At 35.4% G+C, this 88380-nt stretch carries 73 protein-coding genes, 3 pseudogenes and 1 other annotated feature; of the genes and pseudogenes, 60 read left to right on the top strand and 16 right to left on the bottom strand.

Going from position 1 to position 88380, the window contains the following annotated elements; genetic code table 11:
• The 12 genes and pseudogenes from ACEWK1_RS06945 to ACEWK1_RS07000 form a co-directional block, all read left to right on the top strand.
• Positions 1-622 (top strand): annotated as a pseudogene (locus ACEWK1_RS06945) (aldo/keto reductase); the annotation flags it as partial.
• 251 nt (positions 623-873) lie between these two features.
• Complete coding sequence (locus tag ACEWK1_RS06950; protein ID WP_416635793.1) at positions 874-1851, top strand: substrate-binding domain-containing protein; 978 nt, start codon at positions 874-876, stop codon at positions 1849-1851.
• Positions 1848-3293 (top strand): sensor histidine kinase, encoded by a 1446-nt coding sequence (locus ACEWK1_RS06955; protein WP_416635794.1) that lies wholly within the window; start codon positions 1848-1850, stop codon positions 3291-3293. The genes ACEWK1_RS06950 and ACEWK1_RS06955 overlap by 4 nt, the downstream gene beginning before the upstream one ends.
• Positions 3290-4831 (top strand): response regulator, encoded by a 1542-nt coding sequence (locus ACEWK1_RS06960; RefSeq protein ID WP_416635795.1) that lies wholly within the window; start codon positions 3290-3292, stop codon positions 4829-4831. The genes ACEWK1_RS06955 and ACEWK1_RS06960 overlap by 4 nt, the downstream gene beginning before the upstream one ends.
• 63 nt (positions 4832-4894) lie before the next feature.
• On the top strand, positions 4895-5962 hold the full coding sequence (locus tag ACEWK1_RS06965; protein ID WP_416635796.1) for a sugar ABC transporter substrate-binding protein: 1068 nt from the start codon (positions 4895-4897) through the stop codon (positions 5960-5962).
• A 464-nt stretch (positions 5963-6426) separates the two neighbouring features.
• Entirely contained in the window at positions 6427-7545 is a 1119-nt protein-coding gene (locus ACEWK1_RS06970; RefSeq protein WP_416635797.1) for a sugar ABC transporter substrate-binding protein, read from the top strand.
• Between the two features lie 84 nt (positions 7546-7629).
• Positions 7630-9150 (top strand): ATP-binding cassette domain-containing protein, encoded by a 1521-nt coding sequence (locus tag ACEWK1_RS06975; protein WP_416635798.1) that lies wholly within the window; start codon positions 7630-7632, stop codon positions 9148-9150.
• 12 nt (positions 9151-9162) lie between these two features.
• Entirely contained in the window at positions 9163-10338 is a 1176-nt protein-coding gene (locus tag ACEWK1_RS06980) for a sugar ABC transporter permease (protein ID WP_416635799.1), read from the top strand.
• A gap of 72 nt (positions 10339-10410) precedes the next feature.
• On the top strand, positions 10411-12120 hold the full coding sequence (locus tag ACEWK1_RS06985) for a methyl-accepting chemotaxis protein (RefSeq protein WP_416635801.1): 1710 nt from the start codon (positions 10411-10413) through the stop codon (positions 12118-12120).
• A gap of 143 nt (positions 12121-12263) precedes the next feature.
• A complete protein-coding gene (locus ACEWK1_RS06990; RefSeq protein ID WP_416635884.1) occupies positions 12264-13574 on the top strand; it encodes an MFS transporter in 1311 nt (436 codons plus the stop codon).
• Between the two features lie 96 nt (positions 13575-13670).
• On the top strand, positions 13671-14003 hold the full coding sequence (locus tag ACEWK1_RS06995; RefSeq protein WP_416635885.1) for a LysR family transcriptional regulator: 333 nt from the start codon (positions 13671-13673) through the stop codon (positions 14001-14003).
• A gap of 249 nt (positions 14004-14252) precedes the next feature.
• Positions 14253-14498: a hypothetical protein gene (locus ACEWK1_RS07000; protein ID WP_416635886.1), complete on the top strand. Its 246-nt coding sequence runs from the start codon at positions 14253-14255 to the stop codon at positions 14496-14498.
• A 137-nt stretch (positions 14499-14635) separates the two neighbouring features.
• Here ACEWK1_RS07000 and ACEWK1_RS07005 read toward each other — a convergent pair whose 3' ends face one another.
• The gene (locus ACEWK1_RS07005; protein ID WP_416635802.1) at positions 14636-15439 is read right to left on the bottom strand and encodes a helix-turn-helix transcriptional regulator; all 804 of its coding nucleotides are present in this window, start codon (positions 15437-15439) and stop codon (positions 14636-14638) included.
• 182 nt (positions 15440-15621) lie between these two features.
• Between ACEWK1_RS07005 and ACEWK1_RS07010 the strand changes: the two genes are divergently transcribed.
• The 11 genes and pseudogenes from ACEWK1_RS07010 to ACEWK1_RS07060 all read left to right on the top strand — a co-directional run bounded on the left by ACEWK1_RS07010 (position 15622) and on the right by ACEWK1_RS07060 (position 26448).
• Positions 15622-17580 (top strand): primary-amine oxidase, encoded by a 1959-nt coding sequence (locus tag ACEWK1_RS07010; RefSeq protein ID WP_416635803.1) that lies wholly within the window; start codon positions 15622-15624, stop codon positions 17578-17580.
• Positions 17581-17647: 67 nt separating this feature from the next.
• A complete protein-coding gene (locus ACEWK1_RS07015) occupies positions 17648-18235 on the top strand; it encodes a hypothetical protein (protein ID WP_416635804.1) in 588 nt (195 codons plus the stop codon).
• Positions 18236-18283: 48 nt separating this feature from the next.
• Positions 18284-19690: an APC family permease gene (locus ACEWK1_RS07020; RefSeq protein ID WP_416635805.1), complete on the top strand. Its 1407-nt coding sequence runs from the start codon at positions 18284-18286 to the stop codon at positions 19688-19690.
• Positions 19691-19765: 75 nt separating this feature from the next.
• On the top strand, positions 19766-20263 hold the full coding sequence (locus ACEWK1_RS07025; RefSeq protein ID WP_416635806.1) for a hypothetical protein: 498 nt from the start codon (positions 19766-19768) through the stop codon (positions 20261-20263).
• Between the two features lie 216 nt (positions 20264-20479).
• Positions 20480-20965: a MarR family winged helix-turn-helix transcriptional regulator gene (locus ACEWK1_RS07030; RefSeq protein WP_416635807.1), complete on the top strand. Its 486-nt coding sequence runs from the start codon at positions 20480-20482 to the stop codon at positions 20963-20965.
• A gap of 11 nt (positions 20966-20976) precedes the next feature.
• Positions 20977-21200, top strand: a binding site (T-box leader).
• A 43-nt stretch (positions 21201-21243) separates the two neighbouring features.
• Entirely contained in the window at positions 21244-22488 is a 1245-nt protein-coding gene (gene tyrS / locus ACEWK1_RS07035) for a tyrosine--tRNA ligase (protein WP_416635808.1), read from the top strand.
• A 290-nt stretch (positions 22489-22778) separates the two neighbouring features.
• The gene (gene mntA, locus ACEWK1_RS07040; RefSeq protein WP_416635888.1) at positions 22779-23117 is read left to right on the top strand and encodes a type VII toxin-antitoxin system MntA family adenylyltransferase antitoxin; all 339 of its coding nucleotides are present in this window, start codon (positions 22779-22781) and stop codon (positions 23115-23117) included.
• A gap of 4 nt (positions 23118-23121) precedes the next feature.
• Positions 23122-23497 (top strand): annotated as a pseudogene (gene hepT, locus ACEWK1_RS07045) (type VII toxin-antitoxin system HepT family RNase toxin).
• Positions 23498-24235: 738 nt separating this feature from the next.
• Positions 24236-25774, top strand: coding sequence for a glycine betaine uptake BCCT transporter (locus ACEWK1_RS07050; RefSeq protein ID WP_416635809.1), 1539 nt, complete (start codon positions 24236-24238; stop codon positions 25772-25774).
• A gap of 102 nt (positions 25775-25876) precedes the next feature.
• Positions 25877-26170, top strand: a complete 294-nt coding sequence (locus ACEWK1_RS07055; RefSeq protein WP_416635810.1) for a hypothetical protein — start codon at positions 25877-25879, stop codon at positions 26168-26170.
• Between the two features lie 53 nt (positions 26171-26223).
• Complete coding sequence (locus ACEWK1_RS07060; protein WP_416635889.1) at positions 26224-26448, top strand: FxLYD domain-containing protein; 225 nt, start codon at positions 26224-26226, stop codon at positions 26446-26448.
• A gap of 119 nt (positions 26449-26567) precedes the next feature.
• Here the strand turns inward: ACEWK1_RS07060 and ACEWK1_RS07065 are convergent, their stop codons facing one another.
• Together ACEWK1_RS07065 and ACEWK1_RS07070 are read right to left on the bottom strand one after the other, a co-directional pair.
• Positions 26568-26723, bottom strand: a complete 156-nt coding sequence (locus ACEWK1_RS07065) for a YpzG family protein (protein WP_098799364.1) — start codon at positions 26721-26723, stop codon at positions 26568-26570.
• A 495-nt stretch (positions 26724-27218) separates the two neighbouring features.
• Complete coding sequence (locus ACEWK1_RS07070; protein WP_416635812.1) at positions 27219-27761, bottom strand: GbsR/MarR family transcriptional regulator; 543 nt, start codon at positions 27759-27761, stop codon at positions 27219-27221.
• 257 nt (positions 27762-28018) lie between these two features.
• On the opposite strand from ACEWK1_RS07070, the gene proV reads away from it, so the two are divergent.
• From proV to ACEWK1_RS07085, 3 genes are read left to right on the top strand one after another with little or no spacing between them, the layout of a single operon-like run.
• A complete protein-coding gene (gene proV, locus ACEWK1_RS07075) occupies positions 28019-29260 on the top strand; it encodes a glycine betaine/L-proline ABC transporter ATP-binding protein ProV (RefSeq protein WP_416635813.1) in 1242 nt (413 codons plus the stop codon).
• Between the two features lie 10 nt (positions 29261-29270).
• Positions 29271-30110, top strand: a complete 840-nt coding sequence (locus ACEWK1_RS07080; protein ID WP_416635890.1) for an ABC transporter permease — start codon at positions 29271-29273, stop codon at positions 30108-30110.
• Positions 30110-31021: a glycine betaine ABC transporter substrate-binding protein gene (locus ACEWK1_RS07085; protein ID WP_416635814.1), complete on the top strand. Its 912-nt coding sequence runs from the start codon at positions 30110-30112 to the stop codon at positions 31019-31021. Before ACEWK1_RS07080 ends, ACEWK1_RS07085 begins: the two co-directional genes overlap by 1 nt.
• A gap of 199 nt (positions 31022-31220) precedes the next feature.
• Here ACEWK1_RS07085 and hxlB (ACEWK1_RS07090) read toward each other — a convergent pair whose 3' ends face one another.
• Both hxlB (ACEWK1_RS07090) and hxlA (ACEWK1_RS07095) read right to left on the bottom strand, forming a co-directional pair.
• Complete coding sequence (hxlB, locus tag ACEWK1_RS07090) at positions 31221-31778, bottom strand: 6-phospho-3-hexuloisomerase (protein ID WP_416635815.1); 558 nt, start codon at positions 31776-31778, stop codon at positions 31221-31223.
• A 14-nt stretch (positions 31779-31792) separates the two neighbouring features.
• Positions 31793-32433: pseudogene (gene hxlA / locus ACEWK1_RS07095) on the bottom strand (3-hexulose-6-phosphate synthase).
• A gap of 147 nt (positions 32434-32580) precedes the next feature.
• Here hxlA (ACEWK1_RS07095) and ACEWK1_RS07100 point away from each other — a divergent pair.
• Together ACEWK1_RS07100 and ACEWK1_RS07105 are read left to right on the top strand one after the other, a co-directional pair.
• Positions 32581-32946, top strand: coding sequence for a winged helix-turn-helix transcriptional regulator (locus ACEWK1_RS07100; RefSeq protein WP_416635817.1), 366 nt, complete (start codon positions 32581-32583; stop codon positions 32944-32946).
• Between the two features lie 500 nt (positions 32947-33446).
• Entirely contained in the window at positions 33447-35081 is a 1635-nt protein-coding gene (locus ACEWK1_RS07105) for a Na/Pi cotransporter family protein (RefSeq protein WP_416635818.1), read from the top strand.
• Between the two features lie 124 nt (positions 35082-35205).
• On the opposite strand, the gene sleB is transcribed toward ACEWK1_RS07105, so the two are convergent.
• From sleB to ACEWK1_RS07125, 4 genes are all read right to left on the bottom strand, one after another.
• Positions 35206-35877: a spore cortex-lytic enzyme gene (sleB, locus tag ACEWK1_RS07110; protein ID WP_416635891.1), complete on the bottom strand. Its 672-nt coding sequence runs from the start codon at positions 35875-35877 to the stop codon at positions 35206-35208.
• A 285-nt stretch (positions 35878-36162) separates the two neighbouring features.
• Entirely contained in the window at positions 36163-36447 is a 285-nt protein-coding gene (locus ACEWK1_RS07115; RefSeq protein WP_416635819.1) for a hypothetical protein, read from the bottom strand.
• 331 nt (positions 36448-36778) lie between these two features.
• Positions 36779-36985, bottom strand: a complete 207-nt coding sequence (locus tag ACEWK1_RS07120) for a Spo0E family sporulation regulatory protein-aspartic acid phosphatase (RefSeq protein WP_416635820.1) — start codon at positions 36983-36985, stop codon at positions 36779-36781.
• A 186-nt stretch (positions 36986-37171) separates the two neighbouring features.
• Positions 37172-37597 carry an ASCH domain-containing protein gene (locus ACEWK1_RS07125; RefSeq protein ID WP_416635822.1) on the bottom strand — a complete coding sequence of 142 codons (426 nt, stop codon included), beginning with the start codon at positions 37595-37597 and terminating at the stop codon, positions 37172-37174.
• 250 nt (positions 37598-37847) lie between these two features.
• On the opposite strand from ACEWK1_RS07125, the gene ACEWK1_RS07130 reads away from it, so the two are divergent.
• From ACEWK1_RS07130 to ACEWK1_RS07165, 8 genes are all read left to right on the top strand, one after another.
• Entirely contained in the window at positions 37848-39803 is a 1956-nt protein-coding gene (locus ACEWK1_RS07130) for an LTA synthase family protein (protein ID WP_416635823.1), read from the top strand.
• Between the two features lie 208 nt (positions 39804-40011).
• On the top strand, positions 40012-40809 hold the full coding sequence (locus ACEWK1_RS07135) for a fumarylacetoacetate hydrolase family protein (RefSeq protein ID WP_416635824.1): 798 nt from the start codon (positions 40012-40014) through the stop codon (positions 40807-40809).
• A gap of 224 nt (positions 40810-41033) precedes the next feature.
• On the top strand, positions 41034-41201 hold the full coding sequence (locus tag ACEWK1_RS07140; protein ID WP_416635825.1) for a glycoside hydrolase family 2 protein: 168 nt from the start codon (positions 41034-41036) through the stop codon (positions 41199-41201).
• Between the two features lie 334 nt (positions 41202-41535).
• On the top strand, positions 41536-42915 hold the full coding sequence (locus ACEWK1_RS07145) for a vWA domain-containing protein (protein WP_416635826.1): 1380 nt from the start codon (positions 41536-41538) through the stop codon (positions 42913-42915).
• 163 nt (positions 42916-43078) lie between these two features.
• The gene (locus ACEWK1_RS07150) at positions 43079-45004 is read left to right on the top strand and encodes a BglG family transcription antiterminator (protein ID WP_416635827.1); all 1926 of its coding nucleotides are present in this window, start codon (positions 43079-43081) and stop codon (positions 45002-45004) included.
• Positions 45005-45144: 140 nt separating this feature from the next.
• Positions 45145-47064: a fructose-specific PTS transporter subunit EIIC gene (locus ACEWK1_RS07155; RefSeq protein WP_416635828.1), complete on the top strand. Its 1920-nt coding sequence runs from the start codon at positions 45145-45147 to the stop codon at positions 47062-47064.
• Between the two features lie 27 nt (positions 47065-47091).
• Positions 47092-48048 carry a mannose-6-phosphate isomerase, class I gene (gene manA / locus ACEWK1_RS07160; protein ID WP_416635829.1) on the top strand — a complete coding sequence of 319 codons (957 nt, stop codon included), beginning with the start codon at positions 47092-47094 and terminating at the stop codon, positions 48046-48048.
• A gap of 94 nt (positions 48049-48142) precedes the next feature.
• Positions 48143-48292, top strand: coding sequence for a hypothetical protein (locus ACEWK1_RS07165; protein WP_416635830.1), 150 nt, complete (start codon positions 48143-48145; stop codon positions 48290-48292).
• Between the two features lie 98 nt (positions 48293-48390).
• On the opposite strand, the gene ACEWK1_RS07170 is transcribed toward ACEWK1_RS07165, so the two are convergent.
• From ACEWK1_RS07170 to hxlA (ACEWK1_RS07180), 3 genes are all read right to left on the bottom strand, one after another.
• Positions 48391-49107 carry a 3-ketoacyl-ACP reductase gene (locus ACEWK1_RS07170; protein ID WP_121664877.1) on the bottom strand — a complete coding sequence of 239 codons (717 nt, stop codon included), beginning with the start codon at positions 49105-49107 and terminating at the stop codon, positions 48391-48393.
• 77 nt (positions 49108-49184) lie between these two features.
• Entirely contained in the window at positions 49185-49742 is a 558-nt protein-coding gene (hxlB, locus tag ACEWK1_RS07175) for a 6-phospho-3-hexuloisomerase (RefSeq protein ID WP_416635831.1), read from the bottom strand.
• A gap of 7 nt (positions 49743-49749) precedes the next feature.
• Complete coding sequence (gene hxlA, locus ACEWK1_RS07180) at positions 49750-50394, bottom strand: 3-hexulose-6-phosphate synthase (protein WP_098796491.1); 645 nt, start codon at positions 50392-50394, stop codon at positions 49750-49752.
• A 216-nt stretch (positions 50395-50610) separates the two neighbouring features.
• Between hxlA (ACEWK1_RS07180) and ACEWK1_RS07185 the strand changes: the two genes are divergently transcribed.
• The 10 genes from ACEWK1_RS07185 (at position 50611) to ACEWK1_RS07230 (ending at position 66460) form a co-directional block, all read left to right on the top strand.
• On the top strand, positions 50611-50973 hold the full coding sequence (locus ACEWK1_RS07185) for a winged helix-turn-helix transcriptional regulator (protein ID WP_416635833.1): 363 nt from the start codon (positions 50611-50613) through the stop codon (positions 50971-50973).
• Positions 50974-51130: 157 nt separating this feature from the next.
• A complete protein-coding gene (locus tag ACEWK1_RS07190) occupies positions 51131-52033 on the top strand; it encodes an acetamidase/formamidase family protein (RefSeq protein ID WP_416635834.1) in 903 nt (300 codons plus the stop codon).
• 835 nt (positions 52034-52868) lie between these two features.
• A complete protein-coding gene (gene ilvA, locus ACEWK1_RS07195; protein WP_416635835.1) occupies positions 52869-54128 on the top strand; it encodes a threonine ammonia-lyase in 1260 nt (419 codons plus the stop codon).
• Between the two features lie 123 nt (positions 54129-54251).
• Positions 54252-55805 (top strand): response regulator transcription factor, encoded by a 1554-nt coding sequence (locus ACEWK1_RS07200; protein WP_416635836.1) that lies wholly within the window; start codon positions 54252-54254, stop codon positions 55803-55805.
• 15 nt (positions 55806-55820) lie between these two features.
• On the top strand, positions 55821-57593 hold the full coding sequence (locus ACEWK1_RS07205) for a sensor histidine kinase (protein WP_416635838.1): 1773 nt from the start codon (positions 55821-55823) through the stop codon (positions 57591-57593).
• A 226-nt stretch (positions 57594-57819) separates the two neighbouring features.
• A complete protein-coding gene (locus ACEWK1_RS07210) occupies positions 57820-59112 on the top strand; it encodes an ABC transporter substrate-binding protein (RefSeq protein WP_416635839.1) in 1293 nt (430 codons plus the stop codon).
• 130 nt (positions 59113-59242) lie between these two features.
• On the top strand, positions 59243-60166 hold the full coding sequence (locus tag ACEWK1_RS07215; protein ID WP_416635840.1) for a carbohydrate ABC transporter permease: 924 nt from the start codon (positions 59243-59245) through the stop codon (positions 60164-60166).
• A complete protein-coding gene (locus ACEWK1_RS07220; RefSeq protein WP_416635841.1) occupies positions 60159-60977 on the top strand; it encodes a carbohydrate ABC transporter permease in 819 nt (272 codons plus the stop codon). Before ACEWK1_RS07215 ends, ACEWK1_RS07220 begins: the two co-directional genes overlap by 8 nt.
• An 18-nt stretch (positions 60978-60995) precedes the next feature.
• On the top strand, positions 60996-64040 hold the full coding sequence (locus ACEWK1_RS07225; protein WP_416635842.1) for a glycoside hydrolase family 2 TIM barrel-domain containing protein: 3045 nt from the start codon (positions 60996-60998) through the stop codon (positions 64038-64040).
• Positions 64041-64231: 191 nt separating this feature from the next.
• Positions 64232-66460, top strand: a complete 2229-nt coding sequence (locus ACEWK1_RS07230) for an alpha-galactosidase (protein WP_416635844.1) — start codon at positions 64232-64234, stop codon at positions 66458-66460.
• Between the two features lie 104 nt (positions 66461-66564).
• On the opposite strand, the gene ACEWK1_RS07235 is transcribed toward ACEWK1_RS07230, so the two are convergent.
• A complete protein-coding gene (locus tag ACEWK1_RS07235; protein WP_416635845.1) occupies positions 66565-67623 on the bottom strand; it encodes an LLM class flavin-dependent oxidoreductase in 1059 nt (352 codons plus the stop codon).
• A 190-nt stretch (positions 67624-67813) separates the two neighbouring features.
• On the opposite strand from ACEWK1_RS07235, the gene ACEWK1_RS07240 reads away from it, so the two are divergent.
• The gene (locus tag ACEWK1_RS07240) at positions 67814-68284 is read left to right on the top strand and encodes a hypothetical protein (RefSeq protein ID WP_416635847.1); all 471 of its coding nucleotides are present in this window, start codon (positions 67814-67816) and stop codon (positions 68282-68284) included.
• Between the two features lie 162 nt (positions 68285-68446).
• Here the strand turns inward: ACEWK1_RS07240 and ACEWK1_RS07245 are convergent, their stop codons facing one another.
• A complete protein-coding gene (locus ACEWK1_RS07245) occupies positions 68447-69205 on the bottom strand; it encodes an SDR family oxidoreductase (protein WP_416635849.1) in 759 nt (252 codons plus the stop codon).
• A 148-nt stretch (positions 69206-69353) separates the two neighbouring features.
• On the opposite strand from ACEWK1_RS07245, the gene ACEWK1_RS07250 reads away from it, so the two are divergent.
• From ACEWK1_RS07250 to ACEWK1_RS07275, 6 genes are all read left to right on the top strand, one after another.
• A complete protein-coding gene (locus ACEWK1_RS07250; RefSeq protein WP_416635850.1) occupies positions 69354-69911 on the top strand; it encodes a TetR/AcrR family transcriptional regulator in 558 nt (185 codons plus the stop codon).
• A gap of 123 nt (positions 69912-70034) precedes the next feature.
• A complete protein-coding gene (locus tag ACEWK1_RS07255; RefSeq protein WP_416635851.1) occupies positions 70035-70592 on the top strand; it encodes a thioredoxin family protein in 558 nt (185 codons plus the stop codon).
• Positions 70593-70992: 400 nt separating this feature from the next.
• The gene (locus ACEWK1_RS07260; RefSeq protein ID WP_416635852.1) at positions 70993-72096 is read left to right on the top strand and encodes a glycoside hydrolase family 88/105 protein; all 1104 of its coding nucleotides are present in this window, start codon (positions 70993-70995) and stop codon (positions 72094-72096) included.
• A gap of 101 nt (positions 72097-72197) precedes the next feature.
• Positions 72198-73193, top strand: coding sequence for a TRAP transporter substrate-binding protein (locus ACEWK1_RS07265; protein WP_416635853.1), 996 nt, complete (start codon positions 72198-72200; stop codon positions 73191-73193).
• A gap of 14 nt (positions 73194-73207) precedes the next feature.
• Positions 73208-73711 (top strand): TRAP transporter small permease, encoded by a 504-nt coding sequence (locus tag ACEWK1_RS07270; protein ID WP_416635855.1) that lies wholly within the window; start codon positions 73208-73210, stop codon positions 73709-73711.
• Positions 73712-73741: 30 nt separating this feature from the next.
• Positions 73742-75040, top strand: a complete 1299-nt coding sequence (locus ACEWK1_RS07275) for a TRAP transporter large permease (protein ID WP_416635856.1) — start codon at positions 73742-73744, stop codon at positions 75038-75040.
• A gap of 48 nt (positions 75041-75088) precedes the next feature.
• On the opposite strand, the gene ACEWK1_RS07280 is transcribed toward ACEWK1_RS07275, so the two are convergent.
• Positions 75089-75970, bottom strand: coding sequence for a LysR family transcriptional regulator (locus tag ACEWK1_RS07280; RefSeq protein WP_416635857.1), 882 nt, complete (start codon positions 75968-75970; stop codon positions 75089-75091).
• 182 nt (positions 75971-76152) lie between these two features.
• On the opposite strand from ACEWK1_RS07280, the gene ACEWK1_RS07285 reads away from it, so the two are divergent.
• Positions 76153-77871, top strand: coding sequence for a SulP family inorganic anion transporter (locus ACEWK1_RS07285; RefSeq protein WP_416635858.1), 1719 nt, complete (start codon positions 76153-76155; stop codon positions 77869-77871).
• Between the two features lie 42 nt (positions 77872-77913).
• Here ACEWK1_RS07285 and ACEWK1_RS07290 read toward each other — a convergent pair whose 3' ends face one another.
• A complete protein-coding gene (locus ACEWK1_RS07290; RefSeq protein WP_212136430.1) occupies positions 77914-79137 on the bottom strand; it encodes a helix-turn-helix domain-containing protein in 1224 nt (407 codons plus the stop codon).
• A 165-nt stretch (positions 79138-79302) separates the two neighbouring features.
• Here ACEWK1_RS07290 and ACEWK1_RS07295 point away from each other — a divergent pair, with 165 nt between their 5' ends.
• The 6 genes from ACEWK1_RS07295 to ACEWK1_RS07320 all read left to right on the top strand — a co-directional run bounded on the left by ACEWK1_RS07295 (position 79303) and on the right by ACEWK1_RS07320 (position 87880).
• Positions 79303-81603 carry a glycoside hydrolase family 3 C-terminal domain-containing protein gene (locus tag ACEWK1_RS07295; protein ID WP_212136431.1) on the top strand — a complete coding sequence of 767 codons (2301 nt, stop codon included), beginning with the start codon at positions 79303-79305 and terminating at the stop codon, positions 81601-81603.
• Between the two features lie 267 nt (positions 81604-81870).
• Positions 81871-82566 carry a phosphatase PAP2 family protein gene (locus ACEWK1_RS07300; protein ID WP_212136433.1) on the top strand — a complete coding sequence of 232 codons (696 nt, stop codon included), beginning with the start codon at positions 81871-81873 and terminating at the stop codon, positions 82564-82566.
• Between the two features lie 25 nt (positions 82567-82591).
• The gene (locus ACEWK1_RS07305) at positions 82592-83263 is read left to right on the top strand and encodes a serine/threonine protein kinase (protein ID WP_121660718.1); all 672 of its coding nucleotides are present in this window, start codon (positions 82592-82594) and stop codon (positions 83261-83263) included.
• A gap of 374 nt (positions 83264-83637) precedes the next feature.
• Entirely contained in the window at positions 83638-84996 is a 1359-nt protein-coding gene (locus ACEWK1_RS07310; protein WP_121660719.1) for an MFS transporter, read from the top strand.
• A gap of 142 nt (positions 84997-85138) precedes the next feature.
• On the top strand, positions 85139-85588 hold the full coding sequence (locus tag ACEWK1_RS07315; protein ID WP_121660720.1) for a DUF3237 domain-containing protein: 450 nt from the start codon (positions 85139-85141) through the stop codon (positions 85586-85588).
• Positions 85589-85678: 90 nt separating this feature from the next.
• Positions 85679-87880, top strand: a complete 2202-nt coding sequence (locus tag ACEWK1_RS07320; RefSeq protein WP_212136435.1) for a helix-turn-helix domain-containing protein — start codon at positions 85679-85681, stop codon at positions 87878-87880.
• Positions 87881-88380: the final 500 nt, after the last annotated feature.

The following is an 88380-nucleotide window of genomic DNA, read 5'->3' on the forward strand; positions in this document are numbered from 1 at the left end:
TTCACCAATGGGTGCTTAACGAAGAGAACTCTCGTCCTGTTATAAAAAAAGCACTTGAGTTGGGAATTAACTTTTTTGATACAGCAAATGTGTATTCTCTTGGTACAAGTGAGGAATACCTTGGACGTGCTCTTAAGGATTATGCAAATCGTGATGAAGTTGTTATTGCAACTAAAGTACACGGGCAAATGCATGAGGGTCCAAATGGATCTGGGCTTTCTCGAAAAGCGATTATGAGTGAAATAGATAAGAGTCTTAAGAGACTGGAAAAGGATTATGTAGACCTTTATATTATACATCGCTGGGATTACAATACGCCAATTGAAGAAACAATGGAGGCATTACATGATATTGTAAAGGCTGGAAAGGCTAGATACATCGGCGCTTCTGCCATGTTTGCTTGGCAATTTCAAAAGGCATTACACATAGCGGAGAAAAATGGATGGATAGTGCACTTGCTTGGTTACTACAGAAAGAAACAGTAGTAGCTCCTATTATCGGAGCTACAAAAATATCCCATCTCGAAAATGCCGTTGGTGCTCTAAACATTAATTTAACAGCTGAGGAAGTTGCATTTTTAGAAGAGCCATATGTTCCACACCAAATAGTTGGTCATAATTAATTGAGGCTAATAGCTTCAATTAAAATAAATAAAGCATATCCGATACATTCGGATATGCTTTAAAACGTTATATGAAATCATCTACTTATTAAAGTAATTTAACCAATAACATTATTTAGTACAGGATACCTAATTATAAAAAAACTTATTACCTTTTATTACAAGGAGTTAGATTATAATAAAGATATTTTCATTAATTAATTGTCTGCTATAATAAGGAATAGTTTACTACTTTAAAGGAGTTAGCTAGTATGAGAAAGATCATTAAGTTTGTAAGCGTTATCACTTGTATCATCCTTTTTTACTATACCTTAGATTCAGCTGTAGAAGTATTTAATACGAATTGGCAGTTGCCAAATGAACTACAGGAGGAGCTTACTGATAAAAGAATCGTTTTGATTACTCAAGAGTTAGAAACCCCTTTTTGGGATCAAGTAAGTGCTGGAGCGAAGCAACAGGCAGAAGAAGCAGGAGCAAGACTTGAGATATGGGGGAGTTTTGGCAACAATCAGGAGGATTTTTTAAAACAAATTGAAATAGCGATTTATTCCCAGGTAGATGGGATTATTGTTCAGGGATTGGATACAGAGGAATTTAAGGAGCTAACAAAAGTTAAAGCGTCTTCATATGGTGTGCCAGTTATTACAGTAGCCAATGATGTTCCGATGGCGGAAAGTCTTCGTAGAACGTATGTAGGGTCCGATCAGTTGTTAGCAGGTAGAATGATTGCGGAACAGTTGCTTGCGGATATGGGTGAATCCGGTGAAGTTGTCTTAATGATCGATAGTAGACAGGAATATTACCAAACACAGCGACTAAAAGGGATTCAAGAATACCTCTCCAACTATCCAGACATTGAGCTAATTGAAGCAGAGACGGAAGATACACGAGAGCAGGTAATTGCCACAACGAAGGATTTATTAAATCGGATGCCTTATGTGGATGCCTTTATTACATTAAATGCTAAATTTGCAGATGATTTGGTAGAGGAAATTGACAGACGCTCGAATGTGGAAACATTTTATATCTATTCTTTTGATGATGACCCTAGTTCATTATCTTTATTGGAGCAAGGAAAAATAGATGGAATGATTGAGCAGTCTCCTTTAATGATGGGAGAGCTTAGTGTGAAACTAATGATTAATTGGCTAAATAAAGAGGTATTACCACTGGATTTAGATGGCTATCTTACCGATATACAAATGGTGAAACAGGTGGACGCCCAATGAATAGTATACAGAAGAAAATATGGAGTCTTGTTTTAGTGGCTCTGTTAATAATGGCAGCAACTTGGTTTTCACTTATTCACTATAATCAAAAAATGCTAGACCAATATAACAATATCCTTGAAAGATACTTAGTTTTGAATGAAATAACAATAAAAAGCGAAGATACGGTAACAGCATTAAATAACTATTTACTGATTCCTTCTGAAGATAATTTTAAAGCGGTTTCTCAGAACAAGGAAGACATTCAAACGATGAAAAATGAAGTGGCTAAATTTAAAAATGTGGAGAATGAATTAGCTTTAACAAATTATGTAAACTTAATTAATAGTTTTTTAGAGACAGTTGATTTATCACTTTCTTTTCAGTCAGAGGCTGAAACAGAGTACTCAATGACAGCATTTAATGAAGCGACTCATATATCTAATTATATCTCAGAAATGGCTCTGACTTTAATAGATTTAGAGCTTCAAACATATGATATGTTCTATCGAGATATGATCAGTCAGTCTGAAGAGCTTAAGCAGCTCGGAATTTGGCTACTACTCTTAATTACGGTTGGTCTCTTACTCTTTACCTATTGGTTTTCTCAACGAATAACGAAGCCAGTCGAAAAGTTGACACATGCAGCAAATGAGCTTTCCAAAGGTCGATTCGATTTAAAAGTAGAAGTGAATTCGAGTGATGAAATTGCCTTTTTAGCAAAAATGTTTGATCGAATGCGTGTGAATATTAACAAATTAATATCGGAAATGCATCATCAAGCACAGTTAGAAAATGAATTACAGCAAAGCAGGCTTTTATTAAAGGAAAGTCAACTGCGTAATCTTCAGAGCCAAATTAATCCACATTTTTTGTTTAACACGCTAAATACACTATCTAAAAAAGCCTATATGGAAGGATCCGAAGAAACTAGTGATTTGCTAGTTAGCGTAGCAGGTTTATTACGTTACAATTTAAAGCATTTAGATAAGCCTATGACACTTTATGACGAAGTACATGTAATGAAACAATATATTGAAATTCAAAAAACTAGATATACAGACAGACTTACCTTTCATACGGAAATTGATGAATCTTGCCTTCATATCCTAATTCCTGGCCTTACATTACAGCCACTTGTGGAAAATGCAGTCATATATGCTGTTGAGCCACATGAAGAAGGTGGTATTATTTATTTTCGAATTAAAGATGAAGGAGATCTAGTAACGATAGAAGTGGAAGACAATGGTCCTGGTATGAGTGATGAGAAAATACAAGAAATATATGAAGAAAAGGTCAATACGGCAAATGGACACTCCTCTGGAATTGGTTTAAGTAATGTGATGAAGCGTCTTCGTCTTTTCAATGGAATAGAAGATGTGATGGAGATTGAAAGTAGTCTTGGAAGAGGTACGAAAGTAAGCATAAAGCTTTTGAAAGAAAGGAGACTCGGGGACAAATGACTAACATACTAATTGTAGATGATGAAGAAGTAGAACGTGATGGATTAGAAGCTATACTTAAGAAAAACTTTACGGATATTGTTATTCAACAAGCAAAAAATGGAAGGCTAGCAATTGAGGTTGCAGCAGATTTTCAACCTGACTTAGTGTTCATGGATATTCAAATGCCTGGTATGAATGGTATTGAAGTAATTGAAAAAATGAAGTCCTATCATCCTCGTATGAAATTTATATTAGTAACTGCATACGCTACTTTTGATTACGCTAAGGAAGCCATGAGGCTAGGTGTTGTCGATTATTTGGTGAAACCTAGCCGAATTAAGGAGATCGTTGAAACAGTTGAGAAAGTGCTTAACCAAATAAAGGCTGAACAACAAAGACTAGAGGTGGTTAAGCAGCAGGAAAATACTTTGCAAAAAGCTATGTCCTTATTTGAGACTGATGTCGTAACACAGCTTTTATTTGATCATGTTCATGAAGTTCACTTGGAAGAGCTGCTAGAGATGTTAGACATACAGGCTACAGAGGAAAAGTTTGTAATTAGTCTTATTGTGTCAGACGGTTCTGAAGTCTCTTATTCTATGGTAAGAGAAAAGTTGAGTAAGACAGGCAGTGGTTGGGTAGGTGCTTTGTATGGCCGACAACTGCCGATTATTGTCTTTCGAAAGCAAGAACAATCGTTTCGTGCTCAAGCGACTATGTTGGCTAAAGAGATTTTGTCCTTAAACACTTCCGGTAAAGATACTGGCTGGTTTGTTGGAATTGGAACAGTATACAACTCATTAAGTGAAATTACACATTCATATCAAGAGTCACTAATCGCGACAAGAGATACATCAATTCCACGAAAATTCCAATTTTATGAGGATCTGCCTGCACTTGTCTCAGGATTTGATGAGGAAACAACAAAACAAAGTGAACAGCAATATTTCGACCATATCCGGGGTGGAGAATGGGACGAGATTTTTCAACGAATTGTTACCATAATTGATCGTCTAGAACAAGAAGGGACAATGTTAAATCAAACTCAGCAAAGAGTTATGGAGCTGTTTTGGATTGCCTCCCGCGTATTAAGTGAGATGGGGGTAGAATCAGATGTACCTTTGTATTCTTTCAAATCGACCGATTATCGCCAGTTACGAGCCGAAACACGGCATCTGTTAGATAGGATGCGAGAGTCATATGAGAATCATCTTACTAGCATGGAAGCTGATACGATACAACAAATAAAACAATATATCATTGACCACGCACATGAGGATATATCCTTAGAAGCGGTTGGTAGAGAAGTAGGCTTGAGCCCTATATACATAAGTAAAATTTTTAAAGAGCAGCTTGGGATTAACTATATTAACTTTCTAACAGAGTGTCGCATTGAGAAAGCAAAGAGACTAATGAGAGATCCATTAAAAAGCTTAAAAGAAATAACATTTGAAGTGGGTTATCATGATCCGAATTATTTTAGCAAGGTATTTAAAAAAATCTGTCATTCCTCTCCAAAAGAGTACCGTAAAAACTTGTTATCAAAAGTAGAATAATACAATTGTAGAGGAGCGATTAAAATCAGACAGTTAATTTCTTTAACGAACTTAGGATTGTTGATGCTCGTATTATTCTTCATTCTTCTTGGTTGTGAAGAACAGCAGAATCGAAACAGCGATTCAAAAGCACCATCAAAGACGGGCAGCTATAACTCAAATGATGAACAGTTAGCGGATGATCCAATTAAAATTGGGTTTGCCATGGATACACTAACGGAGGAAAGGTGGGTGAAGGATAGAGATCTTTTCAAAGAATCAGTGGAAGCATTAGGTGCTGAGGTGGAAGTTATGGCCTCACATGGAGATGATGCCTTGCAAATTTGGCAAGCGGAAACGATGATAAGCCAGGGAATTGATTTATTGGTCATTGTTCCACATAACGCTGAATCGACCGCAGCTATTGTAGAAAAAGCACACTCTGCCGGAATTAAGGTAGTATCGTATGATCGCCTCGTAAAGAATGCCGAAGTTGAAATGTATGTTTCCTATGATAATGAGCAGGTTGGTGTCCTTCAGGCGCAGGCGATAACAGAACTTGTTCCTAATGGAAAGTATGTCTATATAGGTGGAGCAGAAACCGATAATAATGCACATATGGCTAAAAAGGGGGTATTTGAAGTACTTCAGCCACTTATTGATAAAGGAGATATTACGGTTGTATTTGATCAGTGGACAAAGGACTGGGTACCAACATATGCAAAAGAAAATATTAGGATTGCCCTAGATGCTAATCATAACGATATTGATGCAGTAATTGCAGCCAATGATGCAACGGCTGGCGCTGTAATTGAAGTACTTGAAGAGCGTGGACTTGCTGGGAAAATACCAGTTGCTGGTCAAGATGCTGATCTAGCAGCTGTTCAGCGTATAGTTGAAGGGAAACAGACGATGACAATCTATAAGCCAATTAAAGAGCTAACAAAGATTGCTGCAGAGCTTGCCTTCAAGCTAGCGAAGGGAGAGGGGATTGAGGAGCTCGGTGAAGTCGTGAAAGTAAACAACGGGAAAATGGAAGTACCATCAATCCTTCTTTCGCCTACCGTTGTTACTCAAACAAATATAGAGGAAACGATTATTGCCGATGGTTTCCACTTGAAGGAAGATGTTTATTTAAAAAAGGATAAGTAAGGGAAGAGGAATGAGATCTCTTTGTATAAATCAAATAGTTTGAAAGAGTAGGAGCTTGGAGTGTTTTCCAAGCTCTTTTTCTGCGTCAAGAATAAAGAGAAGAGATTGAACTAAGTAGTGTAGGTGTGGGGCGAATTTTGTGGTAATTTGTAGAATCGTAGATAAACGGGCAATAATCGTAGATAAATTATAATAATCGAAGATAAAACTCCTGTAATCGAAGATGAACAGTCTAAAATCGAAGATAAATTGAGAACTAGCTTTGTTTGAGTGGTAGATCATGCTCAAATATGCCATAGGTACTTACGCATATCCTAGTCCCTGCACTAGATCCATATCCCTATGTTAAAAAAGTACAGATAGATACCAAAATAGTACTATAAGTAAGTGTTTTCATAACCAATTACGGGTGATATATTTTACTTGTAAGCACTTCCAACAAAGATAAGAGGGGGAAAATAGTAATGAAAAAAGGGTTTAAATTAGCAATGGCCTTATTAGTAGGTATTTTATTTACTTTCGTAGCAGCTTGTAGCAGTGATAGCACTGGAGGCGGCGGCAGTAGTGAAGTAAGTGTTGGGATCGTATTACCAACAAAAGATGAGCCAAGATGGGTTCAAGATGAAGAAAGATTTAAAGCAGCTCTAGCAGATTCTGAATATACGACTGAAATCTTGTTTAGCCAAGGTTCTTCTGCAAAAGAGAAAGAAAACGTAGAAACGTTAATTAGTAAAGGAATCGATGTTCTAATCATCGCACCTCATGATGGTGCAGCTGCAGGTTCTGCAGTAGAATCAGCAAAAAAAGAAGGAATTAAAGTTATTTCTTACGACCGTTTAATTACGGATACAGATGCGGTTGATTATTATGTAACATTTGACAGTGTTGCTGTAGGTGAAGCACAAGGTCAATATTTAGTTGACAATGCAGAGGGTACTGGAATTCCACTTTACTTATTTGCTGGTGCAGCTTCTGATAACAATGCATTCTTATTCTTCGAAGGTGCTTGGAATGTTCTTCAACCAAAAATTGCTGATGGTACATTTGTAATCGCTAACTCTAGTGAAGCAGAAGCGTTAAAAGACAAAGCAACTCTTACTCGCGACGAGTTAGGTAAAATTTTAGGTCAGGTTACAACAAACTGGGATCCAAACGAAGCGAAAAATAAAGCGCAAACAAACTTAACAGCAGCAGGTGCTGACTTAAAAGGTGACGTAGCAATTCTTGCTCCAAACGATGGTACTTCTCGTTCAATCGCTGATGTATTTGCATCAGATGGTGCGGTTTCAAGCTATGTAATCACTGGTCAGGATGCTGAAAAAGCTTCGATTCAATATATCATTGATGATAAACAATCTATGACAGTATTCAAAGATGTTCGTACACTTGTTGAAGATGCAATGGGAATGGCAGTAGACATTCTTGATGGAAATACGCCAGAAACAACTGGAACATATGACAATGGTAGTGTTGATGTAAAAGCAAAACAAACAGATGTAATCGTAGTGAACAAAGAAAATGTAAAAGCTGAATTAGTTGATTCAGGCTACTATGATGCTAGTGAATTTACTGGACTAGAATAATAGAAAAATAGAAGTTTAAGAAATGAGTGTTAGACTTGTGTCTAACACTCATTTGTAAAGTTGTCTTGTTAAGGAGGCAGAAAGATGAGCGATTATATTTTAGAGATGAACCAGATATCAAAAGAATTTACAGGTGTGAAGGCGCTCTCTAATGTCAATTTTAAAGTGGAAAGAGGAGAAATCCACTTTTTAGTAGGTGAAAATGGAGCCGGTAAGTCAACTCTTATGAAGGTGCTTAGCGGTGTATATCCATACGGAAACTACTCAGGAGATATCGTTTTTAACGGTGAAGTTCAAAAGTTTAACAAAATAAGTGATAGCGTAGATGTGGGAATTGTTATTATCTATCAAGAATTGGCTTTATTCCCTGATCTTTCTGTTTACGAAAATATCTTTGCAGGTAATGAGATTCAAAAAGGTGGCGTTGTGAATTGGAACAAAGCCATTGTTGAAGCGAAGAAGATGTTAGACAAAGTTGGTTTAAGAGTAAATCCGGAAATCTTAATTAAAGATTTAGGTGTAGGGAAACAGCAATTAGTGGAAATTGCAAAAGCGTTAAGTAAGAAAGTTAAATTATTAATCTTAGATGAACCAACAGCAGCACTAAATGAAGATGATAGTGAAAATTTATTGCAATTATTATTAGAGTTAAAAAAGCAAGGGATCACATCAATAATGATCTCTCACAAATTAAAAGAGGTAACTGCGATTGCCGATAAGGCAACAGTGTTACGTGATGGTGAAACGATTTGTACGTTAGAAAGATCAAAAGGTGAAATTACCGAGGATGCCATAATCAAAAACATGGTGGGCCGTGAAATAGAAGATATATATCCGAAACGTCCAAAGAAAGCCTTCGGTGAAAATGTTCTTGAACTATCGAACTGGACAGCATATGACCCAAAGCTTGGACGAAATGTTACTAATAACGTGAATTTACACGTAAAGCAGGGAGAAATTGTTGGAATAGCAGGTTTAATGGGATCAGGACGTACAGAGCTTGCATTAAGTATTTTTGGAAACGCTGCAGGCTATAAAATTCAAGGTGATTTATTTATTGAAGGACAGCCTGGGAAATTTAAACACCCAAGTGAAGCCATTAAAGCTGGAATTGCTTATGTAACCGAAGATCGTAAAGGTGACGGATTGTTTTTACAACAAGATATAAAAAGCAATATCTCAATCGGAAACTTGAAAGAGATCTCCAAAAATGGAGTCGTGAATGAAAATGAAGAAAATGTGATTGCCCAGCAATATAGAGAATCTCTAGGGGTTAAAACACCTTCTTTACAACAGCTTGTTGGAAACCTAAGTGGTGGTAATCAGCAGAAGGTATCTTTAGGAAAATGGTTGTTTGTAGGTCCTAAATTATTGATTCTAGATGAACCAACACGAGGAATTGATGTTGGTGCTAAATTTGAAATTTATACAGTAATGAATGAACTGATTAATAGAGGTATGAGTATCATCATGATTTCATCAGAGCTTGGTGAAGTCCTTGGTATGAGCGATCGCGTGTATGTAATGGCTGAGGGTGAAATCAAAGGTGAACTATCGTCAGATGTAGCCAGCCAAGAAAAGATCATGGAACTTGCGACGCAATAGGAGGCAAAAGGTATGAAATATATTAATGAGCTTAAAGGATTAGTAAAGCATAATATTCGTGATTATGGAATGTACATCGCGTTAATTGTCATTATGATCACGTTTCAAATACTTACAAATGGACTCTTCATGTCCTCTCGAAATATTAGTAACTTACTAGATTCAGCAGGATATATTGCGGTTCTAGCTGTGGGTGTTATGCTTGTTATCGTTATTCGACATATTGATTTATCGATCGGATTTTTAGCGGGATTTCTTGGTGCAATAGCAGCCATTCTTTTAATGCAATTTAACATGCCAGTTTTTATCGTCATTCCAATTATTTTAATTCTTGGAATATGTGCTGGTTCGGCTACAGGTTTCTTAGTAGCTAAAGTTGGGATTCCGGCATTCGTTGCAACCTTAGCTGGCTGGTTGATCTATCGTGGTGCTATTTTATTAGCAACAGAAAAATCGGGCACAATCATTGTTGATAATGATGCGTTTAATGCAATTGGTAATGGATATATTCCTTCCATTGCTGAAGTAGGAGGTTTTCATTTACTATCACTACTTCTTGGTTTAGTTGGAATTTTATTTTACATTTATAGTGCAATAACGAATCGTCGAAACAAAATTAAATATGAATTTGATGTTGTATCAAAGCCTATTTTTATCCTGCAATTACTGTTTGTTTCAGGAATAATGGCTTATATTACTTGGTTGCTAGCTGGATACAATGGGTTCTCATGGACGGTTATCATTATTCTTGTTGTTGTTCTTGTGTATCATTTTATTACAACAAAAACAGTAATCGGTCGTCATATTTATTCTGTAGGTAGTAACCCGGAAGCGGCACACCTTACAGGTATTAGCGTAAGCAAAATTACGTTCTTAGTATTCGGTTCAATGGGTATGCTTTCAGCTTTATCTGGTATTTTATTCACAGCTCGTTTACAATCAGCTACTACAACAGCTGGTACATTATTTGAGCTTGATGCGATTGCTGCAGCATTCGTTGGTGGAGTTTCCGCTGCGGGTGGCGTTGGTAAAGTAACAGGAGCAGTTATTGGTGCAATCGTTATGGCGACGTTAACAAATGGTATGAACTTATTAGGTGTTGGAATTGCTCCTCAATACATGATTCGTGGTGGAGTACTTGCACTTGCGGTAATCTTTGACGTTATGACACGTAAACAAAGAGCTTAATAGATGCGGGGAATACCCCTTGTCCATGAGGGACAAGGGGTATTTGTGTATAAAGGGGAAGAGGGTGTAAGTATGAAGAAAAAGCTTTTCTACAGATTAAAGTTCAATTCGATAAGAGCAAAGATACTAGTTGGATTCTCAATTGTCATTTTGTTATCAATCGCTTTTGGAACCTATAATTTTATGGCTTCTAAATCAATTAATTCTGATGCGAAAAATATAATCAACCACCAAATTCCTTTGTTAATTGCTGATGAAACATTAGGTCAAAACATGGCAGAACGAATTGGATATGCAAGAGGTTATGTTTTAACAGGAAAACAAGAATATATTGATCAATTTAATACGTTCACAGAAAAAAGTCGAGTAGTAGAGGAAACAGCGTTAAAAATCAATGACTCAGAGGATTTTGAACAATTAGTAGCAAAAAGCTTAGAATGGGAACAACGTGTTAATGACGAAGTGTTTGCTGTGTACAAAAGTGGAAATGTAGAGTTGGCAAAGGAGAATTTAGAGGGATCTGTTCGGGTAACTGCAAACGAAATCATGAACGGATATCGATATCTCATTAATAATCGAGAAAAAATGATCGAGGTTTCTGGCGAAAATTTACTTTTTAATAATGAATCAAATATTATGGTGGGGATAATCGTGTCTGTTGTTGTTGCTGTTATAGGTATTATTATCGCCATTTTTATATCCTCTATTATATCAAAGCCTATTCAAAAAATTACACACCGAATGGGGTTACTTGCCGAAGGAGACTTAAGCCAAGAGCCAATTGAGACGAAATCTCGAGATGAAATTGGACGATTATTTGCCGCAACCAACCAAATGAGTACGAATATAAAAGGATTGTTAAAAGAAATTCAATTCGTTTCAGAATCTGTTTCTGCGCAAAGTGAAGATCTTTCACAATCTGCATATGAAGTAAAAGAGGGAAGCAGTCAGATCGCTTCAACAATGCAGGTCCTCTCATTAGACTCGGAAGCACAAGCCACAACAACAAGTGATTTAGCATCATCAATGAAGGTTTTTTCCGGTAAGATTAACGAAGCAAGTGTAAGTGGAAAAGAAGTTTATCATTCTTCTCAGCATGTGATCGACTTAACAGAATCGGGAAGTGAATTAATGCTTACGTCTATTCAGCAAATGGGTACGATTCATGGCATTGTAAAAGATGCGGTAGAAAAGGTGAAAACGTTAGAAAAGCAGTCAGGGGAAATTTCTAAACTGGTTGGGGTCATTAAGGAAATCGCAGATCAAACGAACCTACTTGCGTTAAACGCTGCAATTGAAGCGGCTAGGGCGGGAGTACACGGCAAGGGCTTTTCAGTAGTCGCGGATGAAGTGAGAATGCTCGCAGAACAAGTTTCCTTCTCGGTTGCCGATATTACAGGCATTGTAGGAACTATTCAAACTGACTCTACACTTGTCACAGACTCTTTACAGTCAGGTTATCTTGAGGTTGAAAAAGGAACAAATCAAATTAAAGCAACGGGAGAAACCTTTGAGAAGATTAACCAAGCCTTACTAGAAATGACAAAAGGTGTGCAACTCATTTCAGGAAATCTTAGCGCAATTGAGGATAATAGTGATGAGATCAATAAATCAATTGAAGAAATTGCAGCAGTCTCGGAAGGAGCAGCAGCAGGAATTGAACAAACAGCTGCATCGGTGCAACAAACAAGTAGTTCAATGGAGCAGGTTGCGGCAAGTTCAGATCGATTAGCCAAATCAGCTGAAACCTTATACAAACAAGTTGCAAGATTTAAAATTTAAGGTGACGTCTGTTATATAATCTTACCAAATATGTTTGCCATACATTTATCATATTGTATGGTTTTTTTGTGCGTGCTAAGATGATATAAATCTAATTGGAAGTTTATGAGAAATAGAATTAGTTTTCTAGAAAGGTAGGGAAGATTATGCTACAGAAAGAAAGTGTAAAATCGTTAGACGGCCAAACAGCTTCATTACAAAGTTACATTCATTCTTCTGAAAATCAAAAAATGTTATACAAGAGGACATTATTCGTTGTAAGTATTTCACAAATTTTTGGTGGTGCAGGGTTAGCGGCAGGAGTTACTGTGGGAGCACTTCTTGCACAGCAAATGCTTGGTACTGAAGCGTTCGCTGGGCTTCCTTCAGCTTTACTTACTTTAGGTTCAGCAGGTGCCGCTTTATTTGTGGGGAGACTTTCGCAGGCGTTTGGACGTCGAACAGGTCTAACAGCTGGTTTTATGATCGGTGGACTTGGAGCAATAGGAGTCATAATGGCAGCAATCATCAATAGTGTTTTTCTTTTATTTACTTCCCTACTTGTTTATGGAGCAGGATCAGCAACAAATTTACAAGCTCGTTATGCAGGTACTGACTTAGCGAATCGTAAACAGAGAGCAACCGCTATTAGTACTACAATGGTTTTTACAACATTTGGTGCAGTTGCAGGACCAAATTTAGTGAATGTGATGGGGAATTTCGCTCATTCTATTGGCGTTCCTTCTCTTGCTGGTCCTTTCATTTTAGCAGGAGCAGCATACATCTTAGCGGGTGCTGTCCTTTTCATCATGCTTCGCCCTGATCCATTAATCATAGCAAGAATGATAGAAGCAACCAACCTAGAATCTAGTGAAAAAGGAGGCTTGGCTACTCCTGAAAATATAGAAAACAAAAGTGGCATAATTGTTGGTGCAACGATTATGGTGCTAACTCAAATTGTAATGGTAGCTATTATGACAATGACACCAGTTCATATGAGACATCATGGACATAGCTTGGGGGCAGTAGGCCTTGTTATTGGTTTTCATATAGGTGCGATGTATCTCCCATCATTGTTTACAGGTATTCTTGTTGATAAGTTGGGACGTACGGCAATGGCTATTGCTTCTGGAACTACGTTGCTTTTGGCAGGTTTAATAGGAGCATTTGCACCAGGAGATTCTATGGTTCTTTTAGTAATCTCTCTTTCTTTACTTGGATTAGGATGGAACTTTGGGTTGATTAGTGGAACTGCACTTATTGTTGATTCAACTAAAACTTCAACAAGAGCTAAAACTCAAGGTACAGTTGACGTTTTAATTGCATTATCAGGAGCAGCTGGCGGAGCTTTGTCTGGAATGGTTGTGGCAGGTTCTAGTTATCTAACGTTATCACTAGTTGGAGGGGTTTTATCTTTATTACTGATTCCAGTGGTGATTTGGTCACGAAGAGGAGAGAATAGTAGGGCTTTATAAATGGGGAAGGAGGATGAAAATGAATGAACGTGATTGGCATATTTTAAAGGTTCTTTATGAGAAAAAAACATTACAAAAACAGGACAAAGTTTATTTATATCACAACCTCCATTAACAAAAAGAATTCAACAAATAGATAAAGAGTTCGAACTAGCAATTATTAGTCGTGGTACAAAGGGTATACAGTTTACACCTCAAGGAGAATATTTAGCAAAATGTGCTGATGAAATGCTTATATGTATTCGGCACATCAAAGAAACTGTTCAAAATATGAATCAAGAGGTCAGTGGTACTTTGAGGTTAGGGGTTTCGAATTATACGACGAGACATAAGCTTCCAAAACTTTTAAAGCTTTTTCGTGAACAGTTTCCAGGCGTAAACTATAAAGTTACAACGGGGTGGAGTCGGGAAGTTTTCAATTTAGTTTAACCATGATGTACATGTTGGTATTGTTCGTGGGGACTATCATTGGTCAGAATCAAAACATCTTCTTTTTGAGGAAAATATATGTATTGTATCTAAAGATATAATTGAGCTTGAGGACTTGCCATCATTGCCAAGAATAGAGTATGAGACAGATACTGCATTGAAGGCAATCATTGACAATTGGTGGACTGGAAATTTTTCGGTACCTCCTTTATAGGGATGGAAGTGGATAAGGCTGATACATGCAAAGAAATGGTTCTGAACGGTTTAGGGTATGGAATTCTCCCTAGTGTACTAGTTGAAGATCAGCCAAATACATATCTAATGCATTTAAAAAACGAAAAAGGAAAGGCTCTAAAAAGGAAAACATGGATGTTCTACCACAATGAGTCTCTTGAAATGAGGTTGTTAAAGAGTTTGTTGAATTTTTTGGGAAATTGGACTTTAAATATGATATTTAATGAAGGCATGGAGATTTCTGTGCTTTTTTTGTTGTGATTATTCTTTTTTTTGAATACATGACGATAGTTTATTTGTATTTTAATTGATTCAAATTGTTGTCATGTTTTTTCAAATTACTTCTATAGTTGTTTATTTGTCGGAGATTTTGTTTTAGTTGTATTCATCTAATTTCTTTATTCGTTAAAAATTAATCTATATTGCTTTGGAGTAACAGTCATATATTTTTTGAATCCTTTATAAAAATGTGCTTCATCATAGTAGCCTTGACTATCGATAATGTCGTTAAGACGATGAGGCATATTTAGTAGCTTATTTACTGTATATTGTAATCTTACAATTTGACTAAATTGCTTAGGAGAAAATCCAATTTGGTCTTCGAATTTTTTTTGGATATATCGAGCGGAATATCCAGTTTCTGAAGCTAGTTGTTTAATATGAACTAATCCCTCTGTCTCATAAATTTTGTTTAAGCAAAAATGGATAATGTTTTGATTGAAGTAAGCTTGAAGTGGTTGTTTTTTTAGAAAATTTTTGAACCAAACTATTCGTTCATTGAATGTAGTGCAAGTATAGAAATCTTCAAATAAAGAATAATATCCATCTAGCACATCAAATAGAGGTATCTGTTTTTGTTGGATGATTTCTTTAATGGAACATTTAAACATAATGCTGGTTTGTTCTGGATATAATCTCACTCCGAAATGGACAATGTTTGGTTTAAATTGATAGAAACACCGTTCTTCTGGGCTAGTGGCAATAATGGCAAACGGGTCAGAAGGGTCGCAGGAAAATAGTAAATCAATACATCCGTCTGGAATAACAGATAATTCTCCAGATGAGTTTTTGTCTGTTTTGAATTGATAGAATAAGGAGACATCCTGACTTTTTGTACATTTTGGTTTGAATTCCATATAAATTGGACAATGAGCTTCCATTTCAGGTTGGATCGGATTAAAAAAATAACTCCCTGTTATCATTTATGAATCTCCTTTCAACTTGATAAGTCAAATGTAATTCAAACCTCCCGGAAAAACAGAGATTTTGTCACTGAATCTAACATGCTTTTTTAGGATAACCTTCAGTTCGTTCCGTTTTTTACAGTGAAATTCATCAATAATCAATATAAGCTAAGAGAAATCAAATAAGGGAGGAATTATTTATGCAAGTCAATGAACAAATCATTAATACAGTAAAACATCCTTTAGAACCTCTTACAGCTGATGAAATTAATATTGCTGTTAAAACTTTAAAAACGGAGAAAGATTTAAGTGAGCAAGTAAGATTTTCTACGGTTGTGTTAAATGAGCCAGCAAAGGATATTGTGCTTAGCTTTGTAGCGGGTGATCCTTTCGAACGGGAAGCCTTTATCATTGTTTTAGACAATGAAACGGAGAAAACTTATGAAGCTATCGTTTCCATAACCAAGGAAGAGGTCATTAGTTGGACTTATGTTCCTGGAGTTCAACCTGCTGTTATGTTAGATGAATTTGAAGAGTGTGAACAAGTTGTGAAAAACTTTCCTGAATTTCAAGAAGCATTGCTGAAAAGAGGAATTACTAATGTTGATTTAGTGATGGTTGACCCTTGGTCTGCTGGTTATTACGGAATTAAAGAAGATGAAGGAAAGCGGCTTGCTCGAGCAATTTGCTGGGTCCGAAAATTCTCTAGTGACAATGGCTATGCTTATCCTTTAACAGGAATCGTCGTTTATGTTGATCTGAATAAAATGGAGGTTCATCGATTTGAAGACCACGGTGTTCGTCCGATCCCGCCAACGGATGCCAATTATACTCCAGAAACATCAGATAGCATTCAGGTAAGGGAGGACTTAAAGCCATTAGAGATTATTCAACCTGAAGGGCCAAGTTTTGAAATAGATGGACATAATATTAAATGGCAAAAATGGAATATTCGTTTTGGATTTACACCAAGAGAAGGATTAGTGCTTCATACCGTCGGTTACGAAGATAAAGGCAAAATTCGCCCAATATTATACCGTGCAGCTCTATCGGAAATGGTTGTCCCATATGGTGAAGGAACTTTTTCTCATAATACACAAAATGCTTTTGATTGCGGTGAATATGGTTTAGGGCAGCTGGCGAACCCGTTAACGTTAGGTTGTGATTGTTTAGGAGAGATTCGCTATTTTGATGCAGTAATGACAGACAGTAAAGGAAATGTTCGTACCATCCCGAATGCTGTATGTCTGCACGAAGAGGATTATGGGGTAGCATGGAAACATACTGATTGGCGCACAGACCAAGTGGAAGTACGTCGTTCAAGACGATTAGTTCTGTCATTCTTCTGTACAGTAGGGAATTATGATTATGGATTTTATTGGAGTTTCTATCAAGATGGAACGATCGAGAACGAAGTAAAGCTTACGGGAATGTTAAATACAGGAACATATGATGAGAGCGGAAAATCGAAGTATGGCACGGAGATCGCTCCACAGTTAAACGCAACATATCATCAACACTTTTTTAATTATCGATTAGATACGATGTTAGATGGAATAAAGAATTCAGTAGTAGAAGTGAGTACTTTACCTGAGTCAAAAGGTCCTCATAATCCAAATAACAATGCCTTCTATATTGATACGAAGACGTTGAAAACTGAACAAGAAGCACAGCGTACTATTGATTTAGCATCTCAACGTACATGGAAGATCATTAATCCTAATTCCTTAAATGCTGTTGGCACCCCTGTTGGCTACAAAATCCAAGTGGGTGAAAACTGTCTGCCATTTGCAAGTGATGAATCAAGCGTAATGAAAAGGGCTGGCTTTTTGAAAAATCATTTATATGTTACTCAATACGATAAAGATGAAATGTATGCAGCAGGTAACTATCCAAACCAACATAAAGGAGGAGATGGATTACCAAAATATGCTGCAGCAAACAGGAATATAGAAAACGAAGATATTGTTGTTTGGTATACAATGGGGCACCATCACATTACAAGACCAGAGGATTGGCCAGTTATGCCAACTGCATATATCAATTTCCAATTGAAACCAGTCGGCTTCTTTGATCGAAATCCAGCATTAGATTTACCTCGTCCAAAAGCAAAAACATCGGCTTGTCACTCAAATAATGAAGGTTCTAGTTGTCACTAAATAAAATTAGCGGTTCAAAAGATAATTCTTTTGAACCGCTAATTTTTTAAGAGGTGGGAGGGTGTATATGTTTCTAATTGTTAGCTTAATCATGGTCTTGGGATATAGTGCTTATTTTTATAATACAACTCGCAGATTAAATGACAAGATTGCAAGTCCACTAAGTAAATGTGTTCCAATGGCTTTAGGGATGACTAATAGTGTTATAGTTGGATTGGTGATAGCAGCTTGGATACCGAAAATGCTAGCACTCTCTACGATTCTCTCAATCCTTTTAAGTGCGATTATTGCACTATTGATTGGTGTAGCTTTTGGCATAAATGGCATAATTGAAGCACAAGCATCGAGTATGATGGGAGCAATGATGGGGGCAATGTTAGGAGTGATGCTGACACCTGAAGAAATGGTCATCATGATAGCTGCAATCGATTTGTTATATCTTGTAAGTTTTTATTTACTAACTTGGGCTCTAATGAAATCCTTTATTGATAAGTCAGAAACAGTTTTCCCTAGAAGACCAGCAATCTATTACATGGCGTTCGTTTTAAGTGTTAGCATTATCTGCACAATAGGATTCTTACAAGCTACAAGTGATGGAAGTCCTACAGCGGAAGAAGAGATTATCACACATGATGCTAATGAACATCAACATTAAATTTTTTTTGTTTCATTGAAAATATTTAGAAAATGGAGTTGATGTTAAATGGAAAAACTAAAGAAAAAATTAGGGTTTTGGCAGGCATATGCAACAGCTACTGGATTAGTAGTGTCTGGATCAACAATGGTGACACTTGCTTCTAGCATGGGACTAGTTGGCCCAGCATTTATTGTATCGGCATTCATAGCGATGATCATAAGCATTATTATCGCTCTGTCATATGCGGAGTTAGCATCGATTATCCCTGGCTCTGGTATGGTAGGTGACTATACATCTGTTGCGATGGGGAAATTTATGTCTATTATTGCAGTGCTTGGTGGATATTTCGTTTTATCTGTCATGGTTGGAGCAGCAGAAACTATGACAGCAGGGTTTGCAGCGCAATCTCTCTTTCCGAATATAAATGTAACAGTTGTTTCGCTCCTATTATTAACCATATTTCTGGTGATAAATGTATTAGGAGTTGAGATTTTTGGCTCAATTCAAGTTGTTTTGACATTAGGATTAATGATCACTCTATCGGTTATGGGCTTATTTGGACTATTTGATGTCTTTACAGCAACCGCTCAACTACCAGTAGATTTTACATTGAATGGCTGGGGAACTGTTTTTCAATCAATTGCTTTAGGGATTTGGCTGTTTATCGGGATTGAATTTGTTGCACCAATGGTTGAAGAAGTGAAAAATCCTAGTAAAAATATACCAAGAGCGATGATATTTGGCTTGCTTTCTATTTTCGTGGCCGATATGTTATTCGGACTAGCAATTATCCGCTATATCGATCCAAGCATTTTAGTAGGTTCAAGTATCCCGCAAATTGATGGAGCAGGGGCGATGCTAGGTGAAAAAGGTGCAACATGGATGATGATTGTCACTCTATTTGCAGCTGCAAGTTCAATTAATTCCATGTTTGCTGCAGTGCCTCGAATGTTTTATGGTATGGCCAGAGATGGATTACTACCGAAGCAATTTTCCTATCTACACCCTAGATTTAGAACGCCAATGGTAAGCATTATAGCTGTATTCCTTCTCTTTGCCTTGCCACTTTTCTTATTAAAAATGACACCGGAAATGTTTAATATATTAATCTTATCGGCATGTATTACTTGGATCATTTCATATATGATTGCTCAATTAGATGTTATTATTTTAAGAAAACGTTATGCAAATATAGAGCGTCCTTTTAAATCTCCATTCTACCCATATACACAAATTATTGGCATTTTAGCATGTGTGTATTTAATCATTACGATCCATCCTGAAACAGCAGTGAAAATGCAAATTTACGGTCTGGCAGGAAGCTTCTTTATTGGAATTTGTATATATGCTTTCCTTTGGCTTAAATTTAAAAAGCAACCGCTATTTCAACCCGTTGCTTTATCTGAGAAAAGAATTATGATGGATCTCGAAGAAGACAAAGAAGATTATATTCCAACAAGGAAGGCAGAATAACAAAGAAAAAAAGGTGGTTGATCATTAATGAAGTTCTTCGGAGGGATACATGAACGAGCACAGAGGTATTTTCTTATGACAGTAAAAATGTTTCAGCTAAAATCAACTAGAGAAAGTGATTTTGAGTATCATAGTGAAGAGGCTAATGATTTAACATGGCATTTCAAGTTTCTGATAAACAGGAATTTTATTTCAAGAGTATATAAACTATCAGTCTCTTGTGAATTATCTGAGTCTTCCGATAATTGTTTAACAGAAACAATCTCATGGAATTTTCTAAAAAAAGAATGGCAGCCAAAAGGACAGAGCACCTCATATTGTCAATTGTTAAATCAGCATAAACAACTTAAAAAAATTGTTCAGGCAGTTGATTATGAATCGATAGAGATTGGGCAAGTTGGAGGAAAATATCAAATTACAATGGTTCCTATTCCTGGCTCCTATGTTTTTATCTTGCTTCCTCCGTTACAATATTTTGTGAAAATGAAAAAGGAAGAGATGATAAAAATAAAAGAGCTAGCGTACAAGGTTCAAGAGACGATAATAGATTATCAGAAAAAGACAGCAGGTTAAGTCTTGCTTTAGCTACCTCTTAATGCATATGTCTAAACAATTAACCACCCCATTTAACATTTTGTTCAAAATCCTTGGATCATTCCAGTTGGGTTTATGGCAATTAATTATACATTGTCATTTAACCTTTTTTTTGATAAAATCGTTTCATAGCTAACGATTAAATTAATAATCAAGAAGGTGTTTGACATTCATATAAATAACGAAGATGGAGAATTGCTTCCTGAAGAGGTTGATACAATTAGTCAACTAACTAAACTACCACTGGATTCACTCAATTTAGATGCAATTGCTGTTGTGACAAACATATACAGAGTAGCACAAGGGTTAAGAAATAAAATGGAACAAGAAATTCTGTCCCAATACGGAATATCTTGGACTTCATTTTCGATTCTTTATGATTTATGGATTGGTGGCTCTCTAGAAACAAAAAAGCTAGCTGAATCAGCAGGAGTTTCAAAAGCAACAATAAGTAATATCACAAACACATTAGAGAAAAAGGATCTTTGTTATCGAAAAGTTGATCACAGAGATAGGAGAAATACCTTTGTTTTACTCACTGATAAGGGAAAGCAAGTCATTGAGGAGCTCTATCCACGTTTTCATTCAGGAGAGGTTGATATTGTATCAAGTCTCGATGTATCAGAGAAAAAAATGCTTGCTAAGTTACTTAGAAGAGTCATTAGAGAAAATGGATTTTAAAAGTGGATATACAATAAGTGATGAGAGGAAACCTGAGTAGTAGTTATCTCCCTGTTTGCAGAGAGTCGATGGCTGGTGTGAATCGACACATAGATAACACGAATTACATTCCTTGAGCTTTTCTTTGTTACAACGGTAGCAAAGAACGGACGAACCGTTAATCGTCGAGCGGAAGGATATTATTTATTCTTCAATAAGGGTGGTACCGCGTGAAAAAGTCAACCACGTCCCTTCTTAGGGATGTGGTTTTTGTTTGTGAAAAATTAGGAGGAATCATTATGAGTGAATTAATAACGAATTTATCTGAAGAACAATTAAAAGAAGTAAAGAGACAGCTTGCTATTTACTCTCAAGGTGTACAGGAAATTATCCCAACTGAAGAATTGGAACAGAAAATAGCAATATCAATACTTGAAAATCGCCCACTTAAGATAAAACTAGGATTGGACCCTTCAGCGCCGGATGTTCATCTAGGTCATACCGTTGTTCTTAACAAGATGAGACAATTCCAAGAAAATGGCCATATTATTCAGCTGATTATTGGAGACTTTACTGGAAAAATAGGTGACCCAACAGGAAAGTCAGTAGCAAGAAAACAGCTAAAAGATGAAGAAGTAAAACATAATGCTAAAACATACTTTGAGCAGTTTGCAAAAGTGATTGATATAGAAAAAGTTGAATTACACTATAACTCTAAATGGTTATCTCAGCTTAACTTTGAAGATGTTATACAACTAGCAGGTAAAATAACAGTAGCCAGACTTTTAGAGAGAGATGATTTTGAGGAGAGAATTGCCTTTAATAAGCCGATTTCTCTTCATGAATTCTTTTACCCTTTAATGCAAGGCTACGATTCAGTAATGCTGGAATGTGATATTGAGTTAGGTGGTACCGATCAGCATTTTAATATTTTAATGGGCAGACATTTCCAAGAAAAGTATGGAAAAGAAAAGCAGGTTGCATTATTAATGCCATTATTAGAAGGACTTGATGGTGTGGAGAAAATGTCTAAATCAAAGAAAAATTACATTGGAATTGATGAAAGTCCTCAAGAGATGTACGGAAAAGCAATGTCAATTCCAGATGAATTGATGAGTAAATACTTTGAATTAGTAACTGATTTTACACCAGATGAAGTAAAAACAATAAAAGAAGATTTAAAAAGTGACATACTTCATCCAAGAGATGCAAAAATGTTACTTGCTAAAACGATTGTGAGAATGTACCACGGAAAACATGAAGCAGAAAAGGCAGAAGAACATTTTGTTACTGTTTTTCAGAAAGGAACAATGCCTGATGAAATTCCTGTTATGACTTGGAAAGGACAGGATGAGCTATCGATTTTAGATCTAGTTGTTAAGTTAGAACTACTTAGTTCAAAGAGTGAAGTACGAAGAATGATTAACAATAATGGTATTAAATTAAATGGGGAAAAGGTAGAAGATCCTCAATTGGAAGTTTCTGTAACTGACGGATTAATTGTTCAGGTAGGAAAGCGTAAATTTATTAAGATACAAAAGTAACTGATGAAGGCTATTATGTTTGTATAGAAATGAATAATGTTGAACATGCTGCCATGATATCAGGGTAAGGAGCTCTAACCTTCGAAAAGTTTGGAGCTTCTTCTTTGGATTAATTAAATTAAAATATATTAGTTCCCTGTCTTCTTGAATTGTTGAATATACATAAGGAAATTAATGTTTGCTATAATAAAGTCAAGCCAAATATTGGAGGTATTTGAATTGGATAGTAAAATTCAGGCGGAAATAATAAATTTTCTAGTAGAAATGATTTCTCCAAATTTAATATATATATATTTGGTTCGACATTAAAAGGAACTGCGAATAAGAATAGTGATGTTGATATAGCATATCTTTCTGATCAAAAGATGGATGAATACGAAACCTTTATGTTAGCTCAAGAAATAGCTAGTAAGATAAATATTGATGTAGATTTAATTGATTTAAAGAAAGCTTCAACAGTATTTCAAAGTCAAGTTGTTAGTACAGGTAAGGTTATCTACTGTTTAAATGATGAAGTAAGAATGAATTTTGAAATGAAGACCCTAAAAATGTATGCAAAATTAAATGAGGAACGGCAAGGTATTATTGATAAAGTAGTGGAAAGTGGGTCTGTTTTCCATGAAGAATGAATAAATAAGTATAGTTGAACGATGTGTAAAACGAGTTTGTGAAAAATATGAAAGTAATCATGAAAATCTAAAAAACTTTACAAAACAAGACTCTATTATTCTCAACCTGCAACGTGCGTGTGAAGCAAGTATTGATTTGGCAATGCATATAGTTGCTGAAAAGAAACTTGGTTTACCACAAAGCAGCCGAGAAGCTTTTACTTTACTGGAAAAGGCAAAATATCATTACTCCCTCCCTTGAACAAAAAATGAAAGCAATGGTTGTATTTAGAAATGTTGCTATTCATGATTACCAAGAGATAAACTTAGTTATCTTACAAAAAATTGTTGAAGAACATCTACTAGATTTTACGGACTATACTAAAACCATATTACGATAAATATTACTTTTATTATTATAGTAAAACTTCTAATTGAAGGTTAAACAGATGTAAATGAAACGTCATAAAACTCCTTTATGCAAAAGGGGGTGAGACGTTTTATTTTTTTGTATCTGTAAACTATGGTGAAACGAAATTATCAGGCACAGTTCGAATGTTGATGCGTACATTAACTGTTGATTTAATGAAAAGATACGTGTCGTTAAACGATACGTGGACAAAAAGAACAAGAAAAAGAAAACAAATAAAGATCTAACCCCTTATTTAGAGATAAATTCAGGTGACCTAAATTCTCACCTTGAATTTTCTTAAATGAGAGTTATGAATTCGAAATATGATCTCTTTACAAAAAAACTTATTATTTTTTGAGAAACGCTACTCTAATCCTATTTTTAAATATATGTAGTTTGAAAAACACAAAGAAAGGGTAAGAGTTATCATAGCAAAATAAAAATTTCATTTGATTTCTCCCTCTTAATATGGAAACATTTGCAAATGTGTCTCTCCAAATTAAGCTTTTCTACCATGATTAGAAATTATATTGCGATTTGCATTAATATGCAGTCGATATAAGTCAAAAGGTTTAAATATCCTTTATCGAGCCGGAGTTTAACAAAAATTTATAATAATAATACTGGTTCATGTATATTTATAAACATTTTAATCTATAAAAATTTGCGATATGTCTTAAGCTAGGACATAATTAATATTTGAAAATATCATATGAGGTGAAAATTTGTGAACAAAGTTAGTTCAGTTTTTTGGTACGCACTTGCTATTTGTGTTGTACTAGTTGTTTGGGGAGCGGTGGCTCCAGAGCATTTACAGACTTTGACGTCAAATCTAACGTCGTATATATCAGAAGCATTTGGGTGGTACTATTTATTACTTATCATGTTGCTGCTAGCTTTCTGTATATATTTAATGTTTTCCAGGTTTGGGAAAATCAAATTGGGTAAAGAAGATGAGAAACCGGAATTTAGTACACTTAGCTGGTTCGCTATGTTATTTAGTGCAGGAATGGGGATGGGATTGGTTTTTTGGACGACTGCTGAACCTATTTCTCATGCATTTAAAAGTCCGCCAAGATTTGAACCTGGTTCTGATGAGGCGATTAAACAATCATTGCAATATTCCTTTTTTCATTGGGGAGTTCACGCTTGGGCAGTATATGGCGTTGTTGCTTTAGTTTTAGCTTACTTTAAGTTTCGTAAAGGATATCCTGGATTAATAAGTGCAACACTTATACCTATATTCGGCGAAAGAAGAATGCGTGGTATGCTGGGGAAATTAATTGATACTCTTGCAATCTTCGCTACAGTCGTAGGTGTCGCTTCCACTCTTGGTTTCGGTTCAGCGCAAATTAATGGTGGATTAGCTTATCTATTTGATACGCCAAACAATTATGGGATGCAGTTATTAATTCTTGCCATTTCAACCGTACTGTTTATCTTTTCTGCATGGTCTGGAATTGGAAAAGGGATAAAATATTTGAGTAATATCAATATGGGTCTTGGTTTTGCTCTTCTGTTGATCCTTTTCATTGTAGGACCAACATTGTATATCTTGAATATGTTTACAACAACACTTGGTGGATATATTACAAATTTCTTTGATATGAGTTTCCGCCTGTCTCCACTAAATGAAGATGGTCGTTCGTGGATTGATGGTTGGACAATTTTTTATTGGGCATGGTGGGTTTCCTGGGCACCTTTTGTAGGGATCTTTATAGCTCGCGTGTCTAAGGGAAGAACTGTTAAGGAATTTTTACTAGGTGTTCTTATTGTCCCGGCACTCGTTTGCTTTATCTTTTTTGCCGTATTCGGTGTATCAGCCTTGAATATCGAGCAAAATGGAATTGATGCTATTTCCAAATACTCTCTTGAAACGACTACATTTGGGGTTCTCCAGCATTACCCACTTGGGGATTTTATGGCATTATTAACGATCGTAGTTATTGCTATCTTTTTTATTACATCAGCCGATTCAGCAACATTCGTTCTAGGTATGTTAAGTACAGGGGGATCCATTAATCCAGCAAATCCGGTTAAGGTTACTTGGGGTCTTGCAATGTCTGCGATGGCAGCTATTATTGTTTACTTTGGCGGCACACAGGGGCTGCAGAATATGCTGATTATAGCTGCTCTTCCGTTTTCTGTCATCATGATTCTGATGGGTACTTCATTTTATAAAGCAGCCCATCACGAAACTGAAAAAAAGAGAAAACTAAAAGAAAAGAATAAAAAGGAACAAACCAAGAATCCAATAGTAAGCTAAAGACTTATCGAAAGCACCCTTGAAACTTAGTAAGGGTGGCTTTTTGGTGTTAGTTGATGCTTTTCGGTAACGTAAGGTTTACTTGTTTTCCTGAAATATTATGTGGCGATGGAACTGTTTTTCTCTGGATCAAAAATTGAAATCACTGATTTACCACCCGATGATGCAGATTCTTTTAAAGAAATTTTAGATGGTATAATTGGCTTTAATAAAACGTTAGAAAATAATCGTAAGGCCCCGAAAAAGAAGTTTGGTTTTATTCGTTTTTTACTTTTTATTGGTATTGCTGTTTTAACAGGTTATCTAGTTGGGCCACAGTTTCAGGTAGTTGAGGTATATGATGAAGTAATAACAAATGCTCTGTCTAAAGAAGAAGGCGAAAATATTAAACAATAAGTTATCCAAGAAGAAAAATGTTCGTTTTTTGATTTAATAGCAATTATTATGAAATTAACTCAGTTAAAGGGGAAATAATAAATAACTCAAATAAGGAATACCGCTACATAAGTATTGATGTACAATTTTATGATAAAAAGGGATCGATCGTAGACAGTCAAATTGAATATATTTATGACTTAAAGCCTGGTGGATCATGGAATTTAGAAACATACTCAATCAGTGAGTATGCAGACAGTTTTAAAGTTGTGGGTGTGTATGCAGAAGAGGTAGAGTAAGTAATTTCTGTACGAAATGCAGGGAGTACAACAAAACACCTATTCCAAGTTGATAAAAACAATTAGGAAGACCTATGCGGTTAGCATAGGCCTTTTTAAATATCCCTAGAGTTTTTATCCTAAAACATGCGATGTGCCTTTGCATTTCCTCTTGCTCTAATGGTATTTTGTGTAACTTGTGTTTCACCATTTACTTGAGAATTTAAATGCTTACGACTTGTCCATCTATGGTGAAATAACTGAGATTGTTGATCTAATTGATCTTTGTAGCTCATTATTTTATCACCTCGTGTTAGGATAATGATATTCAAGGGAATATCACTATATATCTTTTGCGGTAAGGATAGAAATTATGTATGGGTTTTAGGTTTATTACCTTCAAAACGAAATGCTGAGTAAAGCAAGAAATAAAGTTTATAATATAAATGATCGGACCTCCATAATGATATTGCGAAATGTGTAGAATTTTGCAGAAACGCGGATAAAATGAAATAATCGCAGATAAAACTCTAAAATCGCGGATAAAGTGTTCAGAATCGCAGATAAACCCTTCAAAATCGCAGATAAATTTATATTTAACATAAAACGGTCTGAATTTTTCTCAGCAGTGCATTTAAAATGACCTGATTTCATGTTAATAATAAGAAAAAACATCAATTCTTGGAGAAGTTGATGTTTTTTCTTTCATATATATATAATAACTTTTTTGTATGATGATATTTTGAAGTTGCATATTGTCCTTATGAAGTATGCATAACAGGTGATTAGTTTTACTCCTTGTCCTTTTTTATAGGAATAAAATCTAAAATTTCCTTTGTTTCAAAGCTGTCGATGAGTCTGTTCTGCCATTCGTAATATTTCATTCTCTCCTCGAGCTTTTTGATATCTTTTTTGGCATGCTCTCGATTTTCTTCAGTAGTATCTGGATCAGCGATGATCTCCTGTAAGGTAGCTATGGATTTTTCCATCGCGCTGCTATTCGCTGTAATAGCCGTTCTCCATTTAATCGAGAAAAAGTCAAAAAAGCATTGATACCAATCTTCTTTGATTGTGTACAAATCTTTTCTTTCACCTTTTACCCAAACCTTTTCCACCATATTTAAATCGAGTAAGCTTCTAACCGAATTACTCATACTTGTTTTACTCATGCCAAGTTCTTCCTTCATATCATCAAGAGTAAGCGGTTTATCTGAAAAGAATAGGAGTCCGTATAATCTTCCAGCAGAAGGTGTAATGCCATAAAGGTTCATATTTTGAGCAATTGCATCTATAACAACATTTCTGGTTCTTTCTAAAGTTTCATTGTCTTTCAAATAAATTCACATCCTAAAATGTTTTTCTTCATATTTTAATTCTACACTACCCATTAATAAATGAAATGTAAAGGTCTCCTTTATAAAAGAATAGGGAGCATTTAGGAGTATTTATAAGCAATTATTGCATGTAGTGCGTTCAGTTATTTCTGTACGTATTATACAAACAATAAACAATATATATACTGTTTGAACTATATAGAATTATCAGTTTATAATTAAGAAGTCCTAAGAGACAGATAAAAAGAGGTGGAAGAATGGAAGAAAATCATATAAAGATTAAAGTCAGTGATGTGACCAAGATTTTTGGGAAATCATCAAAAAAGGCTTTGCAATTAGTCAAAGAAGGAAAATCAAAGGAACAAATATTAAAGGAAACAGGCTCAACAGTCGGGGTTAACCGGGCATCCTTTGAAGTAAAATCAGGTGAAATCTTCGTCATTATGGGTTTATCCGGAAGTGGTAAATCTACATTAGTTCGATTGCTTAATCGTCTAATTGAACCAACATTAGGGCAAGTTCAAATAGATGGTAAAGATGTAGTGAAGATGAATAAGGAAGAATTAAGGGAAGTAAGAAGAAAGAAAATAAGTATGGTTTTTCAAAAGTTTGCGTTATTTCCACATAAAACTGTCCTTGAAAATACGGAATATGGATTAGAAATTCAAGGTGTAGTTAAGGAAGAAAGAAGTAAAAAAGCCTTAGAGGCACTAGAACTAGTTGGATTAAAGGGCTATGAAAATCAATACCCTAGTCAGCTAAGTGGTGGAATGCAGCAGCGTGTTGGACTGGCGAGAGCACTGGCAAATGATCCTGATGTACTTTTAATGGATGAAGCTTTTAGCGCATTGGATCCATTGATTCGAAAAGACATGCAGGATGAGTTGCTAGAGTTACAATCTAATATGGAGAAGACAATTGTCTTTATTACCCATGATTTAGATGAAGCCCTTCGTATTGGGGACAGAATTGCTCTTATGAAGGATGGTAACATCGTACAGATCGGAACACCTGAAGAAATATTAATGAGTCCTTCTAACGAATATGTTGAAAGATTCGTAGAAGACGTTGATCTTTCGAAGGTACTAACGGCACAACATGTGATGAAGCGGGCAGAAACCGTTCAAATCGATAAGGGTCCACGTGTTGCCCTTAAATTAATGAAAACATTAGGTATTTCATCTATATATGTTGTAGATAAACAGCAGAAGCTTCTTGGTGTGATTACGGCAAAAGATGCATCAAAAGCGGCTGAACAAAATCAGTCATTAGAATCTTTCCTAGAAAAAGATATAACAGTTGTTGGAACGGAAACGTTATTAATTGATTTATTTGAAAAAGTATCTTCTGCAAGTATTCCTGTTGCAGTTACAGATGAAAAAAATCGATTAAAAGGAATCCTGATTAAGGGTGCTGTAATTGGTGCACTCACAGGTAACGAACAATATATTAATGAGGTTGTTGAACCTGAAGCACCCCACGCTAAGGAGGTGATGTAAGATGGAAGGAATGTTACCGAAGCTTCCCTTAGCTGATTGGATTGATGCTTTAGTTGATTGGATGACAAATACCTTTGGTGGTTTATTTGATGGTATTTCTACTGGGGTAGACTTTTTTGTTGAAGGAATTGTTGCAGGTTTAGGCTTTATCCCTTCTATTATATTAATTATTCTTTTGAGTTTACTAGCTTGGAAGGTTTGTAATATAAGAATTGCTTTATTTGCATTATTAGGCTTATTTCTTATTGATAACTTAGGATATTGGGAAGAAATGTTAGAAACACTCGCTCTTGTTTTGACAGCGGTATTGATTTCTGTTGTGATTGGAATTCCAGTTGGTATATGGGCATCACAAAGTGAAAGAGTAAGACAATTCGTTACACCAGTACTTGATTTAATGCAAACGATGCCAGCATTCGTTTATTTACTACCAGCCATCTTTTTCTTCAGTATCGGGGTTGTACCAGGGGTTGTGGCATCTGTTATTTTTGCTATGCCACCAACCATTCGTTTAACGGTATTAGGAATTAAGCAAGTACCAGCAGATTTAATTGAGGCAACAGAAGCATTTGGTTCTACAACGAAGCAAAGACTTTTAAAGGTGCAACTGCCACTAGCCATGCCAACAATTATGGCCGGGATTAATCAAAGTATCATGCTAGCTTTATCTATGGTTGTTATTGCATCTATGGTTGGAGCTCCTGGGCTTGGTACAGAGGTTTATCGTGCTGTTACACAAATAAAAACAGGTGTAGGGTTTGAAGCTGGTTTGGCAATCGTTGTAATTGCAATTTTGCTAGACCGCATCACTCAAAATATAGGTAAGAAAAAAGAAGGGGGAACAGTTTAATGTTTAAAAAATTACTAGGAGTTACTTCGGCATTAACACTAACGCTAGGTTTAGCAGCGTGCGGAGGAAATGAAACAAGTGGATCAGAATCTTCAGAGTCAGAAGGTTCAACAGCATCTGTAGGAGAACAAGTAGACTATGAAATTGTGGGTATTGATCCAGGTGCGGGACTTATGAAATTGACTATTAATGAAGTATTACCAGAATACGGTCTAGATGATTGGGAAGTAGTAGAGGGTTCAGGTGCAGCTATGACTGCCGCTTTGAAAAAAGCATACGATAATGAGGAGCCAATTATCGTTACAGGCTGGAGTCCACACTGGAAATTTGCAAGCTATGACTTAAAATACTTAGAAGATCCAAAAGGTATTTATGGTGGAGCTGAAGATGTTAACACGATTGTTCGTCTTGGCTTAAAGGAAGATCAACCTGATGCTTATAAGCTTCTTGATCAATTTAACTGGAAACCAGAACATATTGAAACAGTGATGAATTTAATTCAAGAAGGAAACGAACCGGCCGAAGCAGCTGAACAATGGGTAAGCGAAAATGAAGAAATAGTTAGCGCTTGGACTGAAGGTGTTAACGAGGTTGACGGAGAAGAGTTAAAGCTTCTTTATGTAGCATGGGATGATGTAATCGCAGCTTCACATGTTGTAGAAAATGTACTTGAAAGTGTTGGTTATGAAGTTGAATTAGTTCAAGTTGATGCAGGTCCAATGTGGGCTGGTATTGCTGATGGAAGCGGAGATGCAATGGTAGGTGCATGGCTACCAACGACTCACGCTGATTATTATGCTGAGTACGACGGAAAGTTTGAAGACCTAGGTGCAAACCTTTCTGGAACAAAGTTAGGGTTAGTTGTACCTGCATATATGGATATTGATTCAATTGAAGATTTAAAAGAATAAATTGATACCAAGAAAAGATAGCTAGAAGTATTAGCTATCTTTTTTCTTATATGCCATTTTCAGGAGGTGAAGTGGAGGGCACTTAAAATGATTTTAATCAAAGACATATATAATAGTAGAAACTCGGAGTGAACTAAGGGGAAATCCAGAGGATAGCTAAGCAGAAAGGTTTTTAAAAACACCTTTCTGCTACAAATCATTATTCTAGGTTAGCATGTCTACTAAACATAGAGTTAGAATTTACCCCTTCTAATTCCATATATCTTAAGATTGAAGAATCAAAAAACAGCAACAACGTTTGTTCGAATAGTGAAGCCATTGGTTGGATGGTCTGATATTTACTAGCTGCCTGATCCTTAGGAGAACCCGGCATTTTAACAACGATATCAGCTAGCTTTCCAATTGTGGATTCAGGATTTATTGTTACAACAGCTAGTTTAGCTCCATAACCTTTTGCTTTCTCAGCCATCGAGACTAAGCTTTTTGTTTCTCCTGAGCCTGAAGCAATTATAAGTAAATCATTTTCGGTGATATTAGCAGTAACTGTTTCACAAACAACATATGAATCAATCCCCATATGCATCATTCTCATTGCAAATGATTTTCCCATAAAACCTGATCGCCCTGCACCTGCAACAAATACCTTTTTCGAAGACCTAATTGCTTTAACTAGACTCTCAGAATCCGCGTCGGTTATGTATTGTAAAGAATGATTTAATTCTTCCAATACCTTTGATAGAAAATAAGAAGTTTTCATGTGTACATCCTTTATTATACTAAAGTGGCTTTTTTTACTAATTTTTGCATTTCTGCTGCAACAGCTTTTTTATCATCTTTACCTGTGATTCCGCCACCAACAATAACTAAATCGGGTTGGGCTTCAATAACTTCAGGTAGTGTTTCTAACTTAATTCCGCCTGCCACAGCTGTTTTTGCGTTTGAAACTACACTTTGATTTTGCGTAGTTGCTCAAAAGAATTTTCTCCTGCTGCTTGAAGATCATATCTTGTATGTACACAAATATAGTCAACTCCAAGAACATCAATCTCTTTGGCACGTTGTTCAATATCTTTGACGTTAATCATATCGACTAAAATTTTAGTTCCATGTTTTTTTGCTTCTTCAACAGCACCTTTAATTGTTGCATCATCTGTTGCACCAAGAATGGTTACAATTCCAGCACCTGCTTCAGAGGCTTTCATAACTTCATAGCCACCAGCATCCATTACTTTTAAATCTGCTAAAACAGTAAGAGAAGGGAAGGCTTCTTTTACTTCTTTTACTGCTCGTAGTCCTTCGTTAATGACAACTGGAGTTCCGATTTCAACAATATCAATGAAGTCCTGAACTTCACCTACTATTTGTTTTGCTTCTTCAATATTCACTAAATCTAATGCTAGTTGTAATTCCATTACTATTCCTCCTTAACTTTAATTGTTTGTATTTAATTACAGTTTTGATTATAGTTTAATTGTCAAAAAAGATAGTACGCACTTTTAAATCATATAGTGTATAAAAGTATACTATTTGATTTTTTAAGTACGAAAGGGAGGAACATAATGAGCCGGTTTGACGAGAAAACATTTAACTGTGAAAAAGAACTAACTTTAAACGTTATTGGTGGGAAATGGAAGTTGTTAATTATGTGGAATCTAGGAAAAGATGGCACACTTCGCTTTAATCAATTAAAATCATTAATTCCTGGTATTACTCAACGGATGCTAGTTAACCAACTAAGAGAACTTGAGGAAGATTTAATTGTTCATCGTGAAGTATACCCAGTTGTACCACCGAAAGTAGAATATTCTCTTACTGAGCAGGGTAAGACATTAATGCCGATCTTGGAGTCAATGTATGAATGGGGTAAGGATTACCGAAAAAAATATTTAGAACACACTACATTCACAGAAGATACTACTAAATAATTATCTAAAAGAGTACTAGGTAATGAAATTCGTTACGTAGTATATTTTTTGACTTTATTATAAGAAAAAGCTGTTTTTTAAAAACAGTGTTAAATCTAAAATACCTTTTGTTCAGGATGCTAGATATGGAGTAAAATTAAGGCTTGGCCTTAGGAATCGACAGTATCATTCTTGTAAATTTCAAATACTATTTACCTGAAGCTTGGTCCCGCCTTAATTTGGCTTTTGGACCTTTAAAATCGATAACATTGAAGAAGTAAATTGAACGAAATTAAGTGGTACTCTGAAATAGGAGATTTTTTTCGTGGATGATAAAACTTACTTGTAGTTTACTAAAAACAATATTAGCATTTAGTTTTCATTCTTCTATTGTAAATTTAATGTAAAGATTTTATTAAGGTATTGTAAATTCAGTGTAAAGTTATTTTCAATTCATCTTCACATTGTTAATATAAATTAGTGTTTTGAATAATTTTTACTATTTAGGAGTGACTTCAACATTGGAAATTAACTATCAGGAAATGCTCTTTCAATTTTTAGGAGGACTTGGAATTTTCCTTTTCGGAATAAAATATATGGGAGACGGATTGCAGTCCGCTGCAGGAGATCGATTAAAAGATATACTTGACCGTACCACGACAAATCCTTTTATGGGTGTGTTAGCTGGTTTACTTGTAACTGTTCTTATTCAATCTAGCTCTGGTACAACGGCTTTAACTGTTGGACTAGTAAGTGCTGGGTTTATGACATTAAGACAAGCAATAGGTGTCATTATGGGGGCAAATATTGGGACAACCGTAACAGCATTTATCATTGGTATTGATGTTGGTGCCTATGCCTTACCTATCATCGCTCTTGGTGCGTTTTGTATTTTCTTTTTTAAAAAGAAGGCAATTACTTCATTTGGACAAGTTGCTTTTGGATTTGGATCACTCTTCTTTGGTTTAGAATTGATGAGTGGAGGAATGAAACCATTAAGGTCACTAGAAGCTTTTCATGATTTAACAGTAAGTATGGCTAGTAATCCGATTTTAGGTGTCCTAGTTGGTACCATCTTTACGGTTATTGTTCAAAGTTCAAGTGCAACAATCGGTATTTTGCAGGAATTATTCTCACAGAATGCAATTAGTTTAAATGCTGCGTTACCTGTATTATTTGGAGATAATATTGGGACTACGATCACAGCAGTGCTTGCGTCTATTGGAGCTTCAATTGCTGCGAGAAGAGCTGCCTTTGTACACGTTTTATTCAACTTGATAGGAACTGTAATCTTTTTAATTCTATTAATTCCTTTCACATACTTAATTACTTACTTACAAGATACATTAAGTTTAAATCCAGCGATGACAATTGCTTTTGCTCATGGAACATTCAATATTTCAAATACAATTATTCAGTTTCCATTTATTTTTGCTTTAGCATGGTTAGTAACAAAACTTATTCCTGGTGAAGATAAATATATTGATACGAAGCCGCAACATTTAAACCCAACCTTGATTGAACATTCACCATCTATTGCTTTAGGACAAGCTAAAGAAGAGTTAAAAAGAATGGGGGAATTTACAGTAAATGGTCTAGATGAGGCATTTCAATATTTAAACCTAGGCGAAAAGAAACATGCTGAGAATGCTCTTCAATATGAAGTAGGAATTAATAATTTAGATAAAAAAATCACGAATTACTTACTTGAAATATCAGCAAAGGCACTATCAGTAAAAGAAAGAGATGAGTTTTCAAACATAGCCGATTCTATAAGGGATATGGAACGAATTGGTGATCACATGGAAAACATCGTTGAACTTGTTGATTTTAAAATTAACAAAAAAGTTAATCTATCTAACGATGCAACAAATGAATTAAAGGAAATGTATGAATTCACGTTAGTTACATTAGAAACGGCTTATTCAGCCTTCTTTGAAAATGATGTAGAAAAGGCTAAAGAGGTGTTATCTCGTGAAAATGAGATAGACAAGATGGAGAGAGTTCTTAGAAAAAAACACATCATGCGATTAAACGAAAGACAATGCTCTGGTGATGCAGGGATAGTGTTTGTTGATATAATAAGCAACTTAGAAAGAATTGCGGATCATTCAGTTAATATAGCTGAGACAATATTAACTGTCGAATCGAACTAAATAACCATTCATAACTATAAGGGGCTGATTCAGGTTGAATCAGCCCCTTTAGTTTTTGAGAAAATAAATTAGTATATGTAACACCATTTATTTGTAGAAAGTTAATTTCTAAGAATAGTCTAGCTTATTTACAGAAGATATGTTTCCCGATTTGTTTAATTTGCGGTCTTCCCCAGATCCAGCTACTTGTTGCAGTATCAGGATTGAAATAATAAACCGCATTTCCTGTTGGATCCCATCCATTAATAGCATCAAGTACAGCTTTTTTTGAGGTTTCATTAGGAGTTAGCCAGATTTGGCCATCAGCAACCGCGGTAAAAGCTAACGGTTCAAAGATAACACCTGAAACAGTATTAGGAAATGTCTGGCTCTCAACACGGTTTAAAATAACAGCAGCCACCGCTACTTGCCCAATATAAGGTTCCCCTCGTGATTCACCATGAACAGCGTTTGCCATAAGTTGAATATCATTTTGAGAATATCCAGCAGGAATATTGATAGCTGTTGATTTTTTAGCTTGAGCAGCCCCTTTGGAGTAATCATATTTCGTTACTTTAACAAGCTTTTGCCTCGTTTTTAAACCTGCTTTTCCATCAACAGTAAGACCAAATTCAGATTGGAAATTTCGAAGTGCCCGGTATGTCCCCCAGCCAAAAGCACCATCAATTTCTCCTTTGTAAAAGCCTATATACTTTAGGCGAGATTGCAATTCAATGACATCATCGCCTACTGCCCCCCGTTGTATAACCTGATTTGTAAAGGCGTTAGTATTACTTTCCTGGAGTGTTAAAATCATTCCACTTATAAGAATAACTAATAGGATAAATGTATGTTTCTGCTTTTTCGAATCGCGCATATTTTCCTCCTGTCACCAACATATTGTTATTTTTTGTTTGGAGTAAATTTTTATACAATATATGGATCAAGCAGTTATAAAAAAGTGAGTAGTCATAAAACAAAACAAGTTCATTAATATTAAAAGTGCATATTTAGCAGGAGTACGCATTAAATTGAGTCCACCACAAAAAAGGGAAACTCCATAATGAGCTCCCTTAAATTTCAATAAAATTATAAGTAATCTTTATTTAATGGATAAAGCGATGTTTTTTAAGTTCTCAATGATTGATGGTTTACTTTCACCACAATAGAAAGATGTAACTAATTCATAGCACGTATCTTTATCTATTAAATAGCAGCGGTGTGTTCCCATGTCATAGACAAAGTGAAATTGCTCTGCACCTTTTTTGCCATCAAAGACTTTATATTGTTCGAGTCCAAATAACTCACGAGCCCCATCTTGAGCCAAGACAAGAAACTCATCTCTCGTTACTTCTCTTATTGCTACTAATCCCATTGCTTCATTCATTTTAAAACCTCCAATATATTAACTAATTTACCTATACATTATTTTGCAAAGAAGTACACATTTACTAACTATATAAGTCGTTACAGAATATTATGCTTTATAGTACTTGCTATAAAATTTTATCATAATTTACTTTTTAATGATACTTATTTTATAATAATTATAAAATTATATTTATTATAGAAGTTCAAGGAAGGGAATTAGTGTTTTATTAGTAGGAAATACAAAAATGTCGGAAATTTAGTAGCAAACGAGATCTTTTAATGAGGCGGAAACGCGTTATCTGATATGGAAGGGAAGGAGATTAATTTGGAAATGTTTATAACTGTTCTTATATAAATAGATTATCATCATTTGAGATACTTATTAACTTTTGATATTGAAGAATTAATTCATCTAACTTTTGACTTTGAGAAATAGTTAAAGGGTGGTTTAGGCCATTGGCTAAACCTATTGCAATTAATTCTTTTTTGTGGAAGTTTATTCTATTAATTAATTCATTTTTTTCATTAGAATATCTAGAGATTGAACTATTCAACAGTATAACTCCTTTAATTGAAGATAAATGGTATCGAAATATTATTTTACAAATAAATACTAAAATTGTAAATTAATATATGACTAAATGATAGAATTTAATTTCCTCTTTATTCAAAAATAAATATTTTTTATAGGAAAATCGATATTAAAGGAAGAAAATGTAGTCATCTTGATAGAGATAAATTCATAAATCATATTCCCATAATCCAAGCTGTCCTTTAGCAGGGATATATCGGTCCAACATTTTCATATCTTTAACAATCCAAGCATAATTTCCTTCTCGATAGTCACCTAGGAAATAGTCATTACCTGATACAATTGTCCCATCTTCTAAAATTGCCCATGACTGATTATTTTCAGTTACCTTTAAACAATTTTCAAGCGAACAGACAGCGATAATCGAGCCAGCTGTAAGAGTATCGTTTGTTAATCCATGATTATTTAGCATTGCCTTAATTGTATCTTGGCTAGTTGCTGTCTTATCTATTTTTTTGCTTGTATGAATGGCTAGAGGCCCACGATATTTCGTGTTCCATGACCTTGTTTCATATTGGGTTTCACCGAGAACAAAAAGACTAGCCCATGGTTGAATCATTGATAGAACTTTCACTTTTACTACCTCCATCCTTTTTCACTTTTGTTATGCCAAAAGATACCTATAATATGTGCTGCTTATATTAGTTTCATTGGTAATCATAATAATTAGCGTTAAATCATTGTAAAAAAATAGACAAATTTAATTTACAATAAATCCAAAGTTACTTTACTTTCTTTACAATGTTTTATAGAATAGTTGAATGTTAAGCAAAACCCAAAAATTTATTTTAAGAAAAGTAGACAACCGTGAGGTGAAAGTAAAGATGTTTAATAAAATTAAAAAAAGTCATCTGAGCCTTTTCTTTTTAGCAGTTGTCTTATTATGGTTAAAAACATATTTAGTACAACATTTAGAATTTAAATTAGGCTTAGATAATAGTTTGCAAGAGTTTCTTTTATTTTTAAATCCACTAGGCTCAGTCCTTTTATTCTTAGGTTTATCTTTATTGTCAACGAAAAGAAAGTTCTTATGGCTCGTTGTTTTTGATTTTATTTTGAGCTTTTTGTTATTTGCAAATGTTGTGTATTATCGATTCTTTAGTGACTTTATTACAATTCCAACATTAACGCAGACGCAAAATTTTGGTGATGTTAGTGGTAGTGTATCCTCACTTTTAAAGCCTTATGATATCTTATTATTCTTGGACACACTAATTGTTCTAGCCCTAGGATTATATGGTAAAAAGAAGGGGATTACCGCTGTAAATATAAAACGCAGAAGTGTTGCAACTGTATTTATAGTTGCCATCTTAATCATGTCAGTGAACCTTGGGTTAGCTGAAAAAGATCGTCCTCAATTATTAACAAGAACGTTCGATCGTAACTATATTGTTAAATACCTTGGGATGTACAACTATACGATTTATGATGCTGTGCTAAGTGCAAATGTATCAGCAAAGCGTGCAATGGCAGATTCGGACGATGTAACTGAAGTGCTGAATTATAAAAGTACAAATTACGCAGCTCCTAATCCAGAATATTTCGGTGCTGCAAAAGGAATGAACGTTGTTTACTTCCACCTTGAATCAATTCAGAATTTCTTAATTGATTATAAGCTTAATGGTGAAGAAGTAACTCCATTCCTGAACTCTTTAACTAGAAGTGAAAATATCCTGTATTTTGACAATTTCTTTCATCAAACAGCTCAAGGGAAAACTGCTGATGCTGAATTTATGTTAGAAAATTCCTTGTTCGGATTACCACAAGGATCTGCATTTTCATTAAAAGGAATGAACACGTATCAAGCTGCGCCAGCTATTTTAGGACAGAATGGTTACACTTCAGCTGTGTTCCACGGAAATAAAGGTTCGTTTTGGAATCGTGATGAGATTTATAAATCTTTTGGCTATGACAAATTTTTTGATTCAAGTTATTACTCGTTGAATTCAGAAGATCTGGCAGAGTATGGATTAATGGATAAGCCATTTTTAGAACAATCACAGCCTTTACTTGAATCGTTACCACAGCCATTTTATACAAAATTCATAACAGTAACTCACCATTTCCCTTATAATATGGATCAAGAACTTGCAACAATTGAACAGCATACAACTGGAGATGCGTCTGTTGATCAGTATTTCCAGACAGCACGATATGCGGATGAAGCTTTAAAAGAGTTCTTTGATTATTTAAAGGAATCTGGTTTATATGAAAACACTGTTGTGATTATGTACGGTGATCATTATGGTATCTCTGAAAACCATAATGAGGCAATGTCAAAAGTCTTAAACAAAGAAATTACACCATTTGAAAGTGCTGGCCTGCAACGGGTACCTTTATTAATTCACGTACCTGGAATAGAGGGCGGTACAATGCACCAATATGGTGGTCAAATTGACTTACTTCCAACTCTTATGCACTTATTAGGAATTGAATCAAAACCATATATGCAATTCGGTACAGACTTATTATCAGAAGACCATGATGAGCTTGTACCATTTAGAAATGGTGATTTCGTAGGTCCAGAAATAACATACACTGGTGGTAAGTACTATGATTCATCTACTGGTACTGAGATCGAAGCAACAGAAGAAGCAAAGCAACTGAAGGAAATCACTGAAACTAAACTAGGATATTCTGATAAAGTGGTAGAAGGTGATCTTTTACGCTTCTACACTCCTGAAGGTTTTGTCCCAGTTGATCGTTCACAGTATGATTATATTAATAGAAATCCGGTTATTACTGAGCAGGATAGTACTACTGAAGTGGAGACTGAATAATAACTAATAAGCTCGGTGGAGTAAATAAAAGAGTATTAATCCAAGAAAGGATTAATACTCTTTTTAATTGAATAATACATAGTACATAGAGTTATTCAAAGAATATCATTACATAATAAGCTTATTCAGATCTTTGATAAATTTCTTCTAACAAGAGATATGGAACTTAATTTAGCAAGTACATTTTACAACTGGAGCTGGTACAAGAATGAAGCTAGGGCAAAAAACACAAACGATCGTACGTTATCTTAGTGCTGATGAGAAGGTATATTATGGGATCATTGAAGATGGAGAGATCTTACAATTAACTAATTCATTCACTGAAATAATAAATGATGAAATAACATTTGATGGTGTAAGGCTTAACATTGGTGATGTGAAAATTTTAGAGCCAGTTGTACCACAAAAAGTGATTAATTTCGGCTGGACATATACAGAACATGCAAAAGAAACTGGAGGACAAGCTAACCTCAAAGAACCTTTTTTATTTTTAAAACCTGCTTCTTCCTTAATTCCTAACGGCGGAGATATCATTCTTCCTTCTAACAAGTTAACCAACCAGGTAGAATTGGAAGGGGAAGTGGCTCTTATAATTGGAAAGCGTGGAAAAAACATAAAAGAAGAAGAAGCATTGGATTATGTTTTCGGTTGTACAATATTTAATGATGTTACAGCAAGAGATCTTACAAAGACAGATCCGCAATTTACACGTGCAAAAGGATTCGATACATTTGGTCCTTTAGGTCCGTGGATTGTTACAGGTTTAGATCCAACTAATTTGCAAATCGTTACAACGTTAAATGATCAGGTTGTACAAAATGGCAACACAAATCAAATGTCCTTTTCCATACCATTTCTTATTAGCTGGATTTCACAGGTGATGACATTGGAGCCAGGGGATGTTTTAGCTACAGGTTCTCCATCAGGGAGTTGTCCTATGAAGTCAGGAGATGTTGTGACTGTGGAAGTGGAGAAGATTGGTAAGCTTTGTAATTATGTGAAGTAGACCACTTTTTAGATTTTAACGGCAGTCATAGCAGGTTGGTGTGTGAAAGAAATAGAGCAACAGGGTGCTAGGAGCAAATTTTAGTCTCGATCCAAGTGGAATCGGGACACAACCGGTGTTATGAGCAAAGTTATGTCCCAATCCAAGTGGAATCGGGACAAACCTCGGTAGTATGAGCAAGCTTCAGTCCCGATACAAGGGAAATCGGGACAAACTTCGGTGAATTGGATTTAGTATCTGTTGACTGCAAATTTATTGGTAATTATTATGACTTATCAGCTGGAGAAAGCAGGAAAATCACTGTTAAAAAAGAAAGTTTCAGTGAACACCATAGAATTGATTCTTTTAAAGTGCAGTTAACATTAAGGGGTGTTTACGACATTGCATCTTAACTTACATACAAGCTCAATTAGGATAGACAGCGTACATTTGAATTTAGCCGGTAATATGCTAATGGCTATCACTTGGGTTAAGCATGTTCGTTTAAAGTGATGAATTAGTTGAAGCACAGCCACAATCTCTTGGGATTTAAGAGGTTGTAGCTGTTTTCTGTTTTTTAAAAAGCAAAATGAAGTAAATGCTTTCTTAAGACCTAATCCTAATTACCTAAAAAATTATCTATCATACTTATTTCCTCTTTTTCTAAAGATAGGAAAATTCCATCCAAAAATACAGTAATATGTAATCATTGTTATTTTGTTACAGGGTGGAAGGAGAGAGAAAATAATGAAGAGGCTTTTGCTTGGGTTAGCGGTGTTATCGTTCATGCTGACAGCATGTTCTTCTGGCGATGGAAGTCAGTCGGCACAAACAGGTGCTGAACCAAAGGAAACAGAACAAAAAAATAACAGCGAAAAAGAAGAAACATATACTCCTAAGGTAGCAAGCTATTATGAAATGGAAGATTTAGATCGAGAGTTAACAGACATAGAAAAGGAAATGTTTCGAAAACCTGGAGTTTTTAGTGATGAACAATATGATGAAGCGAAAGTGAAGGAAGCGTTGGATCAATTACCTGATGATCTCACAGAAGTGCAATATATGGAGGAGCTTTTATATTTATTTACTGAAGATTATCATGAAGAAATGCAAACAATGCTTACTTTTGATTCAACGGTTGATGTTTCAATTGAACGTCCAGATGAAACTGTGGATACTCCTACTTTGAAAACAGCTCATTATGCTATTTTAGTAGATGCAAGTGGAAGTATGGCAGCAAAAGTAGGAAGTAAAACAAGAATGGATGCCGCAAAGGAAGCCGTTTTGGAATTTGCTAAGCAAGTACCGGAGAATGCAACTATTTCGTTACGTGTATACGGTCATGAAGGATCAAATAGTGAAGCTGATAAAAAAGCTTCGTGTAGTAGTACTGAAAGCTTATATAGTGCCAGTTTTGATGAAAATGCATTTCAACAAGCACTAAGTCAGGTAAAGCCTGTAGGATGGACTCCAATTGCACTTGGGTTGCAATCTGTGAAGTCAGATATCCCAGAGAATACAGATGAGGTTGTTGTATACGTTGTAAGTGATGGAATTGAAACATGTGATGGCGATCCAGTACAAGAAGCTAAAAACCTAGTATCAGCAGATATTGAAACAGTCGTTAATATTATTGGCTTTGATGTTGATAATGAAGGTCAAACTCTTTTAAAAGAAGTGGCAGCTGCAGGGAATGGTGAGTTCACATATGTTAATTCAGAGCAAGAACTGAAGAAATATATGAGGGCTCAGTATGAAGAAATTCAGAAAAAATGGTTTGAATGGAAAGAAGCTGGTAAAGAACAGGCATTCAAACTGAAGGAAGAAAAAAAGAAGCTAGCTTTTGACACAAAAGAGAGCATGAAAGAAAAAAGCAATCGTGAGAAAGAACGTTTGAAGGAAGCGCAAGCCTATTTAAAAGAGAGATTCAATGATTATGATCATCCTGCATCAAAAATGTTTTCAACGATTGTAGATTATGGAAATGAAAAATGGCGTTATGCTGTGGATACAGGAAATAGATTGTATAGGGAAAGTGTAGATAGTGGTAATCAGGAATATCGTGAATATGTTGACGAAGGAAATGAAAAAATTAGAGAAACAATTGATAAGAAGAATGGGAACTAATAGATTCGTTTATTCTTAGCATATGTTCACTATAAGAATTGAAGGGTTGCTTTTCATATTTTAAAGGCAACTCTTTTTTTAGTTTATACCGAGTTTCCGAATGATTGAATTAATGGTCGCAATAAGCTACACTACTGATTGAATATCTGAGTGAGGTGCAACCATGAACGTGAACGATCGACAAAAGGAATTACTAAGAACTTTATTAGTACAAAATGGACAAACCTTAAATATAGTAGATTTGTCAGGTCAATTAAGATGTTCGGAAAAAACGGTTCGTAATGACTTGAGCATAATCGAAGATCTTCTTGCTGAATACCCTAATACTTATTTAAAACGGCAACCAGGTATAGGGATTACACTTGAGACACAAGACCACGATATGTCTGAGATTTTTCAAAAGCTACTATCTACTGAACCGAAAACTCAGGAAGATCGTTTTATCGAAATGGCCTATCATTTATTAGTAAATAATAAAGCCATAACATTGCAGGAATTATCTAAGAAGTACTACGTTCCAAAAGTAACCATAAAAAAAGAACTAGATAGCATTTCTGATTGGCTCGAAAACTATCAATTAGAGCTCATCTCTAAACCAAGGTTAGGTAATATTGTTCAAGGATCTGAACTGCAAAAACGTAGTGCTTTGGCGCATTTATCAGAACTTCTTTCTTCCTTATCGGATAATAAAAATTACGTGCTTGAGCTTTTTTTACCTTATGAAATAGCGACCGTTAAAAAAGCACTAAACGAATTACAGCATAAATATTCGATTGCTTTTACCGATGCTGCGATGGAGAGTTTACTTGTTCATGCACTTATTATGATGAAAAGAACAAGGCAAAGATCGCCTGTAACTGTTCCTAATAAGGAAAAGGAGGCTGTATATTCTTACAAAGAATATAAATATGCGTTATCCTTTTTTGAACAATTAGAAGCTGTTTTCCGAATCAAATTTCCTGAAGATGAGCGAATCTACTTTACATGGCATTTAATTAGTGGGAAAAGAAAAAATGATATTATAGAGGATCCGTTTATTAAAAATGATCTTTTATTAAATATTATTTCTGACTTAACAGCAAAGCTTAGTAGTATTACGTTATTTCCCTTTGAAAAGGATGAGATCTTAAAAAGTGGATTAATCGTCCATGTCCATTCGGTTATTAACCGAATAAAGTACGGCTTTCCTATTACAAATCCACTACTACCGAATATCAAAAAAATGTATCCTTATCTATTTAATATGGTGTTGCTAGCTTTGAATGAAATTAAAGAAACATATGAGTTGGAAGTTCCTGAGGATGAGGCAGCTTACTTGGTTCTTCATTTTCAAGCTTCAATCGAGCGATTAAAAGAAAGTCGAGAGAAACAACGAAGAATATTAATTGTTTGTCATATGGGTGTTGGGATGTCTCATTTATTGCAGGCTAAGATTGAGCAACATTATCATGATATACAAGTTACCGCTTGTATTGGAAAAGCTGAATTACGTGATTATTTGCAGAAAAATGAGATTGATTTTATCATTTCTACATTAGAGCTAGATAAGGTGGATATTCCTTATATTACGATTTCTCCTTTATTAGAAGCAAAGGATAAGGAAAAGCTAAATCAATTTTTAACTGAAATGGAAAATAACCAGCATGTAGGAAGTAAAGAAAAAGTTTTAACACAACTAGTTAGAGGGGATTTAGTGCACTTACATGTAGATAAAGAACATCCTTTTCAAGTAATTGAAATGCTAGGAAATGTACTATATGAAAAAGGTTTCGTTCATAAAGAGTTTATTCATAGTGCACTCCTAAGAGAAAGAAAATCTTCAACCTCCATTGGAGGCTCAATAGCCATTCCACATGGTAGACCAACAATGGTTAATAGATCAGCTATAGCCATTGCTCTTTTAAAAGAACCTTTAGATTGGGGCAACGAACAAGTTTCCATCGTGTTCATGCTAGCCATCACAACTGGGGACCCAAAACTAAATCGCCATGCAGTTGGACAAATCGTAGATTATAGTGAAACCCCGTCATTTATCGAATCATTAAAAGAATCAAAGAATGTTAAAGAGTTCTTGGAGAAGTTAAAATAAACAACTTCTCTTTTATTAAACTTCCGGTAATAATTTATTTTTACCGGAAGTTGTGGTAAAAACAAAAATCAATTCATGACTGAATTCCCATTACAATGAATGTAAGCAATTACAAAAAACATTCTTAAGAGGAAAGGTACATGAAGATCTTAGCTGTCACAGCATGCCCAGTCGGTATTGCTCATACATATATGGCTGCTGAAAATCTACAAAAAGCAGGCGAAGAATTAGGTGTTAATATAAAGGTTGAAACACAAGGATCAATCGGTGTTGAAAATGCCTTAACAGACCAAGATATTGCAGAAGCAGATGGAATTATTATTGCTGCTGATAAAGAGGTATCAAAGGATCGCTTTGTTGGTAAGAAAGTAATCGTTACAGGCGTACAGGATGGGATTCGTAAGCCAAAAGAATTAATTGAAAAAATTCAAAGTGGTGATGTGCCACTTTACAGACCAGACTTAAAGTCTGCGGAAGAAATCAAGCAAAAGAGCAAGCAAAAAGAAAATCCGATCTACAAGCATTTAATGAACGGTGTATCGTATATGGTTCCATTCATCGTTGTAGGGGGACTATTGATTGCATTAGCTTTAACTCTAGGTGGTCAACAAACACCAGGTGGAATTGTGATTCCTGAAGATTCAATTTGGAAGCAAATTGAAACACTTGGTGCAACTTCGTTTATGTTCATGATTCCAATATTAGCTGGTTTTATTGCTGTTAGTATAGCTGACCGCCCTGGTTTAGTACCAGGTATGATTGGTGGATATATTGCAGCAAATGGTAGCTTTTATGGAAGTGAAGCTGGTGCTGGTTTTATTGGAGGAATTATCGCAGGTTTCTTAGCAGGTTATATTGCACTAGCTATTAAGAAAATCAAGGTTCCAAAAGCGGTACAGCCTGTTATGCCGATTATATTTATTCCGATTATCTCATCTGTTATCGTTGGACTTTTATTTATTTTCGTTATCGGTGCCCCAGTGGCGCAAATCTTTGAAGGTTTAACATCAATGCTTGCGGGTATGCAAGGAGCTAGTTCTATTTTATTGGCAGTCATCCTTGGTGCGATGATTGCAGTAGATATGGGTGGACCATTTAATAAAGTAGCATTTTTATTTGGTTCTGCCATGATTGCTGAAGGAAACTATGAAATTATGGGACCAATTGCAGTAGCAATTTGTATTCCACCAATTGGGATGGGTCTTGCAACATTAATTAATAAGAAAAAATATCTTCCCAACGAAAGGGAAGCTGGTAAAGCATCATTTACAATGGGTCTTTTTGGTATTACAGAAGGTGCAATTCCATTTGCAGCGCAAGATCCACTTCGTGTTATTCCTAGTATTGTTGCAGGTTCAGTTGTTGGATCTGTTATCGCAATGCTTGGTAATGTAGGAGACAAAGTAGCACACGGTGGCCCTATTGTTGCGGTTTTAGGAGCAGTGGATAATGTTGTGATGTTCTTTATCGCAGCCATTGTAGGTGTTCTTGTTACTGCATTTATGGTTAACTTTTTGAAAAAAGATGTAGAAAGTGCAACTAGTGGTAAGGAAAAAGTGGAAAGTGCTCCAAGTGCACCCGAAAAAGCTGAGGAACTAGAAATTAAAAAATTAGTAGATATTACAAGCGCAGATTTAATTAATATAAATCTAGTTGGAACAACTCGTGATGACGTGATTGATGAGTTAATTGAAACATTCAATTCACAAGGAATCTTAGATTCTAAGGAAGCTTTTAAACAGGCAATTCTAAATCGTGAAGCTCAAAGCTCAACAGGTCTTGGAATGAATATTGCAATTCCACATGGTAAGTCAAATGCAGTAAAACGACCTGCTGTTGCTTTTGGGATAAAGCGTGAGGGTGTTGATTGGAGCAGTCTTGACGGTACGGACGCAAAGCTTATTTTTATGATAGCTGTACCCGAAAAAAATGCTGGAGATGCACATTTGAAAATTTTACAAATGCTTTCTCGTAAGTTAATGGATGAAGAGTTTAGAAATCAACTATTAAAAGTGGCTTCTAAGAACGAAGCTATGGCTATATTAGAGGAAATAAAATAAAGTAGAGTACCATATTGGAGGTAGTGTATGTATAAAGAGCCAATATTTTTAGAGCCTGTTTTTCAAGAAAGAATTTGGGGTGGCCAAAAGCTGCGAACTGAATTTGGGTATAGAATTCCCAATGAAAAAACTGGGGAAGCTTGGGTAATCTCTGCACACCCAAATGGTCCCAGTGTCATCAAAAATGGTCCTCTAGCAAGAAAAACTCTTGAGGAAGCTTGGAAGGAACATGGAGAGTTATTTAATAAAAGTGCATCTAATAATGAGGAATATCCTTTACTTGTTAAAATTTTAGACGCAAATGCAGATTTATCTGTTCAGGTTCATCCAGATGATCACTATGCACGAGAAGTAGAAGGTGTACCATATGGAAAAACAGAGTGCTGGTATGTTCTTAGTGCAGAGGAAGGTGCCGAGCTTGTTTTAGGACACCATGCAAAATCTAAAGTTGAACTTGAGAAGATGCTTCAAAATCAAGAATGGGAATCATTTTTACGTCGTAAAAAAGTAAAAGCTGGTGATTTTGTTTATGTTCCAAGTGGCACAATTCATGCAATCGGTAAAGGAATTGTCATTTTAGAAACACAGCAAAGTTCTGATATTACTTATCGTGTCTATGATTATGATCGTAGGGACGATAATGGTCAAAAGCGTGATCTCCATTTAGATCGTTCAATAGAAGTGACGACAGTCCCTCACCAGGATTATGAAACAGAGCAAAGTGAAAGGATTGTAGGTGATCTTACCGAGAAGAAATTAGTAGAGGCCGAATATTTCACAGTCTATCATTGGAAGTTGAGTGGCGAGGCATCATTGACACTTCAGCATGATTTCTTACAAGTTAGTGTGACGGCAGGAAAAGGAACAATTACAGTATATGATCATGTTTTCTTAATTGAAAAAGGAACACATTTTGTTCTTCCACATGGAGTTGGAGAATACCAGCTGTCTGGTGAAGCAGAGTTTGTTGTATCACACGTTTAATATGGGAAAGGCCAAATCATTTTGATTTGGCTTTTCTTATTAAAAGACACCGCTGTTTCAACTATTTTACTTGGAGATGGTCTTCACTGGCGGAATGAAGACCACGGTTGCAGTAAATTTACTCGGAAATGGTCATCATGAGAGTAATGAAGACCAACGTGCAGAAATTTTGCTCGGAAATGGTCATCATGAGAGTAATGAAGACCAATGTGGCAGTAAATTTACTTGGAAATGGCCTTCATGACCTTCAATATATTTTTCAAAAACGAATTAATTCCCAATAATATGTAAAGGATCTATTTCCATTTAGAAATAGATCCTTTTTCGTTTAACTTCCTATTTTTAAGGATTAGTCGACCACAATCCCGCACCCTTAAGAACAACTCTTGGATTAAGCTTTAATCCAGCTACAAGTAGTTCTGCCAGATCTTCAGGCTGCATTACATTCTCTGGATTTCCACTTATTAAATTTGTTTCTACTGCTAAGTCTGTTGCAACAGTACTTGGTGTTAAAGCTGTTACACGAATGTTTTTCTTTCTTACTTCAAGCATGAGTGATTCTGTTAACCCTAACACAGCAAATTTAGATGCACTGTATGCACTTGTTACAGGAGCTCCTTTTTGGCCAGCTGTTGAAGAAATATTAACAATATCTCCGGAGTTTTTCTCAAGCATATCAGGTAACACAGCTCTTGTTACATTATAAACACCCATCAAATTAACTCGAATAATGTTTTCCCACTCTTCAGGAGATAAGTCAAGGAAGCCACCAAATTTAGCAATACCAGCATTATTAACGAGTATATCAATAGAACCTAGTTCCGATTTGATATGCTCTACAGCATGAGTAACTGCTTCAAGGTCAGATACATCAGCTGTTGCAGCAGAAATTGTAATATCGTATTGTTCTAATTCAGAAGTTAGTTTTTCAAGATTTGACATGGTTAATCCGATTAAACCAAGGTTAACTCCTTCTTTTGCTAAAGCAATGGCAGTTGCTCGTCCAATTCCTCTACCTGCTCCTGTAATTACAGCATTTTTTCCTTTTAATGAAGTCATATCATCATTCCTTATACTAATTTTTATGTATTCATACTGAAGACCGCAAGTAAAAGATTGCGGTCTTCACATACCTATTATTCAAGATTGGCATGTTTGCCATACATCTTATTTGTATCATACCCCTTTTTCTCCATGAACCTCAAGATAATAGCATCATAGAAAAGTAACAAAGTTTGTTCAAAAAGGGATCCCATTGGTTGAATCGTTTGATATTCGCCTTCAGATTGGTCTTTCGGCGATCCAGGCATTTTTATTGTATAATTAGCTAATTGTCCAATTGTAGATTCTGGGAATATCGTAACAGCAGCAATTTTACCGCCTATGTTGTGGGCTTTTTCAGCCATCGAAACTAAGCTTTTCGTTTCTCCTGAGCCAGACCCGATGATTAAAATATCATTTTTTTCAAAATTAGGTGTGGTAGTTTCACCGAGAACATATGCATCAATTCCCATATGCATCATTCGCATTGCAAAGGATTTTCCCATGAATCCTGACCTGCCAGCTCCTGCAACAAAAACCTTCTTGGCTTCTAAAATCCCATTAACCAACTTTTCAGCATCTTCATCTAAAATAAGGCTTGAAGATTGCTGAAGTTCATTTAGAATTTTAGTTAGATATTGGGTCGTTTGCATTCCTGCGTTACCCTACTGATACATTTTCTTTAATCATTTGTTGCATTTTTGCCGCTGCAGCCTTTTTATCTTCTTGACCAGTAATACCGCCACCAACAATAACAAGATCTGGTTGTACGTTAATTACTTCAGCAAGAGTATCTAATTTAATTCCGCCTGCGATAGCAGTTTTTGCGTTCTTTACAACACTTTTAATTGTTTGAAGATCTTCAAATGAATTTTTACCAACTGCTTGAAGGTCATAACCTGTGTGTACACAAATATAGTCAACGCCTAAAGCGTCTACTTCCTTTGCACGGCCAGCAAGATCTTTTACAGCAATCATATCAACAAGAATCTTTTTCCCTTGCTTTTTCGCTTCTTCAACTGCACCTTTAATTGACATATCTTCAGCTGCGCCAAGAATTGTTACAATATCTGCTCCTGCTTCAGAAGCTTTCATCACTTCATAACCAGCTGCATCCATAATTTTAAGGTCAGCTAGAACCTTTAAGTTAGGGTATGCTGCTTTAACTTCCTTCACAGCACGAAGGCCCTCATTGATCACAACTGGTGTTCCAATTTCAACGATATCAATATGATCCTCAACTTCTTTTATCAATTCAATTGCTTCTGGGATATTGACTAAATCAAGTGCTAATTGTAATTCCATTTATATTCCCACTCCCTTATTTAAAATTAAGCTTACCGTACTAATTTTTCCAACGGTTTATGTAAATCTACCGGTAACTTCACCCATGATTCCATTAATAGCGGTACAACATTAGTGTAATATGTATATTAAACTTTATAAAGTACGCACTTTTTTATTACATAGTGACAAAAAGTATACTATGTGCTATTCTATGTAAAAATTGGAGGTGGTTAAGTGTCACGTATGAATGATAAGACGTTTAACTGTGAAAAAGAATTAACCCTTTCGGTTATCGGTGGTAAATGGAAAATGCTTATTTTATGGCACTTAGGCAAAGAGGGAACAAAGCGTTTTGGGGAGCTAAAAGCACTTATGCCAGGCATTACTCAAAGAATGCTTGTTAATCAATTACGCGAGTTAGAAGAAGACCTTATTGTAGAGAGAAAAGTGTACCCTGTTGTGCCTCCGAAGGTTGAATATTCATTGACGAAACAAGGAGAAACACTAATGCCAATTCTCGATTCTATGTACGAATGGGGAAAGAATTATATGAATAATGTTATTGATCCTGAAGAAAAAAATGTATCGGTAAAATAACAATAAAACCCCAAGTGGCAGTGTACTACTACTTGGGGTTTTTACGTGAGAAAAGAACTTTTTCAGCATTTAGGAAGGAATCTCTGGAGGCTTTGTTTAAATTAAAGAGGAATAAACGGGCTTAGATCGAAATAAAAAGGAAAGTAGGGAGGATATCATGTCTCACATTATTAACCGTTCACAGCCAATATACGCTTTTAGTAAAGAGCATGCTCCGATTTTGAATATGAAATCTGGAGAAACAGTGATCATTGAAACCTATGATTGCTTTGAAAACCAAATCACTTCAAATGATTCTACATATGAAAGTTTGGACTGGAGTAAGGTCAATCCCGCGACAGGTCCTGTTTATGTGGAAGGTGCAGAAGTGGGAGATGTTCTAGAAGTGACAATTGATGATATAAAATTAGAAGACCAAGGTGTGATGGCCGTTAGTCCAGGAATGGGCGTTTTAGGTGAAAAGATCACTAAATTTGAAGCTAAGCTTATTCCAATTGAAAACGGGAAAGCTATTTTTAATGAAAACATCCACATTCCATTAAATCCAATGATTGGTGTAATTGGAGTTGCTCCACAAGATGAACCAATCTCTTGCGGCACACCAGGCTCTCACGGTGGAAATATGGATAATAAAATGATTACAAAAGGAACAACCCTTTATTTCCCAGTGTTTCAACAAGGTGCGCTCTTTGCATTAGGAGATCTTCATGCTGCAATGGGCGATGGTGAGGTTTGTGTAACTGGTATTGAAATAGCTGGACAGGTTACTGTTACTATAAAGGTGATTAAAGGAAAATCACTAAGTAATCCAGTTTTAGAAACAGAAGAATTTATCGGGACAATTGCATCAGCAAAAACAATTGATGAAGCAGTTAAGATGTCTGTAGAAGATATGGTTGAATTACTTCAGGATAAAACAAGCTTACCACTTAGTGAATTAACGATGCTATTAAGTGCTGTAGGACAAACTCAAATTTGTCAGGTCGTTGATCCACTAATGACAACGAGATTCTTAGTTCCAAAATGGGTTTTGGAAAAGAACAATGTCTCCTTATTTTAATAAGGGGGTGTTGTTCTTTTTTGCTTTCAGGTACAACCTATGATTCATTGATGAATTTATGAAGGATGTTCTTAAGTTGAAAGATGTTTCCTTAGGTGAATATGTTTTCTTGAAAAAGTAGTTGTTTTTGTTAGTGTTAATTTTAGAATAAGAGCATTGGAAAACACATTGTTCACTGGAATGGAAATAGCTAGTATGTATTTCCTGATTAGATCAGAAGCGAGACAAGATGAGGTAGAGAATTCGATAACCTGGGAATCGAGACAGGAATGAGGAAGAAGTGTGAAATCTTGTCCCGATAATCGGAGAATCGAGACAAGAACAAGCAAGAAAAGTGTAAATGTGTCCCGATAGTCGGGGAATCGAGACACACCAGAGAAAGAAAAGCGAAAATGTGTCTCGATACCAGGAGAATCGGGACAAGACCAAGCAAGAAAAGTGTAAATGTGTCCCGATAGTCGGGGAATCGAGACACACCAGAGAAAGAAAAACGAAAATGTGTCTCGATACCAGGAGAATCGGGACAAGATCAAGCAAGAAAAGCAAAATCATGTCCCGATAGCCAGAGGATCGAGACAAGACCGAGTAAGAAAAGCGAAATCATGTCTCGATAACCTTAGAATCGAGACATGATCAAGCAAGTAAAGCCAAACCATGTTTCAATACAGCTGCATGAAATACAGGAAAATATCCATATAACCAACTCAAATATTCCTCTCAATAACTAAACCACAACTAACCGACCCCTTAAACCAGAAAACTACTCTATAAAAAACATACTTCTCTCAACGAAAGAGCACCCTAGATGTATCAGTAAATATAGGAGGAGTTATGTTTGAACTTAAATGATTTTTTCAATGCTAGAGAAAGGTTTAAAGGAATTGTTCATACAACTCCGTTAGATCATTCTAAAACTTTTAGTCATCTTGCACAGAACGAGGTGTATTTGAAACTCGAGAATCTTCAAAAAACAGGCTCCTTTAAAGTAAGAGGTTCTTATAATAAGCTTATTTCTCTTACAAAAGAGGAACTAAATAAAGGGGTTGTTGCAGCATCAGCAGGTAATCATGCTCAAGGTGTTGCGTACTCCAGTCAGATGCTTGGAATTTCTTGTACGATCGTCATGCCAAAGGGAGCGCCACTAAGTAAAGTGCTAGCAACAAAGCAATATGGTGCAAAAGTTATTTTAGAGGGAGCAGTCTTTGATGAGGCTCTTGCTTATGCATTAGAATATTGCGATTCAATAGGTGCGACGTTTATTCATGCTTTTGACGATGAAGAGGTTATTATCGGACAAGGAACGGTTGGAGTTGAGATTATGGAACAGCTTCCAGACGTTGATGCCATTGTTTGCCCAGTTGGTGGGGGAGGGCTCATTGCTGGTGTTGCTAAGGCCGTGAAAGAAAGTAATCCAAATGTTTCAGTTTATGGTGTTCAAACTCTTGCCTGTCCAAGCATGAAGCAGTCACTTTTGGAAAAAAAGCCGGTAATGGTTGAAGCGACTCCGACGATGGCAGATGGAATTGCTGTTAAAAAACCAGGACAGAAGACGTTTGACATTATTAAAGAATATGTTGATGATATTGTTTGTGTGGATGAAATGGAAATTGCACGAACAATGCTTATGGTTTTAGAGAGAAGTAAACTGTTAGTCGAAGGCTCCGGTGCTAGTTCGTTAGCAGCACTTCTTTATAAGAAGCTTGGATTAAAAGATAAAAAAGTAATAGCGGTATTAAGTGGCGGAAATGTTGATGTTAATTTTATAGCTAGGATTATTGAGCGCGGATTAGTTGAATCAGGTAGATATGCTCACTTTTCCATAACGTTAAAGGATAAACCAGGTGAGCTTCAGAAAGTGTTAAGCTCTATAACCGATTTAAATGCAAATGTTCAATATGTTAATCTCCAGCATATAGGAAAACATATTTATCCAGGATTTGCTCAGCTTGAAATTTCAGTTGAAACAAAAAATCATGATCATATTGAAGAGCTTCATAAGGTGTTAAAAAATAAAGGCTATAGCGTGCAGATGGATGAAACACTTTTCGATCAATATCCTGCGGGATTTGGAACACCTTTAGAGTACCGTGTATGATTGTTTAGCCCCCAAAACAAATGGGGGCTTTTTGACAAACCGATGTTAATAAATTTATTCAAGTGTATAATGAAAGAAAAAGATAAAATAATCGTTAAGTCTACAAAGCCTGGGGGGATTTTGTTGAGATCTAGTGAAGGGTGTAGAGTAGTCATTGTTGATGATGAGCAATTAATCAGGCAAGGAATAAAGCATTATATGCAATGGGAGCAGGAAGGATTTCAAATTGTCGGGGAAGCTTCAAATGGTCAGGAGGCTCTTGAGTTAATAGAAAAAACAAAGCCTCATATTGTGTTAACAGATATTGTGATGCCAATTATGGATGGTGAGGAGTTAACTCGAATTGTAAAAAGCAAGTACCCGCATATTGAAATTATTATATTAAGTAGCTATGGTGACTTTGATTATGTGAGATCTACTTTTCAAAATGGGGCAGTTGATTATATTTTAAAGCCTAAGCTTGATACAGAGTCATTGCTTACCGTGTTAAAAACGGCAGTTAGCCGAATTCCTTCGTTACAAGGGGAAAAAGATGAATCGACTGTTGATGTGAATATTGGACATATCATTGAAAAGTTTATTTCAGGTTATGATACACAATATGATGAAAATCTCATTTTAGAGGCATTTCCTTTTTCTAGTTTCCGTTTAGTTGCGATAGATTATAGGTTGATAGAAGATAAGAGTTTAGATTATATTCATGAGATTAATTCTGAGGTTGAAGTACTTATCACAACATTTTTAAATGAACTCAAGCTAGAGATCTTCGAAATAGAAGATAATGTAAGCGCATTCTTGATTAATGGTAGTGAAGACTCTTTAACAGGTATTTTAGAAACTGCGCTGAAAACATTGGAACATCATTCTCAACTTTCCATACTTATTTCAGAGACTTTTACAAGTTTTTCACAAATTTGGTTGAAATACAACGAAGTGATTAAAAAGATGCTTCAATATCGGTTTTATTTTCCGGAGGCTACTATAGTAGTAGAAAAGAATCTTCTAAAAGAAACACCTAAGATTTCTTCATTTAACCTTGATAAATTTACAAATGACTTTAAACATGAACGGTTTGATTTGGCATTTTCTTATTTAGAAGAACATGTAAGTGCGTTGTCTTCGAGCTTTACGACAGATATTTTTGAGTACAAATCATTCTTTGGAAATGTTATTTTTACGATTTCTGTTTTATTAAGCAATTTAGAGTATGATGTGAAAAATTTAGAAAATGAAAAGTTCAGTTTTTTTAATAAGATAGATGGTGCAAAAACAGCAAGTGGTGTTGTTCATCAGCTACAACTATTTATTACAAAAGCAAAAGAAGTTATTACTACAAAGAAAACTCAATCAGGTTTTTCCAATTTTCAACTCATCCTTGATTATATCGAAGAACACTATGCCGAACCACTTAGTTTGAGCGATGTTGCTAATACTTTTCATTTTAATCCTTCTTATCTATCAAGCTATTTTACAACGCATAATAAAGAAGGATTTAATGAGTATCTCAACAAAATTCGAATTGAGGAGGCTGTGAAGCTGTTACTGAATACAACCACTCCTATTTCAGAGATTAGTGGGCTTGTTGGATATTCTGATCATAGTTATTTTTGTAAGGTGTTTAAGAAACAAAAAGGTCTGTCACCTAGTCAATATCGTAGAAATCAAAAATTGAAATAAGTGATGGTAGTTAGTATGAATATATTTAAAAAGTATTTTAAACATAACGGATTATTTTTCATTATGTTCTCGATAAGTGTTATTAGCATTATAAGTGTTTCTATTATTATTACGTGGACAACGTTTCGCATGTCTGAGCAGTTTTTTATTGATAAATTCAGTATTACAAATGCAAAGGTTATGGATCAGATTAAGGACAGCTTTGAATCTTATAACTATTCAATTGTTCTTGCATCTAATAACATCTTGCAAAGTGGAACAATTAGAAGAATTATGACGGAAAAGCAATCAAATCGTCAGAAAATGAATTCATTTTATCAAATGAGTGAGCAAATGAAACGAATAAAATCAAATGTTGATGCCTATGAAACTGAAATTATTGTTACAGGTATTAATGGGATGAGTTATGCAACAAATCGTCCTTATTGGATGATTTCTGATGAAGAATTGAAGACTCATAACATAACAAATGTTTCCATGCAGAATCCTAAAAGATTGATTTATCAACATGATCGACGAATGAAAGAAACAAAAAACAAAGAAGATGAACAATACATTATTGCGACGAAGCCACTAATGGAAAGAATCTCAGGAACCATTTATGGAATGATGTATTTTCCTATTCATGAAAGTGAATTTAAAAAGTTTTATAACAACTATACAAGCACAGGTAACGATGTGTATGTTCTTGATAAAACCGGAATGATTATTTCTAGTAATAAGACAGATTTTATTGGCGAGAAAGCAGAGGAACTCTTGCAATATGCTAAGGAAAACGAGAATAAACGTGAAAACTATATTGTGAAAGAGTTTATGGGAACAAACTCTATTATCTTTTGGGAATATATTCCCTCTCTTGATATGTATTTATTCAATTTATTAGATCAAAAAACGGCGATTGGTGATTTGATTAATAAAAAGCAGATTGCGATCATTTTATTTTGTATCGTTGTTATAGCTCTTATTATTGTGTTTTTTATTTCAAGAAGAATGACAAATTCACTTTCAACATTAGTTAAGCAAATATCTGATGCATCTAAATATGATTTTGATCAATATGTTTCTGTAAGCGGTACATATGAAACTAGGCAAATTGGCAAAGCATTTAATATTATGTTAGATGAATTGCAGGATTATTTGGAGAAGCTCGTTCTTTATCAAAAGCAAAAGCGTAATGCTGAGCTAGCGGCATTACAACAGCAAATTAATCCACATTTTCTTTATAACACACTTACTTCTATTAAATTCATGATTCAGCAGGGTGGAAAAGGAGAAGCAGAGGAAACGATTAATTCTCTCATTTCTTTGCTTCAAAATACAATTGGTAACGTATGTGAAACAATTACTGTGGAGCAGGAAATGAATAATCTTAAAAACTATGTTCTTATTAATCAAAAACGCTATGGAGACAGAATTAAAGTGAATTATTTAGTTTCACCGGATTGCTTGCAACTTCCAATTCCTAAGCTTATTCTACAGCCATTTATAGAAAATTCATTTTTCCATGGTTTTAATAACAAAACATCAGGCTTTATTAATGTGATGGTTTGGCAGGAACGGGATACGCTTATTTGTGAAGTGATGGATAATGGAGATGGCATGGAGATTACATCGAATAAACTGCCAGCCACCAAGAGTAAGAAGCAGCATTTTACTGGAATTGGTGTAAAAAATGTTCATGAACGAATTCAAATTTTATATGGACATCAATATGGTGTAACCATATCAAGTGAAGTAGGACAAGGGACGAGAATAAAGATCACACTTCCAATCGAATCCATTTCATGATGTAAGTAAGTTAAGAAAAATATCCTTAATAACTCAATTACCTAAAAAAATCACTAAAATCTAAAAAAAATACAATTCCATACATTTTGTAAGCGGATACATTCTGTAAAAAAATCACAAACTTATAAAAATATAGTCCTAAAGAAAAAGAGAATAAAGATGCTAACATGATAGTTGTAAGGGAGAGATAACGCTTACAAAAAACAAAAAACATGGGGGTATTTTTATGAAAAAGCTACTCGTTTTAATGATGGCTTGCATGATGATCTTGGCTGCATGTTCTTCTGGATCAAACGAAGCAGTAGATTCAGAGTCTAGTGAATCATCAGGTTCAAACGAAATCACGATTTGGGCATGGGATCCTAACTTTAATATTAAAGCTTTGAATATAGCAAAAGAGTATTATAAAAAAGAAAATCCTGATGTAGAAATCAAGATTGTCGAAAATGCTCAGGCTGATATTATCCAAAAATTAAATACAAGCTTAAGCTCTGGTACAACAAAGGGATTGCCAAATATTGTGTTAATTGAAGATTATCGCGCGCAAAGCTTTCTTCAAGCATATCCAGATTCTTTCCACGAAATTACTGGATCGTTCAAAACAGAAGATTTTGCATCTTATAAACTAGCGCCAACAAGTCTTGATGGTAAAAACTATGGTTTACCATTTGATACAGGCGTAACAGGTTTATATGTAAGAACAGATTACTTAGAACAAGCTGGTTACACAGTTGAAGATTTAAAAGGAATTGACTGGAACGAATATATTGAAATTGGGAAAAAGGTTAAGGAAGCAACTGGCAAGAATATGATCACACTTGATCCAAATGACCAAGGTATTATCCGTATGATGATGCAATCTGCTGGTGCTTGGTATATGAAAGAAGATGGGGTAACACCATATATCGCTGGTAACGAAGCTCTTAAAAAGTCATTTGAAATGTATAAAGCAATGCTAGACGCTGATATCGTAAAACCAAACTCTGATTGGAGTCAATTTTTAGCCGCATTCAATAGTGGTGAAGTAGCATCGGTTCCAACTGGAAACTGGATTACTCCTTCTGTTAAAGCAGAAGCATCTCAATCAGGCAAATGGGCAGTTGTTCCACAACCAAAGCTACCAGATGTTGAGTCAGTGAATGCTTCGAACTTAGGTGGAAGCTCATGGTATGTGTTAAATGTTGATGGTAAAGAAGATGCTACTGATTTCTTAGCGAAAACTTTTGGTTCAAATGTTGATTTTTATCAAGATTTAGTAACAGAAATTGGGGCAATTGGAACGTATATTCCTGCATCAACTGGAGAAGCATATAAAGCTGCTGATGAGTTCTTTAACGGTCAAACGATTATTTCTGACTTCTCAACATGGTTAGAAGAAATTCCACAAGTGAATTATGGATTACACACATATGCGATTGATGACATCTTAATTGTTGAAATGCAAAACTACCTTAACGGTAAGGATATTGATCAAGTGCTTGAGGATGCTCAACAGCAAGCTGATGCACAATTACAGTAATAATCCTGCCAACTATTCCTCTCATCTGAAGTGAGGAACGGAGCCTTGAAATTCCAATCTGCTAACGATGCAGAGGAGATTTTTCAAGGCTTCAATTCTATATTGATTAAGTTAAGGAGTTGACTTTGAAATGATATCAGCAAAACCAAGTACGAACACATCTGTTTCTTATTCAACCAAGAAACGGTTTACTAAAACAACCCTCATCGGTTGGTCCTTTATCACATTAGCTTCTGTGTTAATCTGCATTTTTTACTTTTATCCAATGGTTCATGCGTTAATTATGTCTTTCCAGTCCGGAACAGGAACGAATTTGAAATTTACTGGTCTTGATAATTATGCACGATTATTAAAAGATCCGACGTTTATCACAGCTGTAAAAAATACGGTAATTTACTTAATTATTCAAGTGCCGGTTATGATATTTCTAGCACTATTTTTATCGGTGTTATTAAATGATAAAAATTTAAAGTTTAAAGGGTTTTTCCGTACCGCGATCTTTTTACCTTGTGTAACTTCGCTTGTTGCGTATTCTGTTATTTTTAAGTATTTATTTGGTGTTGATGGCATTATCAACATGATGTTAATGAAGCTTTCCTTTGTTTCAGAGCCAATACAATGGTTAACAGATCCTTTTTGGGCAAAAATAACGATTGTTATCGCCATTACTTGGCGTTGGACTGGTTATAATATGATCTTTTATTTATCATCACTGCAAAATATTGATTCTTCAATCTATGAAGCTGCCAAAATTGATGGAGCATCTCCTATTCAACAATTTTTTAAGATTACAATTCCGATGTTAAAGCCAATCATTCTTTTTACGTCCATTACTTCAACAATAGGAACTCTGCAATTATTTGATGAGGTTATGAATATTACAAAAGGTGGCCCTGGTAATGCAACGATGACAATCTCTCAATATATTTATAATCTTTCATTTAAATATACGCCAGACTTTGGTTATGCAGCGACCGTGTCGTATGCGATTGTGATTATGATTGTTGTTTTCTCTATTATTCAGTTTAAAGTGGCAGGTGATCGAAATGCTTAAGAAAGTATTTAGTTACGGAGTTTTAATTGTTGCGACGATTGTATCGATTTTTCCGTTTTTATGGATGGTTGTTTCGGCAACAAATAAATCTGTAGATGTTACGCAAGGAAGATTATTGCCAGGTGCACATTTTATGGATAATTTTAAAAATCTATTAGCTACAGTTGATATTGTTCCTGCTTTAATTAATTCAGCTAAGGTATCGATCTCAACGACAATTCTTTCGCTATTAATTGCCTCACTAGCTGGCTATGGATTTGAGATTTTTAAAAGCAAATCAAAGGATGTTGTATTTAATATTTTACTTCTTTCCATGATGATTCCATTTGCTGCGTTAATGGTTCCGTTATTCCGTATGTTCGGAACGATTTCACAAACCGCTCCTTTCTTAGGGATTGATACATTAACAGCTGCAGTGTTACCAACACTTACAACTGCGTTCTTAATCTTTTTCTTCCGTCAAAGTACAAAAATGTTTCCAAAGGATATTCTTGAAGCAGGTCGAATTGATGGATTAAGTGAGTTAGGTGTATTTTTTAGAATTTATGTCCCAACGATGAAAACAACGTACGCAGCAGCAGCGATTATTACGTTTATGGCAAGCTGGAATAATTATTTATGGCCTCTTGTTGTGTTGCAATCTCCTGAAAAGCAAACGATTCCATTGCTTATCTCGACTTTAGGCTCAAGCTATGCCCCAGATTTTGGCGTTATTATGACAGCGATTGTTATTGCAACTTTGCCTGCTGCGCTTATATTCTTCATCATGCAAAAGCACTTCGTTGCAGGTATGATGGGCTCAGTAAAATAAAGAGAGAGGAAGTTGGAAATGAGGACGAAACCAGATTTAAATTGGTTAACGGATGTAAATACTTTTGCCGTAAATCGACTACCGGCACACTCTAGTCATGTGTATTACGAAACAATGGATGAGGCAGAGCAGTTATTACCAATGACAATGAGAAAAAGTTTAAATGGAAATTGGAAGTTTCATTATGCGATCAATCCAAGTGCACGCCCTGAAAGTTTCTATCATGTTGATTTTGATTGTGACAGCTGGAATGATATTAAGGTTCCAGGTCATATTCAATTACAAGGGTATGGTAAGCCTCAATATGTTAACACGATGTATCCTTGGGACGGAATGAATGATATACGTCCACCTGAAATTCCAATGGATAAAAATGCAGTTGGAAGCTATGTTAAGAACTTTCATGTACCAGACAATATGAAAGAAAAGCCAGTTTTTATCTCATTTCAAGGTGTAGAATCTGCTTTTTATGTTTGGCTAAATGGTCACTTTATTGGATACAGTGAAGACAGCTTTACGCCTGCTGAGTTTGAATTAACGCCTTTTTTACAGGAAGGAGAAAACAAGCTTGCGGTTGAAGTATACCAAAGAAGTACAGGGAGCTGGCTTGAGGATCAGGATTTTTGGCGATTCTCGGGAATTTTTCGTGAGGTTTATTTGTATACAGTGCCGAAAATGCATGTATATGATGCCTATGTTCATGCAGAACTTGATGAAACCTATACAAAGGGAACACTGAAGGTTGATCTTCAACTAAGTTCACTTGCTGCTACAGGTTCAAAAATTTTCGCTGAATTAGTGGATAAAGAGGGAGAAATTGTTGGATCAACTAGTGTTGACCTTAACGAAGAAAAACAGACGTTTACACTGAATGTTAATACACCAAAATTGTGGAGTGCAGAAAATCCTTATCTGTATAAGCTTTACATGCAGCTTATTGATGAAACAGGAGAGATTGTTGAAGTTGTCCCACAAAAGATTGGTTTTAGACGATTTGAACTTGTTGATAAAGTGATGAAAATAAATGGTGAGCGCATTGTTTTTAAAGGAGTAAACCGTCATGAGTTTCATCATCGAACAGGGCGTGCCATTACAAAGGAAGATATGCTCTGGGATATAAAGACATTAAAGCAAAATAACATAAATGCAGTCCGCACATCACATTACCCAAACCAAAGCTATTGGTATGAATTATGTGACGAATATGGTGTTTACGTGATTGATGAAATGAACTTGGAAACACATGGTTCATGGCAAAAGATGGGCGCGGTTGATCCTTCCTGGAATATCCCGGGAAATAAACCAGAATGGCAGGATATTGTGTTAGATCGGGCAAAATCAATGTTCGAACGAGATAAAAATCATCCATCAATTCTTATCTGGTCATGTGGAAATGAATCATATGCTGGTGAAGTGATTCTTAATGTTACGAAATATTTTAAGTCCGTTGATTCTAGCAGACTTGTCCATTATGAAGGTGTATTTTACGACCGTACTTACAATGATACAAGTGATATGGAAAGCCGTATGTATGCAAAGCCAGCAGATATTGAGGAGTATTTAACAAACAATCCTGAAAAACCATATATAAGCTGCGAATATATGCATGCGATGGGAAATTCTTTAGGCGGTATGAATTACTACACAGAGTTAGAGGATAAATACCCGATGTATCAAGGTGGATTCATTTGGGATTATATGGACCAATCTCTTGTCCAAAAAGGTCGTTATGGAAATGAGTTTTTAGCTTATGGCGGAGACTTTGGAGACCGTCCGACAGATTACGGTTTCTGTACGAATGGTATTGTTTATGCGGACAGAAAGCTTTCTCCTAAGATGCAGGAAGTTAAATATTTATATCAAAATATTAAGCTTGAAGCAGATGAAACAGGCGTAACGATTAAGAATAAGAATTTGTTTAAAGATACCTCAGATTATTTGTTAACGTACACTCTTTTTCATGAGGGAGAGAAACTATGTGAAAAAATAGCTGAGGTAAACGTTTCACCACAGAGTGAGCAGCGATTGATTTTTGATTGGTCTCGAGATCTGTTGAACAAAACAGGTGAGTATTATGTTCAAGTCGCTTTTCTATTAAAAGAAAAAACAGTCTGGGCAGAAGCTGGGCACGAGGTGGCATTCGGGCAATATGTTTTTGAGAAAACAAGTGAAGATACCTTGACGACACGATCAGATGAGAAAATTCGGTTAGTAGAAGGTGACGTTAACATCGGTGTTCATGGTAGAGATTTTAGCATCATTTTTTCGAAACAAGTGGGGAGCTTAGTGTCTATTACTTATTCAGGGAAAGAAATGATTGCTTTTCCTCCAGCACCATTGTTCTGGCGGGCAACCACAGACAATGATAGAGGGTATGCTCAAGCTTTTGTTTCAGGATGTTGGCTATCGGCAAGTGTGGCTCGGAGGTGTACAGAGGTTGAGCTTTCAACTAATGAAAATACTGTTGTGGTCGCTTTTACTTATAAGTTTTCCATTCATCCAGATATTGAAGTAAACACGATTTATACGGTAAATCCAAATGGAAGCATTCATGTAAGGTCATCGTATAAAGGAGCAGAAGGGTTACCGCAGATGCCGATATTTTCCTTGTCATTTAAGGTTCCAGCCAGCTATAACCAATTAGAATGGTATGCAATGGGACCGGAAGAAAACTATTCTGACCGAGCTCAAGGGGCACGACTTGGTGTTTTTAAGAACACTGTAAAAGATAATATGGCTGCGTATTTGAATCCCCAAGAATCTGGAAATCGTACAGGAGTCAGAAGAGTTCGGGTAACAAATGAGGGTGGAGAAGGATTGATGATTGCTGCAAAGGACACACCGATTGAGTGCAATGTCTCACCTTATACAGCTCTAGAGCTTGAAAATGCACAGCATCATTATGAACTACCAAATGTTCATTATACTGTGATCACCGTTGCCGGGAAGCAGATGGGTGTTGGTGGTGATGATAGCTGGGGTGCTCCTGTTCATGAAGAACATGTGATAAAAGCAAATAGAGATATGGAATTTGAATTTGTCATTCAGCGTGAAGGGATTTAACAGGATTGAGCTTGAAATTCTTTTCAAGCTCAATCTAGTATCAATAAAGGTAGAATTGGGACTGGGAACGTTGGATAGATTAGGAATCTGTCTCGATCTGAGTCAGAATCGGGACAGAGACCGTTCAGAGAGCAAAATCCAGTCTCGTACAAGGTAACGGATGAAAGACTGTCAATCGAAGGAGTTGAAACATGTACATTCATATAAACGATCAGCTGAAACAGTTTCACTTAACAAATGGTCAAATTAGTTATATTTTTCAAGTGTTAAAGAATGGTAGTCTTGGGCAGCTTTATTTTGGAAAGGCTCTTCGTCATCGTGAAGACTTTTCACATTTTCAACGAAATGATCTTCCTACAGCTGCAAGCTGTCATTTTTATCAAGATGACCCAGCTTTTTCTCTTGAAACAACACGTCAAGAATTTCCGGTATCAGGTAAAGGGGATTTTCGTGAGGCTGCAATTGAGGTTGTTGATTCTGAAGGGAGAGTTGGAAATTTATTTGCATACCAAGGATATAAAGTAGTAAAAGGAAAGCCAACATTAACAGGGCTGCCAGCAACATATGCTAGAGAAGAAGAAGCTACGACTCTTATCTTGATACTAGAAGATCACCAAGTAGGAGCAAAACTTCAATTATTTTATACCATTTTTCATCATTTGCCGGTTATAACCCGCACTGTAAAAATTGAGAATATAGGAAAACACACACTTTCATTAAATAAGCTCATGAGTTCATCTATTGATCTTCCAGACTCAGATTATAAAATGATTCACTTATCAGGAACATGGTCTAGAGAAAGACATGTAAAAGAAAGAGAGCTTGTACAAGGCATTACTTCCGTCTCTAGCATAAGAGGAGCAAGCTCACATCATGATAACCCTTTTATTGCCTTAAAACGAAAAAATACAACCGAGCATCATAACGAAGTGTATGGCTTCAATTTTGTTTATAGCAGTAATTTTCTAGCACAGGTTCAGGTTGATCATTATGATTCATCAAGAGTGATGATGGGAATTCATCCACATCAATTTCAGTGGAAACTGAACGTAAATGAAAGCTTCCAAGCGCCAGAAATAGTGATTGTTTACTCGAATGAAGGGTTAAACGGTATGAGTCAGGCTTTTCATCATTTATATCGTCAGCATTTAATTCGGGATCCATGGAAAAAAGAAGAAAGACCTGTTTTAATCAACAATTGGGAAGCAACTTATTTTGATTTTAATGAAGAAAAGCTAGTTAATATTGCGAAAAGTGCTAAGGATTTAGGAATTGAATTATTTGTTTTAGATGATGGTTGGTTTGGAAAACGAAACGATGATACATCATCACTTGGTGATTGGTTTGAAGATGAAGAAAAACTCCCGAATGGCTTGGAATCATTAGCAAGCAAACTAAAGGAACTGGATATGAAGTTTGGGTTGTGGTTTGAGCCAGAAATGATTAATCCAGTTAGTCAGTTATATAAGGAACATCCTGATTGGATTGTAGGAAGACCTGGAGAGCACCTTGTTTTTGGAAGAAACCAACTTGTGTTGGATTTTTCAAGATCTGAAGTAGTGAACTATTTATTTGAAAAAATGTCTGGAATGATCCGCAAAACAAGGCTTTCATATATTAAGTGGGATATGAATCGAAATATAACAGATGCCTATTCATCGGCCCTTACCAAAGAGCAACAGGGAGAATTTTTTCATCGTTATATTTTAGGAGTTTATGATTTATACGAAAGATTAACAACTGAATTCCCTGATGTTTTATTCGAATCTTGTGCAGGTGGTGGAGGTAGATTCGATCCGGGTATGCTTTATTACGCTCCACAAGCTTGGACAAGTGATGATACCGATGCGGTGGAGCGTCTTAAAATTCAATACGGAACATCACTTGCTTATCCTATTTATAGTATGGGTTCACATGTTTCAGCTGTTCCGAATCATCAAACATTAAGAAAAACACCGATTGAAACTAGAGCAAACACTGCCTATTTTGGTACATTTGGTTATGAGTTAAATCCACTTGAACTAAAAGAGGAAGAGCGGGAAATTATTAAAACTCAAGTTCAATTTTACAAAAATCATCGTAAACTGATTCGAGATGGAGATTTTTATCGTCTTCAAAGTCCGTTTGAAGAAAATGAAACAGCATGGATGATCGTTTCAAAAGATAAGAAAGAAGCGTTGGTTGGATGGTTTAAAGTTCTTGCGACTGCGAATCCAAAGAAGCAGCAGGTGCTTCCTTTAAAAGGACTTGATGTTAATTTGTTATATGAAGTGAATGGTGAAGAAGCCTATTATGGTGATGAACTAGTTTATAGAGGCTTACCTTTGCCTATTGAATTTAATGGAGTAAACGGAAAATTGGCTGAACGAGGCGGAGATTATCAGTCGGCTGTGTTTTATTTAAATGGGAAAGAGAAATAAAAAGAGAAAAGTGCAGCAGAAGAAGCTACAATGGATTACTTCTTCTGCTTTTTTATCGTATTTTTACTATTTGTATGAATAGGTTGGAAATTTCTTGGTACATTTTAATTCTTTGTTTCTCTTCTTATTACAGGTGCTACTTCAGTTGCTAATCGTTCAATGTTTTCTACCACAGTTTTAAAAGGCATTCCTCCAATATCAATTTGCGCCATGAAACGCTGATGTCCAAAAAGTTCATATTGACGTAAAATTTTTTCAATAATTTCCTGTGAGCTTCCTATAAATAGTGATCCTTTCTCACTGGTTGTCAGTTCAAAATCATTTCTTAGCCATTCTTGATTTGAATTCATTGATCTCCAATAGCTTGAATGATAGGGAAAGAATTCTTTTTTTGCTTGTTCAGTTGTGGTTGAAAGGTAGGTGTGTCCGCTAACTGCTATTTTCATTTCTGTAGGAGACACTCCATATTTATTTGCTTCTTGTCGATAGACATCTACAAGCTCTTTATAAACTCGGTAATCTTTTCCAAAGGTAACGACAACTAAACCAGTACCTAATCTTCCCGCACGTGCTGCACTTTGCGGTGTGCTACCAACACCAACCCATAACGGCAATTTGTCTTGAAATGCACGTGGAACAATGTCTGCATGATGCAGAGGGGAGCGGAAATTCCCTTCCCACGTTACATTTTTCTCTTCATTCAACTTTTGGAAAAGTGTAATATTTTCCTCAAATAATTCATCATAATTTTTTACATCATATCCAAAGAGAGGGAAAGATTCCAAGTAGGCTCCTCGGCCGGCAATAATCTCGGCACGACCATTTGATAAAAGATCAAGTGTTGCAAAATCTTCATATAAACGAACTGGGTCGTTGGTGTTAAAGACTGTGGTTGCGGTTGTTAGTTTTATTCTTTTGGTTACCTGAGAAATTGAAGACAATACAACAGAAGGAGATGACACTGCATAATCAAAACGGTGGTGCTCGCCTAATCCAAAAACATCAAGTCCTGCCTCATCTGCAAGCTTTGCCGCTTCAATGATTTCTTCGATTCGCTGCTTAGCACCGATGGTTTCTCCTGTATGGGGATTCGGACGTAAATCTGCTAAAGAATAAATTCCAATTTCCATTCCATGAGAGTGAATGGTTTCATATTCCTTCATAATTCTCCCTCCAACAATTTCATACATAAGCTACGTGCGTTCCTTGTTTAGTTTATGAACAAATGTCATAAGTTGTAATTGGATTGACTATAATTAATCACTTGCCTATATCTAGGAACTTTTGTTTTACCCATTATCAATGAATCGGTGGTATAATTCTTTTTAGAAAATAGGAAAGGAGGAGAGGGTTATGGAAGAGATTCTAAGGCAAATGCTAAGCGAAATAAAAGAAATGCGAGTTGATATAAATGAATTGCGAAAAGACACAAATGAATTAAAGAAAGACACAAATGAATTGAAGAAAGACACAAATGAATTGAAGAAAGATACGAATGAATTGAAGAAAGATACGAATGAATTGAAGAAAGACACGAATGAATTGAAGAAAGACACAAATGAATTGAAGAAAGATACGAATGAATTGAAGAAAGATACCTCTGAATTGCGAAAAGACACAAATGAATTAAAGAAAGATACCTATGAATTGCGAGAAGGTCAGAAAAGACTAGAAGCCGGACAAGAAAAGTTACAAAAGAATCTTGTTGAAAGTATAGGCTTATATACTGATAAGATTGTTGATTATGTCGATGATCGAACAGAAGTATTAAACAAAAGAGTCTATAAAGTAGAATCTGAAATAGAACGAATGAGTAGACAGTAAAAGTAAATATACAAAGATTAAAAACTTCACTTGTGAATTGATATTCCATTCCATCTACGTAAGTTTTCATCACTAGAAATAAATCCTACATTAATACTAAGATTTTTCACTATAATAGGACAAGCCCCGAAAAGATTCTCAGGGCTTGTTATTTGTTTAATTTTAGTATGCAGTCCATCCTGCGTCAGCAGCGATCACTTGTCCATTTATGAAGCTTGATTCCTCAGAACCTAAGAAAACAGCAAGTTGTGCAACCTCACTAGGTTTACCTACGCGTGGCATTGTACCTTGCCCTGTCGATTGTCGTCCAAATCCAAATTCAGACACACTAGTCATACTTGAACCGATGTTCGTCTCAACACCACCAGGGGCGATACCATTACAACGGATTCCAGATTGAGCATACATATATGCAGTGTTTTTTGTTAATCCAGTTACAGCATGTTTAGAAGCTGTATAAGCTGCTCCTGCACGTGCACCACGTAAGCCACCTGCTGAAATATTATTTATGATGATGCCATGACCTTGCTCTAAGAAGATATTCGTAGCGATACGCATAGCACGCATTACACCTGTAGTGTTCACTGCAAAAACACGATCCCATTTTTCATCAGTAATTTCTCCAACAGGCTCCATACCATCCATAATACCTGCGTTGTTAACTAAAATATCCAGCTTACCAAATGCTTCTTTTGTTTCAGTGAATAATTGTTCTAAGTCTGATAATTCAGCAACGTTTGTACGGTTAGCAATTGCAACACCACCACTTTTGTTAATAGACTCAGCTACAACTTGAGCACCTTCAAAATTATAATCAGAAACAACTACTTTTGCTCCTTCTTTTGCGTAAAGTTCTGTGATTGCTTTTCCCATACCTGAAGCTGCACCTGTTATGATGGCTACTTTATCTATTAATCTCATATTTAAAGATCCTCCTTAAATTTTATTGTACATTTGTTCAATAAAATAATAATATATAGTTGAAACCGCATTCAATAAGCAAAAAATGATGGAATTGTACAATATTGAACAAAAAACTATAAAGTGTTTAATAAAGGAGGGGTGCTATTTGAATAAAAATGATTTGCGTGTTCAAAAAACAAAACAAAGTATCCATTTAGCATTAACGAGCCTGTTAAAAATGAAACCATTAACACATATAAAAGTAACTGAACTTTGTAGAGCAGCAAAAATAAATCGAGGTACATTTTATTTTCATTATCAAGAAGTTGGAGATGTTTTTAAGGAGTTTTTTGAAGAAATAATGGTAGATTTAAAAGAATCTTATAATGAACCTTACCGGCATGCAGATATTCTTAACGTAGAAAATTTAGATCCAAAAACAGTTCGGATCTTTCACCATATAAAGAAGTTTGAAGAGTTTTACAAAATTATCTTATCTAAGGAAGTATCAACAGAATATTATTACATGTTATTCGATGAAATACGTTCAATTTTTATAGAAGATAAAAATACTCTACAGCCTGGAAAGTCTACAGGTTTTTTATATTCTTATTCAGCAAATGCCATTATTGGGTTAATCATTGAGTGGTATCGTCATGAGTTTCAAGAATCAGCTGATGAGATGAATATTCATTTGGTCAATATCCTTAAATTAAGAGCATAGGGACATGGGCTCTACCTCACCGCGCTATATCCGGGTCATCGAAGAAAAATTCGCGCCAATTTTTGCATTTAAAATAATTCAGGCTTAATATGAATGATATAAAAACGTAAAAGAGGTGTTTTCATGAAAACAGAAGAGCATTATTTTAAAGAGGGAAAAACAATTCAACAATATATGGATGAGATGGGCAATTTAAAAGAGGAAAGCTTCCATGTTTATCAAGAGTTTCAACTACCAGATGATGGGTTTGTGAACGAATTAGCAAAGCATTCACTACACTTCTTAGTTATTACGGAGGATTGGTGTGGCGATGCAATGATGATTAACCCTGTTATTCGAAAGCTTGGTGAAGCTGCAGATATTGAAGTTCATGTGACATTAAGAGATGCTGATACAGAACTGATTGATCGACATTTAACAAATGGTGGACGAGCAATACCGATTGTTCTAATTTTGAATGATGAAGGTACATTAATTGGCAAATGGGGTCCTCGTGCGCCAGAAGTTCAGAAAATTGTAGATGATTTAAGGGCTGAACTTCCGGCAAAGGATGATCCTTCTTTTCCGGAAAAACAAAAAGAAATGATTGCGTCTTTACAGAAGCGATATAAAGAGGAAAATACACTTTGGTTATATGTTTATCAGAGTTTTAAGAAGGCCTTATTATCATGTTTAAATTAAGATAAAATTACTTTCACTACATTTCAAAACTTAATTTAAAATAGTCATATTGAAATAACTACCAAATAAATGCTGGTAGTTATTTTTTTGTTTTTCTAAAAACATAAAAATGTTGAAGTTGGTGTGATAACACTGGTTTCAACGTTTTTTAGTAATCTAGCAAAACATAATAAAAGAAACCCTATTGACCACAAGTCATTAATTTTTTATAATGAAAGTGGAAATAAACAAACAAAAGTGGTACAAAATAAACATAATAAATAAAAAGTAAACATTAAATAGCAGAGAAACAAAAGAGTTATACCAAAGCAAAAAAGCTAAAAGAAACTTTAACTGAAATTGAAAACGTTTTATCTGTTTGGGATTTTAAACTATTACAATAATTTTTGGAGGGATTACAATGACTCAAAAACAAGCTTTTCTAGAGAAAACTGAGATTATTAACTACATAGATGTATTGATGGATAATCTTTCACAAATAAAAGATAATACAGGTGAATTTTTATTAAACTTTGATGGTTTAGTTGTTGATGATAAGAGCTGGAATGTTTGGAACTGGCCGCAAGGTGTTGGGTTGTATGGAATCTTTAAATATTGGAAACTAACAAATAGTCAGAAGGCATTAACTATAATTACTGATTGGTTTCAAGCTAGATTTGAAGAAGGGGTACCACCTAAAAATGTGAATACAATGGCTCCTCTATTAACGCTAGCATTTCTATATGAAGAAACTAAGGATCAGACATTTGTTCCTTATTTAGAAAATTGGGCAGAGTGGGTTATGCATGATATGCCACGAACTGAGGAAAACGGTCTTCAACATATGACATACGGCCCTGAAAATAAAAATCAGCTATGGGATGACACCTTGATGATGACTGTTTTACCTTTGGCTAAGATCGGAAGACTTTTCAATAAACAAGATTATATTGAAGAAGCGAAAAGACAATTTTTAATTCATATAAAGTATTTAAGTGATCGTAAAACAGGATTATGGTTTCACGGCTGGACTTTTGAAGAAAACCATAATTATGCAGACGCATTATGGGGAAGAGGGAACTGCTGGATTACCATTGCTATTCCGGAATTTATCGAAATTCTTGATTTAAAAGAGGGAGATTTCTTAAGAGAATATCTTCTTGATACATTAAAAAGACAAATTGAAACATTAGCTGAATATCAAGATGAAAGCGGATTATGGCATACATTAATCAATGACAAAACATCTTATTTAGAAGCTTCTGCAACAGCTGGCTTTGCTTATGGCATTTTGAAGTCTATTCATAAACGATATATTGGTCAAGAATATAGAGAAACAGCTTACAAAGCAATTCGTGGAATTGTGAAGGAAATTAATGATGAAGGTGCTTTGCAAAAGGTATCAGTTGGAACAGGTATGGGTGATACATTAGAGTTTTATAAAGAAATCAAAACTACTACAATGCCATACGGACAATCGTTAGCTGTTTTAAGTTTGTCTCAATTTTTATATGAATTTTTCTAAAAAATTGTTTCATTGAATAATAGATTTGGCTAGTGACAGAGTGAAGTTGCTAGCTAAATCTATTAAGAGCAAAGGAGATTAATTTCACAGGGGGAAAAAAATTGAAGAAAATCATTCCAGTATTCTTTATAGGGTTGTTATGTGTTATTTTAATCACTGGCTATAGTAAAAATGAGAACGATTCCATAGTTTTACGGTTTGCATATGCAAGTAATAGTCAACCAGTAAAAGATGCAATGGCTGAGTTTGGAAGGTTACTTTCTGAGAAAACGAACGGAGAAGTTACGGTTGAATATTATCCTGATAGTCAATTAGGTGGAGAACGTGAATTAATCGAACTAACGCAAACAGGGGCAGTGGATATTACAAAAGTTAGTGGATCAGCATTAGAAAGTTTCTCTGATAAATACTCCATCTTCGGATTACCTTACTTATTTGATAATGAAGAACATTTTTACCTGGTAATGGATAGTGACCTTGTTCAACCAATTTTTCAATCAACAGAAAAGCTGGGGTTTGTTGGATTAACGTATTATGATTCTGGACAAAGAAGTTTTTATATGACCGATGGACCGATTGAAAGCCCAAGTGATTTAGCAGGCAAAAAAATTAGGGTTATGCAAAGTCAAACCGCAATCAAAATGGTTCAATTACTAGGAGGCTCACCAACACCTATGGACAGCGGTGAAGTGTATACTTCCTTACAGCAAGGAATTTTAGATGGTGCGGAAAATAATGAGTTTGCGATCACAGAAGCTGGACATGGTGAGGTAGCAAAATATTATTCATATGACGAACATACAAGAGTTCCAGATATTATGGTAATCAACAAAGAAACGTTAGAAGGATTAACAGAAGAGCAACAAGAGGCTGTCTATGAAGCAGCAAAAGAATCAACAGAATTTGAAAAAGTCGTTTGGAAGGATGCAGTCGATCAAGCAAAAGAAAGGTCGGAAAATGAATTTGGTGTAGTCTTTAATGAAGTCGATAAGAAGTCTTTCCAAGAAGCGGTACAGCCGTTACATGATGAATTTGCCAATAATGAAGAGTTCAAGCAATTGTATGAAGATATTCAGAAGTTGAAAGAAAATAAATGATAGAGGTTGATACGATGAGAGATGTAAAGAAAAGTGTCGATAGAGTCATAGAATTTCTTACTTGTACTTTATTTTTATTAATGGTAGCGGTTGCAAGTTGGCAAGTATTAAGTCGCTTTATTTTAAAAAATCCAAGTACATTTACAGAAGAATTATTAAGGTATAGCTTGATATGGTTAGCTATGCTGGCAGCTGCATATGTTGTAGGAAAAAATGAGCATATTGCAATTACCTTTTTAAGAGATCGTTTGATTGAGGAATCAAGAATTAAACTAGATATTCTTATTCAATCTTTCTTCCTATTATTCTCTGCAATTATTATGGTCTATGGTGGAGCAAAGGCTGTTTCGTTAACAATGGCACAGATTTCTCCTGCCTTGCATTTACCGATGGGATTTGTTTACTTGGCTTTACCTCTATCTGGTGTTTTTATTCTGTTTTACAGCACAACGAATATTTTGGAGTTGTTACATAAAAAGAAAAAAGTAACCGTTATTAAGCAGAAGAATGCAAGTTAAGTTAATTATTAATGAAAGCAGGTGCAACCTATGGAGTTACAAGCAAGCTTAATCTTAATTGCTGTTTTTGCTCTATTAATGGTAATTGGAATACCGATTGCAATTAGTATCGCATTAGCTTCGCTAGCAACAGTAATTATTGTTTTACCTTTTGATGTTTCTGTATTCACTTCAGCACAAAAAATGATTACTAGTTTAGATAGCTTTTCTCTATTAGCGGTACCGTTTTTTATTCTTTCAGGAATTATTATGAATAATGGTGGAATTGCGATCAAGCTCGTCAATCTAGCAAAGTTAATAGGTGGTAGAATACCGGGATCATTAGCACATACAAACATTATCGGAAATATGTTTTTTGGTTCGATTTCTGGTTCTGCGATTGCTGCTTCAACTGCAATTGGTGGAACACTGATTCCACTGCAAGAAAAAGAAGGATACAGTAAAACCTATTCAGCAGCAGTTAATATTGCATCAGCTCCAACAGGGATGTTAATTCCTCCGAGTTCAGCGTTTATTATTTTCTCTTTAATAAGTGGTGGAACTTCGATTGCCGCATTATTCATGGGTGGATATGTTGTAGGGATATTATGGGGATTAGCCGTTATGCTGGTTGCGTTTTTTATCGCTAAGAAAAATAAATATCCGGTTATTCCGATGGTTTCTTTTAGTGATGCTAGAAAAATTATTATAGACGCGATTCCTAGTTTATTGCTTGTTGTAATTATTATTGGAGGAATTCTTTCAGGGATTTTTACGGCGATAGAGGCCTCGGCAGTTTGTGTTGTTTACTCATTATTTTTAGCTCTTGTTTTCTATCGATCCATTTCTCTTAAGCAATTGCCAGGTGTTTTGATACAAGCAGTGCAGATGACCGGTGTTATTATGTTTTTAATCGCTGCTTCATCAGGTATGTCTTTTGTTATGGCGCTAACTGGTATACCTGAAGCAATTAGTAATGGAATCTTAGGAATCTCAGACAATAAGTTTGTTATCCTTGCATGTATTACAGTGATTCTATTAATAGTTGGGACATTTATGGATATTGCACCTGCAATCTTAATTTTTACACCAATCTTTTTACCAATTGCCACAAACTTAGGAATTGATCCTGTACACTTCGGAATCTTCTTTGTATTTAACTTATGTATTGGAACGATTACACCTCCTGTTGGAACAGGATTATTCGTAGGAGCGAGCATAGGGAAGGTGAAGATTGAGAAAATAATCAAGCCTTTGCTTCCGTTTTATGTAGCGATTGTCGTGATTTTAGTGTTGGTTACGTTTGTGCCGCAGATTAGCTTGTTTTTGCCTAATTTGTTTGGGTTGTAAAATTTAGAAAAAGGCAACAAATCTATTATCAGAATTGTTGCCTTTTTCTTAAGGATGAATAAACTCTACAAATTGAGAAACACCTTCTCTATTAAATCGCTGTGGCTTTTTAACGAGCCATAAACTTCTTTCAATATGAACATCCTTAATTTTTATTTCTTGTAAATAGCCCTGTTCTAATTCTCTAGCAACAGTCAGTTTAGAAAGTATGCTAATTCCAAGTCCTGACTCAACGGCACTTTTTATGGCTTGTGTGCTACCGATTTCCATATAACTATTTATCTTTTCCAAAATTCCATACTCTTTAAGGGCATTTTCTGCGATGAGTCTTGTCCCTGAAATTGATTCACGCCAAATCATTTTTTCGTTTGCTAATTCCTCAATTTGAATTTCAGATCGGTCCTTCCATGGGTGATCTGGAGAGCAAACGAGGATGAGTTCATCATTGGCAAATTTCTCAACAATCAGATGTTTATCTTCAACAATTCCTTCAACTAATGCAATATCAATCACATCATTCGTTAAATCCTCTAACACACTTGGTGTATTTCGAATCGTTAAGGTTACCTTTATATCTGGTGCATGTTTTTTAAATCGACCAAGTAAACTTGGTAATAGAAACTCACCAATTGTCAGAGAAGCACCTACCCTAAGATTTGAATTGTACTCTCCGGTAGCTTGAAGGATCACTTCTTTAGACCTGTCAAAATCATTAATAATGGCTTTAGCAAAAGGATAGAGCATTTTCCCTGTTTCTGTAACAGTAAGCTTTCCTTCTGTTCGATCAAATAATAAGGTACCATAAAAATTCTCTAATTGGCGGATTTGTCTTGTCACAGCCGGCTGAGACACAAAGCTTAATCTTGCTGCTTGACTAATGCTTCCTTCATCAACGACTAAGCAAAACATTTTAAGGTTTTCTATATTCATAAATACCCTCCCAATTAGACAAATTTATCTTATCTTTATATAATACCCTAGGTCGGCTTATCAGGAAATAAGCTTGCTATAACAATCTGTTATATGCTATGCATTTGTTGCAATATGCTTCCGTTAAAAAGAATGTTATCGTATATATAAGAAGAACTTTAAAAGTAAAGGAAATGGTAAAGATGACCATTAAAAAGTATATTCCACTAGGATTGGAACAATATAACAAAAATCTTTTAAGTAAAGATTTGATTGCAGGCTTAACCTTATTTGTGATGCTTGTTCCTCAAGGTATGGCATATGCGATGTTAGCTGGTTTACCACCGGTTATGGGGTTGTATGCTTCAACCATTCCTTTAATCATTTATGCAGTATTAGCCTCTTCAAGGCATTTATCGGTTGGTCCAACAGCCATAACATCTTTACTTGTTTTTTCAGGAATATCGAGTATAAGGGAGCCTGGGTCACAGGATTATATCACGCTTGTTATTTTATTGGCACTTATGGTGGGGACAATTCAATGTTTGCTAGGAGTATTAAGAATGGGTTTTATTGTGAAATTCATTTCACCATCTGTGCTGGGTGGCTATACTTCAGCTGCAGCTATCATAATTGGTCTAAGTCAGTTAAAGCATCTGATTGGAATCGATCTTGGTACGTATTTTCAGGCTCATCATTTACTGATTGGAATAAGTAGGGAAATAGCGAATTTACATTGGATGACTGTTCTTTTAGGAATAAGTAGTATCATCTTTTTAATCATTTTTAAAAAAATAAATTCACGTTTTCCAGCTGCTCTTGTCCTAATTCTGTTGTCTTCATTAAGTGTGTACATTTTTTCATTACACGAAAAAGGTGTTCAAATTGTTGGGACGGTGCCAAATGGGTTTCCAACTTTAGTATTGCCAACGATTTCATTAGAAAGTGTGAAGCAATTAATTATACCAGCAATCATCATTGCATTGCTTGGTTTTATGGAGTCATTGGCAATAGGGAAAACAATTGCGGATAAAGAAAAATATAAACTTAACCCAAATCGTGAGTTAAAGGCATTAGGCTTAGCTAATATGCTAGGTTCGTTGTTTCAGATCTTCCCTGTTAATGGAAGCTTTTCAAGAAGTGCAGTGAATCATCAAAGTGGTGGCGTTACGCAATTAGTGTCAATTTTCACTAGTTTGTTTATGATCATTACATTGATGTTATTTACTTCTTATTTTTATTATTTGCCGAGTGCAGTTCTAGCTGCGATCATTATCGTTGCCGTCTATAAATTAATTGATATTGAACAAGCAAAATTCTTGTTCAATGTAAGATCAATAGATGGATGGAGCTGGATTGTCACCTTTTTTGTCACCTTATTTGTTGGAATTCAGTGGGGAATTTTAGTTGGTGCTATTTTTAATTTCTGTTTGTTGTTAGCAAGAATAACAAGGCCAAATATTATTGAAATGGGATATCTTGAAAAGGAACAAATATTTCGCGATATAAAGAGATTTCCTCAAGCGACAACACTTGAAGATTTAATTATGATTCGAGTTGATTCTTCGATTCATTTTGCAAACATTTCTTATTTGGAAGAAAAAATCAGAGAGTTTCTTTATTTAAAGCCTTTAGCTAACATGATTATTATCGATTTTTCCGGAGTGAATGATATGGACACACCGTCCTTTGAGGTAATAGAAGATTTGAAGGAACAACTAAAAAAGGAAAAAAACATTAGCATGTACTTTGTCGGAATGAAGGGTACTGTTAGGGAAACAGCAAATAAATTAGGCTGGGATCGTAAATTTAATGAAGAAATGAATTATTATACGATTGAAAAATTACTTGAAAATAAGAAAATAAGGGTATCAACTTCTTCCGATAAAAACAATCAAACACCGTATATGTATTATATTTAAAAGGTGAGTAGCAAAATGTATGATTTGCTACTCACCTTTTTCTTATGTTAAAGTTTTGTACTTCTTAGGAGTTATGCCGGTATATTTCTTGAACACCTTTGTGAAATAACTTTGATCATGAAAGTTTAAGATTGTCGAAATTTTCAAAAGTGAATAGTCCGTAAAAGTTAACAATGTTTTGGCTTCATCAATTTTCGTTTGATGAATATATTCCGCAATGGGCATTCCTACTTCTTTTTTAAAAAGAGATGATACATAATTTGGATGCATATCTACGAGTTCCGCAAGTTGTGTTAGGGTCAATTCTTCGTAAAGATGTGTATAAATATAATTCATACACTTGTTTATTGGCTTAGAGTAGCTTTGTTGTTTCTGCTTACGTACACGATCGGCAAATTCACTTAATGCTTGTTCTATAAAAGGATCAATCAATGAACAATCTGTTAATTCCTCTAAGCTTTGGATATACAAATCGCTAAGTGTATAAGCAATTTCATAATGAAGACCACCTTCAATTGCGGCGCGTGTTGCTAAAGTAATCGCAGTAATACCAAGGTTTTTACTATGACGTAACTGACTTTTTTTAGAAAGAATTCCAACCTTACCGTTTTCGGGACTTATTTTAAATATCTTTAAGAATTCTTCCTTCCTACCTTCTTTAATGAATTGAAAGAGCCTTTTCTCATACATAAAATCATGATGAAATGAGACATTTTCCCGTTGTTGCGAAATGGTTACTTCGGGATCTTCAATTTTGAATGTAAGATCTCCAGCTTTACTATTTTTTAAAATGATTTCTGCCGGGTCCAGTGTTTCTTGGTAAAGCATATAGTATATTTGCATGCTAATATTCATTAATTTCATATGAGAAAGTCGGGGAAGGGTTTCAAAATAATAAACGAGTTTTTCACTTAGACTCTTTTGAACATTCATATCATTTATGAGTGCTGCTAGTCTATCATTTGTTAGCTCGGGTGCAAGAGTTGGACCGACAATGATCATTCCTTTATACTCATTCTCCTGTCTAATTTGAATGATAAAAAATTCTTCATAGTGTTCTGTTTTGACGAACAGTGGGAATAGAAATGTTTTTTTTCTAAAGTTAAATTGCTTGAATATGTTCGGATGAAACGAGCTGTTAGGATTTTTAAAACGAAGAGAAGACTGTTCAAATTTAACCATATCGTTGTGATCTATGAAGGTAATAGGAATGTTAAAGGATTCATAAATCAGTTTGCAAATATAATCTACGTCCTTAAGTAGCATCTTTGTCTCCTCACATTTTATTTAAATGATACCATACAGAATATAATATTAAAATATAGCTAAAAATACTAAAATAATACCAAAATTATGTGGGTTTGTTCTTTATAATAAAACATATAGTTTAGTAGAAAGCGTTTACTTTATGGATTTTATGGAGGGATTATGGTGACAAAGGACATTAAAGCTCTTATATCTCAAATGACACTAGAAGAAAAAGCCGGTCTATGTTCCGGTAAAGATTTCTGGAATCTAAAAGGAATCGAACGCTTAGATATTCCATCAATTATGGTAACAGACGGCCCACACGGATTGCGTAAACAAAGAATGGGGGCTGATCATTTAGGGCTATTTGATAGTGTACCTGCTACATGCTTTCCATCTGCTGCAGGAATGGCGAGCTCGTGGGATCGTAATCTAATTCAGCAAGTTGGGGTTGCGTTAGGAGAAGAATGTCAGGCTGAGGATGTAGCTGTTCTTCTTGGACCTGGGGCAAATATTAAGCGTTCGCCTTTATGTGGTCGTAATTTTGAGTATTTCTCGGAAGATCCGTACCTTTCATCAGAAATGGCAGCAAATCATATTAAAGGGGTTCAAAGTCAAGGTGTTGGAACATCATTAAAGCATTTTGCGGCAAACAATCAAGAACATCGCAGAATGTCAACGGATGCGATTGTTGATGAAAGAACATTCCGTGAAATCTACTTAGCTAGCTTTGAAGGAGCAGTAAAGCAATCACAGCCGTGGACAGTGATGTGTTCTTATAATAAAGTAAACGGCGAATTTGCTTCTGAAAATAACTATCTATTAAATGATATTTTAAAAGAAGAGTGGGGCTTTGAAGGCTTTGTTGTTTCAGATTGGGGAGCAGTAAATGAGCGTGATGTTGCCTTGGCTAATGGGTTAGAGTTAGAAATGCCGGCTTCAAAAGGAATTGGTGAAAATAAAGTGATTGAAGCGGTTCAAGATGGTACATTATCTGAAGAAAAGCTTGATGCTGCTGTGGAACGTATTCTCCGTATTATTTTTAAAGCAGTTGAAGAAAAGAAAGAGAATGCAACATATGATCAAGAAGCACATCATCAATTAGCTAGAGTTACGGCTAGGGAAAGTATGGTGTTATTAAAAAATGAAAATAGCATTCTACCACTTAAAAAAGAAGGAAGCATCGCAGTAATTGGTGAATTTGCCAAAGCCCCAAGATATCAAGGTGGAGGAAGCTCACATATTAAGCCAACAAGGCTTGAAAACATTCTAGAGGAAATTGAAAAGTCTGCTGGATCGAAAGCAAATGTTACTTATGCTCAAGGATTCTATCGTGATAAAGATGAGATTAATGAGTCGTTAATCCAAGAAGCAAAAGAAGTGGCAGCACAAGCAGAAACAGTTGTCTTGTTTGCTGGTTTGCCAGATCGTTATGAATCTGAAGGCTATGATCGTGTACACTTACACATTCCAGCAAATCAACAGCGTTTACTTGATGCTGTTGCTGAGGTGAACTCCAATATCATTGTTGTCTTAAGTAACGGGGCACCTATTGAAATGCCATGGTTAGATAAAATAAAAGGATTACTCGAAGGTTATCTTGGAGGTCAAGCACTTGGCGGAGCCATTGCAGATATTCTTTTTGGTGATGAAAATCCAAGCGGGAAGCTTGCTGAAACATTCCCAAAACAATTAAGTGACAATCCTTCTTATTTATTCTTCCCAGGTGAGGGAGATCGAGTGGAATATCGTGAAGGAATTTTCGTTGGTTATCGCTATTATGATACAAAAAATGTAGAAACTTTATTTCCGTTTGGATATGGACTCAGCTATACAACATTTGAGTATAGCAATCTATCAGTAAGCTCTAAACAACTAAAAGATACAGAAACACTTAATGTAACAGTTAATGTGAAAAATACAGGTGCTGTCGCTGGTAAGGAAGTTGTTCAGCTTTATGTTAAAGATGTAGAAAGTAGTGTTAGCAGACCTGAAAAGGAATTAAAGGGGTTTGAAAAAGTTGAATTACAACCTGGCGAAGAAAAATCCGTTACATTTACGTTAGATAAACTTGCTTTTGCTTACTACAACACCGAGCTTAAAGATTGGCATGTAGAAAGTGGAGAGTTCGAACTATTAGTAGGGAAAAGCTCTAAAGAGATTGTTTTATCAGAAAAGGTAAACATTGAATCTTCATTAGAACTTCCATTAGTTGTTCATCGTAATACAACAATTGGAGATCTGCTTGCAAACCCTAAAGTTGCACCATTAGCGAAAGAAATGTTAGCAAGGGCTCAAGAAGGAAGTCCGTTTGCAGCAGCTGGTGAGGACGAAGGGGAAGGTACAGAAATGATGGCAGCGATGATGAAATATATGCCTTTGCGTGCTTTATCTAATTTTAGTGATGGTAAATTCACCGAAGAAATGCTTCAAGGGATGATTCATCAGTTAAATGAGGTGCAGAAGAATCCTCTTGTGAAATAGAAGTAGAATTAGTCACAGTCATTAATGATTGACCATTAACACATATTTTGCTAGAATGATCTAAACTAAATGATCGATTCCCAAAGGGGAGTAGCTGTTAAACAAAGTCGTCATTTCGGGAGTTTTAAGCCCCGGCTTTGTTGGCAATAATTCTGATTGCTAGCGAGACCTTTGCCAATTTTATTAATTGGTGAAGGTCTTTTTTTAGACCTTTACTAAATAGTAAGGGTCTTTTTTTATTGAAAAATGAATGAATGGAGAATGTGGATGAAATCTGTTCTTAAACTAGAGATGGAGAGAAAACATCTTAGTATATCAAAAATGTGGTTATTAACAGTCCTTGTTGGACTAGCTATGAATGTAGTGATTTTTATTCAATTGTCACTTACTTTATTGGAGAAAAACTCATTTTCATTTGATGCTGTGTTAATACGTGCTGTTAGGTCCTACTCTTCTCAGATAATGGATCTAGTGATGGTGTTTATTACTCATCTTGGCTCTAGTACGATGCTCGGATTCTTACTTATTGTTGGGATGGTATGGCTTTACTTAAAATACAAAGATGTATTAGCTACTCTATGCTTTTTGATTGTTGTGGCAGGAGGAGGGTTTCTTAATTCACTATTAAAGATCTATTTTAATCGAGATCGTCCTGATGATAATAGATTGATTGAAGCAGATGGCTTAAGTTTTCCAAGTGGACATTCAATGGGAAGCATGCTGCTTTATGGATTTTTAGTTTATTTGTCTCTTAGATATGATAGATGGAAGATACGTAAAGCTGGAGTCGTGACCTCGCTCATTTGCCTTATCTTCTTAATTGGAACCAGTCGTATTTATTTGGGAGTTCATTATCCTTCTGATGTTTTTGCAGGTTTTCTTGCAGGGTTTGTTTGGCTTGGTGGGTGGGTCATAGCCCTGGAACTAGCATATATATGGAATAACAAGAAACGAAGATACTAAAGTACTCAAGAAAAAAGGTGAAGCTATGGAAAAAGATTGGTTAGTCGTTGATAAGCTGTTGTCTAAAATAAAAATCACATCAAATCCGAATAATAAGCCTGTAACCATTCACGGCAGTTTGGATGATTTACGATGCATCGGTGTTGGGACGGATGCTGCTGTTTTTCAATATGCACATAAACCACAATATGCTTTTAAGCTATATGCTGAGGATAAAAAGGAAAAAATTCAAATCGAAGCAGAGGTATATCAAAGGTTAAAGAATTCACCATTTTTCGCTACTTGCTATGCTGTGTATGATCGTTATTTAGTTTTAAGCTTTGAAGCAGGTATTACTTTATACGACTGCATTTTACAAGGAATTCATATTCCACAACAAGTCATTTTAGATGTTGAAGATGCTAGGGATTTTGCAAAAGAGCAGGGGCTGAATCCACGTGATATACATTTGAAAAATATCTTACTTCAACAAGGTAGGGCGAAGGTTATTGATGTATCTGAATACGGAAAGGAAGGAAACGACCTTCGATGGGAGCATTTGAAAAAGGCATACGAGCAGTATTATGATTTGATTGATGGTAAAACCATTCCTTTTTGGTTAATGCAAACTGTGCAAAAGTGGTATAATCAGAAAAATTTTGGGACGTTTGATGAGTTTATGAAGGATGTTTTGAGGTTGACGTTTTTTAGGAAGTGATAATCGTTCGATAATTACTTTTATTAAATCTCCATTCATAGAGTTATTCTTTATCTATAAGCTAGCTACTATTCTTGTTGTCAAAGGAGCATAATAAAGCAATTTTTTTATAGTGTATAGTTATTTGTGTAGAAAAGATATGAAAGAGTTTTAAATAAAATACTTTATAACATAGCTTCAGTCCAAATGGGATTGAAGTTTTTTTATTCAGCTCTTTCCACAAATTTAACGAAACACATTTCTTTTTTTCCTACATAAAGTAGCTAACTATTCTTTTCTTATTCTATTACAATAAAAGCAAGACAACTGAATATTTGGAAAAGGGGGATAAAATTGAAAGCGTTTACTAAAATATCTAATAGGGGGCTAACAAAGTGAAAGTGATTAACCCGATGAATGTTATTGATAATAGTAAAATTTCTTCGTTTCATGTATGGCTAATAACTTGGTTGTTTTTAGTTATTGCTTTTGATGGGTATGATGTTGTCGTTTATGGTGCGTCTGTTCCATCATTAATACAGGAGTGGGGAATTTCAGATGTAACAGCTGGTGCAATAGGTAGTTACACGGTTATTGGAACCGCTTTGGGGGCAGTTATTTTTGGGATGCTGTCTGATAAAATAGGTCGTAAAAAAATTATTTTGCTGACGACGTTCCTATTTAGTTTCTTTACTATGATCTCTGGTTTTGCAACAGGCCCAATTTTATTCGCTGTATTTAGAATCATTGCCGGGATTGGTTTAGGTGGGGTAATGCCGAATGTTATTGCGCTTGCTACTGAATTTTCTCCAAAACGAGTTCGATCTGCTATTGTTTCTTTCATTTTCTGTGGATATTCTATTGGCGCACTTGCAGCAGCACTGACAAGCCGTTCACTTTTACCAACAGTTGGATGGGAGCCAGTTTATTGGTTAGCGGGTATTCCACTTTTGTTTATCCCATTTTTATTAAAAAGTATCCCTGAATCAGTAGGGTTTCTTATCGAAAAAGGCAAAGAAGAGGAAGCTAGAAAAACATTAATGAAAATTGATCCAAGCTTAAGAACTGGTGGGGAGTTTGAATTTGTAAAACCACCTGCAAAAGAACCTGGTTCACCAGTTGTGAAGCTATTTGAAGATAAACGTGCATTAAGTACCATAATGTTCTGGATTTCTTGCTTTAGTGCCTTTGTCTTAATTTATTCTATGAACACATGGTTACCTCGCCTTATGATGCAATCAGGTTATGATCTTAGCTCAAGTCTAGCATTTACGGCTGTCATGCAAATAGGAGCAATTGTAGGTACGATTATTTTTGGTCGTTTGGTTGATAAAATTGGATTTAAAAAGGTTCTTGTTCCTTTATTCTTCTGTGGTGCTATAGCGTTATCATTTATCGGATTAACAAATAGTATGGCAATCGCTTTTGTATTAATTGCGATCATTGGTGCAGCTTCAGTTGGATTACAGAACATCTCCAATGCATTTGTTTCTCAATACTATCCTTCTAGTATGCGTTCCACAGGACTTGGAAGCACGATGGCATTTGGTCGTATTGGAGGAATAGTAGCGCCAATCTTTGTTGGGTTCCTATTAACAATGAATCTATTACCGCAATTTAATTTTGTCGCAATCGGAGGAGCAGCATTACTTGGAGGAATCGCAATGTTGTTTGTCCAAGAAAAGCATGGAGATTACTATGAAGCAAAAGAAGAGGTTAAACCAACAAATAGCCCAGTGAATGTAGCAAAATAGCAAAATAAATATGTCAGGTTTTAACTTCAAATGGGTTAACTTACCTACTATTCTTCGAGAAATTTTAGAATGGTAGAAGGTTGCCCATTTGCTATTTTTGTTTAGGTGTCTAAAAATTTAAGCAAAGAAAGGGATTATGTAAATGGAATCGACATTTCTTTTTAAAGCAAATATTCAGGTAGCTAACCCAATTGAAGTTGGGGATGTTGGAACAGGCATAAGGAGAGTTATTCCGATTATTGGAGGTACTTTTGAGGGGGAGGGTATAAAAGGGAAGATCTTATCAGGTGGAGCTGATTACCAGATGATAAGATATGATGGTGTAACGGAAGCTCTTGCTCACTATGTAATTGAAACGGATGATGGTGTACCAATTTATGTGATTAATAAAGGATATAGACATGGGCCTAAAGAAATTATTGATAAAATCATTCGTGGTGAGCAGGTTCCTGACGGTTCTTATTATTTCAAAACTACACCTACTTTCGAAACAAGCAGTGAAAAGTACTCTTATTTGAACCGAATGATTTACATTGGTGAGGGATTAAGAGGGCCTAATGATGTTCAAATCTCATTTTATCAAGTTGATTAATTGTTTAAACGATCACGATTACCTTTTCAATTAAGTTTTTCTTCTTTTATACTATTAGTATCTAGAAAAACGGAAACAGGGGGTTATTGTGTGTCAAACAGTAAGAGAGAAGTACTCATGAAAAAAGTAGAACATCATCTACGAACCACATCCCGGCAGCTAATAAAAATTAATACAGAAGATGAAGTGCTTCAATATTTAGCTGATTCCTTCCGTTCTGAATTATATTGTGATTTTGTTGGAGTCGTATTGAGTGAGGGAGATTCTTTTATTCCTAAGGCATGGAGTGGAAATATTCCTTCAATCCTTAGGCATTTCCCTCTTTTAGCGGCAAACTGTTCCTCCAAACTTCTTCGTCAAAGCCTAACATATAAAGCATCTGCAACAAATAACTCTTGTAGGTTAACAGAGATCCTTAAGGAAGAAAATGTGAAAACATGGTTCACTGTTCCGTTAAATGATGATATTCATCACTTTGGTTTTTGTATCGTAGGGTTTTTAAGTTATGTGCCATTATTAGAGATGGAAAGCCATTTTGAGGAATTCGGAAAGGATATGGCTGTAGCTCTATCTGTTGCAAGACAAAAGGAAAATCAGTTGAAAAAGCTCGAGGGAATTGAATGGATTAGCAAAAATCAGTCTCTTGATTCTTCTCTAGATCAGCATTTTTCAGAAGTAACATACAGAGCTGGGAAATCAACAAATGCTGATTTTGCTTGTATGTATATATATAATGAGAAAGAGAATTGCTTTGACTTACAAAGGCCTGTATATGGGGAAATGGAATATCTCGATCGAATGATGATTGAGGACAACTATGCGCTTAAGGAATACTTTCCATTTCTTGAGGTAACGGGATGCGCTCAAATGACAGTCCCACTCTTAATTGACCTTAAGCCAATTGGTGTACTTCATGTTCAGAATAAATATGAAAGACCTTTTACTGAGGAAGACTTAAAAATATTAGAAATGCTATCAACACATGTTGCAACTCTTTTAGAAAATGCACGATTATATAAAAGTGAAAAAGATAATAAAAACCGCCTACACTATTTATTAGATTTTCAACAATCACTTGTGAAGAAAACAGTTGAAGATGATGATTTTGAAGGTATTACATTAAAGCTCTCAGATTTGTTTCAAGAAACCGTTATCTTATATGACCGATTTATGAGGCCAATTGCTTTTAATTTCCGAAATAGTGATAACGATTACAATCTACCTGATAACCTTGCCTTACAAGCGAATATGCTAAGGCAAAATCTTAAAAAACAAGAGAAGTTTACAGTCGTACACCCTGACAGAGATGACTGTGTGTTTTCTTTTTGGGTGATCAATGGCGGAGGCAATTTGTTGGGTTATCTTTCTGTTTGCAATACAGCAAGCGAGATGAATGAATTTGACCAGCTAACAGTTGAGATGGCACGAAATATATGCTCGATTCAGTTTATTAAGCAAAAGCTTGTTCTCGATACAAAAGAGCAGGTCAAGGATAGCTTTATTAGTAAATTGTTGGTCGAAAAAGTCGAAGATCAAGAGAGTATCATTCAATATGCTAACCTATTTCAATGGGATATTTTTAAATATCATCGTGTTGCCGTATTGACGGTTTCAATAGATGAAGATGATCTTTTAGAACAGCAAGCCAAAAAAGTGCTTATATGGGATGCGATCAAGTCACATCTTGCAAAGTTTGATTCTCGGATATTAACAGTGTCACATGATGAAAACTATATCCTGCTCCTACCAGTGGATGATGATGTTCAAAGTAAAAAGTATTGGAAAAACCTTTATGATAATATAGAAAGATGGTCACTAGAAGTGTTTTCGGGTTGTAAGATATTATTGGGGATTGGTACATCAACAAGCAATATGAAAGATTATTATGTAAGTTACCAACAGGCACTTCTAACATTAAATGTTATGAATATTAGGATGAAGCATATCTCTTTTTCACTATATGAAGATCTTGGAGCTTATACAATTCTCCACCATCTTGATCAATCTAATGCAGTAAACTTGTTTATAAAAAGTCAGCTGGATCCTCTTTTAACTTACACAGAAAATAAAAACATAGATTTATATCATACCTTATATGTTTTTCTACAAAATAACGGAAATATCAAAAGTACATCAGATGAGCTTTTCATCCACCGGAGCTCCCTGTTATACAGACTTGAAAAAATTGAATCACTACTAAATATTGATTTGAATGATGCTGAAATCAGGTTTAATTTAATGATGGCCTTTAAGCTTCATGATATGCATGGGGATCGGCTAAAGAAGAGCTAGATTAGTAGTAGAAGCAGTCCAACTTGTGTGAGTTGGGCTGTTTTTTTCGTGGGGGGAAGTGGTTTTACTTGCTAAGGGGATGCAGGCAGAAGTGAAAGGGGAGAAGGTGGATTTTGTTCATAGGGTTGATGAACGACAAAAGTAACTGGAAAAGAGAGGGAAGTGTCGTTCATAAGGTTGATGAACGACAAAAGTGACTGGAAAAGAGAGGGAAGTGTCGTTCATAAGGTTGATGAACGACAAAAGTAACTGGAAAAGAGAGGGAAGTGTCGTTCATAGGGTTGATGAACGACAAAAGTGACTGAGAAAGAGAGGGAAGTGTCGTTCATAAGGTTGATGAACGACAAAAGTAACTGAGAAAGAGTAGACAGTGTCGTTCATAAGGTGGATGAACGACAAAAGTAACTGAGAAAGAGTAGGCAGTGTCGTTCATAAGGTTGATGAACGACAAAAGTGACTGAGAAAGAGAGGGAAGTGTCGTTCATAGGGTTGATGAACGT

The sequence above is a fragment of the Metabacillus sp. YM-086 genome (assembly GCF_048059995.1).
GTDB lineage: Bacteria > Bacillota > Bacilli > Bacillales > Bacillaceae > Metabacillus > Metabacillus litoralis_B.

Coding starts and splice junctions, on each gene's coding strand:
- hxlA (WP_098796491.1), bottom strand. CDS start 50,394: ATGGAATTACAATTAGCACTTGATTTAGTCAATATCCCAGAAGCAATT.
- ACEWK1_RS07215 (WP_416635840.1), top strand. CDS start 59,243: ATGATATCAGCAAAACCAAGTACGAACACATCTGTTTCTTATTCAACC.
- ACEWK1_RS07235 (WP_416635845.1), bottom strand. CDS start 67,623: ATGAAGGAATATGAAACCATTCACTCTCATGGAATGGAAATTGGAATT.
- ACEWK1_RS07170 (WP_121664877.1), bottom strand. CDS start 49,107: ATGACTTCATTAAAAGGAAAAAATGCTGTAATTACAGGAGCAGGTAGA.
- ACEWK1_RS07145 (WP_416635826.1), top strand. CDS start 41,536: ATGAAGAGGCTTTTGCTTGGGTTAGCGGTGTTATCGTTCATGCTGACA.
- ACEWK1_RS07100 (WP_416635817.1), top strand. CDS start 32,581: ATGAGCCGGTTTGACGAGAAAACATTTAACTGTGAAAAAGAACTAACT.
- ACEWK1_RS07080 (WP_416635890.1), top strand. CDS start 29,271: ATGTTACCGAAGCTTCCCTTAGCTGATTGGATTGATGCTTTAGTTGAT.
- ACEWK1_RS06970 (WP_416635797.1), top strand. CDS start 6,427: ATGAAAAAAGGGTTTAAATTAGCAATGGCCTTATTAGTAGGTATTTTA.
- ACEWK1_RS06950 (WP_416635793.1), top strand. CDS start 874: ATGAGAAAGATCATTAAGTTTGTAAGCGTTATCACTTGTATCATCCTT.
- ACEWK1_RS07130 (WP_416635823.1), top strand. CDS start 37,848: ATGTTTAATAAAATTAAAAAAAGTCATCTGAGCCTTTTCTTTTTAGCA.
- ACEWK1_RS07010 (WP_416635803.1), top strand. CDS start 15,622: ATGCAAGTCAATGAACAAATCATTAATACAGTAAAACATCCTTTAGAA.
- ACEWK1_RS07015 (WP_416635804.1), top strand. CDS start 17,648: ATGTTTCTAATTGTTAGCTTAATCATGGTCTTGGGATATAGTGCTTAT.
- ACEWK1_RS07005 (WP_416635802.1), bottom strand. CDS start 15,439: ATGATAACAGGGAGTTATTTTTTTAATCCGATCCAACCTGAAATGGAA.
- ACEWK1_RS06975 (WP_416635798.1), top strand. CDS start 7,630: ATGAGCGATTATATTTTAGAGATGAACCAGATATCAAAAGAATTTACA.
- ACEWK1_RS06960 (WP_416635795.1), top strand. CDS start 3,290: ATGACTAACATACTAATTGTAGATGATGAAGAAGTAGAACGTGATGGA.
- ACEWK1_RS07270 (WP_416635855.1), top strand. CDS start 73,208: ATGAGAGATGTAAAGAAAAGTGTCGATAGAGTCATAGAATTTCTTACT.
- ACEWK1_RS07115 (WP_416635819.1), bottom strand. CDS start 36,447: ATGAATGAAGCAATGGGATTAGTAGCAATAAGAGAAGTAACGAGAGAT.
- ACEWK1_RS07280 (WP_416635857.1), bottom strand. CDS start 75,970: ATGAATATAGAAAACCTTAAAATGTTTTGCTTAGTCGTTGATGAAGGA.
- sleB (WP_416635891.1), bottom strand. CDS start 35,877: ATGATTTTAACACTCCAGGAAAGTAATACTAACGCCTTTACAAATCAG.
- ACEWK1_RS07300 (WP_212136433.1), top strand. CDS start 81,871: ATGAAATCTGTTCTTAAACTAGAGATGGAGAGAAAACATCTTAGTATA.
- ACEWK1_RS07165 (WP_416635830.1), top strand. CDS start 48,143: ATGAAGACCACGGTTGCAGTAAATTTACTCGGAAATGGTCATCATGAG.
- manA (WP_416635829.1), top strand. CDS start 47,092: ATGTATAAAGAGCCAATATTTTTAGAGCCTGTTTTTCAAGAAAGAATT.
- ACEWK1_RS07065 (WP_098799364.1), bottom strand. CDS start 26,723: ATGAGCTACAAAGATCAATTAGATCAACAATCTCAGTTATTTCACCAT.
- ACEWK1_RS07290 (WP_212136430.1), bottom strand. CDS start 79,137: ATGCTACTTAAGGACGTAGATTATATTTGCAAACTGATTTATGAATCC.
- ACEWK1_RS07000 (WP_416635886.1), top strand. CDS start 14,253: ATGGTTCTGAACGGTTTAGGGTATGGAATTCTCCCTAGTGTACTAGTT.
- hxlB (WP_416635815.1), bottom strand. CDS start 31,778: ATGAAAACTTCTTATTTTCTATCAAAGGTATTGGAAGAATTAAATCAT.
- ACEWK1_RS06965 (WP_416635796.1), top strand. CDS start 4,895: ATGCTCGTATTATTCTTCATTCTTCTTGGTTGTGAAGAACAGCAGAAT.
- ACEWK1_RS06955 (WP_416635794.1), top strand. CDS start 1,848: ATGAATAGTATACAGAAGAAAATATGGAGTCTTGTTTTAGTGGCTCTG.
- tyrS (WP_416635808.1), top strand. CDS start 21,244: ATGAGTGAATTAATAACGAATTTATCTGAAGAACAATTAAAAGAAGTA.
- ACEWK1_RS07230 (WP_416635844.1), top strand. CDS start 64,232: ATGTACATTCATATAAACGATCAGCTGAAACAGTTTCACTTAACAAAT.
- ACEWK1_RS07020 (WP_416635805.1), top strand. CDS start 18,284: ATGGAAAAACTAAAGAAAAAATTAGGGTTTTGGCAGGCATATGCAACA.
- ACEWK1_RS07275 (WP_416635856.1), top strand. CDS start 73,742: ATGGAGTTACAAGCAAGCTTAATCTTAATTGCTGTTTTTGCTCTATTA.
- ACEWK1_RS07155 (WP_416635828.1), top strand. CDS start 45,145: ATGAAGATCTTAGCTGTCACAGCATGCCCAGTCGGTATTGCTCATACA.
- ACEWK1_RS07025 (WP_416635806.1), top strand. CDS start 19,766: ATGACAGTAAAAATGTTTCAGCTAAAATCAACTAGAGAAAGTGATTTT.
- ACEWK1_RS07255 (WP_416635851.1), top strand. CDS start 70,035: ATGAAAACAGAAGAGCATTATTTTAAAGAGGGAAAAACAATTCAACAA.
- ACEWK1_RS07315 (WP_121660720.1), top strand. CDS start 85,139: ATGGAATCGACATTTCTTTTTAAAGCAAATATTCAGGTAGCTAACCCA.
- ACEWK1_RS07085 (WP_416635814.1), top strand. CDS start 30,110: ATGTTTAAAAAATTACTAGGAGTTACTTCGGCATTAACACTAACGCTA.
- proV (WP_416635813.1), top strand. CDS start 28,019: ATGGAAGAAAATCATATAAAGATTAAAGTCAGTGATGTGACCAAGATT.
- ACEWK1_RS06985 (WP_416635801.1), top strand. CDS start 10,411: ATGAAGAAAAAGCTTTTCTACAGATTAAAGTTCAATTCGATAAGAGCA.
- ACEWK1_RS07245 (WP_416635849.1), bottom strand. CDS start 69,205: ATGAGATTAATAGATAAAGTAGCCATCATAACAGGTGCAGCTTCAGGT.
- hxlB (WP_416635831.1), bottom strand. CDS start 49,742: ATGCAAACGACCCAATATCTAACTAAAATTCTAAATGAACTTCAGCAA.
- ACEWK1_RS07135 (WP_416635824.1), top strand. CDS start 40,012: ATGAAGCTAGGGCAAAAAACACAAACGATCGTACGTTATCTTAGTGCT.
- ACEWK1_RS07260 (WP_416635852.1), top strand. CDS start 70,993: ATGACTCAAAAACAAGCTTTTCTAGAGAAAACTGAGATTATTAACTAC.
- ACEWK1_RS07190 (WP_416635834.1), top strand. CDS start 51,131: ATGTCTCACATTATTAACCGTTCACAGCCAATATACGCTTTTAGTAAA.
- ACEWK1_RS07285 (WP_416635858.1), top strand. CDS start 76,153: ATGACCATTAAAAAGTATATTCCACTAGGATTGGAACAATATAACAAA.
- ACEWK1_RS07305 (WP_121660718.1), top strand. CDS start 82,592: ATGGAAAAAGATTGGTTAGTCGTTGATAAGCTGTTGTCTAAAATAAAA.
- ACEWK1_RS07205 (WP_416635838.1), top strand. CDS start 55,821: ATGAATATATTTAAAAAGTATTTTAAACATAACGGATTATTTTTCATT.
- ACEWK1_RS07150 (WP_416635827.1), top strand. CDS start 43,079: ATGAACGTGAACGATCGACAAAAGGAATTACTAAGAACTTTATTAGTA.
- ACEWK1_RS07210 (WP_416635839.1), top strand. CDS start 57,820: ATGAAAAAGCTACTCGTTTTAATGATGGCTTGCATGATGATCTTGGCT.
- ACEWK1_RS06980 (WP_416635799.1), top strand. CDS start 9,163: ATGAAATATATTAATGAGCTTAAAGGATTAGTAAAGCATAATATTCGT.
- ACEWK1_RS07240 (WP_416635847.1), top strand. CDS start 67,814: ATGGAAGAGATTCTAAGGCAAATGCTAAGCGAAATAAAAGAAATGCGA.
- ACEWK1_RS07220 (WP_416635841.1), top strand. CDS start 60,159: ATGCTTAAGAAAGTATTTAGTTACGGAGTTTTAATTGTTGCGACGATT.
- ACEWK1_RS07225 (WP_416635842.1), top strand. CDS start 60,996: ATGAGGACGAAACCAGATTTAAATTGGTTAACGGATGTAAATACTTTT.